The organism is Mycobacterium sp. E2699 (assembly GCF_001666745.1).
Classification (GTDB): domain Bacteria; phylum Actinomycetota; class Actinomycetes; order Mycobacteriales; family Mycobacteriaceae; genus Mycobacterium.
In genome coordinates this window covers 56,054-171,396 of the sequence record NZ_LZJH01000025.1, presented here as the reverse complement: position 1 = coordinate 171,396, position 115,343 = coordinate 56,054, and the positions used below count along the sequence as shown (strand labels likewise).

The 115,343-nt window shown below is 69.5% G+C and carries 91 protein-coding genes and 2 pseudogenes (2 of these 93 running past the window's edge); 54 read left to right on the top strand and 39 right to left on the bottom strand.

The window, feature by feature from the left end; genetic code table 11:
• Positions 1-371 carry the 5' portion of a hypothetical protein gene (locus tag A5696_RS02525; protein WP_067872856.1) on the bottom strand. The gene continues 235 nt to the left of window position 1, outside the view, so only the first 371 of its 606 coding nucleotides appear in the window; its start codon is at positions 369-371; its stop codon lies off the left edge, out of view.
• A gap of 10 nt (positions 372-381) precedes the next feature.
• Complete coding sequence (locus A5696_RS02520) at positions 382-1,566, bottom strand: hypothetical protein (protein ID WP_082968884.1); 1,185 nt, start codon at positions 1,564-1,566, stop codon at positions 382-384.
• 114 nt (positions 1,567-1,680) lie between these two features.
• On the opposite strand from A5696_RS02520, the gene dop reads away from it, so the two are divergent.
• The 11 genes from dop (at position 1,681) to A5696_RS02465 (ending at position 13,724) form a co-directional block, all read left to right on the top strand.
• Complete coding sequence (dop, locus tag A5696_RS02515) at positions 1,681-3,189, top strand: pup deamidase/depupylase (RefSeq protein WP_067872853.1); 1,509 nt, start codon at positions 1,681-1,683, stop codon at positions 3,187-3,189.
• 102 nt (positions 3,190-3,291) lie between these two features.
• Complete coding sequence (locus tag A5696_RS02510; RefSeq protein WP_066913345.1) at positions 3,292-3,486, top strand: ubiquitin-like protein Pup; 195 nt, start codon at positions 3,292-3,294, stop codon at positions 3,484-3,486.
• Positions 3,483-4,370 (top strand): proteasome subunit beta, encoded by an 888-nt coding sequence (gene prcB, locus A5696_RS02505; protein ID WP_067872851.1) that lies wholly within the window; start codon positions 3,483-3,485, stop codon positions 4,368-4,370. Before A5696_RS02510 ends, prcB begins: the two co-directional genes overlap by 4 nt.
• Complete coding sequence (gene prcA / locus A5696_RS02500) at positions 4,367-5,140, top strand: proteasome subunit alpha (protein WP_067872848.1); 774 nt, start codon at positions 4,367-4,369, stop codon at positions 5,138-5,140. Before prcB ends, prcA begins: the two co-directional genes overlap by 4 nt.
• Before the next feature lie 125 nt (positions 5,141-5,265).
• Positions 5,266-6,624, top strand: a complete 1,359-nt coding sequence (pafA, locus tag A5696_RS02495; protein ID WP_156738220.1) for a Pup--protein ligase — start codon at positions 5,266-5,268, stop codon at positions 6,622-6,624.
• Between the two features lie 112 nt (positions 6,625-6,736).
• Complete coding sequence (locus A5696_RS02490) at positions 6,737-7,738, top strand: YafY family protein (protein WP_067872930.1); 1,002 nt, start codon at positions 6,737-6,739, stop codon at positions 7,736-7,738.
• On the top strand, positions 7,735-8,703 hold the full coding sequence (locus A5696_RS02485; RefSeq protein ID WP_067872842.1) for a YafY family protein: 969 nt from the start codon (positions 7,735-7,737) through the stop codon (positions 8,701-8,703). Before A5696_RS02490 ends, A5696_RS02485 begins: the two co-directional genes overlap by 4 nt.
• A 50-nt stretch (positions 8,704-8,753) precedes the next feature.
• A complete protein-coding gene (gene tatA / locus A5696_RS02480; RefSeq protein ID WP_067872839.1) occupies positions 8,754-9,008 on the top strand; it encodes a Sec-independent protein translocase subunit TatA in 255 nt (84 codons plus the stop codon).
• Positions 9,009-9,054: 46 nt separating this feature from the next.
• Positions 9,055-10,023: a twin-arginine translocase subunit TatC gene (gene tatC, locus A5696_RS02475; protein ID WP_156738219.1), complete on the top strand. Its 969-nt coding sequence runs from the start codon at positions 9,055-9,057 to the stop codon at positions 10,021-10,023.
• Positions 10,024-10,110: 87 nt separating this feature from the next.
• Positions 10,111-12,861 carry an RNA helicase gene (locus A5696_RS02470; protein ID WP_067872836.1) on the top strand — a complete coding sequence of 917 codons (2,751 nt, stop codon included), beginning with the start codon at positions 10,111-10,113 and terminating at the stop codon, positions 12,859-12,861.
• A 65-nt stretch (positions 12,862-12,926) separates the two neighbouring features.
• Positions 12,927-13,724 carry a DUF4333 domain-containing protein gene (locus A5696_RS02465; RefSeq protein WP_067872833.1) on the top strand — a complete coding sequence of 266 codons (798 nt, stop codon included), beginning with the start codon at positions 12,927-12,929 and terminating at the stop codon, positions 13,722-13,724.
• Between the two features lie 4 nt (positions 13,725-13,728).
• Here A5696_RS02465 and A5696_RS02460 read toward each other — a convergent pair whose 3' ends face one another.
• Positions 13,729-14,685 (bottom strand): 5'-3' exonuclease, encoded by a 957-nt coding sequence (locus tag A5696_RS02460; protein ID WP_067872924.1) that lies wholly within the window; start codon positions 14,683-14,685, stop codon positions 13,729-13,731.
• A gap of 429 nt (positions 14,686-15,114) precedes the next feature.
• Between A5696_RS02460 and A5696_RS02455 the strand changes: the two genes are divergently transcribed.
• The 5 genes from A5696_RS02455 (at position 15,115) to A5696_RS02430 (ending at position 22,545) form a co-directional block, all read left to right on the top strand.
• Positions 15,115-15,405 (top strand): hypothetical protein, encoded by a 291-nt coding sequence (locus A5696_RS02455; protein WP_067872830.1) that lies wholly within the window; start codon positions 15,115-15,117, stop codon positions 15,403-15,405.
• Positions 15,406-15,438: 33 nt separating this feature from the next.
• A complete protein-coding gene (locus tag A5696_RS02450; RefSeq protein ID WP_067872827.1) occupies positions 15,439-16,566 on the top strand; it encodes a Xaa-Pro peptidase family protein in 1,128 nt (375 codons plus the stop codon).
• A 35-nt stretch (positions 16,567-16,601) separates the two neighbouring features.
• The gene (locus A5696_RS02445) at positions 16,602-18,878 is read left to right on the top strand and encodes an alpha/beta hydrolase-fold protein (protein WP_067872823.1); all 2,277 of its coding nucleotides are present in this window, start codon (positions 16,602-16,604) and stop codon (positions 18,876-18,878) included.
• 194 nt (positions 18,879-19,072) lie between these two features.
• The gene (locus A5696_RS26850) at positions 19,073-22,012 is read left to right on the top strand and encodes a glycohydrolase toxin TNT-related protein (RefSeq protein ID WP_082968883.1); all 2,940 of its coding nucleotides are present in this window, start codon (positions 19,073-19,075) and stop codon (positions 22,010-22,012) included.
• On the top strand, positions 22,009-22,545 hold the full coding sequence (locus tag A5696_RS02430) for a TNT antitoxin family protein (protein ID WP_082956231.1): 537 nt from the start codon (positions 22,009-22,011) through the stop codon (positions 22,543-22,545). Before A5696_RS26850 ends, A5696_RS02430 begins: the two co-directional genes overlap by 4 nt.
• 78 nt (positions 22,546-22,623) lie before the next feature.
• Here A5696_RS02430 and A5696_RS02425 read toward each other — a convergent pair whose 3' ends face one another.
• Positions 22,624-23,034 (bottom strand): F420-dependent biliverdin reductase, encoded by a 411-nt coding sequence (locus A5696_RS02425; RefSeq protein ID WP_067872813.1) that lies wholly within the window; start codon positions 23,032-23,034, stop codon positions 22,624-22,626.
• 35 nt (positions 23,035-23,069) lie between these two features.
• On the opposite strand from A5696_RS02425, the gene A5696_RS02420 reads away from it, so the two are divergent.
• Genes A5696_RS02420 through A5696_RS02405 form a run of 4 tightly spaced genes read left to right on the top strand, consistent with a single transcriptional unit; the run spans position 23,070 to position 26,459 of the window.
• Positions 23,070-23,819 carry an SDR family NAD(P)-dependent oxidoreductase gene (locus tag A5696_RS02420; RefSeq protein ID WP_067872810.1) on the top strand — a complete coding sequence of 250 codons (750 nt, stop codon included), beginning with the start codon at positions 23,070-23,072 and terminating at the stop codon, positions 23,817-23,819.
• Entirely contained in the window at positions 23,816-24,985 is a 1,170-nt protein-coding gene (locus A5696_RS02415) for a bifunctional cobalt-precorrin-7 (C(5))-methyltransferase/cobalt-precorrin-6B (C(15))-methyltransferase (protein WP_067872807.1), read from the top strand. Before A5696_RS02420 ends, A5696_RS02415 begins: the two co-directional genes overlap by 4 nt.
• Positions 24,982-25,734, top strand: a complete 753-nt coding sequence (cobM, locus tag A5696_RS02410; protein ID WP_067872804.1) for a precorrin-4 C(11)-methyltransferase — start codon at positions 24,982-24,984, stop codon at positions 25,732-25,734. Before A5696_RS02415 ends, cobM begins: the two co-directional genes overlap by 4 nt.
• The gene (locus A5696_RS02405; RefSeq protein WP_067872801.1) at positions 25,734-26,459 is read left to right on the top strand and encodes a cobalt-precorrin-6A reductase; all 726 of its coding nucleotides are present in this window, start codon (positions 25,734-25,736) and stop codon (positions 26,457-26,459) included. Before cobM ends, A5696_RS02405 begins: the two co-directional genes overlap by 1 nt.
• Here the strand turns inward: A5696_RS02405 and sigC are convergent.
• Entirely contained in the window at positions 26,456-27,010 is a 555-nt protein-coding gene (gene sigC / locus A5696_RS28180; protein ID WP_231964204.1) for an RNA polymerase sigma factor SigC, read from the bottom strand. The genes A5696_RS02405 and sigC overlap by 4 nt on opposite strands.
• A gap of 183 nt (positions 27,011-27,193) precedes the next feature.
• Positions 27,194-27,811 (bottom strand): annotated as a pseudogene (locus tag A5696_RS28175) (DUF2275 domain-containing protein); the annotation flags it as partial.
• 156 nt (positions 27,812-27,967) lie between these two features.
• On the opposite strand from A5696_RS28175, the gene A5696_RS02395 reads away from it, so the two are divergent.
• The 3 genes from A5696_RS02395 to A5696_RS02385 all read left to right on the top strand — a co-directional run bounded on the left by A5696_RS02395 (position 27,968) and on the right by A5696_RS02385 (position 33,119).
• Entirely contained in the window at positions 27,968-29,491 is a 1,524-nt protein-coding gene (locus tag A5696_RS02395) for a PPE family protein (protein WP_067872796.1), read from the top strand.
• A 221-nt stretch (positions 29,492-29,712) separates the two neighbouring features.
• Complete coding sequence (locus A5696_RS02390) at positions 29,713-30,144, top strand: MmpS family transport accessory protein (RefSeq protein WP_067872793.1); 432 nt, start codon at positions 29,713-29,715, stop codon at positions 30,142-30,144.
• Positions 30,141-33,119, top strand: a complete 2,979-nt coding sequence (locus A5696_RS02385; protein WP_082968881.1) for an RND family transporter — start codon at positions 30,141-30,143, stop codon at positions 33,117-33,119. The genes A5696_RS02390 and A5696_RS02385 overlap by 4 nt, the downstream gene beginning before the upstream one ends.
• Here A5696_RS02385 and A5696_RS02380 read toward each other — a convergent pair.
• The 3 genes from A5696_RS02380 to cobG are packed head-to-tail and all read right to left on the bottom strand — an operon-like array spanning position 33,094 to position 36,324.
• Positions 33,094-34,575: a precorrin-2 C(20)-methyltransferase gene (locus tag A5696_RS02380; RefSeq protein WP_067872790.1), complete on the bottom strand. Its 1,482-nt coding sequence runs from the start codon at positions 34,573-34,575 to the stop codon at positions 33,094-33,096. The genes A5696_RS02385 and A5696_RS02380 overlap by 26 nt on opposite strands.
• Positions 34,572-35,198, bottom strand: coding sequence for a precorrin-8X methylmutase (locus A5696_RS02375; protein WP_067872787.1), 627 nt, complete (start codon positions 35,196-35,198; stop codon positions 34,572-34,574). Before A5696_RS02375 ends, A5696_RS02380 begins: the two co-directional genes overlap by 4 nt.
• Positions 35,199-35,202: 4 nt before the next feature.
• Positions 35,203-36,324 (bottom strand): precorrin-3B synthase, encoded by a 1,122-nt coding sequence (gene cobG, locus A5696_RS02370; RefSeq protein WP_067872916.1) that lies wholly within the window; start codon positions 36,322-36,324, stop codon positions 35,203-35,205.
• Positions 36,325-36,451: 127 nt separating this feature from the next.
• Here cobG and A5696_RS02365 point away from each other — a divergent pair, with 127 nt between their 5' ends.
• Positions 36,452-38,266, top strand: a complete 1,815-nt coding sequence (locus tag A5696_RS02365; RefSeq protein WP_082968880.1) for a nuclear transport factor 2 family protein — start codon at positions 36,452-36,454, stop codon at positions 38,264-38,266.
• Positions 38,267-38,337: 71 nt separating this feature from the next.
• The gene (locus A5696_RS02360; protein WP_067872781.1) at positions 38,338-39,795 is read left to right on the top strand and encodes an NAD(P)/FAD-dependent oxidoreductase; all 1,458 of its coding nucleotides are present in this window, start codon (positions 38,338-38,340) and stop codon (positions 39,793-39,795) included.
• A gap of 3 nt (positions 39,796-39,798) precedes the next feature.
• On the opposite strand, the gene A5696_RS02355 is transcribed toward A5696_RS02360, so the two are convergent.
• Positions 39,799-40,629: an SDR family oxidoreductase gene (locus tag A5696_RS02355; protein WP_067872778.1), complete on the bottom strand. Its 831-nt coding sequence runs from the start codon at positions 40,627-40,629 to the stop codon at positions 39,799-39,801.
• A 90-nt stretch (positions 40,630-40,719) separates the two neighbouring features.
• Here A5696_RS02355 and A5696_RS02350 point away from each other — a divergent pair, with 90 nt between their 5' ends.
• The 4 genes from A5696_RS02350 (at position 40,720) to A5696_RS02335 (ending at position 46,337) form a co-directional block, all read left to right on the top strand.
• Complete coding sequence (locus A5696_RS02350) at positions 40,720-41,391, top strand: alpha/beta hydrolase (RefSeq protein ID WP_067872775.1); 672 nt, start codon at positions 40,720-40,722, stop codon at positions 41,389-41,391.
• A gap of 3 nt (positions 41,392-41,394) precedes the next feature.
• Complete coding sequence (gene cobN / locus A5696_RS02345; RefSeq protein ID WP_067872772.1) at positions 41,395-44,982, top strand: cobaltochelatase subunit CobN; 3,588 nt, start codon at positions 41,395-41,397, stop codon at positions 44,980-44,982.
• 107 nt (positions 44,983-45,089) lie between these two features.
• A complete protein-coding gene (locus tag A5696_RS02340) occupies positions 45,090-45,476 on the top strand; it encodes a PPOX class F420-dependent oxidoreductase (protein WP_067872769.1) in 387 nt (128 codons plus the stop codon).
• Between the two features lie 6 nt (positions 45,477-45,482).
• Positions 45,483-46,337, top strand: coding sequence for a type 1 glutamine amidotransferase domain-containing protein (locus A5696_RS02335; protein WP_067872766.1), 855 nt, complete (start codon positions 45,483-45,485; stop codon positions 46,335-46,337).
• 15 nt (positions 46,338-46,352) lie between these two features.
• Here A5696_RS02335 and A5696_RS02330 read toward each other — a convergent pair whose 3' ends face one another.
• The gene (locus A5696_RS02330; RefSeq protein ID WP_067872763.1) at positions 46,353-47,060 is read right to left on the bottom strand and encodes a dienelactone hydrolase family protein; all 708 of its coding nucleotides are present in this window, start codon (positions 47,058-47,060) and stop codon (positions 46,353-46,355) included.
• Positions 47,061-47,133: 73 nt separating this feature from the next.
• Between A5696_RS02330 and A5696_RS02325 the strand changes: the two genes are divergently transcribed.
• From A5696_RS02325 to lnt, 3 genes and pseudogenes are all read left to right on the top strand, one after another.
• Positions 47,134-47,664: an FxsA family protein gene (locus A5696_RS02325; protein ID WP_067872760.1), complete on the top strand. Its 531-nt coding sequence runs from the start codon at positions 47,134-47,136 to the stop codon at positions 47,662-47,664.
• A 169-nt stretch (positions 47,665-47,833) separates the two neighbouring features.
• The gene (locus tag A5696_RS02320) at positions 47,834-49,366 is read left to right on the top strand and encodes an amidohydrolase (RefSeq protein WP_156738222.1); all 1,533 of its coding nucleotides are present in this window, start codon (positions 47,834-47,836) and stop codon (positions 49,364-49,366) included.
• Positions 49,359-52,168 (top strand): annotated as a pseudogene (lnt, locus tag A5696_RS02315) (apolipoprotein N-acyltransferase). Before A5696_RS02320 ends, lnt begins: the two are co-directional and overlap by 8 nt.
• Before the next feature lie 16 nt (positions 52,169-52,184).
• Here lnt and rbpA read toward each other — a convergent pair.
• Positions 52,185-52,520 carry an RNA polymerase-binding protein RbpA gene (rbpA, locus tag A5696_RS02305; RefSeq protein WP_066932213.1) on the bottom strand — a complete coding sequence of 112 codons (336 nt, stop codon included), beginning with the start codon at positions 52,518-52,520 and terminating at the stop codon, positions 52,185-52,187.
• A 165-nt stretch (positions 52,521-52,685) separates the two neighbouring features.
• Between rbpA and A5696_RS02300 the strand changes: the two genes are divergently transcribed.
• The 3 genes from A5696_RS02300 to A5696_RS02290 all read left to right on the top strand — a co-directional run bounded on the left by A5696_RS02300 (position 52,686) and on the right by A5696_RS02290 (position 68,472).
• A complete protein-coding gene (locus A5696_RS02300; RefSeq protein WP_082956234.1) occupies positions 52,686-53,045 on the top strand; it encodes a hypothetical protein in 360 nt (119 codons plus the stop codon).
• A 324-nt stretch (positions 53,046-53,369) separates the two neighbouring features.
• On the top strand, positions 53,370-65,879 hold the full coding sequence (locus A5696_RS02295; protein WP_067872749.1) for a type I polyketide synthase: 12,510 nt from the start codon (positions 53,370-53,372) through the stop codon (positions 65,877-65,879).
• A gap of 19 nt (positions 65,880-65,898) precedes the next feature.
• The gene (locus A5696_RS02290) at positions 65,899-68,472 is read left to right on the top strand and encodes a sugar epimerase family protein (protein WP_067872746.1); all 2,574 of its coding nucleotides are present in this window, start codon (positions 65,899-65,901) and stop codon (positions 68,470-68,472) included.
• A 38-nt stretch (positions 68,473-68,510) separates the two neighbouring features.
• Here A5696_RS02290 and A5696_RS02285 read toward each other — a convergent pair whose 3' ends face one another.
• From A5696_RS02285 to A5696_RS02275, 3 genes are all read right to left on the bottom strand, one after another.
• Positions 68,511-69,743, bottom strand: a complete 1,233-nt coding sequence (locus tag A5696_RS02285) for a cytochrome P450 (protein ID WP_082968885.1) — start codon at positions 69,741-69,743, stop codon at positions 68,511-68,513.
• Between the two features lie 74 nt (positions 69,744-69,817).
• Positions 69,818-70,114, bottom strand: a complete 297-nt coding sequence (locus tag A5696_RS02280) for a DoxX-like family protein (RefSeq protein ID WP_082968879.1) — start codon at positions 70,112-70,114, stop codon at positions 69,818-69,820.
• Entirely contained in the window at positions 70,111-70,992 is an 882-nt protein-coding gene (locus tag A5696_RS02275; RefSeq protein WP_067872740.1) for an SDR family oxidoreductase, read from the bottom strand. The genes A5696_RS02280 and A5696_RS02275 overlap by 4 nt, the downstream gene beginning before the upstream one ends.
• Positions 70,993-71,168: 176 nt before the next feature.
• Between A5696_RS02275 and A5696_RS02270 the strand changes: the two genes are divergently transcribed.
• Entirely contained in the window at positions 71,169-71,726 is a 558-nt protein-coding gene (locus tag A5696_RS02270; RefSeq protein ID WP_231964202.1) for a TetR/AcrR family transcriptional regulator, read from the top strand.
• 200 nt (positions 71,727-71,926) lie between these two features.
• Here A5696_RS02270 and A5696_RS02265 read toward each other — a convergent pair whose 3' ends face one another.
• Positions 71,927-72,553, bottom strand: a complete 627-nt coding sequence (locus A5696_RS02265) for a TetR/AcrR family transcriptional regulator (protein WP_067872734.1) — start codon at positions 72,551-72,553, stop codon at positions 71,927-71,929.
• Between the two features lie 97 nt (positions 72,554-72,650).
• Here A5696_RS02265 and A5696_RS02260 point away from each other — a divergent pair, with 97 nt between their 5' ends.
• Positions 72,651-73,862 (top strand): cytochrome P450, encoded by a 1,212-nt coding sequence (locus tag A5696_RS02260; RefSeq protein ID WP_067872731.1) that lies wholly within the window; start codon positions 72,651-72,653, stop codon positions 73,860-73,862.
• A gap of 31 nt (positions 73,863-73,893) precedes the next feature.
• Here A5696_RS02260 and A5696_RS02255 read toward each other — a convergent pair whose 3' ends face one another.
• Complete coding sequence (locus A5696_RS02255) at positions 73,894-74,649, bottom strand: hypothetical protein (RefSeq protein ID WP_067872727.1); 756 nt, start codon at positions 74,647-74,649, stop codon at positions 73,894-73,896.
• Positions 74,650-74,713: 64 nt separating this feature from the next.
• Positions 74,714-75,406 (bottom strand): hypothetical protein, encoded by a 693-nt coding sequence (locus A5696_RS02250; RefSeq protein WP_067872723.1) that lies wholly within the window; start codon positions 75,404-75,406, stop codon positions 74,714-74,716.
• A 79-nt stretch (positions 75,407-75,485) separates the two neighbouring features.
• On the opposite strand from A5696_RS02250, the gene A5696_RS02245 reads away from it, so the two are divergent.
• The 5 genes from A5696_RS02245 to A5696_RS02225 are packed head-to-tail and all read left to right on the top strand — an operon-like array spanning position 75,486 to position 80,536.
• Positions 75,486-76,991 (top strand): carboxylesterase/lipase family protein, encoded by a 1,506-nt coding sequence (locus tag A5696_RS02245; RefSeq protein WP_067872719.1) that lies wholly within the window; start codon positions 75,486-75,488, stop codon positions 76,989-76,991.
• Between the two features lie 18 nt (positions 76,992-77,009).
• Positions 77,010-79,016 carry a phosphotransferase gene (locus A5696_RS02240; RefSeq protein ID WP_067872716.1) on the top strand — a complete coding sequence of 669 codons (2,007 nt, stop codon included), beginning with the start codon at positions 77,010-77,012 and terminating at the stop codon, positions 79,014-79,016.
• Positions 78,992-79,513, top strand: a complete 522-nt coding sequence (locus A5696_RS02235; protein ID WP_067872713.1) for a gluconokinase — start codon at positions 78,992-78,994, stop codon at positions 79,511-79,513. The genes A5696_RS02240 and A5696_RS02235 overlap by 25 nt, the downstream gene beginning before the upstream one ends.
• Before the next feature lie 48 nt (positions 79,514-79,561).
• Positions 79,562-79,951, top strand: coding sequence for a hypothetical protein (locus tag A5696_RS02230; RefSeq protein ID WP_067872710.1), 390 nt, complete (start codon positions 79,562-79,564; stop codon positions 79,949-79,951).
• Positions 79,952-79,960: 9 nt separating this feature from the next.
• Positions 79,961-80,536: an AAA family ATPase gene (locus A5696_RS02225; protein WP_067872708.1), complete on the top strand. Its 576-nt coding sequence runs from the start codon at positions 79,961-79,963 to the stop codon at positions 80,534-80,536.
• On the opposite strand, the gene A5696_RS02220 is transcribed toward A5696_RS02225, so the two are convergent.
• Positions 80,537-81,523: a DoxX family membrane protein gene (locus tag A5696_RS02220; RefSeq protein WP_067872705.1), complete on the bottom strand. Its 987-nt coding sequence runs from the start codon at positions 81,521-81,523 to the stop codon at positions 80,537-80,539.
• Between the two features lie 98 nt (positions 81,524-81,621).
• On the opposite strand from A5696_RS02220, the gene pncA reads away from it, so the two are divergent.
• Complete coding sequence (pncA, locus tag A5696_RS02215) at positions 81,622-82,182, top strand: pyrazinamidase PncA (protein ID WP_082956241.1); 561 nt, start codon at positions 81,622-81,624, stop codon at positions 82,180-82,182.
• Complete coding sequence (locus A5696_RS02210; RefSeq protein WP_067872699.1) at positions 82,182-82,979, top strand: ketosteroid isomerase family protein; 798 nt, start codon at positions 82,182-82,184, stop codon at positions 82,977-82,979. Before pncA ends, A5696_RS02210 begins: the two co-directional genes overlap by 1 nt.
• Positions 82,980-82,992: 13 nt before the next feature.
• Here the strand turns inward: A5696_RS02210 and A5696_RS02205 are convergent, their stop codons facing one another.
• A complete protein-coding gene (locus A5696_RS02205; RefSeq protein ID WP_067872696.1) occupies positions 82,993-83,343 on the bottom strand; it encodes a DoxX family protein in 351 nt (116 codons plus the stop codon).
• A 168-nt stretch (positions 83,344-83,511) separates the two neighbouring features.
• On the opposite strand from A5696_RS02205, the gene A5696_RS02200 reads away from it, so the two are divergent.
• The 5 genes from A5696_RS02200 to A5696_RS02180 are packed head-to-tail and all read left to right on the top strand — an operon-like array spanning position 83,512 to position 88,668.
• A complete protein-coding gene (locus A5696_RS02200) occupies positions 83,512-84,522 on the top strand; it encodes a sigma-70 family RNA polymerase sigma factor (RefSeq protein WP_067872693.1) in 1,011 nt (336 codons plus the stop codon).
• The gene (locus A5696_RS02195) at positions 84,512-85,834 is read left to right on the top strand and encodes a sugar ABC transporter substrate-binding protein (protein ID WP_067872688.1); all 1,323 of its coding nucleotides are present in this window, start codon (positions 84,512-84,514) and stop codon (positions 85,832-85,834) included. The genes A5696_RS02200 and A5696_RS02195 overlap by 11 nt, the downstream gene beginning before the upstream one ends.
• Positions 85,831-86,766, top strand: a complete 936-nt coding sequence (locus A5696_RS02190; RefSeq protein ID WP_067872685.1) for a carbohydrate ABC transporter permease — start codon at positions 85,831-85,833, stop codon at positions 86,764-86,766. Before A5696_RS02195 ends, A5696_RS02190 begins: the two co-directional genes overlap by 4 nt.
• Positions 86,753-87,595 carry a carbohydrate ABC transporter permease gene (locus tag A5696_RS02185; protein WP_067872681.1) on the top strand — a complete coding sequence of 281 codons (843 nt, stop codon included), beginning with the start codon at positions 86,753-86,755 and terminating at the stop codon, positions 87,593-87,595. The genes A5696_RS02190 and A5696_RS02185 overlap by 14 nt, the downstream gene beginning before the upstream one ends.
• Before the next feature lie 2 nt (positions 87,596-87,597).
• The gene (locus tag A5696_RS02180) at positions 87,598-88,668 is read left to right on the top strand and encodes an ABC transporter ATP-binding protein (protein ID WP_067872677.1); all 1,071 of its coding nucleotides are present in this window, start codon (positions 87,598-87,600) and stop codon (positions 88,666-88,668) included.
• Between the two features lie 44 nt (positions 88,669-88,712).
• Here the strand turns inward: A5696_RS02180 and A5696_RS02175 are convergent, their stop codons facing one another.
• Complete coding sequence (locus tag A5696_RS02175) at positions 88,713-89,000, bottom strand: DUF3349 domain-containing protein (protein ID WP_067872674.1); 288 nt, start codon at positions 88,998-89,000, stop codon at positions 88,713-88,715.
• Positions 89,001-89,448: 448 nt separating this feature from the next.
• Between A5696_RS02175 and glgX the strand changes: the two genes are divergently transcribed.
• The 3 genes from glgX to A5696_RS02155 all read left to right on the top strand — a co-directional run bounded on the left by glgX (position 89,449) and on the right by A5696_RS02155 (position 93,527).
• Positions 89,449-91,542: a glycogen debranching protein GlgX gene (gene glgX, locus A5696_RS02165; protein WP_067872667.1), complete on the top strand. Its 2,094-nt coding sequence runs from the start codon at positions 89,449-89,451 to the stop codon at positions 91,540-91,542.
• Positions 91,543-91,621: 79 nt separating this feature from the next.
• Positions 91,622-92,458, top strand: a complete 837-nt coding sequence (locus tag A5696_RS02160; RefSeq protein ID WP_067872664.1) for a DUF3097 domain-containing protein — start codon at positions 91,622-91,624, stop codon at positions 92,456-92,458.
• 181 nt (positions 92,459-92,639) lie between these two features.
• Positions 92,640-93,527, top strand: a complete 888-nt coding sequence (locus A5696_RS02155) for a universal stress protein (protein WP_067872661.1) — start codon at positions 92,640-92,642, stop codon at positions 93,525-93,527.
• Positions 93,528-93,608: 81 nt separating this feature from the next.
• Here the strand turns inward: A5696_RS02155 and A5696_RS02150 are convergent, their stop codons facing one another.
• From A5696_RS02150 to A5696_RS02140, 3 genes are read right to left on the bottom strand one after another with little or no spacing between them, the layout of a single operon-like run.
• Positions 93,609-95,144 carry a bifunctional 3-(3-hydroxy-phenyl)propionate/3-hydroxycinnamic acid hydroxylase gene (locus tag A5696_RS02150; protein WP_067872658.1) on the bottom strand — a complete coding sequence of 512 codons (1,536 nt, stop codon included), beginning with the start codon at positions 95,142-95,144 and terminating at the stop codon, positions 93,609-93,611.
• Positions 95,141-96,091, bottom strand: a complete 951-nt coding sequence (locus tag A5696_RS02145; protein WP_067872655.1) for a fumarylacetoacetate hydrolase family protein — start codon at positions 96,089-96,091, stop codon at positions 95,141-95,143. Before A5696_RS02145 ends, A5696_RS02150 begins: the two co-directional genes overlap by 4 nt.
• Positions 96,088-97,218, bottom strand: a complete 1,131-nt coding sequence (locus tag A5696_RS02140; RefSeq protein ID WP_067872907.1) for a VOC family protein — start codon at positions 97,216-97,218, stop codon at positions 96,088-96,090. Before A5696_RS02140 ends, A5696_RS02145 begins: the two co-directional genes overlap by 4 nt.
• A gap of 98 nt (positions 97,219-97,316) precedes the next feature.
• Between A5696_RS02140 and A5696_RS02135 the strand changes: the two genes are divergently transcribed.
• Positions 97,317-97,970, top strand: coding sequence for a TetR/AcrR family transcriptional regulator (locus A5696_RS02135; protein WP_067872652.1), 654 nt, complete (start codon positions 97,317-97,319; stop codon positions 97,968-97,970).
• A 320-nt stretch (positions 97,971-98,290) separates the two neighbouring features.
• Here the strand turns inward: A5696_RS02135 and A5696_RS02130 are convergent, their stop codons facing one another.
• The 12 genes from A5696_RS02130 to A5696_RS02075 form a co-directional block, all read right to left on the bottom strand.
• On the bottom strand, positions 98,291-98,782 hold the full coding sequence (locus A5696_RS02130; protein ID WP_067872648.1) for a type II toxin-antitoxin system Phd/YefM family antitoxin: 492 nt from the start codon (positions 98,780-98,782) through the stop codon (positions 98,291-98,293).
• Positions 98,783-98,950: 168 nt separating this feature from the next.
• Positions 98,951-100,501: an MCE family protein gene (locus A5696_RS02125; RefSeq protein WP_067872645.1), complete on the bottom strand. Its 1,551-nt coding sequence runs from the start codon at positions 100,499-100,501 to the stop codon at positions 98,951-98,953.
• The gene (locus A5696_RS02120; RefSeq protein ID WP_369803273.1) at positions 100,495-101,652 is read right to left on the bottom strand and encodes a virulence factor Mce family protein; all 1,158 of its coding nucleotides are present in this window, start codon (positions 101,650-101,652) and stop codon (positions 100,495-100,497) included. The genes A5696_RS02125 and A5696_RS02120 overlap by 7 nt, the downstream gene beginning before the upstream one ends.
• Positions 101,649-103,211 carry a virulence factor Mce family protein gene (locus A5696_RS02115; protein ID WP_067872639.1) on the bottom strand — a complete coding sequence of 521 codons (1,563 nt, stop codon included), beginning with the start codon at positions 103,209-103,211 and terminating at the stop codon, positions 101,649-101,651. Before A5696_RS02115 ends, A5696_RS02120 begins: the two co-directional genes overlap by 4 nt.
• Positions 103,208-104,767 carry a virulence factor Mce family protein gene (locus A5696_RS02110; protein ID WP_067872635.1) on the bottom strand — a complete coding sequence of 520 codons (1,560 nt, stop codon included), beginning with the start codon at positions 104,765-104,767 and terminating at the stop codon, positions 103,208-103,210. Before A5696_RS02110 ends, A5696_RS02115 begins: the two co-directional genes overlap by 4 nt.
• Positions 104,764-105,804 carry a virulence factor Mce family protein gene (locus A5696_RS02105; RefSeq protein ID WP_067872632.1) on the bottom strand — a complete coding sequence of 347 codons (1,041 nt, stop codon included), beginning with the start codon at positions 105,802-105,804 and terminating at the stop codon, positions 104,764-104,766. The genes A5696_RS02110 and A5696_RS02105 overlap by 4 nt, the downstream gene beginning before the upstream one ends.
• Positions 105,801-107,126, bottom strand: coding sequence for an MCE family protein (locus A5696_RS02100; protein ID WP_067872629.1), 1,326 nt, complete (start codon positions 107,124-107,126; stop codon positions 105,801-105,803). Before A5696_RS02100 ends, A5696_RS02105 begins: the two co-directional genes overlap by 4 nt.
• Before the next feature lie 6 nt (positions 107,127-107,132).
• Positions 107,133-108,005, bottom strand: coding sequence for an ABC transporter permease (locus A5696_RS02095; RefSeq protein ID WP_067872626.1), 873 nt, complete (start codon positions 108,003-108,005; stop codon positions 107,133-107,135).
• Between the two features lies 1 nt (position 108,006).
• Entirely contained in the window at positions 108,007-108,720 is a 714-nt protein-coding gene (locus A5696_RS02090) for an MlaE family ABC transporter permease (RefSeq protein ID WP_369803275.1), read from the bottom strand.
• Between the two features lie 494 nt (positions 108,721-109,214).
• On the bottom strand, positions 109,215-109,886 hold the full coding sequence (locus tag A5696_RS02085) for a TetR/AcrR family transcriptional regulator (protein ID WP_067872619.1): 672 nt from the start codon (positions 109,884-109,886) through the stop codon (positions 109,215-109,217).
• 310 nt (positions 109,887-110,196) lie between these two features.
• Complete coding sequence (locus A5696_RS02080; protein ID WP_067872616.1) at positions 110,197-110,514, bottom strand: hypothetical protein; 318 nt, start codon at positions 110,512-110,514, stop codon at positions 110,197-110,199.
• A 203-nt stretch (positions 110,515-110,717) separates the two neighbouring features.
• Positions 110,718-112,040, bottom strand: a complete 1,323-nt coding sequence (locus A5696_RS02075; protein WP_231964201.1) for an acyltransferase — start codon at positions 112,038-112,040, stop codon at positions 110,718-110,720.
• Positions 112,041-112,094: 54 nt separating this feature from the next.
• Here A5696_RS02075 and A5696_RS02070 point away from each other — a divergent pair, with 54 nt between their 5' ends.
• Entirely contained in the window at positions 112,095-113,066 is a 972-nt protein-coding gene (locus A5696_RS02070; RefSeq protein WP_067872610.1) for an aldo/keto reductase, read from the top strand.
• A gap of 95 nt (positions 113,067-113,161) precedes the next feature.
• Here the strand turns inward: A5696_RS02070 and A5696_RS02065 are convergent, their stop codons facing one another.
• From A5696_RS02065 to A5696_RS02055, 3 genes are all read right to left on the bottom strand, one after another.
• The gene (locus A5696_RS02065; protein WP_067872607.1) at positions 113,162-114,262 is read right to left on the bottom strand and encodes an NAD(P)-dependent oxidoreductase; all 1,101 of its coding nucleotides are present in this window, start codon (positions 114,260-114,262) and stop codon (positions 113,162-113,164) included.
• Between the two features lie 6 nt (positions 114,263-114,268).
• Positions 114,269-114,784, bottom strand: coding sequence for a nuclear transport factor 2 family protein (locus A5696_RS02060; RefSeq protein ID WP_067872904.1), 516 nt, complete (start codon positions 114,782-114,784; stop codon positions 114,269-114,271).
• 67 nt (positions 114,785-114,851) lie between these two features.
• Positions 114,852-115,343 carry the 3' portion of an acyl-CoA thioesterase II gene (locus A5696_RS02055; RefSeq protein WP_067872604.1) on the bottom strand. It continues 318 nt past the right edge of the window, so only the last 492 of its 810 coding nucleotides appear in the window; its start codon lies off the right edge, out of view — the gene reads right to left on this strand; it ends in the stop codon at positions 114,852-114,854.

Genomic DNA, 115,343 nt, shown 5'->3' with positions numbered 1-115,343 from the left:
TAGACCTCTTCGCCGGCGTTGAACACGAACACCGTGTGGCGGGACACCGTGTTGACGCTGTAGGGCGCGGGGTTCATCGATGACAGCAGGACGGTGGCCTGCTGGATCATCTCGATCCCGCCGAAGGTCTTTCTGATCTGGGGGCCCTGCTGTTCCTTCTCGATGGCGTTCATCAACCAGTAGCGGGGACCGTTGAGAAGCGCTGCGGCCGCGCCGTTTTCGGCGGCGATGGCCTGCGGGTCCAGCGCCGACCACAGCTCTTCGGGGCAGTCGTTGAGCGGGAAGCTGTTGTAGACCGTGGCCTGCGGGCCGGCCTCGCCGGGGGTCACGAGAAGCACTTCGCCGTAACGCTTTCCAGCCAGGTCGGTCATCCGTGTGAAGTTAATCACCGCCGCTGGTGGCGTCAACTTCACACGCCGAGAGCGCCACGGCCCCGCGGTAGCGGTTGCGTGCGATCAGCGTCGCATGCAGGTCGTCGATCAGGGGATCCAGGAAGGTGGCGCGGTATTCGGCGTCGCCGGCGGCTCGGGCGCTGATGTACATGAACGTCAGGGCCCCGAGGAACAAGGTCATGTGGATCAGCGAATCGGGCACCGGCAGCGTGAATCCCAGCACCGTCGCGGTGCTTTTGTAGGTGTGGGTCCATTCGTTCAACAGCGCAGGCGTCAGCACGATCAGCCCGAGGACGAGGTAGATCGTGGCGGTGACCACCGCGACCACCAAGATCTGCGCCAGCTGCGAGACCGCCAGCACGAAGACGACGTTGAGCCGTTCGGCCCGCGTCAGCGGAGCGCAGTCGGGGGCGTCCGGCATGTCCGCGAAGGGCGTGCCCGCGAGCCGTTCACTGTCGTTGGGCAGCACCGACATCGTGGATCCGAGCGCCGGCCGGGCCCGTTCCCACGTCGCGGAGACGACGAATGCCACGGCGATCGAGAGCAAAAAGGCGATCGCCAGCCCCAGCCGCTGCCCGCTGATCGTCTTGGCCATGATCCAGACGTAGGTGTTGAAGAAGACCAGGGCCGTCAGCAGCACGACCGGCAGGGCGCGGACGACCAAGGCCCCGACCGTCGCAAGGTGCGAGAGCGTCATCCGCACCGCCCATCCGACCACCGATCCGACGCCACAGCCCGTCAGTGTCAGCACCGCGGCGACGACGACGGCCTCTTGAGCCAGTTCGCCGGGTCCGCCCACGGTGAGCCCGACACACGCGACCACGAGCGCCGCGATCGTCGCGATGCCCGCGCGGATCCGGCCGCTGCGCGACCGCGACACCAGCCAGCCGAAGACGGCCATCAGCGGCAGCGCGAGCCCGATGATGCTCAGCACGACCAACTCCGGGCCCGTCGGCTGCCCGGTGATCTCGACGTCGTGGCCGCCGGTGATCAGGTAGATCGGCAGGACGCAGGCCTGCAAAGTCGCGTAGGCCGCCAGCACGGGAGCCGACCGCGGCCAGAGCCGTCGCCACCGGGAGCGTCTCGTCAGCACCGAAGGCAATCCGCGCTCGAGGAACCAGCTTTCGGCCGCGCCGCTCGCCGTCCCCGGCGGGCGGCGGAGAGAAGGGCCCATGCGGGCTCACCCTAGTGGCCGATCAGCCGTGCGCCGGGGATTATCGCGCCGAATTCGGGCCCCCAGATCACCCCGCCCAGCGGGCCACATGATAAGCGGGCCTATCTTGAAGTAATGCAAAGGATTATCGGGACGGAGGTCGAGTACGGCATCTCGTCGCCGTCGGACCCGACCGCCAACCCGATCCTCACCTCGACCCAGGCGGTGCTGGCCTACGCGGCCGCCGCCGGCATCCAGCGCGCCAAGCGGACCCGCTGGGACTACGAGGTCGAATCGCCGCTGCGCGACGCCCGCGGCTTCGACCTGAGCCGCTCGGCCGGGCCCCCGCCCGTCGTCGACGCCGACGAGGTCGGGGCGGCCAACATGATCCTGACCAACGGGGCGCGCCTCTACGTCGACCACGCGCACCCGGAGTACTCCGCGCCGGAGTGCACCGACCCGCTCGACGCGGTGATCTGGGACAAGGCCGGCGAACGGGTGATGGAGGCCGCCGCGCGGCACGTCGCCAGCGTGCCGGGCGCCGCGAAACTGCAGCTCTACAAGAACAACGTCGACGGCAAGGGCGCCTCCTACGGGTCGCACGAGAACTACCTGATGTCGCGGCAGACGCCGTTCTCGGCGATCATCGCCGGCCTGACCCCTTTTCTGGTGTCGCGGCAGGTCGTGACGGGTTCGGGCCGGGTCGGCATCGGCCCCTCCGGTGACGAGCCGGGCTTCCAGCTGTCGCAGCGCTCCGACTACATCGAGGTCGAGGTCGGCCTGGAGACCACGCTGAAACGCGGCATCATCAACACCCGCGACGAGCCCCACGCCGACGCCGACCGATACCGCCGGCTGCACGTCATCATCGGCGACGCCAACCTCGCCGAGACGTCGACGTATCTGAAGCTGGGCACCACGGCGCTGGTGCTCGACCTGATCGAAGAGGGCCCCGCGCACGGGATAGACCTGACCGACCTGGCGCTGGCGCGCCCCGTCCACGCCGTCCACGCCATCAGCCGCGACCCGTCGCTGCGGGTCGCGGTGGCCCTGGCCGACGGCCGCGAGCTGACCGCCCTTGCGCTGCAACGGATCTACCTCGACCGGGTGGCCAAGCTGGTGGACGGCCGCGACCCCGACCCCCGCGCCGCCGACATCGTCGAGACCTGGGCCGATGTGCTCGACAAGCTGGAGCGCGACCCGATGGACTGCGCCGAGCTGCTGGACTGGCCGGCCAAGCTGCGGCTGCTGGAGGGTTTCCGGCAGCGGGAGAACCTGAGCTGGTCGGCGCCGCGGCTGCACCTGGTCGACCTGCAGTACTCCGATGTGCGGCTGGACAAGGGCCTGTACAACCGGCTGGTCGCGCGCGGCTCGATGAAGCGTCTGGTCAGCGAACACCAGGTGCTCGAAGCTGTCGACAATCCGCCGACGGACACGCGCGCCTACTTCCGCGGTGAATGCCTGCGCCGGTTCGGCGCCGACATCGCCGCGGCCAGCTGGGACTCGGTGATCTTCGACCTCGGTGGGGATTCGCTGGTGCGCATCCCCACCCTGGAGCCGCTGCGGGGGAGCAAGGCCCACGTCGGGGCGTTATTGGACTCGGTGGACAGCGCGGTCGAACTGGTGGAACAACTGACCAGCTAACAGTTAGAGCGGGAAACGTCGGCGCTGACCGGTACTGTAGAGAAGACTAAGCGGGCGCGTGACTTGGGATAACACGAGCCGACAACTAAGCAGGAGGCGGCGATGGCTCAGGAGCAGACCAAGCGTGGTGGTGGCGGCGGCGATGAAGACGACTTCGCCGACGGCACGGCCGCGGGCCAGGAGCGTCGCGAGAAGCTAGCTGAAGACACCGACGACCTGCTCGACGAGATTGACGACGTCCTTGAGGAAAACGCCGAGGACTTTGTCCGCGCGTATGTCCAAAAGGGCGGACAGTGACCTGGCCTTTTGCCGATCGCCTGCCCACTAACTCCGCCCTCCCCGGGAACCCGGCCATAGACCTGTCCTCGTTCGCCGACCTGCTGCGCCGCCAGGCGCCGGAGCTGCTGCCGGCGAGCCTGAGCGGCGGCGCGCACGCGGTCGCCGCCGGCGGACAACTTCCGCACGGCACCACCATCGTCGCGCTGAAATATCCCGGCGGCGTCCTCATCGCGGGTGACCGGCGCTCGACGCAGGGCAACATGATCGCCGGGCGCGACGTCAAGAAGGTGTACATCACCGACGACTACACCGCGACCGGCATCGCCGGCACCGCCGCGATCGCCGTCGAGTTCGCACGCCTCTACGCGGTGGAACTCGAGCACTACGAGAAGCTCGAGGGCGTGCCGCTCACCTTCGCCGGCAAGGTCAACCGGCTCGCGATCATGGTGCGCGGCAACCTGGCGGCGGCGATGCAGGGGCTGGTCGCCCTGCCGCTGCTGGCGGGCTACGACATCCACGCCGCGGACGCCGAAAGCGCCGGCCGCATCGTGTCGTTCGACGCCGCCGGCGGCTGGAACATCGAGGAAGAGGGCTACCAGGCGGTTGGGTCGGGCTCGATCTTCGCCAAGTCGTCGATGAAGAAGCTCTACGCGCAAGTCACCGACGTCGATTCGGCGGTGCGGGTGGCGGTCGAGGCGCTCTACGATGCCGCCGACGACGACTCTGCCACCGGCGGACCGGACCTGGTCCGCGGCATCTACCCGACGGCGGTCACCATCGGCGCCGAGGGCGCCGCCGAGGTGCCGGAGGCCCGCATCGCTGAGCTGGCCCGCGAGGTAATCGAAAGCCGTTCGCGCGCAGACACTTTCGGTCCGGATTCCGAGCCGCGGGGTGACAAGTGAGCTTTCCGTATTTCATCTCGCCCGAGCAGGCGATGCGCGAGCGCAGCGAGCTCGCGCGCAAGGGCATCGCGCGGGGCCGCAGCGTGGTGGCGCTGGCCTACGCCGATGGCGTGCTGTTCGTCGCGGAGAACCCGTCGCGTTCCCTGCAGAAGATCAGCGAGCTCTACGATCGCGTGGGCTTCGCGGCCGCGGGCAAGTTCAACGAATTCGACAACTTGCGCCGTGGCGGAATCCAGTTCGCCGACACCCGCGGCTACGCCTACGACCGCCGCGACGTCACCGGCAGGCAGCTGGCCAACGTCTACGCGCAGACCCTCGGCACCATCTTCACCGAACAGGCCAAGCCCTACGAGGTCGAGTTGTGCGTCGCCGAGGTCGCCCACTACGGCGAATCGAAACCGCCTGAGCTGTATCGGATCCTGTATGACGGATCGATCGCCGACGAGCCGCACTTCGTGGTGATGGGCGGCACCACCGAGCCGATCACCACCGCGCTCAAGGAGTCCTACGCCGAAAACGCGCACCTTCGCGAGGCGTTGGGGATCGCCCTGGCGGCGCTGCGGGCGGGCAGCGCGGAAGCGTCCAACGGCGATCAACACTCGATCGACGTGAGCAGCCTCGAGGTGGCCATCCTGGACGCCAACCGGCCGCGCCGCGCGTTTCGGCGGATCACCCGGCCCGCCCTGGAAAGCATGCTCAAGGAGCTCGACAAAAAGGGCTCCAAAGCCAAGGGCAAGACCACGGATCCCGACGAGAAGCCCAAGGACTAGACCCGGCGCGGAGGGGTCCGGTGGGCCTCGTCGGCGACGGTGCCGACTGGATCCAATCCGGCCAATAGCATCCGTGGGCGCGGCTTGCTCACATTAGCGGTCGGACAACCAGTACCCTCGATTACGTGCAGCGACGAATCATGGGCATCGAGACCGAGTTCGGTGTCACCTGCACGTTCCACGGCCATCGCCGCCTGTCTCCGGACGAGGTCGCGCGGTACCTGTTCCGGCGGGTGGTGTCGTGGGGACGTAGCTCCAACGTTTTCTTGCGCAACGGCGCCCGCCTCTACCTGGATGTCGGCAGCCATCCCGAGTACGCCACCGCCGAGTGCGACAGCCTGGTGCAGCTGGTCACCCATGACCGGGCCGGCGAATGGGTACTCGAGGACCTGCTCGTCGACGCCGAGCAGCGGCTCGCCGACGAGGGCATCGGCGGGGACATCTACCTGTTCAAGAACAACACCGACTCGGCGGGCAACTCCTACGGCTGCCACGAGAACTACCTGATCGTGCGGGCCGGTGAGTTCTCCCGGATCTCCGACGTGCTGCTGCCGTTCCTGGTCACCCGCCAGCTGATCTGCGGGGCCGGCAAGGTGCTCCAGACGCCCAAGGCGGCGACGTTCTGCCTTTCCCAACGCGCCGAGCACATCTGGGAGGGCGTTTCCTCGGCCACCACCCGCAGCCGCCCGATCATCAACACCCGCGACGAGCCGCACGCCGACGCCGAGAAATACCGGCGGCTGCACGTCATCGTCGGCGACTCCAACATGTGCGAGACGACCACCATGCTCAAGGTCGGCACCGCGGCGCTGGTGCTGGAGATGATCGAGGCCGGCGTGCCGTTCCGCGACTTCTCGCTGGACAACCCCATCCGCGCCATCCGCGAGGTCAGCCACGACATCACCGGCCGCCGCCCGGTCCGGCTGGCGGGCGGGCGTCAGGCCAGCGCCCTGGACATCCAGCGCGAGTACTACAGCCGCGCCGTCGAGCACCTGCAGACCCGGGAGCCCAACGCGCAGATCGAGCAGGTCGTCGACCTGTGGGGTCGCCAACTCGACGCCGTCGAGAGCCAGGATTTCGCCAAGGTGGACACCGAGATCGACTGGGTGATCAAGCGCAAGCTGTTCCAGCGCTATCAGGATCGCTACAACATGGAGCTGTCCGACGCGAAGATCGCTCAGCTGGACCTGGCCTACCACGACATCAAGCGCGGCCGCGGCGTCTTCGACCTGTTGCAACGCAAGGGCCTGGCCGCGCGCGTGACCACTGACGAGGACATCGCCGAGGCCGTCGACCACCCGCCGCAGACCACCCGCGCCCGGCTGCGCGGGGAGTTCATCAGCGCCGCGCAGGCCGCCGGCCGCGATTTCACCGTCGACTGGGTGCACCTGAAGCTCAACGACCAGGCGCAGCGCACGGTGCTGTGCAAGGACCCGTTCCGGGCCGTCGACGAGCGGGTCAAGCGGCTGATCGCCAGCATGTAGACGGTAGTTTCCAACCGCGGCAGCGCCCGTGTGACTGATGTGGCCATTGTGAATGCTGCGACTCGCCGGCCGGTGCAGGCGCGGGGCGGGCGGCGGCTATAACCTGGTGCAAATGGCGACCTCGAAAGTCGAGCGGTTGGTCAACCTCGTCATAGCGCTGCTGTCCACCCGCGGCTACATCACCGCCGAGAAGATCAGGTCCAGCGTCGCCGGCTATTCCGACAGCCCCAGCGCCGAGGCGTTCTCACGGATGTTCGAGCGCGACAAGAACGAGCTGCGTGACCTGGGCATCCCCTTGGAGGTCGGCCGGGTGTCGGTCACGGACCCCACCGAGGGCTACCGGATCAACCGCGACGCGTACGCGCTGCCGCCGGTGGGGCTGACGCCGGACGAGGCGGCGGCGGTGGCGGTCGCCACGCAGCTGTGGGAGTCACCCGAATTGATCACCGCCACCCAGGGCGCGTTGCTCAAGCTGCGCGCCGCCGGCGTGGACGTCGACCCCTTTGATATCGACGCCCCGGTCGCCATCGCGTCCCCGGCCGGGGTGCCGGGCCTGCGCGGATCTGAAGAAGTGCTGGGAATCCTGTTGTCTGCCATCGATTCCCGTCAGGCCGTGCGGTTCCCGCACCGGCCGTCCCGAGCCGAGCCCTACACCACGCGCACCGTCGAGCCGTGGGGCGTGGTCACCGAGAAGGGCCGCTGGTATCTGGTCGGCCACGACCGCGACCGCGACGCCACCCGCACCTTCCGGCTGTCCCGGATCGGCGCGGACGTCACTCCGATCGGCCCGCCCGGCGCGGTCACCGTGCCCGACGGCGTCGACCTGCGCAAGATCGTGGCTCAGACGGTCACCGAGTGGCCGGGCGGGGGACAGGCCCGGGTCTGGGTCGCCGACGGGCGGGCCACCGCCCTGCGGCGGGCAGGGCGGGCGATCGCCGCGCGCGAGGTGGCCGGGCGACGCGGCGAGGTGATCGAACTCGACATCGTCTCAGCCGACCAGCTGGCGCGCGACGTCGCCGGCTACGGGCCCGACGCCGTCGCCCTCGAGCCGCAATCCCTGCGCGACGATGTCGTTTCCCGGCTGCGGTCGCACGTGGAAGCGGGCGGCAGATGACTCCCGTATCCACCCGGTTGGTCCGGCTGCTCAACATGGTGCCGTACTTCCAGGCCAACCCGAAGGTCACCCGCGCCAAGGCCGCCGCCGACCTGGGGGTGTCCGCCAAGCAGCTGGAGGAGGACCTCAACCAGCTGTGGATGTGCGGCCTCCCCGGCTACTACCCGGGTGACCTCATCGACTTCGAGTTCTCCGGCGACACCATCGAGGTGACGTTCTCGGCCGGCATCGACCGTCCGCTCAAGCTCACGTCGCCCGAGGCGACGGGCCTGCTGGTGGCGCTGCGGGCGCTGGCCGACATTCCCGGCGTGGTCGACCCGGAAGCGGCTCGCAGTGCGATCGCCAAGATCGAGGCCGCCGCGGGCGCCGTCGGGCAGGACGTCACGGCGGCCGTCGACGAGCCCGCCCCCGTCGAAAGCCGGGCCGCCGCCGCGGTGCGCACCGCCGTGCAGTACAAGCACGCGCTGGCCATCGACTACTACTCCGCCTCGCACGACACCCTGACCAGCCGGATCGTCGACCCCATCCGCGTCCTGCTGATCGGCGGGCACAGCTACCTGGAGGCCTGGTCGCGCGAGGCCGAGGGCGTCCGGCTGTTCCGTTTCGACCGGATCGTCGACGCCACCGAGCTGGGCGAGCCGGCCGCCGCCCCCGAGCCGGCGCGGCAGGCGCCGCCGGACACCTCGCTGTTCGACGGCGATCCGGCGCTGCCGTCGGCCAAATTGTGGGTGGCCCCCTCGGCGTCCTGGATGTTCGAGTACTACCCGATGCGGGAGGTGCTCGAGCTGGCCGACGGCTCGTGTGAGGCCGTCATGACGTATGCCTCCGAGGACTGGATGACCCGCCTGGTGCTGGGCTTCGGCTCGGCGGTGCGGGTGCTTGAACCGGAGTCGCTGGCCCGGCGTGTACGGGATGCCGCCGCCGCGGCCCTGGAGTCCTACCAGGTCGCGGCGCGGCCACAGTAGCTGCGGCCCTGGCTGCGGTAGCATCGGGTGGACGTCTGGAGGTAATCAAAGTGGGCAGTCTTAGTCCGTGGCACTGGGCGATTCTCGCTGTCGTGGTGATCCTGCTGTTCGGTGCCAAGAAGCTCCCCGATGCCGCGCGCTCGTTGGGCAAGTCGATGCGCATCTTCAAGTCCGAGATGCGCGAAATGCAGACCGAAGGCAAGCCCGAAGCTCCCTCGATCGAGACACCCCAGCCCGTGCAGTCGCAGCGGGTCGACCCGCCGGCGGCCACCGAGCAGGGGCACACCGAAGCGCGCCCGGCGTAGCCGCGCCGCCGCGGTGCCCGAGCGCCACGAGCACTAGACGAGCATCGTGAAAGGTTTCAAGGTTTCGGCGCGCACCGCCGGCTTGCTGAAACGGCTCAACCCGCGCAACAGGCGCAGCCGCACCAACCCGGACGCGACGATGTCGCTGGTCGATCACCTGACCGAGCTGCGCACCCGCCTGCTGATCTCGCTGGCCGCGATCCTGCTGACGACGATCTTCGGCTTCGTCTGGTACTCGCACTCGATCCTCGGGCTGGAAAGCCTCGGTGAGTGGCTGCGTCACCCGTACTGCGCGCTACCCCAGTCGGCGCGGGCCAGCATCAGCGCCGACGGCCAGTGCCGGCTGCTGGCCACGGCGCCGTTCGACCAGTTCATGCTGCGGCTCAAGGTCGGGATGACGGCCGGGATCGTGCTGGCCTGCCCGGTGTGGTTCTACCAGCTGTGGGCGTTCATCACGCCCGGGCTCTACCAGAAGGAGCGCCGCTTCGCGATCGCGTTCGTGATACCCGCGGCGGTCCTGTTCGTGGTCGGCGCGGTGCTGGCCTACTTCGTGTTGTCCAAGGCGCTGGGCTTCTTGCTGACCGTCGGCAGCGACGTGCAGGTGACCGCGCTGTCCGGGGACCGCTATTTCGGCTTCCTGATCAACCTGCTGGTGGTGTTCGGGGTCAGCTTCGAGTTCCCGCTGCTGATCGTCATGCTCAACCAGACCGGCATGCTGACCTACGAGAAGCTCAAGTCGTGGCGGCGCGGGCTGATCTTCGGCATGTTCGCCTTCGCGGCCATCTTCACACCCGGATCCGACCCGTTCTCGATGACGGCGCTCGGCGTGGCGCTGTCGGTGCTCCTCGAGTTCGCCATCCAGATCGCGCGGCTGCACGACAGGCGCAAGGCCAAGCGCGAAGCCCAGGAGGCGATTCCCGACGACCAAGCCTCGGTCATCGAGGCGCCGGAGCCGATCGTCGAGCCGGTACCGGAGCCCTCGTACACCGCCGGTCAACATGACGACGTCACGTAGCTTTTCCTGGCGCGAGCGTGCGCAGTTGTACATCAATATCGGCGTGTCGCCGTACAAACACGCACCCTCGCGCAATCGGGCGACGGCGTGACCGAACTGACCGAGCTGCCCCGGTTCGCCGCGGAACTGCGCTTCACCCTCGACGACTTTCAGCGGCGGGCCTGCGCGGCACTCGAACGCGGCCACGGCGTGCTGGTGTGCGCGCCGACCGGCGCCGGCAAAACGGTGGTCGGCGAATTCGCCGTGCACCTGGCGCTCGCGTCCGGCGGCAAATGCTTTTACACCACCCCGCTCAAGGCCCTCAGCAACCAGAAGCACACCGACCTGACCGAGCGCTACGGCCGCGACCGGATCGGGCTGCTCACCGGCGACATGTCCGTGAACGGCGACGCACCCGTCGTGGTGATGACCACCGAGGTGCTGCGCAACATGCTCTACGCCGATTCCCCTGCGCTCCAAGGGCTTTCGTATGTGGTGATGGATGAGGTGCATTTCCTGGCCGACCGGATGCGCGGGCCGGTGTGGGAGGAGGTGATCCTGCACCTGCCCGAGGAGGTGCGGCTGGTCAGCCTCTCGGCGACGGTGAGCAACGCCGAGGAGTTCGGCGGCTGGATCCAGACCGTCCGCGGCGACACCACCGTGGTGGTCGACGAGCACCGGCCCGTTCCGCTGTGGCAACACGTCCTGGTCGGCAAGCGCCTGTTCGATCTGTTCGACTACGACAGCGAGACGGACAAGACCCGCGTCGACCCCGACCTGTTGCGCCAGATCTCCCATCGCCGCGAGGCGGACCGGATGTCGGACTGGCAGCCCAGGCGCGGGCGCACGGGGCGAGCCGGTGCCGGCCGGCCGCGCTTCTACCGGCCGCCCGCGCGGCCGGACGTGATCGCGATCCTCGACTCGCAGGGCCTGCTGCCGGCGATCACGTTCGTGTTCTCCCGGGCCGGTTGTGACGCCGCGGTGCAGCAGTGCCTGCGGTCGCCGCTGCGGCTGACCACCGAGGAGGAGCGCGCCCAGATCGCCGAGGTGATCGATCACCGCTGCGGTGATCTGGCCGACGCCGACCTGGCCGTGCTCGGCTACTACGAATGGCGGGAGGGGCTGCTGCGCGGCCTGGCGGCCCACCACGCCGGCATGCTGCCCGCGTTCCGGCACACGGTCGAGGAGCTGTTCACCGCCGGCCTGGTCAAGGCGGTCTTCGCCACCGAAACCCTCGCGCTGGGCATCAACATGCCGGCGCGCACGGTGGTGCTCGAGCGGCTGGTCAAGTTCAACGGCGAGCAGCATGTGCCGCTGACGCCGGGGGAGTACACGCAGCTGACCGGTCGCGCCGGCCGGCGCGGCATCGACGTCGAGGGCCACGCGGTGGTGCTCTGGAATCCCAGCGAGGAGACCACCGAACCCTCGGCGGTGGCCGGCCTGGCCTCCACCCGCACCTTCCCGCTGCGCAGCTCGTTCGCCCCGTCGTACAACATGACGATCAACCTGGTGCACCAGATGGGCCCCGAGCAGGCGCATCAACTGCTCGAGCAGTCGTTTGCCCAGTATCAGGCCGACCGCTCCGTCGTCGGCCTGGTCCGCGGGATCGAGCGCGGCCAACGGATGCTCGACGAGATCGCCGCCGAGCTAGGCGGTCGCGACGCCCCGATCTTCGAATACGCCCGGCTGCGCGCCCGGATTTCGGAGATGGAACGCGCCCAGTCCCGCGCGTCGCGGCTGCAGCGCCGGCAGGCGACCACTGACGCGCTGGCCGCGCTGCGGCGCGGCGACATCATCACGATCACGCACGGCCGGCGCGGCGGGCTGGCGGTGGTGCTGGAGTCGGCGCGCGACAGTTCCGATCCGCGCCCCCTCGTGCTCACCGAAAACCGTTGGGCGGGGCGGATTTCGTCGGCGGATTATTCGGGCGCGGCGGCGCCGGTCGGCTCGATGTCGTTGCCCAAGCGGGTGGAACACCGCCAGCCGCGGGTTCGGCGCGATCTGGCGTCGGCGCTGCGATCGGCCGCCGAAGGGCTGGCGGTTCCGGCCACGCGCCGCAGCGGTCGCGGCGACGGGGACGGCGCTTTTCATGACCCCGAGCTGACGTCGCTGCGGGCGGAGCTGCGCCGGCATCCGGCCCACAACAGCCCGGGCCTCGAGGCCAAGATGCGGGACGCCGAGCGCTACCTGCGCATCGAACGGGACAACGCGCAACTCGAGAAGAGGGTGGGCGCCGCCACCAATTCGCTGGCCCGGACGTTCGACCGGATCGTCGGGCTGCTCACCGAGCGCGGCTTCATCCAGGGGCCGGCCACCGAGCCCCACGTCACCGACGACGGCCGGTTGCTGGCCCGGATCTACAGCGAGAGCGACCTGCTGGTCGCCGAATGCCTGCGCAGCGGCGCGTGGTCGGGCTTGAAACCCGCGGAGCTGGCCGCGGTGGTCTCGGCGGTGCTGTACGAGTCTCGCGGCGGTGACGGCCCCGGTGGCGCGCTGGCCGCCGAGGTGCCCACCCAGCGGTTGCGGCAGGCGCTGCAGCAGACATCGCGGCTGTCGACCGCGCTGCGCGCCGACGAGCACGCGCACCGGATCTCCCCGAGCCGCGAACCCGACGACGGCTTCGTCAACGTCATCTACCGGTGGGCCCGGACCGGGGACCTGGCCGCGGCGTTGGCCGTCGCCGACATCACCGGAACCGGTTCGCCGTTGTCGGCCGGGGACTTCGTGCGGTGGTGCCGCCAGGTGCTCGACCTGCTGGACCAGGTGCGCAACGCCGCGCCGGATCCCGACCTCCGCGGCACCGCCAAGCGCGCCATCAATGACGTTCGGCGCGGCGTCGTTGCAGTTGACGCCGGGTAGGCTGGGCGCGAGCTACCGTTACAGTGCGTTAATAGCGCGAGACACAAGGGAACTGAGGAGAAACGATGAGCGGACCGCAGGGATCGGAGCCGGGCCACGAGTGGCAGCCGCCCGGTCAGGCCGGCGATCATTCCTCGGAGCCCACGCAGGTCGGCCCGTCGCCCTGGCAGCAGCAGTCGGGCCAGGACGCGACGTGGCAGGCGCCGGCCTACACGCCGGCCACGCCGCCCGCCGACTATCCGCAGTACCAGCAGCCGACGGAGCAGGCTTACCCGCAGCAGTACCCCCAGCAACAGCCCGGCTACGCCCAACCCGGGGCCCAACCCGGGGCCCAGCCCGGGCAGTACGGCGCGCAGCCGCCCCAGTACGGCCAGCCGGGCCAGTACGGCCAGCCCGGTCAGTACCCGCAGCCGGGCCAGTACGGTCAGCCCGGTCAGTACGGCCAGCCCGGCCAGTACGGCCAGCCCGGTCAGTACGGGCAATACCCGCAGCAGTACGCGCCCTACCAGCAACAGCCCGCGAAGAAGCGCTCGACGGCGCTGATCGGCGGCGTGGCCGGCGCGATCGCCCTGCTGGTCGTCGCGGTCGTGCTCGTGCTCGGCTTCTGGGAGCCCGGGTTTTTCGTCACCACCAAGCTGGACGTCAACAAGGCCCAGGCCGGGGTCCAGCAGATCCTCACCGACGAGACCAACGGCTACGGCGCCAAGAACGTCAAAGACGTCTCCTGCAACCACGGCCAGGACCCGGTCGTCAAAAAGGGCGGCACCTTCGACTGCGACGTCAGCATCGACGGCGCCAAGAAGCACGTGACGGTGACCTTCCAGGACAACAAGGGCACCTACGAGGTCGGCCGGCCGCAGTAAGCGGTCAGCCGGGCAGCGCGTCGAGCGCCTTCTGCAGGCGGGCGATCGGCGAGCCGACGCCCAGCTCGGTCGCCAGCTTGGCGGTGCGTTGCGGGTGGGCCGCCGTCAGCGGCAGGGCATCGTTTTGTGTCGACAGCGTGACCGGCGCGTCGGTGGCCACCCGCACCACCCGTTCGGCGGCCTCGATATAGTCCGTCGCGCCCAGCAATTTGCTCCGTAAACCCTTGGCCATCTTGGACTTTGGATCCTGCGCGGCGGCCAGGATCTGCTCCAACGAGCCGTGCTGGGCCAGCAAAGTGGCCGCCGTCTTCTCACCGACGCCGGGCACCCCGGGCAGGCCGTCGGACGGATCGCCGCGCAACAGCGCGAGCTCGGCGTAGGCCGCGCCCGCGCGTTCGCGTGGGACACCATAGGTTTCGGCAACCTCGGCCGGCCCGAACAGGGTGGCCTTGGTCAGCCCCCGGCCCAGGTAGAGCACCCGAACGGGGACGGGATCGTCGGCCACCACCTGCAGCAGGTCGCGGTCACCGCTGACCACCACGACCGGATCGCTGCGCTCTTGGGCAGCCAGCGTGCCCAGCACGTCGTCGGCCTCGAAACCCTCCGCGCCCGCGGTCGGGATCCCGAACGCGTCCAGCAGCTCCATGATCATGTCGATCTGGGGCGTCAGGTCGTCGGGCACTTCCTCGATGTCGGGCTCGCCGGCCGGTTCGGGTTCGGCGACCCGGTGCGCCTTATACGACGGGATGAGGTCCACCCGGAACTGCGGCCGCCAATCGAGGTCCAGGCAGACCGCCAGCCTTCCGGGCCGCTGCTGGGTGATCACGACGGCCATCGAGTCGAGGAACCCGCGCACGGCGTTGACCGGCCGGCCGTCGGGAGCGGTGATCGACGACGGCACCCCGAAATACGAGCGGAACCACATGCTGGCGCCGTCGAGCAGCACCAGCGGCGATCGCAGGGGTGGTGGCATGCCGGCTATATTGCCAGCGCCGTCGGCGACGCGGTTAGCTGGGAACATGATGTCGTCCACGGCTTCGGTCTCGTGACAAGGCAGGGCCGCCCGGCGGTGGCCGGCAGGTTCGTCCGCGCCGCGGTCGGGGGCGTGATCGGCGGTATGCGCGGAACAGCCAACGGAATTCGCGACGGCTGGCGTGAGGGCAGTCGGTCGGTGGCGGGCCGACCGGGCCGGGCCTGGTCGCAGGGTGTCATCGGCGCGGTGCGCGGTGCCGGTTCTGGAATCCGTGCTGGCTGGGGCGCAGGTGGGGCTCCCCGGGCACCGCGGTGATGGCATCGCCTCTGTCGATCAGCGCGGCCGGTGGGGCCGCGTCGCTAAACTGACGAGCTATGCCTTCGACCGGGTGCTGAGAGAAGGGCTGGAGGGCTGACCATGAGCGATGATGCGGTGTACTACCGGGCCGACAAGCGCGGACTCAATCCCGGCGACCGGGCTACTCGCACCTTGGACCCGATGGACGACAAGGAGTATACGTACGCGACGACCCGCCTCGACGTCGCACGTGCGATCGCCGAAAAGCATTCCGATTTCTGCGTTTATCGTGTTCTGCTCGACGAGCCCATCGAAGCGGATCCCGATGCCGCCCAGGACAACCTCGGCGAGTTCTTCGTGCGTGCCCCATCGGGCGCCGTCGTCGAGGTCTTAGGTGCCGATGAAGCGTGAATTATCAACTACCGCAGAATAGTTTCTGCAAACATGAGCTCTGACCGATTCGACGCGGACGTGTACGCGCGCCGGCTGGCAGCGGCGGCCGCGGCGACCGCCGACGCCGGGCTGGCCGCCCTGGTGATCACGCCGGGCTATGACCTGCGCTATCTCGTCGGCTCGCGCGCCCAGACCCTCGAACGGCTCACCGCGTTGGTGCTGCCGGCGTCCGGCGAGCCGACGGTGGTGGTGCCCCGGCTGGAGCTGGCCGCCCTCAAAGGGTCGGCCGTGGCGGAACTGGGCCTGGCCGTTCGGGATTGGGTCGACGGCGACGACCCCTACCGGCTGGTGAGCGCGGCCCTGGGCGGGGGGCCCGCCGCGACCGCCGTCACCGATTCCATGCCCGCCCTGCACCTCTTGCCGCTGGCCGGCGTCCTCGGCGTGCTGCCGATGCTGGCCACCGACGTGCTGCGCGAGTTGCGGATGGTCAAGGAGGAGTGCGAGATCGACGCGCTGCACAAGGCCGGCGCGGCCATCGACCGCGTGCACGCCCGCGTGCCGGAGTTTTTGCGCCCCGGCCGCACCGAGGCGGACGTCGCCGCCGACATCGCCGAAGCCATTGTCGCGGAAGGGCATTCGGAGGTGGCGTTCATCATCGTCGGCTCCGGACCGCACGCGGCCGACCCGCACCACGGCTACTCGGATCGCGAACTGCAGCGGGGCGACATCGTCGTCGTCGACATCGGTGGCGCGTACGAGCCCGGCTACCACTCCGATTCGACGCGCACCTATAGCATCGGTGAGCCCGAACCCGATGTGGCGGAACGGTATTCGGTGCTACAGCGGGCCCAGCGCGCGGCTCTGGAGGCCGTCCGTCCCGGTGTGACCGCCGAGCAGGTCGACGCCGCCGCCCGCGACGTGCTGGCCGAGGCCGGGCTGGCGGAGTTCTTCGTGCACCGCACCGGGCACGGCATCGGGCTGTCGGTGCATGAGGAGCCGTACATCGTCGCCGGCAACCATCTGCCGCTGGCCGCGGGGATGGCCTTCTCCGTCGAGCCCGGCATCTACTTTCCCGGCCGTTGGGGCGCCCGCATCGAGGACATCGTCGTCGTCACCGAGGACGGCGCCCTGGCCGTCAACAACCGGCCGCACGAACTGATCGTGGTGCCCGCGTCCTAGCAGGCATGACGGCCCCGCCGCGTAGGTTGGGCCACGTGTCGATCCTGGACCTCACACTGCTTCCGTTGCGCATCGCGCGTCACTTCGCCGACGCGGTGCTGCACCCCGTCGCTCCCGCGCCGGCGCCGCCGGGCGAGCTGGTCGTCGTCGACGGGATGCCCGAGGGGGTGCCGCCGGCGGCGCGGCGCCCCGAACCGCGGCTGCCGGTGCCATCGAATTGGCCGTTTGGCGAGGACTTTCCGCGCACCTGCGGCGCGGGCCGGCTGGCCGGCGGCGCCCTGTTCTGGACCGACTTCCTCTACGACGACCACGGCGCGACCGGCCTCCCCGTCGGCGATCTGAAGATTCAGGCGCCTCCGCGCGGCACTTACGTCTATCCCGACGGTCCCGCCGCCGGCAACGGCGCCGACATCTTCCGCGTCGCCGTCGGGCTCACCGAGACCCACACCTGGTGGCGAATCGACTGGAACACGCTGGTGGACGCCTCGGTGCCGATCGCGCTGTTCACCTTCGACACCGACCCCGCCCGAACCGCCGCCGCGGACTGGCCGGCCGGGGCGGGCGTGCGCTCGGAGGGCATCGACATGGCCCTGCTGGTGTCCGGGCGAGGCGCCGCATTGATCGACCTGACGAGCGGGGCGCAGACGCCCGTTGAACACAGCGTCGACACGCAGTCGCGGTCGTTCGTGGCTCAGGTGCCGAGATCGCTGGTCGAGCCGACCGGCACCTGGAAGGTCCGGCTGGCCGCGGGCCTGGCCAACCCTGCGGGTGACGGGTTCGCCGACGTGCCCGCCGAGCGCGGGGCGCTACCCGGGCAACCCAACGTCTACAACCTCGCGTTCCGCACCACCGAGCAGGAACCGCCGCACCTGAACTTCTGGTCGGATTCCGCCCAGGCCGCGGCCCTGACCCATGGCGACGTGTCCGCGTTCGCCGTCACCGTGCCGTGGGGGCGGCTCGCCGCCCGCGAAACCGAGCCCGAGCCGGTGGTCACCGGCCCGTCGACCCGTTGGTATGTGTCCTCGGTCGAGCTGGGCCAGGGTATCGAAGGTGGGCTGGCCTCCTACGACATCTTGAGCACCAAGCCGCAGTTCCTCGGGCGCGTCCAGCCGTATTCGATCTGCCTGCCGTCCAGCTACGCGCCGGGGCGGGCGCTGCCGCTGACGCTGTTGCTGCACTCACTGGCGCTGGGCCAAAGCCAGTTCGCCGCGATCGACCCGCGCCTGCTGCACGAGGTGTGCGAGGGCCGCGACTCGGTGGTGGTGACGCCGCTGGCCCGGGGCCCGTCGAGCTGGTACTTCGACACCGGGGAACTCGACGTGTGGGAGGTGTGGGCCCGGGTCGCCGAGCAGCTGGGCACCGACCCGAATCGCACCGTCATCTCCGGCTATTCGATGGGCGGGTTTGCGGCCTACAAGCTGGGGCTGAGTTACCCGCAGGTCTTCTCCCAGGCGGTCGTCCTGGCCGGGCCGCCGGCCTGCGGGGTGCGGCTGTTGCCCGACGTGGACATCCCGGCCGATCTCGACCCGGAGTCGCCGTGCGCCCGCGAGGGCGACACCTGGAAGCTGCTGGTCAATGCGCGCTGGCTGCCGTACGTCATCGCCCACGGGCTGGTCGACGAGCTGGTGCCGTTCGCCTCGGCCGCCGAGCAGGTGCTCGAACTCGACCGGCTGGGCTACCGGCACCGGTTCACCGTCTATCCGCTCGAGGATCACATCGCCTGGGTGCTGCAGGACAAGTTCGAGGACCCGATCGCGCACATGGGAACGGCTGTGCGCCAAGCAGATCCGGGACACATCACGTTCGCGTGGTACCCGCAGTTGGTGCGCGCCGATCTGGGCATCGGGCCGCACCGGGCGTGGTGGGTCTCGGAGCTGGCCGCCGACGCGTCGGTGACGGGGCGGCGCGGGGCGGTGGCCGAAGTCGACGCGCGGTCGTACGCCCGGCCGGACCCGACGCACGCGATCCGGCACCACCGCGGCGTTGTCTGGAACCTCGACCCGTCGCCCGGCCTGTACAGCGAGCTGGACTGGCAGGTGGGACGGGCCGTCGCGCCGCTGCCGTATCTGACGCTGCGCCTCACCGGTGTCGCCGGCCTCACGGTCGACGTCGCGCGCGCCGGCCTGGCCGGGTTGCCGTCGTCGACGATCACCGTGGCCACCGACGTCGCCACGCGGATCACGCTGGCGGGGCTGCCCGACGGGGCGGTGGTGCAGATCGACGGGCAGCCGGCCGGGCCGGCCGTCGTGGTGCCGGCGGGGCGCCACCGCATCACGCTGCGTGCGGCCTCCGTCAGCGGTTCGCCAGCCTAACGCCCGTTCTTGGTTCGCGAGCGTGACGCCGTTCCTGGTTCGCGAACGTGACCCCACGGCGAATTTCGGCCCGATTTTTCGCAGTGGCGTCACGCTCGGCGCGCGCCGGAGGCGTCCCGAGTCCCCGCATCCCGTTTGGCGGCACGACCGGGGGTGAATGGCGACGGTCGGCGACCTGGACGAGAATTTCGCGCGTGGTTCCCTTGGTCGTCGATCCGCAAGCGCTGTTCGCGGTGGGCAGTGCGGTGATTGCCGCCGGCGATGGCCTGGCCGCGAACCTGACGGTGTTGACGGCGGGTTTTGCGGCCCACACCGGCCTGGACGCGGCCGGCGCGATGTTCGGACTGAGCTACCAGCAAGCGGGCGAGTCCGTGCTGCAGGCCGCGACGGCCGCCGTCAATGCGTGCCGGCAGAGCGGGGCGCTGATACAGCAGGGCGCCGCCAACTACTCGCAGGCCGAAGCGGCCTCCACCCTGGGGGGCGGTGCCGGCGCCTTGCAGGCGCCGCCGGCGCAGGACAAGATGTCGGCGCCCGGCCCGCCCGGGACCTGGGGCAAAGGCGAGCCGCCGCCGCTGCTGTGGGCGGTGGTGGAGTCGTTCGTCGACGACGTGTGGCCCGACGGGGACGTGGCCGGTTTGCATGCGGCCGCCGCTCGCTGGCGGGGCTTCGCCGGGGCCGCTGGCGGGATGCGGAGCGCGCTGAACGCCGCGAAGACGCTGCTGGACGCGCATCAGATCCCCGAGGGCGAAAAGATCGACGACGCGCTTTCGCAGATCGGCGACTGCATGGGCAAGATCGGCGAGGCGTCCGGAAAGCTGGCCGGGGCCCTCGATCACTTCGCCGACGAGGTGGCCGGCGCTCAGCACCACATCCGGGATCTGCTGAACCGGCTTGGGTCGCTGACAGACCTCGGCCACGACGTGATGTTGATCATCAAGGGCGACGCGCTCCAGGAGATCAAGAAGATCGCTCACGACATCAACGACGTGCTGCACGACTTGGGGCAGGAGGCCCGCGCCGCCGAGCAAGGCGTCAAGGCAGGTTTAGGGGTCGTCGACGGTTTGGTCGTCAAATTGGAAAAGTACGTGCGCGGCGAGCTCGAGCAGTTTCTGGGTGATGCCGTCGGCAATCAGGTGGCAACAGTTTTCGACGTCTTCGCCAACGCGAATGAGGGTGCCCTGAAGGGCGCCGTCGGAATGGCGTTGGCCATCGGGGATCTCGACCCGCGGTGGTTCCTCGTCGATCCCCACGGCGCCGCCGAGACATGGACGGGCTTGGGTAAAGGCCTGTGGAAGGGAAGCTTGGTCAATGGCGTCCTCAACCCGCAGGAGTTCGTCGAGGCCAACTGGCAGCAGTTGAAAGGCCTGCTGCACCTTGATGATTGGAGTACCGCGCGACCGGGGTTGGGTTTCGGGGAGAACGCCTTCGATGTCGCGATGTTCTTCATTCCTGGCGCCGGTGAAGCCGGCGGCGCCGCGGAAGCCAGTGGGGCGGCCGCCCGTGGAGCCGAGGCCGCTGTGGACGCCGAGCGTGCCGCCGGTCGAGCGGTCGATGGAGTTGCAGGTGTCGCGGGTACACGCGGCGCTTTGGCAGATATCGCCGGCGTCGGTGGTGACCTGACCAAGAATCTTGAGGGCGTTGCCGGGAAGCTGCCCAAGATCGAGCCGCCGCCGGTCGGCGGCCGCCCCGTGGGCTTGCCGTCGCCGAAGCCGTTGGAGGCGCCGGTCGAGTCGGTGCCGCGCCCACCGGACGGGGTGCCTGGTGCGTCGGGGGAGCCAAAGCCTCTCGATACTGCGCCGCCGGAGCGTGCTGTGCAGGAACCACCTCCTGAACCGTCGGCCGCTGGGCCCGCACCGGCTGCGGGTGGTCCGCACGACCCTGTGCCGGTGCCCGCGGGTCCGCATGATCCCGTGTCGGCGCCCGCCGATGGCCCGCATGAACCGGTGTCATTGCCTGCGGGGCCCCGTGATCCAGCGTCGGCTCCGGCAGTTGGTCCTCGCGATTCGACGCCGGCGACTGCGCCTGCTTCGCATTCACCGGCAATTCCGGCCGCAGTCGGCGAACGCAATCTGTCGACGGCGCCGCAATTGGTCGATCATCCGCCCGCTCGGATGTCGGCAGCGCCGAGCGGAGTTCCCCTCGAACCGGCACCAATCTCCGCGCATTCACCGCAGGCGTCGCCGTCCTTCACGTCTGCGGTGCCACATTCGACACCCCCGGTACGCAACCCGTCCGAACTACTGGCACCCGGCAGCGGCTTGCACGGGTCTGCAGACGGTGGCCCTCCGCGCGTAAGGCCACCACATGATCGGGCGGGTGGTCCGGCTGAGGGTGGTCCGCCGCGGTCGGACCGACGGCCACCCGACGCTGATCGTCCGCACGAGCCCGCGCCCGGCGATGATGCTCCGCCGGCTGAGCGTGGGCATGGCGTTCCGCAGGACAGAGATGGTTCACCGGGGCGCGACCACGATGGTTCCGCAGACGACGGCACCGGACAGGATCCCGTGCACTCCCACGAGTCTTCTGGTGACGGTTGGCACCGCTTGTCGGATGGGCCACTTGATCCGCACTATGGGGAACCGCTGCCTCAGCATTGGGATTTTCCAGATAATCCAGTTGACCCGAGCCAGATGAATCCTTCTGTGGCGGAACTCATTAGGGACCCGGAGGCGCCCTTCGGCCGCGACCCCCAAGGACATGCGTATACCGGGGAACAATACGCCGAGCGCTTTAATAAACTCAGTCAGGATGGCGACCACTGGGCAAACTTCCCGGGGAACGACGGGGCAGTGCCAGGCACCAAGGTGATTTTTACAGACGGAAATCAGTTCATCAAGTTTTACGGAAATCAGTTGGATCGGATAGGGCTCGAATCCGGTAAGTACTTGGCAGTAATGGAAGATGGAATACCGGCATTCTGGGAGGGCAGGGCGTTACACGTGGACAGCCTTGCACAGCCGTATAATGCTTATGTATTCAAGAGTCTGCCCGAGAACTGGATGATCGAAGTGTCTGAAGTCGCCCCCGGGTTAGGCCAACCCGGCGGTTCAATACAAGTCAGAATACTCAACTCGGAGGGTAGGGCGATGACGGCTGAGGAGCTGACTGACCCTGATGTTGGCGTGCTGGAATGACAGACGACATCGAAGTGTCCTCGCAACTCGAACATTGGGCCAAGCGTGCCGAGTACACGCTTACGCCTGGATCGCGAACGCACGACGGGCGGGCGGTATTCTCGGCGTCGCTGGGCGAGATTCGACTACTGATCGGAAGGAACCGCGACGGCTGGTTCGTCATCACCGATTCTGACCGCATGGGGTCCGAACAGTTCCTGCTGGCTGCTCCGTCGATGGCGACAATCGAAAAGTATCTCTTGGGACGGTTCTGTCTCTCAATTCGGAGTGGCTCTGGATTACCTCGTGTCCACGTTCCGACTTCCGCTCAGGACATGTCGGGCCATTTCACCATCGAGACGCGCGACTTCGACGGTGTCAAGCGGTTTGCCTTAGTGGCAACGGACGGCTCGACAGTGGCTATTGGAAGCGCCGACAGGGTAACTGCGAAGTCGGAATTCACTAAGCTCGCGCTGTACCTGCCCGCGACAATAGATCAGTTTGAGGCGTCGGCCGTTGATCCTGACGGAGAGCCGCTTTTCGAACGCCGATAGAGACTTATCCGGCAGCGCAGATTTGCGCGAAGATTCTGCTACGAGCGGGCTTGTGGCATCGGCCTGATCTAATCTGAGCTACTCGCCCCGGTCCAACAGATCCGACGACCCCAACACCCGCTCGATCTGCACCTCGATGACCACCCGCCGCGGATTCGGACGCGGGGTGCGGTAGCGCTGGGCGTAGCGCAACTCGGCATCCCGCACGGCGTCGGCGTCGCTGTTCACCTTGGACCGGCCCTCCAGCGACAGCCAGCGGGCGCCGTCGACCTGGCTCAGCACCGCCACCCCGGCGCGGTCGGCGTTGACGGCCTTCTGGGAGCCGCCGGTGGTGATCACCCGGGCGATGTGGGTCTTGGGGTCGAAGGTGAAACCCACCGCAACCACATGCGGGGAATTGTCGGCCCGCAGCGTGGTCAGCATCGCCAGGTGACGTTCGGACAGGAAGGCCAGCGCATCGTCGGTCAGCCGCGTAGTGGTATTCGCCATCAACGCCCACGCTAGCGCAGGTCATAATCGCAGCCGTGGACGACACGGGCGCGGGTCCGATACTGATCCTGGGCGGCCGCAGCGAAATCGGCATCGAGCTCGCGCGCCGGCTGGCCCCCGGGGCGACGGTGGTGCTGGCCGCACGCAAGGCCGACGAGCTCGTCGACGAGGTCGCGACGGTCAAGGCCGCAGGGGCCGCGGCGGTGCACACCACGGAATTCGACGCCGACGACCTGGCCTCGCACGGGCCGCTGATCGACTCGATCGTCGCCCAACACGGACCGATCGGCACCGCGGTGCTGGCCTTCGGAATCCTGGGCGATCAGTCCCGCGCCGAGAGCGACGCCACCCACGCGGTGTCGATCGTCCAGACCGACTACGTCGACCAGGTCAGCATCCTCACCCACCTGGCCGCCGCCATGCGTGCCGCCGGCCGCGGCTCCCTGGTGGTGTTTTCCTCGGTGGCGGGCGTGCGCGTCCGACGCGCCAACTACGTCTACGGCTCGGCCAAGGCCGGCCTGGACGGCTTCGCCAGCGGGCTGGCCGACGCCCTGCACGGCAGCGGGGTCAGCCTGCTGATCGCGCGCCCGGGCTTCGTCATCGGGCGCATGACCGAAGGCATGCGGCCGGCGCCGCTGTCCAGCACCCCGGAGCAGGTGGCCGCCGCGACCGCACGCGCGCTGCGCAAGGGGCGAAGCACGGTTTGGATTCCGTGGTCATTGCGGCCGATGTTCTTCGTGATGCGGCTGCTGCCGCAGTTCGTCTGGCGCAGGATGCCGCGATGATCGTCGTTGTCGGCATCGGCGCCGACGGCATGGCGGGGCTCGCCGAGACATCGCGCGTCGAATTGCAAGATGCCACAGTCATTTACGGGTCGAGGCGCCAGCTCGACCTGCTCGACGACACGGTAACCGCACCGCGACACGAGTGGCCGTCGCCGATGCTGCCCGCACTGGAGGCTCTGCTCGACGACAATGACGGCGACATCCACGTCGTCGCCAGCGGCGATCCACTGCTGCACGGCATCGGCGGCACGCTGATCCGCCTACACGGCGCGGCCAAAGTCAGGGTGCTGCCTCACGTCTCCTCGGCGACGCTGGCGTGCGCCCGGATGGGATGGAACCTCCACGACACCGAGGTGATCAGCCTGGTCACCGCGCGGCCGCACACCGCGGTGCGCCGCGGAGGCCAGGCGATCGTGCTGTCGAAAAACGCCTCTACACCCAAGGAGCTCGCCGGATTGCTCAATGCGCACGGCCGCGGTGACTCCGAATTCAGCGTGCTCGAAAACCTCGGCGGCCCAACCGAACGCCGCCGCGACGGCACCGCGCGCCAGTGGGCGGACACGCGGTATGAGGTCGACGACCTCAACCTCGTCGCCGTCCGCTACCTGCCCGACGACCGCATGTCGCCGTACCCCGATGACGCGTTCGCCCACGACGGACAGATCACCAAACACGGGATGCGGGCGGTGACCCTGGCTTCGCTGGCGCCGCGACCCGGCGAGCGACTGTGGGACGTCGGCGCCGGCTCCGGCAGCATCAGCGTCGAATGGTGCCTGAGCTGGCCGGGTTGCAGCGCTGTGGCGTTCGAGCGCGACGAGCGCCGCCGACTCAACGTCGAAGCCAATGCCGCTGCCTTCGGCGTCGGCATCGAGGTCCACGGCGAGGCGCCGGAGGCGTTCGACGGCGCCGAACCCCCGTCGGCGATCTTCATCGGCGGCGGCGTGACCCAACCGGGTCTGCTCGACGCCTGCCTCGACCGCCTCATCCGCGGGGGGCGGCTGGTCGTGAACGCCGTCACCGCCGAATCGGAAGCCCTTATCACGCAGTACTATTCGCGGCTCGGCGGTCAGCTCAAACGCTGCCAGCATTACCAGGGCGAGCCGCTCGGCGGCTTCACCGGGTGGCGCCCGCAGATGCCGGTCACGCAATGGACGATGACGAAATGACGGTGTACTTCATCGGCGCCGGCCCCGGCGCCGCCGACCTCATCACGGTCCGCGGTCAACGGCTCCTCGCAGCGTGCACCACCTGCCTCTACGCGGGCTCGATCATGCCCGACGACCTGCTGGCGCTGTGCCCGCCCGGCGCGAAAATCGTTGACACCGGCCCGTTGACGCTGGAGCGGATCGTCGCCGAGATCGCCGAGGCTCACGCCGCCGGCCAGGACGTGGCGCGGCTGCACTCCGGTGACCCGTCGCTGTACAGCGCGCTGGCCGAGCAGTGTCGCCGGCTGGACGCGCTGGGCATCGACTACGAAATCGTCCCGGGCGTACCGGCTTTCGCCGCGGCCGCGGCCGCCTTGAAGCGCGAGCTCACCGTCCCCGGGGTGGCGCAGACGGTGACGCTGACCCGGGTGGCGACCCTGTCGACGCCCATGCCGGCCGGCGAAGAGCTGCAAACCCTTGCACTAACCGGCGGCACTCTGGTCCTGCACCTGGCCGCCGCCCAGGTCGACGCCATCGTCCCGCAGCTGCTCACTGCCTATCGGGCCGAAACACCCGTTGCCGTGGTGGCTTTCGCCAGCTGGCCACAGCAGACCGTGCTGCGCGGCACGCTGGCCGACATCGCCGGCCAGATGCGCGACGCCGGCATCACCAAGACCGCGGTCATCATCGTCGGCGATGTGCTGGCCGCCGAGGGATTCACCGACAGCTACCTGTACTCGACCGGGCGGACCCGGGGGAGCCGGCACTGATGCGGGTTCTGCTGCTGGGCGGCACCTCCGAGGCCCGCGCCCTGGCGAAAACGCTGCACCCGCGGGTCGACATCGTCAGCTCGCTGGCCGGTCGCGTCCCCGATCCGGCCCTGCCGGTCGGCCCGGTGCGCGTCGGCGGCTTCGGCGGCGTCGACGGGCTCAAGCGGTGGCTGCGGGACGAACACATCGACGCCGTCGTCGACGCCACCCATCCGTTCGCGGCGACCATGACGGCGCACGCCGCCGAAGCGTGCCGGGAACTCAAGATGCCTCACCTGGTGCTGGCCCGACCGGCCTGGGAGCCCGGGGGCGCAATCGTCGTCGAGTCGGATGCCGTGGCGGCGGAAACGATTGCAAGGCAAGCCTATTCGCGGGTCTTTCTCACCACCGGCCGCTCGGGCGTCACGGCCTTTGCCGCAAGCGACGCGTGGTTTCTGATCCGCGCGGTCACCGCGCCGGATGCCGACGTGCTGCCGCGGCGTCACCGGCTGCTGTTGTCGCGCGGGCCGTATCGCTACGACGACGAACTCGCGCTGATGCGCGAGCATCGCATCGGCGCGCTGGTCACCAAGAACAGTGGGGGCGAAATGACCCGCGCCAAGCTGGATGCCGCTGAGGCGCTGGGTGTTCCGGTGGTGATGGTGGCCAGGCCGCCGCTACCGCCACGGGTGGCGGCGGTGGGCACGGTCGAAGACGCCGCCAAATGGGTTGAAGCGCTGAGTTAGCCCGTCAGGTCTTCGCGTTCCATGTCGGCCAGCAGCGCGTCGCGGGCGCGTGCGACGCGGGACCGGATGGTCCCCACCGGGCAGCCGCACACCGCGGCGGCGTCGGCGTACGGCAGCCCCAGCAGCTGGGTGAGCAGCAGCGCTTCGCGCTGCTCGGTCGTGAGGTTGGCGATCAACGCGGTCACCACGACGAGGTCCTCGAATCCGCGGGCATGCCGGTCGCCGCTGAGGAAGTGGTCGGGATCGGCGCCGGCGGCGGCGCGCGGCCGGGACTGCGCGTGGCGGATGTGATCGGCCACCACCCGGCGCGCGATCGCCAGCAACCAGGTTCGGGCGCTGGACCGGCCGGAGAAGCGCTCGATCGCGCCGATGGCCCGCAGGAACGTTTCCTGCGTCAGGTCATCGGCGCTGCCCGCGTCGCACAGGTAGGCGACGAACCGCCACACGTCCTGCTGGGTCGCCTTGATGAACGCCTCGAGCGCTCGCTCGTTCCCGCGCGCGGCGGCCAAGGCAAGCTCGGTAACGGCCTCGTCGTCGCTTGACGCGGTCATGGCCAACCACCTTCGTTGTGCGGGCGCCGTCAGTCTACGACCGTCTGTCGTAGACAGCGCGGTGGGGTGCTGAGGCGTGCGGTTGATCGGCCACAGATGCCGGTGCCGCCGGCCGCCGGGCGCCTCCGCCGGCCACCCGGGATCGTCGGCGTCGTTGCCGGAGCTGCGCGGCCGGCGGGTGCGCGCGTGTTCGCGAGCCACCAGCAAGGCGAACACCAGGCCCAGCAGCAGCGGCATGTGGCTGGCGATGCGCGTCGCGGTCACCTCGCCGGCGAGCGCGTCGACGACCACGTAACTCAGCAGCGCGACGGAGTACACGCCGGTGATGGCCGCGACGCCGATCGCGGTGGCCGGCCAGACGCCGGCACCGATCATGGCCAGGCCCAGCGCCAGCAACCAGGCGGTGGATTCGTGCATCAGGTGCTCGCCCGACATGGCGCCGTGCATGTGGCTCGACACCATCCCGAAATCAATGCCGCTGATCTGCGCGGCCGCGATCGCCACCTGAAACACGCCGACCCCGATCAGCCCCCAGCGCCGGTAGCGCGACCGCAACCAGCGCGTCGAGCGGTGATAAGCGGGGGATTGCTGGTCGAGCCGGGCCATGATCTTGTCCACCAGGTCCGGGCCCTCGCCCGGCTCGACAGAAGCCAGCCGACGAGTCTGCACCGCCGCGCCGATCAGCCAGGCGCGGCAACCACGACACGATTCCAGGTGGGCATCGACCTGTTGCGCGAGCACCTGTGGACGTTCGCCGTCCAGTCGCGCAGAAAGCGCCTCACGCGCAACGTCACACCGCATCCCTGCATCGTTGCGCATGCCAGGTCGGCGCGCAAAGGCCGCGAAAACCACACCCCGGGAACCAAACCGTCCGGCAAACCGACCACTGAAGACAAGCCCGCCCGCCGCGACGACCCCCGAAGAGGTGTTCGTGTTCCTGCCCGACGGCCCCCGACGATGACCGCCCCGATCTGGATCGCCCTGCCGCCCGAGGTGCACTCCGCGTTGCTCAACAGCGGCCCGGGTTCGGGCCCGCTGCTCGCGGCCGCGGAGGCGTGGTCGGCGCTGGGCACCGAATATGCCGACGCGGCAGACGAACTCGTCGGGCTGCTGGGAGCGGTGCAGGGCGCGTGGGATGGTCCCAGCGCCGAACGCTATGTGGTCGCCCACGGGCCGTATCTTAGCTGGCTGCTCGAGAACGCTTCCAAAAGCACGCTCGCCGCGTCGTCGCACCGGACGGCGGCGGCCGCCCACGCCGCCGCGTTGACCACCATGCCGACGCTCGCCGAACTCGCCGCAAACCACGCCACCCATTCGGCGCTCGTGGCAACGAATTTCTTCGGCATCAACACCATCCCGATCGCGGTGAACGAGGCCGACTACGTGCGCATGTGGCTGCTGGCGGCCGAAACCATGACCGGCTACCAAGCCGTCAGCGACTCGGCCCTGGCGGCGGTCCCGACGGCCACGCCGGCGCCGGGGATCGTCGCGGTGGGTGAAGAGGCCAGGAGCGCGGCGGCCAACGCCGGCGCCTCGTGGCAGGACCAGCTCGCCGCGCTCATCCAGCAATACACCCGCAACTTCGCGTGGCCGGTGTCGAAGGACCTCAACCCCGCCGGATGGCCCGTCCCCGCCGTCCCGTTCGCCAACGGGCTCGCGTCGGCGCTGATGCAGGTTCCCGGAATGTCACCGACCCTTGCCGGCGCCCTGGCCTGGGCCACCTTCCACACCCTGATGATTTTCTGGCCCTTCGGGCAGCAGGCGGTCCAGCTCGCCATCTCGCTGGCCACCGTCGCGGGCGCGGGTGCGGCGGCGGGTGCCGCGGCCGGGGCCGGCATCGCGGTCCCGGTGTCGGTGGCCACCTCCCCGCCGACGGGCGTGGCCGCGCCGGCTCCGGTGGCCGCCGTGCCGGCCCCCGCCCCCGCGGCCGCCGCCTCGGCAAGCGCGGGCGGCGACGCACCCGTGCCCGGCCCCGCGGCGCCCGGCCAAACCCTCGGCCCGGGCGGGGGATCCGCCGGTGGCGGGCCGGGGGTCGGGTTCGGTCCGGCGGCGTCGACGGGCCTCGGTGCGGGCCTGTCCGACGTCCATTACGCCGTCGGCCTCTCCGGCTTGTCGGCACGCGGTAGCGCGGCCGGTCGCGCCCGTCGCAGCGCCGAGGAACCAGCGCCCGACGACGTCGACGCGCCGGCCCCCGCCGCGGCCGACCCGAAGCCGGCCCGCGGCCGCCGGCGTCGCGTGGCGACGGTCACAGACCCCGCCCACCGCCACGAATTCATGGATGTGGCCCGGCCGGACTCGCAAGGGGCCCTCCTCCCGGGAAGGGGCGGGCGCCCGGTCGGATTCGCCGGGGCCGCAACCCAATCCGGCGTGAGCCGGGCCGCCGGGCTGGCGACGCTGACCGGCGCAGCGGGCGACGGCGGCCCGGTGTTGCCGATGCTGCCCGGCAGCTGGGGCGACCATTCGCCCAATCCGGCTGAATAACAAGCAGTCCCGTTTCTCGACGTTCGCGGCCCGGGCCACGACGCGGGTTGGCTAATACCCTAGGGGGTATGGTATAACTTGAGCTGCGGATGGAACCCAAGGCGTGCGGTACGTAGGGCCTCTCGGCGGCCTCCTGCAGGCCGAATGGCCCTATCGGCCCCGGCGACGCGGGCCCAGACTCCGCACAGGACGACTGTGCACACGAGCGAAAGGAAACGTCAGTGTCCACGTTTCTCAAGCGGGCGTGGGTGCCGCTCGTCGTCGTGGTGGCAGTCGCCCTCGGGGGTGTCGCCGTCTATCGGCTCCGCGGCGTTTTCGGCTCCGACGCCATTTTCACCGCGACGGGCAGCAGCGCCGAACCGCTCGAGCCGTCCCATGTCAAGCGGGTGACGTACGAGGTTTACGGGCCCAGCGACACCACCGGAACCGTGAGCTACCTGGACACCAAGGCCCAGCCGGAACAGGCGAGCTTCACCGGCCTGCCCTGGACCTTCACGATCACGACGACGGTGCCGGCGGTGCTGGCCAGCGTGGTGGCGCAGGGCGACAGCGACAACATCGGGTGCCGCATCACCGTCAACGGTGAGCTCAAGGACGAACGGTCCGCCGCCGGCCATCACGCACAAACGTCCTGTCTGGTGAAGGCCGCATGAACACCAAAGACAACGAGCGCCCGAAATTCATGCGGTTCGTCCGCAGATTCGCGTGGCCCATCATCATCGGCTGGCTACTCCTGACGGCCGCTCTGAATGTGCTTGTGCCGCCGATCGAGTCGGTAGCGCGCAAGCACGCGGTCACCATGTCACCCCAGGACGCGCCCGCGATGATCGCCGCCAAACGCATCGGCGCGACGTTCCACGAATCCGATTCGGACAGCATCGCGATGATCGTCCTCGAAAGCGATCAACCACTCGGCGATGCGGCGCACCGCTATTACGACGGCCTCGTTGAGAAACTGCAGGCCGACCCCAAGCACGTGCAGCACGTGCAGAACGTGTGGGGAGACCCGCTGACGGCCGCCGGCGTCCAAAGCCGCGACGGCAAAGCCGCTTACGTCCAACTCAACCTGGCCGGCAACCAGGGCAGCACGCTGGGCAACCAGTCCGTCGACGCGGTGCGCAAGATCGTCGACAAGTCGGAGCCCCCGAAAGGGCTCAAGGTCTACGTCACCGGTCCGGCACCGCTGACGACGGACATGAACGAGGCCGCCGACAAGAGCATGTTCAAGATGATGGGCGTCACCGGCGTGGTCATCATGATCATGCTCTTCATCGCCTATCGGTCGATCAGCACCGTGCTGCTGGTGCTGGTGATGGTCGGTTTCGAGATGGGCACGGCCCGAGGGCTTGTCGCGTTACTGGGGAACAACGAGCTGTTGGGGTTCTCGACGTTCGTGGTGGCGATGCTGTCGTCGTTGGCGATCGCGGCGGGAACCGATTACGCGATCTTCCTCATCGGTCGTTACCAGGAGGCCCGCCAGGCCGGCCAGGACCGAAAAACCGCCTGGTACACGATGTTCCGCGGGACCTCGCACATCATCCTGGGGTCGGGGCTGACGATCGCCGGGGCCACGTTCTGCCTGCACCTGGCGCGGCTGTCGTACTTCAAGGCGCTGGGCATCCCGTCGGCTCTGGGGCTGCTCGTCGTCGTCGCGGGAGCGATGACGGCGGCGCCCGCCGTGGTCGCGGTGGCCAGCCGGTTCGGATTGCTCGACCCGAGGCGGATGATCAAGACGCGCGGGTGGCGGCGCATGGGCACCGCGACGGTGCGCTGGCCCGGCCCGGTGTTCGCGGCCTCGCTCGCCATCGCCATCGTCGGCATCCTCGTCATGCCGAGCATGAAGGTCAGCTTCAACGACCGCTTCTACATACCCGCCAACGTCCCGTCGAATGTCGGATACGCCGCCGCCGAGCGCCATTTCAGCGCCGCCACCATGAATCCCGACATCCTGATGATCGAGAGCGATCACGACATGCGCAACAGCGGTGACATGATCATCCTCGACCGCCTGGCCAAAGACATCTTCCGGTCGCCCGGGATCGCGATGGTGCAAAGCATCACCCGCCCGCTGGGCGGGCCGATCGAGCACACGTCGATACCGTTCCAGATCAGCGCTCAAGCCATTCCGATCCAGCAGAACCTCCAATTCATGAGGGACCGGACGGCCGACATGCTCAAGATGAGCGACGACCTCGGCGCCATGATCGGCTCGATGGAGCGCATGCAGGGCCTGCTGGGGCAGATGAGCAGCGCGACGCATCACATGGTCGGCGACATGGGCGACATGCAGGCCACGCTGAACGAGATGCGGGACCATCTGGCGGACTTCGACGATTTCGCCAGACCCTTCCGCAGCTATTTGTATTGGGAGCCACACTGTTTCAACATCCCGGTGTGTTGGGCGTCGCGATCGGTGTTCGAGGCGATCGACGGGGTGGACAAGTTCAGCGCCAACATGAGCACGCTGATCAAGGACATGGACAGCGTCGACGCGATCATGCCCCAGATGCTGGCCCAGTTCCCGCCGATGATCGCCGTCGCCAAGTCGATGCAGGGAACCTTGCTGACCATGCACAGCAGCTTTTCGGGCCTCGTCACGCAGATGGCCCAGATGACCGACACGGCCAGCGCGATGGGCCAGGCCTTCGACGCCTCCAGGAGCGGCGACTACTTCTACCTCCCGCCGGAAGCGTTCCAAAACCCCGACTTTCAGCGCGGCCTGAAACTCTTCCTGTCGCCGGACGGTAAGGCCGCGCGGTTCATCATCACCCACGACGCCGACCCGGCGACCCCGGCGGGCATCGCCGCGGTCAAGCCCGCGCTCGACGCCGCGCACCAAGCGGTGAAGGGCACGACGCTCACCGGCGCCAAGTTCTACCTCGCCGGGACGGCGGCGATCTACCGCGACATCCAGTCCGGTTCGAACTACGACCTGCTGATAGTCGGAATCGCGGCTCTCACGTTGATTTTCGTGGTCATGGTGATCATCACGCGGGCGCTGGTCGCTTCGTTGGTGATCGTCGGCACGGTGCTGCTGTCGCTGGGCGCGGCGTTCGGGCTGTCGGTGCTGGTGTGGCAACACCTCTTCGGGCTGGAATTGAACTGGATCGCACCGGTGTTCGGATTGATCATCCTGCTGGCCGTCGGATCCGACTACAACCTGCTGTTGGTGTCGCGGTTCCAGGAGGAGATCGGCGCGGGCCTGAGGACCGGCATCATCCGCTCGATGGGGGAGACCGGCGGCGTGGTCACGGCGGCGGGCCTGGTGTTCGCCTTCACCATGATGTCGATGGCCGCCAGCGATCTGCGCTCGATCGGCCAGGCCGGCACCACGATCGGCCTCGGCCTGTTGTTCGACACCCTGGTCGTGCGTTCCTTCATGACGCCGTCGATCGCCGCCCTGCTCGGGCGCTGGTTCTGGTGGCCGCAACGCGTGCGGCCGCGCCCGGCCAGTTACATGCTGCGCCCCTTCGGACCGCGTAGGTTGGTGCGCTCCCTACTGCTGGGTGAGGAGGCGGATCGGGCAGCCCGGCCGCAGCGACCCGACGGCCGGGGACCCGCTCCCGACGGGATGGCGTATTCGGGTGTCGACGGTTCGCGCGTCACCCCGGGTAGCGCCGGGGGGTGAACACCCGGTCGCCGAAATCGTCGGCATACCACTGGGTTTGCGACGATCCGACGATCAGCAGGCAGCGCATGTCGACCTCGGCGGGGTCGAGGTCGGCCAGCCGCACCACGCGCACGTCCTCCTCGGGCCCGGACACGTCACGGCCGATCACCACCGGCGTGCCCGGTTCGCGATGGCCCATCAACACGTCGCGCATCGCGCCGACCTGCCACGTGCGCGCCTTGGAAGCCGGGTTGTAGATCGCCAGCACCAGATCGGCGGCCGCGGCGGCGGCCAGCCGCGCCGAGATCACGTCCCACGTCTTGAGCCGGTCGGACAGCGAGATCACCGCGTAGTCGTGACCCAGCGGGGCGCCGACCCGGCTGGCGACGGCCTGCGCGGCCGTCATCGCCGGAATCACCCGGATCCGCACTGACGGCCACTGTTTGGCTTCCTCGAGCACCGCGGTCGCCATCGCGAACACGCCCGGGTCGCCCGACGACACCACCGCGACGGTGTGCCCCTGCTCGGCCAGCGCGCACGCCAGCCGCGCCCGCGTGGGTTCGTCGGTGTTGTCGCTGGGGTGGCGCCGCTGCCCGTCGCGGACCGGCACCCGATCCAGGTAGCCGCCGTAGCCGATCAAATCGGTCGCGGCGGCCAGCTCGCGTCGGCTCTGCGGCGTCATCCAGTCGCCCGAACCGGGCCCCAGGCCGACGACGGCGACGCTGCCCGCCGGCACCGGCCGGCGGTGTCCCCGGCGCCCACCCGGCAGCATGGCCAGCGAAAAGTAGGGCACGCCGATCTCGTCGACGTCCGCGGCGGCCATGATGCGCTGCCCCGACGTGCTGGCGCGCTCGACGTAGAACGCGTCGTCAAGCTGCCCGTTCGCCGAAAGCGCCTCGCGCACAGCGGGATAGGAGCGGCCGAGCTTGAGCACGACGGCGGCGTCGGCGTCGGCGAGCCGCCGCGTCAGTTCGGCCACCGGCAAGGTGCCCGGCAGCACCGACAGCACCTCGTCGCCGGCCACCAGCGGCGTCGCGATTGCCGCCGAGGCGGCGCTGACCGACGTGACGCCCGGCACGATGACCGCGTTGAACCGCTCCGTCAGCCGGGTGTGCAGGTGCATGTAGGAGCTGTAGAACAGCGGATCACCCTCGGCCAGCAGCGCCACATCGCGGCCCGCGTCGAGGTGCTCGGCGATGCGCCGCGTCGACTCGGCGTAGAAGTCGTCGAGCGCGCCCGCGTAGCCGCCGGGATGGTCGGTGGCCTCGGTGGTCACCGGATAGACCAGGTGCTCCTCGATCTGACCGGGCCGCAGGTACGGCTCGGCGATTCCCCGGGCGATGCTGCGGCCGTGCCGGGCGCTGTGGTAGGCCACCACGTCGGCCTCGCCGATCAGCCGGGCGGCCTTGACCGTCACCAACTCGGGGTCGCCGGGCCCCAAGCCGACGCCCCAGAGCGTGCCTCGTGCCCTCATTCCGCCTCGCTCGCGATCGCGTTGACCGCGGCGGCGGCCATCGCGCTGCCGCCGCGTCGGCCCCGCACCACCAGATAGGACATCCGGCGCGGACGGTCGATCAGCTCCTGTTTGGACTGCGCGGACCCGACGAACCCGACCGGCCCGCCGAGCACGGCCGCCGGCGGTGCGACCCCGTCGTCGATCAGCTCGAGTAGCCGGAACAGCGCGGTGGGGGCGTTGCCGATCGCGAGCACCGCGCCGGGCAGCCGCTCGGCCCACAGTTCCACCCCCGCCGCCGACCGGGTGGTGCGCCGGCGCGCGGCCAGCTCGGTCGCGCGCGGATCGGCCACCAGCGATACCACCTGGTTGTCGGCGGGCAGCCGGGCGGCGGTAATACCCGCCGCCACCATCGACGAATCGCACAGCACCGGGGCGCCGCCGCGCAGCGCGGCACCGGTCCGCGCGACGACGTCGTCGGTGTAGGCGACGTGGTCGGCGACGTCGACCTGCCCGCACGTGTGGATCAACCGAACCACCACCCGCGCGACGTCGGCCGGAAACCGCGCCAGGTCGGCCTCGGCGCGGATGGCCGCGAACGACTGCCGATAGATCTCGGCGGCGTCGCGGATGTAGTCGAGCACCCGCTCACCTTAAGGGCTGGTCACGAAGCAGTCGGTAGCCCTGTCCGGTGGCGACCAGCACCTGTCCTGCCGGCGGGCGGCCGCAGGCGCGCTCGCAGCCGACGAAATGACTGTGCACACCGGCATCCGAGTCCCGCTCCTGCAGCGACAGCGCGGCGTCCGCCCGCACATCGGCGGCCGAGTGCGCGCACCCCGGGCTGCCGGTGCAGGCGCTGACGCTCAGCCAGGGGGAGTTCTCGTCGAAGATCAGCCCCAGCGGCGCCAGCACGCGAAGCGCGGTGTCCGCGACGGCCTCGTCGACGTCACACACCAGCACCGACCGCCAGGGCGTGACCACCAGCGGGGCCTCGATGGCGGCCAGGAATTCCGCCGTCCGGGCGGGCAGCACGCCCAGTGGCACCGCGGCGCCCAGCGACACCCGCCCGTCGTCCTGGTTGATCCACCCGACCGGCCCCTTGGTGACGGGCGGGAACGGCGCGGCGCTCATGTCCGCCTCGGGCAGCAATTCGGCGACGTCCGCCAATTCGTCGACCCGCCAAGCCTTTCCGCGGATTTCGACGAACCGCACGGCCAGGGCGACCAGTGCCGGCGCCACGTCGCCGGCGGCCAGCCGGACGCCGGTGTCCCGGCCCGCCAGCAGCAGCGCGACCCCGTCGTCCAGCGCGTGCACGCCGACGTCGGCGCCCAGTCCCGAGACGTCGGCGCGGCCGTCGTCGACGCTGAACCAGAACCGGCCACCCAGCTCCGCGAGCCCGGGCTCGGCGCAGATCGCGGCGTCGAGCTCGCGCACCCACCCGCGCACGTCGGCGCGTCCGCCGGCCCGTCCGGACAGCGGTGACGCGACGATGTTGCGGACCCGTTCGTGGGTCGGCGAGGACAACAGCCCGGCGCCGGCGATCGCCTCGGCGACCGGCGTGACGTCGGTGAGCCCGCGCACCTGCACGTTCCCCCGGGCGGTCAGCTCGAGCGTTCCCGAGCCGAACTCGTTCGCGACTCCGGCCAACGTCGCGAGCTGGGCGGCGGTGATGCCGCCGCCGGGCAGCCGGACCCGCACCAGCGCCCCGTCCGCGGCCTGATGCGTCTGCAGCGCCCCCGGGCAGGCGTCGGTGTCGCGGGCTCGGACCATCACCACACGGTACGACCGTCTGGCGACAGGCCGGGCGCGCCAGGTCGGGTAGCCGACTACGCTAGCCGCCCGCGACCGCCGCGCCGGACACTGCGAACACCCATTTCTTCCAGGTCAGGAGCGTGGCATGGGACAGCGCGGTGGTCATGCGGTGGTGCTGGGCGCGAGTATGGGCGGCCTTTTGGCGGCCCGCGTGCTCGCCGACTTCTACGACCGGGTGACGGTGGTCGAGCGAGACATCTTGCCCGTCCATCCGATCAACCGGCGCGGCGTCCCCCAGGGCAGGCTGATCCACGCCCTGGCCGCACGCGGCACCCGGGTTCTCGACGAACTTTTCCCCGGCTTCATCGACGAGCTCACGGCCAAGGGCACCGGCATCTGGGCTGACGGGGATTTTTCGAAGGTGCAGATCTCGGTGGGCGGGCATTGCACGCCGTCATCCGGCAGGGCGCCGAACCCGCCCGTGGTCCTGTTCCCGAGCCGCCCCCTGCTGGAGTGGAACGTGCGCCGGCGGGTGCGGACGTTTCCGAACGTCACGTTCCTCGAATGTCACGACGTGGTCGGCCTGACCACGACGCCGGCCCGCGACCGAGTCATCGGGGCCAGGGTGGTGGACCGCGTCCTCGAGCGCGGCAAGACATTGCCCGCCGACCTCGTCGTCGACGCGACCGGGCGAGGATCCCGCACACCGGTCTTCCTGGAGGACCTCGGCTACGGCCGTCCCCGCGAGGACGAGGTGACGGTCCAGCTCGCCTACGCGTGCCAACGGCTGCGCCTGCAGCCCGGGGCCATCCACGAACACATGATCGCCCTCTTTCCCGAGCCGGGGCGAACGAAGATGTTCGGCCTGATCAGAAACGAGAACGACACGTGGATGTTCGGCGTCGGGGCGATGGCCGGACTCCAGCCTCCGGGCGAGACCGCCGAAATGCTCTCGTTCGTCGAGGATTTCGTGCCCGCCCGCGTGCTGGAAGCGCTGCGTGCCGCCGAACCGCTGGACGCGGTGGTGCACCACCGCGTGCCCTCGAACCGGTGGCGGCGTTACGACAAGATGCGCCGCACGCCCGACGGCCTGCTGGTCGTCGGTGACGCGGTGTGCAGCTTCAACCCCATCTACGGGCAGGGCATGACGGTCGCCGCGATCGAGGCGACGGTGCTGCGCGCTTGCCTGCTCCGCGGCGATCGCGACCTGCCGCGACGCTTCTTCCGCGAGTCCGCGAAAACGGTTCGGGTGGCCTGGCAGACCGCCGCCGGCTCCGACCTGGCGCTGCCCGAGGTGGTGGGGCGCAGGACCATGTCGATGCGGATCAGCAACGCCTTCCTGGAGAGGGTGCTGACCGCCGTCGAGGTCGACCCCGTCGTCGCCGGGCAGTTCATGCGGGTCACGGCGATGATCGACCCGCCGACTTCGTTGTTCCGCCCGTCGATTCTGCGGCGCGTCGCCCGCGCCCGGGGCCATCGGCCGACGGATGCCCGACCGGTCGCCGAGGTCTCCGGCGGCCGCGACACCCGGACGCATGTCGAAGTCAACCGCAACCGAGAGAAGGGAATTCAGATGACAACCGACAACATCGAGGTGACCAAGAGTGGCTACGAGGCGTTCACCGCGGGCGACCTCGAAGCGGCGCTGGACGTGTTCGACGACTCCGCCGAGTGGACCATCAACGGCGAGAGCATGATTGGTGGCACCTACCGGGGCAAGAATGAGCTCACCGAACTGTTCATGCGGCTGTCGGAGAAGGCGACCAAAGTCGAGACGAAGCGCTACCTCGCCGACGGTGACGTCGTCATGGTCCTGACCCGGGTGACCGTCGGCGACGAGAGCGCCGACGAAGCCGACGTGTTCGAGTTCCGCAACGGCAAGGTCGTCAAGGCCCACTCGTTCGGCGACACCGCCATGCAGGAGCGCATCTTCGGCAGCAAGCGGGTAGCGGCCGGATAGTGGCTGGAACCTGTCGCTACGCCGGCCCGACCGGCGTAGCGTGCAGGCCAGCGAGAGGTCGGGTGATTGCCATGACACCGAAACGCCCACTGACGGTCGCGATCATCGGCGCCGGGATGTCCGGCATCTGCATGGCCGCCAAGCTGCAGAACGCCGGCATCGACTCGTTCACCATTTTTGAGAAGGCGGACGACGTCGGGGGCACCTGGCGCGACAACACGTATCCCGGACTCACCTGCGACGTCCCGTCGCGCTATTACTCGTATTCGTTCCGGCCCAACCCGAACTGGTCGCACTGGCTGCCACCGGGTCCGGAGATCCAGGCGTATTTCCAGCAGGTGGCGCGGGAACGCGGCATCCGGCCGCACATCCGCTTCGGCACCGCCGTCACCGCAGCCCGATACGAGGATGGGCGCTGGCGCCTCACCACCCCCGACGGCGAGGAGACGTTCGACGTTCTCGTCACGGCGACCGGGGTGCTGCGGGTGCCCCGCTATCCCGAAATCCCCGGCCGGGACACGTTCGCCGGACCGGCGTTTCATTCCGCCCGGTGGGACCACTCGGTGTCGTTGCCGGACAAGAGGATCGGTTTGATCGGTACCGGCTCGACCGGTGTGCAGATCACCGCGGAGCTCGGCGGAAAGGTGCGGCAGCTGAAGGTGTTCCAGCGCACCGCGCAGTGGGTCTACCCCATGCCCAACCCGCGTTACTCGAAGCTGACCCGCGCGGCGCTGTCCCGGTGGCCGGCGCTGAACGGTTTGCCCTATCGCTTCTGGGGATTGTTCGTCAGGTACCTGTTGGGACGGGCGCCGATCCGCCCCGGGTGGCAGCGCCGGCTCGTGCAGGCCGAGTGCCGGTGGAACCTGCGGCTCTCGGTGCGCGACCCGGAGTTGCGGGCCAAGCTGACGCCCACCTATCAGCCGATGTGCAAGCGGCAGGTGATGGCCGGGCACTTCTACCGCGCCGTGCAGCAGCCCGGTGTCGAGGTGATCACCGATCCGATCGACCACATCGAGCCGCGCGGCATCGTCACCGCCGACGGCACGCTGCACGAATTGGATCTGTTGGTCTACGCCACCGGGTTCGACGCGCGCGCATACGTGCGCCCGCTGGAGGTGATCGGGGAGGGCGGGCTCACCCTGGACGAGGCGTGGGCCGACGGCCCGATGGCCTACCGGTCCGTCGCGGTGCCGGGGTTCCCGAACCTGTTCATGTTGATGGGCCCGCACTCGCCGATCGGCAACCAGTCGCTGGTGCCGATCGCCGAGGACCAGGCCGACTACGTGATGTGGTGGATCGAGCGGCTCCGCGACGGCGTGGTGCGCGCCGCGGCGCCGACCGAGGCGGCCACCAAAGAGTACAACGAGAGTATGAAAGCCGCGATGCCACAAACCATTTGGGTCAGCGGCTGCAGCAGTTGGTACCTCGGCAAGGATGGCCTGCCCGAGCTGTTCCCCTGGACGCCGGAAACCCACCGTGAACTGTTGCGCGAACCCCGCCTCGCCGATTTCGAGGTGCGCACCGGCTGAGCGTCAAGACGTTCCGGTCCGCCGGGCATACTCCTGGCGTTTGTCGGTTTCCAGGTCGGTGGTGAACACGCGGTCCGTGCCCACCGCGCGTCCGAGCGCCTCCGCCATGGCTTGCGGCATTAGCCGCTGCACCGACGCCAGGATGCCCATCGAACGCGGAACGACCACGCGCCGTTTCGGTTTGGCGATCACGCCGACGACGGCGCGCGCGACATCGTCCGGCTCGGCATTCTTGAAGCCCCGCGCCTGCCCGACGCCGGCGATCATTTCGGTGTTCGTCAGGGTCGGCATGATCGTCGAGAAGTGGATGCCGCGGCCACGGGTCTCCATGCGCACGGAGTCGGTGTACCCGAGCACGGCGTGCTTGGTGGCGCAATAGGTCGCGATGCCCGCACACGGCACCACGCTGCCCATCGACCCGATGTTGACGATGTGACCGCGACCGCGCGGCAGCATCCGTTGCGCAGCCAGCTTGGTGCCCAGGATGACGCCGCGGATGTTGACGTCGAGCACCCGCTGGGTGGCGGCGTCGGGCTCATCGATCGCGCTGCCCGCGGCGATGACACCGGCGTTGTTCACCAGCACGTCGAGCGGTCCGAGCGCGTCTTCGACGGCGTCGAGGAAATCGGTGAAGGATTGGCGGTCGGTCACGTCCAGGCTGCGGGACATCGCCAGCCCCAGCCGGTCGCCCGCCTCCCGCGCGGCCGCTTCGTCGATGTCCCCGATGGCGACCCGCGCGCCCAAGCCGTGCAAGGACCGGGCGATCGCCAGGCCGATGCCGCGGGCACCGCCGGTGACGGCGACGACTTTGTTCGCAACAGGTTCGGGTTTCATCACGCCAGTCTTGCGCCGAACGTCCGTTCCGGGCGACGTTCGACCAAATTCTCCGGTTGGAGGTGTGTCGCCCTGGGCACACTCGTCCCCGTGAGGACGGTGGAGTACGCCCCGGGACGGTTGGCCGACGTGTTCGGCGACTCGACGCAACCCACGGTGTTGCTCTGGCATGGCATGCAGACCGACGCCCGCGCCGCCGTCCGCCCGCTTGCCGGCCTCATCGCCGACCGCGGTGCGGCGGTGGTCGCGCCCGATTGGAATTCCCACGCCGACGACGGCGGGCGAGCCGATTTGTTGCGCTCGCTCGAGTTCGCCCGCGCCCGGGCGTCCGGCGCCATGGTGCTGGTCGGGTGGTCGCTGGGCGGTTGCGCCGCGGCGGGCCTGACACTCGACGCGGCGCGCTTCGACCTCGCCCTCGCGCACACGGTGTGCATGGCGGGCGCCTTCATGGTCCCCGATCCGATCTCCGGTCGCCCGCCGGGCGCGATGCTGACCGCCGACCGCCTCGGCTCGCCGTTCACGTTGCTGCACGGACTGGCCGACGACGCCGTGCCGGTGACGGCAAGCAGGGCGTTCGCCGCGCAGCTGCAGGAGGTGGGCTGGCCGGTCGACCTGGTGGAGCTGGCCGCCGATCACGGGTCGATCGCGGGCGCCGACTATGACCCGGTCGCGGACCGCTACGAGCCGGGGACGAGCCGGGAGGCGCTCGAGGTGGCCGGCGAGGTCGCCGCTCGCATCGCGGCGACGCTGCGGTACGAATGACGGGTGGCTGAGCCGACCGTCCTGCTGCTGTCGACGTCCGACACGGACCTGATCAGCGCCCGTGCCAGCGGCAAGAACTATCGGTGGGCCAACCCGTCGCGGCTGCCCGACCCCCCAGCTGATTCAGAACTGCCCAACCTGCTCGCCGGCGCGTCCATCGCGGTGGTCCGCATCCTCGGCGGCTACCGTGCCTGGCAGGACGGCATCGACACGGTGATCGCCAGCGGCGTCCCGACGGTGCTGGTCAGCGGCGAACAGGCCGCCGACGCCGAGCTGACCGGCCTGTCGACCCTGGCGGCCGGCATCGCGGTGCAGACCCACATCTACCTCGCCCATGGCGGCGTCGAGAACCTGCGCCAGCTGCACGCCTTTCTCTCCGACACGGTCCTGATGACCGGCTTCGGGTTCGCCCCGCCCGTGGTGACGCCGACGTGGGGCGAGTTGGAGCGGCCGGATGCTAAGGGCGCCGACGGCCCCACCATCGCGGTGCTCTACTACCGCGCCCAGCAGCTGGCCGGCAACACCGCCTACATCGAGTCGCTGTGCCGGGCCATCGAGGACGCCGGCGGCCGCGCGCTGCCGGTCTACTGCGCCTCGCTGCGCACCGCCGAACCCGAACTGCTGGACCGGCTCGCCGACGCCGACGCCATGGTGGTCACCGTGCTGGCCGCGGGCGGACTGCGACCGGCCGCGGTGTCCGCCGGCGGCACCGATGACACCTGGAACGTCGAACACCTTGCCGCCCTGGACATTCCGATCCTGCAGGGCCTGTGCCTGACCAGCCCCCGCGAGCAATGGCACGCCAACGACGACGGCCTGAGCCCGCTCGACGTGGCCACCCAGGTGGCGGTGCCCGAGTTCGACGGCCGCATCATCACGGTTCCCTTCTCGTTCAAGGAAATCGACGACGACGGGCTGATCTCCTACGCCGCCGACCCGGAACGCTGCGCGCGGGTCGCCGGGCTGGCGCTCCGGCACGCGCGGCTGCGGCACGTCGATCCCGCCGACAAGCGCGTTGCGCTGGTCTTTTCGGCCTATCCCACCAAACACGCCCGGATCGGCAACGCGGTCGGGCTGGACACCCCGGCCAGCGCGGTCGCGCTGCTGCGGGCGATGCGGGAGCGTGGCTATCGGGTGGGCGACCTGCCCGGTGTCGAGGCCGGCGACGGCGACGCCCTGATCCACGCGCTGATCGAACGCGGCGGGCAGGACCCCGACTGGCTCACCGACGGCCAACTTGCCGGCAACCCGATCCGGTTGTCCGCCAAGGACTATCGCGAATGGTTCGCGGCGCTGCCGGCCGAACTCACCGACGCCGTGCAGAAGCATTGGGGCCCGCCGCCCGGCGACCTGTTCGTCGACCGCACGAACGACCCCGACGGCGAGATCGTCATCGCCGCAATGCAATCGGGCAACCTCGTGCTGATGGTCCAGCCGCCGCGCGGTTTTGGCGAGAACCCGGTGGCGATCTATCACGATCCGGACCTGCCGCCCAGCCACCACTACCTGGCCGCCTATCACTGGCTGGATGCCGGGTTTCGCGCCGACGCCGTCGTCCACCTGGGCAAGCACGGCAACCTCGAGTGGCTACCCGGCAAGACCCTGGGCATGTCGGCGGCCTGCGGGCCCGACGCCGCGCTGGGCGACCTGCCGCTGATCTACCCGTTCCTGGTCAACGACCCCGGCGAGGGCACCCAGGCGAAGCGGCGTGCGCACGCCGTGCTCGTGGACCACCTCATTCCGCCGATGGCCCGCGCCGAAACCTACGGCGACATCGCACGTTTGGAGCAGTTGCTCGACGAGCACGCCAACGTGGCGGCGCTGGATCCCGGCAAGCTGCCCGCCATCCGCCAGCAGATCTGGACCCTGATCCGGGCCGCCAAGATGGACCACGACCTCGGGCTCACCGAACGGCCGGACGAGGACGCCTTCGACGAGATGATCCTGCACGTCGACGGGTGGCTGTGCGAGATCAAGGACGTGCAGATCCGCGACGGCCTGCATGTCCTCGGGCAAAAGCCGACGGGGGACGCCGAACTCGACCTGGTGCTGGCCATCCTGCGGGCGCGGCAGCTGTTCGGCGGCGAACACGTCCTCCCCGGCCTGCGGCAGGCCCTGGGCCTGGCCGAGGACGGCACCGACGAACGGTCGTCGGTCGACCGCGCCGAGTCCGCGGCCCGCGAACTGGTCGGCGGGCTGCAGGCCGCCGACTGGAACCCCGGCGCCGTCCACCGGCTCACCGACGACCCCGACGTCGCCGCGGTGCTTCGGTTCGCGGCCACCGAGGTGGTGCCCCGACTGGCCGGGACCGCATCCGAAATCGACCAGGTGCTGCGGGCGCTGGACGGGCGGTTCATCCCCGCGGGCCCGTCGGGGTCGCCGCTGCGCGGCCTGGTGAACGTGCTGCCCACCGGGCGCAACTTCTACTCCGTCGACCCCAAGGCGGTGCCGTCGCGCCTGGCGTGGGAAGCCGGTGTGGCGCTGGCGGATTCGCTGCTGGGCCGATACCGGACCGACCACGAGCAATGGCCGCAATCGGTGGGGCTGTCGGTGTGGGGCACCTCGGCGATGCGCACCGCCGGCGACGACATCGCCGAAGTTCTTGCGCTGCTGGGCGTCCGGCCGGTCTGGGACGACGCGTCGCGGCGGGTGGTGGGCCTGACGCCGATTTCGCTTGCCGAGCTGGGCCGTCCGCGCATCGACGTGACGGTCCGCATCTCCGGGTTCTTCCGGGACGCCTTCCCGCACGTCGTCACCATGCTCGACGACGCGGTGCGGTTGGTCGCCGACCTCGACGAGCCCGCCGAGGACAACTACGTCCGCGCGCACGCCCAGGCCGACCTGGCCCAGCACGGCGACCAACGTCGTTCCACCACAAGGATATTCGGCTCCAAGCCGGGCACCTACGGCGCGGGCCTGCTGCAGCTGATCGACAGCCGCAACTGGCGCGATGACGCCGACCTCGCGCAGGTGTACACCGCCTGGGGCGGATTCGCCTACGGGCGCGACCTGGACGGGCGCGAGGCCGTCGACGACATGAACCGCCAGTACCGGCGGATCGCGGTGGCCGCCAAGAACACCGACACCCGCGAGCACGACATCGCCGACTCCGACGACTACTTCCAGTACCACGGCGGCATGGTCGCCACGGTGCGCGCCCTGACCGGGCGGGCGCCGGCCGCCTACATCGGCGACAACACCCGGCCCGACGCGATCCGCACCCGCACCCTGTCGGAGGAGACCACCCGGGTGTTCCGCGCCCGCGTGGTCAACCCGCGCTGGATGGCGGCAATGCGCCGGCACGGCTACAAGGGCGCCTTCGAGATGGCCGCGACGGTGGACTACCTGTTCGGCTACGACGCCACGGCGGGGGTGATGGCGGACTGGATGTACGAGCAGCTGACCGAGCGATACGTGCTGGATGCCGAGAACCGCAAGTTCATGGCGGAATCCAACCCCTGGGCGCTGCACGGCATGGCCGAGCGGCTGCTGGAGGCCGCCGGCCGCGGCATGTGGGCGCAGCCGCATCCGGAGACGCTCGACGGCCTGCGCCGGGCGCTGCTCGAGAGCGAGGGTGACCTGGAGGGCTAGTTCCCCCGGCGAGCCCGCGCGAGTGTGAAGCCGGCCGCACGCTCGGCACCGAACGTGAAGCTGGCCGCACACTCGGCACGAGCGGGCTGCCGGGCTAAGTTGAGACCGTGACGCCCACCTTCGCCGACCTCGCCAAGGCGCAATACATCCTGCTGACCACGTTCACCAAGGACGGCCGGCCCAAGCCGGTACCGGTCTGGGCCGCGGCCGACGGCGACCGGCTGCTCGTCATCACCGAGGCCAAGTCGTGGAAGGTCAAGCGGATCCGCAACACGCCGCGGGTGACGCTGGCCACCTGCACCATGCGGGGCCGCCCGACCAGCGAGGCCGTCGAGGGCACCGCGGCCATCCTGGACAAGTCGCAGACGGCGGCCGTCTACGACGCGATCGGGCAGCGTTACGGCATCGTGGGCAAGGTCTTCAACTTCGCCAGCAAGCTGCGTGGCGGCATGGACAACAACGTCGGTCTCGAGCTCAAAGTGGCCCACACCTGAACCCGCATGGGCACCGTCCTGATCCCCGTCCCGGATCGCGACTTCGACCCGACCGAGGTCGCGGTCAGCTGGCGCGTGTTGACCCGCGACGGCCACCGGGTGGTGTTCGCCACCGAGAGCGGCGCGCCCGGCGCGGCTGACGACATCATGGTGACCGGCCGCGGCCTGGACGTGTGGTCGGCCCTGCCGGTGCTGGGCGCGGTCCCGCTGATCGGCCTGGTGTTGCGGGCGAACAAGGACGGGCGCACCGCATACCGAGAGATGCTGGGATCCAAGGAGTTCCGGCACCCGCTCAGCTGGTCGCAAGCCGGGCTCGACGGCATCGACGCGCTGCTGCTGCCGGGCGGGCATCGCGCCCGCGGGATGCGCAGTTACGTCGACAGCGACATCCTGCACCGGCTGGTCGCCGAGGCGTTCGCCCGCGGGCTGATCGTGGCCGCGATCTGTCATGGCGTGCTGCTCGCCGCCCGCAGCATCGACCCCGCCACCGGCCGCTCGGTGCTCTACGGGCGCAAGACCACGGCGCTGACGTGGGCGATGGAGGCCACCGCCTGGAAGCTCACCCGCCGCACCCGATTCTGGGATCGCGACTACTACCGGACCTACACCGAGGAGCCCGGCCAGCCCGCCGGGTACATGTCCGTGCAGTCGGAAGTCACCCGCGCCCTGAAAGATCCGGCGGATTTCCGGGACGTGGCCCCCGGCACGCCGCACCGCTGGCTCAAGTCGTCGGGGATGGTGCGCGACACCGCCACCGACCCGCGCCCGGCGTTCGTCGTTGACGACGGCGGCTACGTGTCGGCGCGCTGGCCCGGCGACACGCACACCTTCGCGACGGTGCTGTCGCGGAAGCTGAAGTGATGCCCGCCCACGGTGCTACGTGGTTGCCCCGGCCGCCAGATGCTCGCCGAAGAACGCGAACACGCGCTTCCACGCGTCTTCGGTGGCGGCCGCGTCGTAGCCGAAACCCGCGATGCGAAGCAGCGGTTCGGCGGGAAGGCTGTTCGCGAAGCTGTGCCCGACGCCGGGGTAGACCTTGGTGTCGGTGGTGATCTGCTTGGCCGCGGTCACCTCCCGGAATTTTTCGGGTGCCCCGCGCCCGAGCGGGTCACGGCCGCCGAAGCTCGCCACGATCGGGCACGCCCCGTCCAGGGTCTTGCCGAGGTCGCGGGGCAGCGGGGTGCCGTAGAACGGCGCGGAGGCGCCGAAACCCTTGGGCGACATGACGAGGGCAAAGTGGCCGCCCATGCAGAATCCCGCGATGCCGACGCCTCCGGAACACTCGGGCATCGACTTGAGGTGGTCGCGCGCCGCCAGGATGTCGTCGAGGGCGCGGCCGCGCTGCGCGTGCATCTCCCGCATCACCCGGGCGATGCAACGGATTCGGCCGCCGCGGGCGTACATGTTCGGGGTGAGCGCCAGGTACCCGGCCCGCGCGATGCGCTCGTTGGTGGCCTGCTTGTCCCGGCCGTAGCCCACCGCGTCGTGGATCACCACCACACCCGGCCACGGGCCCTGCCCCTGCGGAACGTTCAGCAGCGCATCGATCGGTCCGTCGGGGGTGTCGATCTCAATCGTTGTCATAGCGTCATCTAACTGCAGCCGAGACCGGCGCCACCAGGGGAACTCGGGGACCGCGCGCAGACGTTGGCCAGACATGCTGTCGCGGCTGTTGTTGATCTACGCCGTCGTCGAGCTGGCCGTGGTCATCGCCCTGGTCTCGACGGTCGGATGGGGCTGGACCCTGCTGGCGCTGCTGGCCACCCTCCTGCTGGGGTGGGGCCTGCTCGCGCCGATGGCGGGTTCTCAGCTGCTTCGCCAGATCGGGCAATTGCGGTCCGGCGTGACCGAGCCGCGCGACGCCATGAGTGAGGGGGCGATGGTCACGGTGGCCACCCTCCTCATCCTGGTTCCGGGGCTGGTGACCACGGCGTTGGGACTGTCGCTGCTGGTGCCGCCGGTGCGCAGAGCCGCCGGACCCGCCCTGGCCGCGATCGGGATGCGCGGCCTGCGCCGGCGGATGCCGCTGATCGCCGACGCGACGTTGTTCCGCCCCGGTAGCCGCGGCTACCCGAGCCCGGGCACCGATTACATCGACGGCGAGGTCGTCGACGTGCGCGACTTCCGCGCGCCCGCCCTGCCCGACGAGCCGCGCGGAGGGTTCCCGGGACACCCGGGGTGGGATTAGCGTCAGCCCTCCTCGTGATCGCCTTGACCGCCCCGGCCGTCGCCGCACGTAGTTTTGGCCTGTGACAATCGCTGATCGTCCGCCTCCGCGGCAGTCCGCGCCGGACGGGCCCATCACGCTGCTCGTCAGCGGGCGGGTGCACAGCCCGACCCATCCCGACGCGACCGCCATGGCGGTGCGCGGCGGCGTCATCGCCTGGCTGGGCAGCGACGACGTCGGGCGCGGCCAGTTCCCGGGCGCCGACGTGGAGGATCTGGACGGCGGGTTCGTGGCGCCGGGATTCGTGGACAGCCACATCCACCTGACCGCGACCGGCCTGACGCTCAGCGGCCTGGACCTGCGGACCGCCGCGTCGCGCGCCCAGTGCCTCCGGATGATCGCCGACTATGCCGCCGCCCACCCGGGCCGCCCGGTCTGGGGGCACGGCTGGGACGAATCGTCCTGGCCCGAGAACAACCCGCCTGCCACCGCCGACCTCGATGCCGTCCTGGGTGACCGGCCGGCCTACCTGACCCGCGTCGACGTGCACTCCGCGCTGGCATCGACGGGGCTGCGACGGCTGGTCGACGAGCTACCGGCCGCGGCCGGATTCAGCCCCGAGCGGCCGCTGACCGGCGACGCCCACCACCTGGTCCGGGCCGTCGCCCGCGACCTGCTGACGCCCGAACAGCTGACCGACGCCCGGACGGCCGCGCTGCGGACCGCCGCCGCGAGCGGCATCGTCGCGGTGCACGAATGCGCCGGCCCCGAGATCGGCGGCCTCGACGATTGGCTGTGCCTGCGCGACCTCGGGCACGGCGTCGAGGTGGTCGGCTACTGGGGTCAGGCGGTGACCACGGCCGCCGAGGCGCGGGAGCTGAGAGACGAAACGGGGGCGCGCGGGCTGGCCGGCGACTTGTTCGTCGACGGGGCGCTCGGCTCGCGCACCGCCTGGCTGCACGAGCCGTACGCCGACGCCCCGGACCGCGTCGGCACCTGCTACCTGGATCCCGACGCCATCGAGGCCCACGTCCGGGCGTGCACCGAGGCGGAGGTGACCGCGGGATTCCACGTCATCGGCGACGCGGCCGTCTCGGCGGCGGTCGCCGCGCTGGAACGCGTCGTCGCCGACCTCGGGGTGGCCGCCGTCGCCCGGTGCGGGCACCGCCTCGAGCACCTGGAGATGGTCACCGCCGAGCAGGCCGCCAAACTGGGCGCCTGGGGCGTCATCGCCAGCGTCCAGCCCAATTTCGACGCGCTGTGGGGCGGCGCCGAGGGCATGTACGCGCGGCGGCTGGGCGCCGAACGAGGCGGGCGGCTCAACCCGCTTGCGCTGTTAGCATCCCAAGGCGTGCCCCTCGCACTCGGTTCCGACGCCCCGGTTACGGGCCTCGACCCGTGGGCGAGCGTGCGCGCCGCCGTAAACCACCGCACCCCCGGGAGCGCGGTGTCGGCCCGGGCCGCCTTCGCCGCCGCCACCCGCGGCGGCTGGCGGGCGGGCGGCGTCCGGGACGGTCAGACGGGAACCCTGGTGCCCGGCGCGCCGGCCTCCTACGTCGTCTGGGAAACCGGGACCCTCGACGTCCACGCACCGCGCGACGCGGTGCAGCGCTGGTCCACCGATCCGCGCTCCCGGGTGCCTGCCTTGCCGCGGCTGGGCGCGGCCGACCCCCTGCCACGTTGCCGACGGACGGTGCATCGAGGCGCTGTCATCCATGGCTAGGGAGTGGTTCGGCCGCGAGGAGGGATCCGATCCGGGCCCGGAGGCCTTCCCGGTCGCCGAGGACCCGATCAGCGAAGAGGCCGAATCCGAGCGCGACGAAGAGCCCGTCGAGGTCCGCATCGAGCGGCAGGACGCGACGCCGGACGGACCGGACGGCGCCGACGGCAGCGGCGCCCGCGCGCGCCGGGCGCTGGCAGGTCTGGCCGCGGCGGCGGCCGGGCGGCTGCCCGGCGCTCGGGCGGCCCTGGTGCCGCGGCTGCCGCGGCTGGTGCTCGCCATCGGGGCCGGCCTGCTGATGCAGGCCGGCTTCGCGCCCCTGAACTGGTGGTGGGGCGCCGTCGTCGCCGCGGCGCTGCTCGGGTGGGTGCTCACGCGTCCCACGACCACGCCGGCGGGCGGTTTTGGCTACGGGTTCCTGTTCGGTCTGGCCTTCTACGTTCCGCTGCTGCCGTGGATCAGCTTGCTGGTGGGCGCCGTGCCCTGGTTGGCATTGGCGACGACCTGTGCGCTGTTTCCCGGTCTCTTCGGTCTGGGCGCCGTCGTCGTGCGGCGGCTGCCCGGCTGGCCGATCTGGTTCGCGCTGGTGTGGGCCGCCCAGGAGTGGCTGAAGTCGATCTTCCCGTTCGGCGGCTTTCCCTGGGGCGCGGTGGCGTTCGGCCAGACGCAGGGCCCGTTGTTGCCGCTGGTCCAGCTCGGCGGCGTCGCGTTGCTGTCCACGGCGGTCGTGCTGGTGGGGTTCAGCGCCACCGCGATCGCGCTGGAGATCGCGCAGTGGTGGAAAACCGGTCGCGCGGCGGAAGCCACGCAAACCCAGGCGCCGCCGGCCGTGGTGCTCCCCGGCGTCTGCATCTGCCTGGTGTTGTTCGCCGCCGTCATCATCTGGCCGCAGGTGCGCCACGCGGGCGCCGGAGCGGGCGGCGAGCCCTCGGTCACCGTCGCGGCGGTCCAGGGCAACGTGCCGCGGCTTGGCCTGGACTTCAACGCGCAACGCCGGGCGGTGCTGGACAACCACGTGCGAGAGACGCTGCGGCTGGCCGAGGACGTGCGTTCCGGGTTGGCCCCCCAACCGCAATTCGTGATCTGGCCGGAGGACTCCTCGGACATCGACCCCCTCACCAACGCCGACGCCGCCGAGCAGGTCGCCCGGGCCGTCGCGGCCATCGGCGCGCCGATCCTGGTCGGCACCGTGCTCGACGTGCCCGGCCGCACGCCGGAAACCTCCGCCTACACCAACACCGTCATCGTGTGGAACCCGGTCAGCGGGCCGGCCGACCGCCACGACAAGGAAATCGTCCAGCCGTTCGGCGAGTACCTGCCGATGCCGTGGCTGTTCAAGCACCTCTCCGGGTACGCCGACCGGGCCGGCCACATGGTGCCGGGCAAGAGCAGCGGGGTGGTGCACATCGCCGGGGTGCCGGTCGGGGTGTCCACGTGCTGGGAGGTGATCTTCGACAGGGCGCCGCGCAAGGCGGTGCTGAACGGCGCGCAGCTGCTGGCGGTGCCCAGCAACAACGCCACCTTCAACAAGACGATGAGCGAACAACAGCTGGCGTTCGCCAAGGTCCGCGCGGTCGAGCACGACCGGTACGTCGTGGTCGCCGGCACCACCGGGATCAGCGCGGTCATCGCCCCGGACGGCGCCGAGCTGGCGCGCACCGACTTCTTCGCGCCCGCCTACCTGGACATGCAGGTGCGCTTGAAGACCAAGCTGACGCCCGCGACCCGCTGGGGCCCCATCCTGCAGTGGGTTCTGGTGGCGGCGGCCGGGGCGGCCATTCTGGTCGCAATACGGCAGAATGGATGGTTCGTGCGTCCGGCTCGCCTGAGGTTTAGGCCTCGCGGCGAATCGGAAGGCGCCGATACGCCCCCGGGCGAACCCCCGCCCGACGAGGGCGACGCGGAGACCGCGCAGGGCATTGCGCCGGACGAGGGCGCCGACGACGACACTCCGCCCGAAGCGGGCGGCCAACCTGAATTCGGGCGAGACAGAGGAGCTACATGAGCACCGGCCAGCCGGCGTCCCGGGTCCCACGCAGCCGTCCCAGCGAGCGCGTCCTGGTGATCATCCCGACGTTCAACGAGCGGGAGAACCTGCCGGTCATCCACCGGCGGCTCACGGACGCGTGCCCCGGCGTGCACCTGCTGATCGTCGACGACAACAGCCCCGACGGCACCGGCCGGCTCGCCGACGAGCTGGCGGCGGCCGACCCGGACCGCGTCCACGTGATGCACCGCACCGCCAAGGACGGCCTGGGCGCGGCGTACCTGGCGGGTTTCGCCTGGGGCTTGAGCCGGGACTATTCGGTGCTCGTCGAGATGGACGCCGACGGCAGCCACGCGCCCGAACAGCTACACCTCTTGCTGGACGCCGTCGACGCCGGCGCCGACCTGGCCATCGGTTCGCGCTATGTCGAGGGGGGCGCGGTGCGCAACTGGCCGTGGCGGCGGTGGGCGCTGTCCTGGACGGCCAACACCTACGCTCGGCTGGCGCTGGGCATCGGCGTGCACGACATCACCGCCGGCTACCGGGCCTACCGCCGGGAAGTCCTCGAGACGATAGGCCTCGACGGGGTGGACTCCAAGGGCTATTGCTTCCAGATCGACCTGACTTGGCGCACGGTGTGCAACGGGTTCGTCATCGCCGAGGTGCCGATCACGTTCACCGAGCGCGAACTCGGGGTTTCCAAGATGAGCGGATCCAACATCCGTGAGGCGCTGGTCAAGGTCACCCGGTGGGGCGTCGACGGGCGGCGGACCGGTGGCGTGCGTCGGGGCGCCGTCCGGGCCGACGACCGCAGTTAGCCGCGACGGCGGCGCGTCAGCCGCGGCGGCGCGACCTGATCAGCTCGAGGCGCTCCTTGAGCAGCTCTTCGAGCTCTTCGACCGTGCGACGCTCGAGCAGCATGTCCCAGTGCGTGCGCGGGGGCTTGACCTTCTTCGGCTCGGGCAGGTCGCCCTCGATGAGGGTGCCCTCCATGCCGTTGCGGCACAGCCAGGTGCCGGGGATGTCGGCGTCGTCGGCGAAGGGGACCTCGAACTCCTCGCCGTTCTCGGTGCGATACCGCGCGATCTGGCGCGGCGCGAGGTCATGGTTGCGGTCGGTCTCGTAGCTCACGGCTCCAAGGCGGCTGCCTCTCAGAACGCGATCGGCCATGGTGCTACTCCTTAGGTCCTTCGGGCTGGGGCTGTCTCAATGCCATTCTGTCCGTTTAGCAAACGTTAAGGCGGTCCGCGTAGTTCCCGTGCCGACACGCGGCATACGCGGCGCGACCCTCAATGATACCGGGAACCCAAACCCGTCCGACTAAAGTCGGCTGGCGTGAGCCGCCGCACCCATCCGCAGCCGTGCCGCTGGTGTGGTCGTGACGTGACCGACGCGGGAATGGGCCGTCGCCGCCAGTACTGCCGGCAGTCGTGCCGGCAACGGGCCTACGAGCAGCGCGCGTCGTTGACCCGTGGCGAGGCGGGTGCTGCAGCGGCGTTGCCTCCTGACGCGGTGGTGTTGTCGGCCGACGATGCGGCCGATCTTTCCGACCGCGTCTACCAGGTGCGATGCGCGGCGGAGGACGTCGCCACCGCGCTCGACGAAGGAGCCGGGCACACCGAGCTGCGCGAGCTGTGCGACGTGCTGATGCGGGCCGCCCGTGCCGCCGACGGTTGGCGCCGAGCCGGCGTCTGACCGGGCCTGACCACTACCGATGGGTATCCGAGTACAGTCGCGCCATGGGCGGCGGGCCAGCCGTACTCGGGTGTACAAGTCGAAGCCGGCCCTCCTCTAGCAGCCGGGAGTGTCGGACGTTTTTGAAATCGCGCCGGAGTTGGCCATACTCACGAGCGACATTCTTGGGGTCGGAGAGCAGCACGAAGCTTGTTGGGGCTGGTCGAAAAATCCACGAGACCGATTCGTGCAGCAACTTCCGCGACTCGGCCAGGGCGTTCAGCGGGGCCGCATCCGGCGGCTGCGGACGGCCACCTGCCGGGTGAGGGTTAGGCGAGGTTAGTGATGGCGGACCAACTCCAGCATGCGACCGAGGCGCTGCGCAAGGCGCTGGTCCAGGTGGAACGCCTGAAGCGCACCAACCGTGCGCTGCTGGAGCGGTCGAGCGAGCCGATCGCCATCGTCGGTATGTCGTGCCGCTTCCCCGGCGGCGTCGAAACGCCGGAAGACCTGTGGCGGATGGTGGCCGACGGCCGCGACGTGATCACCGAGTTCCCCACCGACCGCGGCTGGGACGTGGCGGGGCTGTACGACCCCGATCCCGACGCGCGCCACAAGACCTACGCCCGCAGCGGCGGCTTCGTGGACGGCGTCGCGGACTTCGACGCGGCGTTCTTCGGCATCGCGCCGAGCGAGGCGCTGGCGATGGACCCCCAGCATCGGATGCTGCTGGAGCTGTCCTGGGAGGCGCTGGAGCGGGCCGGGATCGATCCCGGCGGGCTGCGCGGCAGCGCCACCGGGGTGTTCGCCGGACTCATCGTGCAGGGCTACGGCATGTTGGCCGAGGAGATCGAGGGCTACCGGCTCACCGGCATGACGTCCAGCGTCGCCTCCGGTCGAGTGTCGTACGTGCTGGGTCTGGAGGGCCCGGCGGTGTCGGTCGACACGGCGTGCTCGTCGTCGCTGGTCGCGCTGCACATGGCGGTGCAGTCGCTGCGGTCGGGGGAGTGCGACCTGGCCCTGGCCGGCGGCGCGACGGTCAACGCCACGCCGACGGTCTTCGTGGAGTTCAGCCGCCACCGTGGGCTGGCGCCCGACGGCCGCTCCAAGGCCTACGCCGGCGCGGCCGACGGGGTCGGTTGGTCCGAGGGCGGCGCCATGCTGGTCGTCGAACGGTTGTCGGACGCCCAGCGGTTGGGCCACCCGGTGTTCGCGGTGGTGCGGGGTTCCGCCGTCAACCAGGACGGCGCGTCGAACGGGCTGACCGCGCCCAACGGCCCGTCGCAGCAGCGGGTGGTGCGCGCCGCGCTGGCCAACGCCGGGTTGTCGACGGCCGACGTGGATGTGGTCGAGGGCCACGGCACCGGCACGACGCTGGGGGACCCGATCGAAGCCCAGGCGTTGCTGGCGACCTACGGTCAGGACCGCAGCGAGCCGCTGTGGCTGGGCTCGATCAAGTCGAACATGGGCCACACGCAGGCCGCCGCGGGTGTCGCCGGCGTGATCAAGATGGTGCAGGCGATGCGCCACGAGACGCTGCCCGCCACCCTGCACGTCGATCGGCCCAGCCCGCACGTGGACTGGTCGGCGGGCGCGGTGTCGTTGCTCACCGAGGCGCGGCCCTGGCCGGCCGGCGACCGGGCTCGGCGGGCGGGCATCTCGTCGTTCGGGATCAGCGGGACCAACGCGCACGTGATCGTGGAGGCCGTCCCCGCGGTCGAGGTGCCGCAGCCCGGCCCGAAGCCCGCGGTGGTGCCGTGGGCGGTGTCGGCAAAGTCTGTGCCCGCGTTGCGGTCTCAGGCCGCCCGGCTCGCCGCTCATGTGCGCGCCCAGGGCGATCTCGATGTCGCCGGCGTGGCGTGGACCCTGGCCGGCCGGACCGCCTTCGAGCACCGCGCCGTCGTGGTCGGCGGCGACCGGGACCGGTTGCTGGCCGGCCTGGACGAGCTGGCCGCCTCTGACGTCGAGGCGCCCATGTCGGTCATTCGCGGCACCGCCGCGCCCGCGGGCAAGACCGTCTTCGTCTTCCCCGGCCAGGGTTCCCAATGGGCCGGCATGGGTGTCGAATTGCTCGACACCGCAACAATTTTCGCGCAACAGATCGAGGCGTGCGCGCAGGCCTTCGCCGAATTCGTCGACTGGTCGCTGACCGACGTGCTGCGCGGCGCGCCCGGCGCACCGGCCCCGGACCGCGTGGACGTCGTGCAGCCGGTGCTGTTCGCGGTGATGGTGTCGCTGGCCGAACTGTGGAAGTCGGTCGGGGTGAGTCCCGACGCGGTGATCGGGCACTCGCAGGGCGAAATCGCGGCGGCCTACGTGGCCGGTGCGCTGTCGTTGCGGGATGCGGCGCGGGTGGTCACGTTGCGCAGCAAGCTGCTGAGGTCGCTGGCCGGCCCGGGTGGCATGCTGTCCATCGCGTGCAGCACCGAACGGGCGCGAGAGTTGTTGGCGCCCTATGGCAGCCGGGTCAGCATCGCCGCCGTCAACGGCCGGTCCGCCGTCGTGGTGTCCGGTGACGGCGCGGCGCTGGACGAACTCGTCGGCTTCTGCGCCGACCTCGAACTGCGCACTCGGCGGATCGACGTGGACTATGCCTCGCACTCGGTCGAGGTCGAGGCGATCCGCGGCGAGCTCACCGAGGTTCTGGCCGGAATCGAGCCGCGGTCCTCGCGCACGGCCTTCTTCTCCACCGTGACCGGAAACCGTTTGGACACGGCCGGTTTGGACGCAGAGTACTGGTATCGCAACATCCGGCAGACCGTTCAGTTCGACCAGGCGGTGCGCAGCGCGTGCGAGCACGGGTACCGAACGTTCATCGAATCCAGCCCGCACCCCGCGCTGATCGCCGGGATCGAAGACACCGCCAACGCTTGTGCCGGAGACACCGAAGCGATCGTCGTTCCCACGCTGGGCCGCGACGACGGTGGGCTCGAGCGGTTCCTGACCTCCGCGGCGACCGCGTTCGCCGCGGGGGTGGGCATGGATTGGCGGGGCGTGCTGGGCGGCGCCGGCTTTGTGGAGCTGCCGACCTACGCCTTCGACCGCCGGCGGTTTTGGCTGTCCGGCGAGGGCATCGCCGCGGACGCCGCAGGCCTGGGGCTGGCGACCAGCGAGCACCCGCTGCTGAGCGCGGTCGTCGAGTTGCCGGCCTCGGGCGGGGTGGTGCTGACCGGCCGGTTGTCGCCGAGCCTGCACGGCTGGCTGGCCGACCACGCCGTATCCGGTGTGGCCGTGTTCCCCGGCGCCGGATTCGTGGAGCTGGCGATCCGCGCCGGCGACGAGGTCGGTTGTGCGACGGTCGACGAACTGACGCTGCAGGCGCCGTTGATGTTGCCGGACAAGGGTTCCGGGTCCGGCTCGGTGGCCGTGCAGGTCGTGGTCGGCGCCGAGGAGGATGGCGGCCGGCGCAGCGTGTCGATCTTCTCGCGCGCCGACGCCGGCGCCGGCTGGGTGTGCCACGCCGAGGGCATCCTCAGCACAGGGTCGGTCGAGCCGGTCGCGGAGCTGTCGGTGTGGCCGCCGGCGGGCGCGGTCGCGGCCGACGCCGCCGACTGCTACGCGCGGTTGGCGGCGCTCGGGTACGGCTACGGCCCCGCGTTCCAGGGGATGACCGCCACATACGTCCGCGGCGACGAGGTTTTCGCCGAGGTGCGGCTGCCGGACGCCGCCGGCGGCGTCAACGGGTTCGGCTTGCACCCCGCCCTGCTCGACGCGTCGATGCACGCCCTGGCGGTGGCCGACCAAATCGCCGGCCAGACCGACGAAGTGGTGTTGCCGTTCTCCTGGCAGGGCGTGACGTTGCACGCCGCGGGCGCCTCGGCCGTCCGCGCCCGCATCGCGCCGGCCGGAAGTTCGGCGGCCTCGAAGACGGTGTCCATCGAGCTCGCCGACGGGCTGGGCCTGCCGGTGCTCTCGGTGCGGGCGATGGTGGCCCGTCCGGTCAGCGAGCAGCAGCTGCGCGCGGCGGTGTCGGGCGCGGGCCCGGACCGGTTGTTCGAGGTGCACTGGTCGCCCGCGACGCTCAACACCAACGCCGAGCCGCCCTCCCACGAGGTATTCGAATCGGTTGCGGCCGGCGACGATCCGGTCGCCGGATCATACGAGCGGACGCACCGGGCGCTGGCCGCCGTGCAATCCTGGCTGACCGAGCACGACTCCGGGGTCCTGGTCGTCGCGACGCAAGGCGCGATGGCGGTGCCGGGGGACGACGTGACCGATTTGGCCGGCGCGGCTGTGTGGGGGCTGGTCCGGTCGGCGCAGACCGAGCATCCCGGGCGCATCGTGCTGGTGGATTCCGATGCGGCGCTTGACGATAACGCGGTCGCGACCGTCCTCGCCGCCGGAGAGCCCCAGGTGCTGCTGCGCGACGGCAAGGCGTACACCGCGCGGGTACGCGGCAGCCGCGCCGTCGACGGCATCATGGCGCCCCCGGCGGACGGGCCCTGGCGGCTCGGCATCAGTAGCGCGGGCACCTTCGAAAACCTGCAACTGGAGCCGGTTCCGGGCGCCGACGCCCCGCTGGAACCGGGCCAGGTCCGGGTGGCTTTGCGCGCCATCGCGACCAACTTCCGCGACGTCATGATCACCCTGGGCATGTTCACCCACGACGCCCTGCTCGGCGGCGAAGGCGCCGGCGTGGTGGTCGAGGTGGGGCCCGGGGTCACCGAGTTCGCCGTCGGCGACTCGGTGTACGGATTCTTTCCCGACGGCAGCGGCACGCTGGTGCCCGGCGACGTGCGCCTGCTGCTGCCGATGCCGGCCGACTGGTCCTACGCCGAAGCCGCCGGCATCTCCGCGGTTTTCACCACCGCGTACATGGCGTTCATCCACCTGGCCGAGGTGCGGCCCGGGCAGCGGGTGCTGGTGCACGCCGCCGCCGGCGGCGTGGGGATGGCCGCGGTTCAGCTGGCCCGGCATCTGGGCCTGGAGGTGTTCGCCACCGCCAGCCGCGGCAAGTGGGACACCTTGCGGGCCATGGGCTTCGACGACGACCACATCTCGGATTCCCGCAGCCTGGAGTTCGAGGACAAGTTCCGGGCGGTCACCGGCGGGCGAGGCGTGGACCTGGTGCTCGACTCGCTGGCAGGCGAATTCGTCGATGCCTCGCTGCGGCTGGTCGCCCCGGGCGGCGTGTTCTTGGAGATGGGCAAGACCGACATCCGCGACCCGGGTGCGGTCGCCCGGGAATACCCGGGTGTGCGCTACCGGGCCTTCGACCTGTTCGAGCCCGGCCGCCCCCGGATGCATCAGTGGATGCTGGAGCTCGCCGGGTTGTTCGAGGCCGGGATCCTCAAGCCGTTGCCGGTCACGACGTTTGACGTGCGCCGCGCGCGCGCCGCGCTGCGCTACCTGAGCCAGGCCCGCCACATCGGCAAGGTCGTGATGACGTTGCCTTCTGCGCCCGGTGCCGGGCTGAGTGCGGGCACGGTGCTGATCACCGGCGGCACCGGCATGGCGGGTTCGGCGCTGGCCCGCCACCTGGTGGGGCACCACGGCGTCCGCGACCTGGTGCTGCTGAGCCGCCGGGGCGCGGACGCGCCCGGCTCGGCCGAACTGGTCGCCGAGCTGGAGGCGACCGGCGCCCGGGTCCGGGTGGCCGCGTGCGACGCGGCGGACCGCGCCGCGCTGGCACGGGTGATCGCCGACATCCCGTTGCTCTCCGGCGTGATTCATGCCGCGGGCGTGCTGGACGACGCGATGGTCACCTCGTTGACGCCGGAGCGCATCGACGCGGTGCTGCGCGCCAAGGCCGACGCGGCGTGGAACCTGCACGAGTTGACCCGCGACCTGAATCTGTCTGCCTTCGTGATGTTTTCGTCGATGGCCGGGCTGGTGGGTTCGTCGGGCCAGGGTAACTACGCGGCGGCCAACGCGTTCCTGGACGGGTTGGCGTCGCATCGGCGGGCGCACGGGCTGCCCGCGATCTCACTGGCCTGGGGCCTGTGGGATCAGGCCAGCGACATGACCGGTGGGCTGGGCGCGGCCGACATCGCCCGGCTGGGCCGCGACGGGATCCTGGCGCTGTCGTCGGCCGAGGCGATGGAGTTGTTCGACACCGCGCTGATCGTCGACGAGCCGTTCCTGGCGCCCGCCCGGATCGACCTCGGTGCGCTGCGCGCCCACGCCGTCGCGGTACCACCGATGTTCGCCGACCTGCTCAGCGCCCCGACCCGGCGCCGGGTCGACGACTCGCTGGCGGCCGCCAAGTCGAAATCGGCGCTGGCGCACCGCCTCCACGGGCTGCCCGAGGCGGAGCAGCACGCCGTCCTGCTCGACCTGGTGCGCTCGCACATCGCGACGGTGCTGGGCAACACCAGCGCCGAGGCGATCGACCCGGACAAGGCGTTCCAGGAGTTGGGCTTCGACTCGCTGACGGCGGTCGAAATGCGCAACCGGCTCAAAACCGCGACGGGGTTGGCCCTTTCGCCAACGCTCATCTTCGACTACCCGACGCCCAACGGCCTGGCCGGCTACCTGCGCACCGAACTCGCCGGAGTGCCGCAGGAAATCAAGCAGGCTCCCGTCCTTCGCGCCACCGACGACGATCCCATCGCGATCGTCGGCATGTCGTGCCGTTACCCGGGCGGCGTGGCTTCGCCCGACGATCTGTGGGCCATGCTGGCCGAGGGTCGCGACGTGCTCTCGGATTTCCCGACCGATCGCGGGTGGAACCTGGCCGGGCTGTACAACCCGGATCCCGACGTTCCGGGCACCTGCTACACCCGCACCGGCGGCTTCGTGGACGGTGTCGCCGATTTCGATCCCGCGTTCTTCGGCATCACGCCCACCGAGGCGCTGGCCATGGATCCCCAGCAGCGGCTGTTCCTCGAGTTGTCCTGGGAAGCCTTGGAGCGCGCCGGAATCGAGCCCGGCGGATTGCGCGGCAGCGCCACCGGCGTGTTCGCGGGTGTCTACACGCAGGGCTACGGCATCGGCGCCGCCCCGGCCACGGAAGGCTTCCGGCTGACCGGGCAGTCGTCGAGCGTGGCGTCGGGACGGATTTCGTACGCGCTGGGGCTGGAGGGCCCGGCGGTGTCGGTGGACACGGCGTGCTCGTCGTCGTTGGTCGCGCTGCACATGGCGGCCCAATCGCTCCGTTCGGGCGAATGCGACCTCGCCCTGGCCGGCGGCGTCACGGTCAATGCCACGCCCGACATCTTCGTGGAGTTCAGCCGCATGCGCGGGTTGTCGGCGGACGGCCGCTGCAAGGCCTACGCCGGCGCGGCCGACGGCACCGGGTTCTCCGAGGGCGGCGGCATGCTCGTGGTCGAGCGGTTGTCCGACGCACGCCGGCTCGGCCATCCCGTGCTGGCGGTGGTGCGGGGTTCGGCGATCAACCAGGACGGCGCCTCCAACGGGTTGACCGCCCCCAACGGTCCCTCGCAGCAGCGGGTGGTGCGCGCCGCGCTGGCCAACGCGGGGTTGTCGCCCGCCGAGGTCGACGCGGTCGAGGGTCACGGCACCGGAACGACTTTGGGCGATCCGATCGAGGCCCAGGCGTTGTTGGCGACCTACGGTCAAGAGAGGGCACAGCCGCTGTGGCTGGGGTCGATCAAGTCGAACATGGGTCACACGCAGGCCGCGGCCGGTGTGGCCGGGGTGATCAAGATGGTGCTGGCGATGCGTCACGAGATGTTGCCGGCGACGCTGCATGTCGACGAGCCCAGCCCGCACGTGGACTGGGCGATGGGATCGGTGTCGTTGCTGACCGAGGCGCAACCGTGGCCCGCGAACGGCCATGCGCGCCGCGCCGGGGTGTCATCCTTCGGGATCAGCGGCACCAACGCGCACGTGATCATCGAGGCCGTCACGGCCGAGGCCGCGCCCGTCCCGGAACACGCCACATTGCCGGTGGTGCCGTGGCCGGTGTCGGCAAAGTCATTGCCCGCGTTGGCTTCTCAGGCCGGTCGGCTGGCTGAGCACCTGCGCCGGCACACCGAACTCGACGTCGCCGACGTCGCGTGGTCCCTGGCGGGCCGCACAAACTTCGAGCAGCGCGCCGTGGTGGTCGGCGGTGGTCACGACGGGATGCTGGCCGGCCTCGACGAGTTGGCCGCCGGTGAGACCGGATCCGTCGTCCAGGGCACGGCAACGCCCGGCAAGACCGTCTTCGTCTTCCCCGGCCAGGGCGCCCAAACACTCGGCATGGGAAGGGAATTGCACGCGGCCTACCCGGTGTTCGCCGAGGCGTTCGACACGGCGGTGGGCGAGCTGGACCAGCACCTGCTGCGGCCGCTGCGCGACGTGATGTGGGGCAGCGACGAAACTGCGCTGCACACCACCGAATTCGCCCAGCCAGCCCTGTTCGCCGTGGAAGTCGCCATCTTCCGCCTGCTCGAGTCGTGGGGCGTGCGCCCCGATTTCGTGCTGGGCCACTCGATAGGCGAGGTGTCGGCCGCGCACGTCGCCGGTGTGCTGTCGCTGGAGAACGCCGCCGTCCTGGTCGCCGCCCGGGGCCGCTTCATGCAGGCGCTGCCGCCGGGTGGGGCGATGATCGCCGTGCAGGCCACGGAAGACGAGGTGCGGCCGCTGCTGACGCCGTTCCAAGAAGCCGGCGTGGGCATCGCGGCGGTCAACGGGCCTGCTTCGGTGGTGATTTCGGGCGCCGAAGGCCCGGTTGTCGAGGTCGCGGACCAACTCCGCGCCGACGGCCGCCGCGTCCACCGGCTCGCCGTCTCGCACGCATTCCACTCCCCGCTGATGGACCCGATGATCGACGAATTCGGCACCGTCGCCGCCGGGCTCGCCGTCGGCAAGCCCACCATTCCGATCGTCTCGAACGTCACCGGGCAGCCGGCGGGGGACGACTTCGCCTCCGCGGCGTACTGGAAGCGGCACGTCCGCGAGGCGGTGCGGTTCGCCGACAGTGTGCGCTTCGTGCACTCGGCCGGCGCCACCCGCTTCCTCGAGGTCGGGCCGAGCGGCGGGCTGACGGCCGCGATCGAGGAATCGCTACCGGATGCCCCCGTCACGACGATGTCGGCGCTGCGCAAGGACCGACCGGAGCCGGTTACCCTGACCACCGGCGTCGCGCACGGGTTCGTCGCCGGCATGGACGTCAACTGGCGCGCGGTGGTGGGGACCGGCAGCCTCGTCGAGCTGCCCACGTATGCCTTTGAACGACGGCGCTTCTGGCTGTCCGGCGACGGTGCGCCCGCCGACGCCACCGGGCTGGGGCTGGCCGCCGGTGAACACGCCCTGCTGGGCGCGGTGGTGGAGCTGCCCGCCTCCGGCGGCGTGGTGCTGACCGGTCGGTTGTCGCCGAGCACTCAGGGCTGGCTCAACGACCATGCCGTCGGCGGCGTCGTGCTGTTCCCCGGCGCCGGGTTTGTCGAGCTGGCGATCCGCGCCGGCGACGAGGTGGGCTGCGGGCTCGTCGACGAGCTGAACCTGGCCGCGCCGCTGGTGTTGCCGGCCGGTGGTTCGGTCGCGGTTCAGGTGGTGGTCGGCGGTCCGGACGACTCGGGCGCCCGTGCGGTGTCGGTGTTCTCGCGTGGCGACGCCGGCTCGGGCTGGTCGCTGCACGCCGAGGGCGTGCTGCGCGCGGGCTCGGCGCACCCCGCCGCGGACCTGTCGGCGTGGCCGCCGGTGGGGGCCGTCCCGGTGGATATCGGCGACGGGTACGAGCGACTTGCCGAGCGCGGCTACGGGTATGGGCCCGCATTCCGCGGCCTGAAGTCCATGTGGCGCCGCGGCGATGAGGTGTTCGCCGAAGTCGCACTGCCCGAGGACGCCGGAGTGTCGGTGACCGGCTTCGGGGTGCACCCCGCGATGCTCGACGCCGCGCTGCACGCGGTGATCCTGGCATCGGACGACGCCGAGCTCGCCGAGGGTTCGATGCTGGTGCCGTTCTCGTGGCAGCGGGTGTCGCTGCACGCCGCGGGCGCGGCGGCGGTGCGGGCGCGGATCATGCCGGTGGGCGAGTCGGCCGTGTCGATCGAGCTGGCCGACGGGTTGGGGCTGCCGGTGCTCTCGGTGGCGTCGATGGTGGCCCGGCCGGTCACCGATCAGCAGCTGTTGGCGGCGGTGTCGAATTCGGGGCCGGACCGGCTCTTCGAGGTCGTCTGGTCGGCTCAGCCGCTCACCGCGGTGCAGCCGGTCTCGTTGTCCGCTTGGGGGGCAACCGAACTCGAGCCGCCGGAGAACACCGAACGATCGGCGGTGCTGTTCGAATCATCGCCGGTGGCCGGCGACGTCGTGACGGACGTCTACGCGGCCACCCGCGCGGTGCTGCCGGTGTTGCAGTCGTGGCTGGCCCGCGACGGCGCCGGAACGCTGGTGGTGTCGACCCGCGGCGCGATGGCGCTGCCGGGGGAGGACGTCACCGACCTGGCGGGCGCGGCGGTGTGGGGGCTGGTGCGGTCGGCGCAGACCGAGCACCCCGGCCGCATCGTCCTCGTCGACACCGATGCGCCGCTGGACGCCGACGCGATTGCCGCGGCACTGGCCCCCGCCGAGCCGCAGGTGGTGCTGCGGGGCGGGACGGTCTACACCGCGCGGGTGCACGGCAGCCGCGGCGTCGGCGGCCTTTTGGTGCCGCCCGACGACGGGCCATGGCGGCTCGGCATGAGCAGCCACGGCACGATCGAGAACCTGCGGCTGGAGCGGATCCCCGATGCCGACACGCCGCTGGGCCCCGGTCAGGTGCGGGTCGCCCTGTCGGCCATCGCGGCCAACTTCCGCGACGTCATGATCGCGCTGGGCCTCTACCCCGACCCCGATGCCGTCATGGGTATCGAGGGCTCGGGTGTTGTGGTCGAGATCGCTTCGGGTGTGGCGCGTTTCGCGGTGGGCGACCGCGTCATGGGCCTCTTCCCCGACGGCACCGGGACGATCGCCACCACCGACCAGCGGCTACTGGTCAAGGTGCCGGCCGGATGGTCACACACCGCCGCGGCGACCGCGTCGGTCGTGTTCGCCACGGCGTCCTACGCCCTCGTCGACCTTGCCGGCGTCAAGCCCGGCCAGCGGGTGCTGGTGCACGCGGCTGCGGGCGGGGTGGGCATGGCGGCGGTGCAGCTGGCCCGCCATCTCGGCCTGGAGGTGTTCGCGACGGCCAGCCGCGGCAAGTGGGACACCTTGCGGGCCATGGGGTTTGACGACGACCACATCGCCGACTCGCGGAGCCTCGACTTCGAGGACAAGTTCCGGGCGGTCACCGGTGGGCGGGGCGTCGACGTGGTGCTCGACTCGCTGTCCGGCGACTTCGTGGACGCCTCGCTGCGGCTGGTCGCCCCGGGCGGGATGTTCCTGGAGATGGGCAAGACGGACATCCGCGAGCCCGGGGCCGTCGCCCGCGACCACGTCGGTGTGCGCTACCGCGCCTTCGATCTCTTCGAGGCCGGACCGGAGCGCATCGCGGCGCTGCTCGACGAGTTGGCGGCGCTGTTCGGCGACGACGTGCTACAACCGTTGCCGGTCACCAGGTTTGACGTCCGGCGCGCACCCGCGGCGTTGCGGTACCTGAGCCAGGCCCGGCACGTCGGCAAGGTCGTGATGAGCATGCCCGACGCCTGGGTGGCGGGCACGGTGCTGATCACCGGCGCGACCGGGATGGCGGGTTCGGCGTTGGCACGCCACGTGGTGTCCCGGCACGGCGCGCGCCACCTGGTCCTGATGAGCCGGCGCGGCCTCGACGCGCCGGGCGCCGCGGAGCTGGTGACCGAGTTGACCGCGGCCGGTGCCCAGGTGCAGGTGGTCGCCTGCGACGCCGCGGACCGCGAGGCCGTCGCCAAGGTGCTCGCCGACATCCCGGTGCAGCGGCCGCTGTCCGGCGTGATCCACGCGGCCGGCGTGCTCGACGACGCGGTGATCTCGTCGCTGACGCCGGAACGCGTCGAGGCGGTGCTGCACGCCAAGGTCGACGCGGCGTGGAACCTGCACGAGCTCACCCGCGACCTCGATGTGTCTGCGTTCGTGCTGTTTTCGTCGATGGCCGGGCTGGCCGGCGCGTCCGGCCAGGCCAACTACGCCGCCGCCAACTCCTTCCTGGACGGGCTGGCCGTGCACCGGCGGAACCAGGGACTCCCGGCGATATCACTGGCCTGGGGGCTGTGGGATCAGACCAGCGCGATGACCGGCGCGCTGGGCGCCGCCGACCGGGCCCGGTTCGGCCGCGACGGCATCGTCGCGATGTCCTCCGACGAGGCGCTGGAGTTGATGGACACCGCCCTGATCGTCGACGAGCCGTTCCTGCTGCCCGCCCACATCGACCTGGCGGCGCTGCGGGTCAAATTCGACAACGGCACGTTGCCGCCGATGTTCGTCGATCTGATCAACGCGCCGACGCGCCGGCAGGTCGACGACTCGCTGGCCGCGGCGAAATCGAAGTCGGCTCTGCTGCAGCGCCTCGACGGCCTGCCCGAAGACGAGCAACAGGCGGTGCTGCTGGACCTGGTGCGCTCCAACATCGCCACGGTGCTGGGCAGCTCCAGCCCCGAGTCGATCGATCCGGACCGGGCGTTCCAGGAGTTGGGCTTCGACTCGCTCACCGCCGTCGAGATGCGCAACCGGTTGAAATCCGCGACAGGGCTTCCGCTTTCGCCGACGCTGATCTTCGACTACCCGAACTCCGCCGCGCTGGCCGGCTACATGTACCGGGAACTCGTCGGCAGCTCGGAGCAGCAGACCCCGGCCGCGGCGCCCGGGGAGGCCGAGATCCAGCGCGTGGTGGGATCCATTCCGGTCAAGCGGCTGCGTCAGGCCGGGGTGCTGGAACTGCTGCTGGCGTTGGCGAACGAAGCCGACACCGGCGGTCCGGCGGCGCCCGCGGCGACTTCCGAAAAGGACATCGCGGACATGGATCTCGACGCCCTGGTCAACGCGGCCTTGCTGAACGACGATGACGGCGAATAGGCATGTTCGGGAGTAGCCCGTGAGGATTGCGGTCACCGGGGCCGGCGGTGTGCTCGGCCGCGGACTCGCCGCCCGGTTGCTCAGCCAGGGCCACGAAGTCGTCGGCATCGCCCGGCACCGGCCCGAAAGTTGGTCGAGCGCTGCCGAATTCGTCGTCGCTGACATCCGGGACGCCGACGCGGTCAGGCGCGCCGTCACCCGCGCGGACGTCGTCGCGCATTGCGCGTGGGCCCGCAACAGCGAGCAGGTCAACATCGGCGGGACGCGCAACGTCCTCGACGCGATGGCCGAAGCCGGAACCCGGCGCATCGTCTTCCCGTCGTCGGCACACGTCTACGGCGGGGGAGATGCCCCGAAGACCGAATGCGACACGCTGAACCCGACGTCCACCGATGGGTGGCAGCGGGCGCGCGTCGAACAGCTGCTCGCCGGAGCCGAGGCCGAATCGGTGGCGATTCGCTGCGCGCTCATCGCCGGTCGCGGCGTCGACAACTGGGTGCGCCGCGTCTTTGCCCTGCCGGCGTTTCCCGGACGATTCGCCGATCGTCCCGTTCAGCTGGTCCACCTCGACGACGCGCTCGCGCTACTGACGCGCGCGGTCCTCGACACCGAAATCAAAAGCCAGACAATAAATCTCGCGGCGTCAGGCGCGCCGACATTCCGGCGGATCGCGGCCGCCCTCGGGCGGCCGGTCGTGCCGATGGTTGCCCCGTTCGCCGAACTGGCACTCGTGCAGAGCGCGCCGCCGATGGATACCAGACGCCTGCGCGAGGAATGGGGATACCAGCCGGCGTGGAACTCCGACGAATGCGTCGACGACCTCGCGCTGGCGGTGCGCGGGCGGGTCACGCTGGGCAAGCGGGTGCTGTCGCTGCCGTGGCGCCTCGCCCATATCCAGGATCTGCCCGCCGTCGATGCCCCCGCGAAGGACGGTGTTGCGCCGGTATTGGCCGGGCCGGGAGGGGTCAACGGCGAGTTCGATACGCCGATAGACCCGCGTTTCCCGACATTCCTGGCGACCAACTTGTCCGAGGCGCTGCCCGGCCCGTTCTCGCCGTCGTCGGCATCGGCGACGGTGCGCGGGCTGCGGGCCAGCGCCGTGTGCGTCGCCGAGCGGCTGCGGCCGGGCGGGATGATCCAACGCGAGATCGCCATGCGCATGGTCGCGGTGTTCGCCCACCGGCTCTACGGCGCGATCACGACGGCGCATTTCATGGCCGAGACCGTTCCTTTCATCAAGCCGGCGACGGTGGTCAGCAACAGTGGGTTCTTCGGCCCGAGCATGGCGTCCCTGCCGGTCTTCGGCGACGAGCGCCCACCGCTGGAATCGGGCCGTGCCCGAAGGCAATTGCGCACCCTGCGCAACATCGGGGTATTCGGCGTCAACCTGCTCGGGCTGAGCGCCGGCTCGGCCGGAGACACCGAGGCCTTCGTCGCGGACGTCGATCGGTTGGAGCGTCTCGCGGGCGACGACCTGACCCGGCTCGACGACCGCCGGCTGCTCAGCCTGATCCTGTTGGCGCGCGACCACGTGGTGCACGGCTGGGTGCTGGCGGCGGGTTCGTTCCTGCTGTGCGCGGCCTACAACGTGTTGTTGCGCGCCCTGTGCGGACGAGATACCGCGCCGCAGGCCGGCCCGGAACTCGTCAGTGCCCGGTCGGTGGAGGCCATGCAGCGGTTGGCGGCTGCCGCACAACGCGATCCGGACGTGGTTCGCCTGCTGGGTGAACCGGGGGAGCGCCTCGGCAAGCTGGCCGTCGACGCCCCCGAGTTCCACGCCGCGGTGCTCGCCGAGCTGGCGCTGATCGGGCATCGTGGCCCCGCGGAGCTCGAGATGTTGTCAACGAGTTACGCCGACGATCCGGAGTTGCTGGTCCGAATGGTGACCAAGACCCTCAGCGCGGCTGCCACGCCACAGCCGGTGCATCCGGCGATTCCGTTGCACGCCAAGCCGGTCGCGGCTCTGGCGGTGCGGCAATTGCGGGATCGCGAAACCCGCCGCGACAAAGTGGTGCGGGCCAATTGGGTGCTGCGTGGCCTGCTGCGCGAGTACGGCCGGCGGCTGGTCGACGCCGAGGTCTTCGAAAGCGCCGACGACGTGTTCTATCTCCTGGTCGACGAACTCGATGCTCTGCCACCGGATGTCGCGAAGCTGGTGGCGGCGCGGCGGTCCGAGCAGCGCCGGCTGGCCGGTGTCGTTCCGCCGACGGTGTTCAGCGGGAGCTGGCAGCCGACCACGACGTCGGCGCCGGCGCTGGCGGGTGGGGACACCCTGCGCGGGGTGGGCGTCTGCGGCGGCCGGGTGCGTGGCAGGGTGCGGATCGTGCGGCCCGAGACGATCGACGACCTGCAACCGGGCGAGATTCTCGTCGCCGAGGTCACCGACGTCGGGTACACCGCCGCGTTCTGCTACGCCGCGGCCGTGGTGACCGAGCTCGGTGGCCCGATGTCGCACGCAGCCGTGGTGGCCCGCGAATTCGGTTTCCCGTGTGTGGTCGACGTTGCGGGGGCGACCCGGTCCCTGCGACCGGGTGCCCTCGTCGAGGTCGACGGCGCCACGGGCGAGATTCGGGTGCTCGAAGCGGGCCCCTAGGAGGCTGGGTCTCGTTGGCGTACAAGCAATGGTCTATGTCAGGCCGGGGTGAGGCGGATCGGCAAGTGGGTCGGTCCGCGGAGCGAGCTGTGCGTCGACCACTGCGTCGCGCCCTCGGGAATGATTCGGGCGACGCGGGTGACGAGTTGCCGCAGCACTGCTTGGGCTTCCATGCGGGCCAGCGGTGCGCCCAGGCACATATGTGCGCCGTAGCCGAAGGCGACGTGGGTTCGCGGGTCGCGGTCGGCCCGGTACTCGTCGGGGTCGTCGAACGCGGTGGGGTCGCGGTTGGCGGCGCCGAAGGACAGCAGCACGCGTGATCCGGTGGGGATGGTGACATCGCCGATTTGGTAGTCGGCCCGGGTGTAGCGGTAGAGGTTCTGGATGGGAGTGGTGATGCGTAGCTGCTCCTCCACCGCGAGCGGGATCAGGTCGGGGTTGGCGCGGATCAGGTCGTACTGATCTGGCCGGCGGGCCAGCGTGTCGAACATTCCGCCCAGCAGGTTGGTCGTTGTTTCATTGCCGGCGATCAGCAGGTGGATGGCGATGAGCAGAAGCTGACGGTCGGTGAGGCTGCCGTCGGTGTTGTGCTCGATGAGCCGCCCGAGCACGGTGTTGGACCCCTTGAGTCCACCCGTGGCGAATTGGCCTGTGAAATAACGCTGTAACGCCAACATCGCCGACATCGTCTTGGCCGCATCGACGAGACTGGACAGCGTGGGCGTCAGGTCCATGACTCCGACGGCGCGTTCGGACCAACGGCGGAAGTCGCCGATGTCGGTGTCGGGTATTCCGAGGATCTGGGCGATCAGGCTGATCGGCATCGGTATGGCCAAGCGCTGTACGACATCGCAGCCCGGGTCGTTCAGCACGTCGGTGACGAGGTCGGTGGCCAGCTTCTCGGTCATCTCCTGCCAGGACTTCATGGCGCCCTTGCTGAATCCCGGTTGGACTTGCTTGCGCAGCCGGGCGTGTTCTTCGCCGTCGGTGACCACTGCCAGCGGGCCCGAGATCCTCAGTCGGGTTACCCCTTGGGCGCTGGTGACCTGGTCGGTGTCGCGCAACGCGGCCCGCACGTCGTCAAGCCGGCTGAGGATGAAGGTGGCGCGCCTGGGGTTGTAGTGCACTCTGCCGCTTCGGTGCAGGGCGCGGTAAGCGTCGAACGGGTCCGCGGCGGTGGCGGGGTTCTGCGGGTCGTAGTCGGTGTTGATGGCGCCGGTCCAGCCGTCGTAGCCGCGTCGGCGGGTCCGGATGGCGGCGGCGACATTCATCCGCACGGCGCGAGCGACCGGACTGAGGGTTTGGGCTGCCTTGTGGGCGGTCTGGCTGATCGACACCGTCGTTCCTATTCTGACGGCCGCATGCGGAGTTGGGTACGAAGGATGCTGATCGTCAAATAGGTGATGTAGCAGGCGGACAAGACGGCCGTTGGTCGACGCGTGTCTGCGCGCAGCAGGAGGACGCCGAGCGCCGTTTCGATCGCGCCGTTGACGTAGGTGAAAGTGCGAGCGTGGTTGGGGAAACCGAGGCGATTGAAGGGATCGAAGATCCGCGGAACGAGGAAGTGCGCCACACCGATCAGGCCGCCCAGGAGGCCGAGCGCTTGGCGTGTGCGCTCGCTGCGCGTGTCGATGTTGTTCATGGCGATGTCGTCCTCATTCGGTGAATGCGGGGCTGCGGGTTGTGTGCTGCTACCTTCAGTAAGTTTTTGGGCGTGAACGCCGCCAGAACGCCACCGTCGCAGGCGATGTCCACACCGGTGAGGTAGCCGGGCTTGGTCGAAGCGCAAAAAGCCAGCACTTCGGCGACCTCCTCGGGCTTCCCAAAGCGCTTCAACGCGGCCAGTTTCACCATCGCGCCCGATCCGGCTCGCTCCTCCAGCCTGCCCATCTCGGTGTCGATGCTGCCCGGAGACACCGAGACGATGCGTGCGCCGTGGCTGCCGAATCGGGCCGCTTGAGAGGCGCAGTACCACGTCACGAAGTTCTTGCTGATGGAGTACGCCAAACCGGGGCGTATTCCGGTCGGCACGATGTTGCAGGCGGCGCTCATCTTGGCCATGAATCGGTCCTCGTTGCGCAGAGCGTCCTTGAACCGTCGCTTGGGTATGAACAACCGAGGGAACATGTGCGCGGCCATGGACGCGACATTGACGATCGCGAACCCCTCACGCGCCAGTGGGAGGAACGCCTCGTTGACATGGACCGTGCCCAACGCGTTGATGCGCAGGATGTGCTCGGCGTCGCCCATGCTAGGACTGACACCCGCCGTGTGGATCACCGAGGTCACCGAGCCCGACGACGTTGCGGTGGCGATCAGCTCTGAGACCGAGGAGCGGTCGGTCACGTTGCATTCGACCGTCACGCAATCGATTCCGAGGCTCTGTAATTCGGCTGACGCGGCTTGTAGGCGGCTGGGGTTGACATCGCTGACGACCACCAGCCGGTCTTGCCCGACGATCTTTGCCGTGGCCAGTCCCATGCCACCCGCGCCTCCGGTGATGACGCACAGCTCGCGCATGTACCCACCTTCACGACCAGACGCACGCCGTCGGCGACGACCACCAACAATTACGAGAAGAATTTTCTCGTTAATCGTTACACATCATGGCGCCGTTGCCTAGGCGCGCGGTCGAACCATTGCTCTAGGTTCTTCATGTGAGCCAATCTCGGCGGGGGCGACCGCGGAGCGCGGCCGTGCACGAGGCGATCCTTGAAGCCACCCGCGCGCTGCTCGTCGAAGCGGGCTACAGCGGTGTCTCGATGGACAAAGTCGCAGCGATCGCCGGTGTGGCTACCCAAACGGTGTATCGACGGTGGCCGTCTAAAGGCCCCCTGGTGGCCGAGGCGGTCATGCGAGCCTACGACCAGACCGACTTCACGCTTCCGGATACGGGAGACACGGTCGAGGACTTGAGAACCTGGATGCGCGCATACGCCGAAATCGGTTCCGCTGCCGAGAATGTCGCCCTCGTCCGCGCTCTCGCCGCCGCCGCCGCTGAAGACCTGAGCGACCGCGACACCCTATACCAGCAACTCACCGGCCGTTTCCACGATGCAGTGTCACGCCGGTTGCACGCCGGAATCTCGATGGGCCAGATTCGGGCGGATGCCGATGTCGAAGCTGCCACCGACGCACTCATCGGAGCAACGCTCTACCGCATGCTCAGCGTTACGACGTCGGCGCGGGAAACGACCGAACGCTATTACGGACTGATAGACACGCTGATGTGCGGCATCTCGACGCCGAAGTGAGCTGATCAGAAGGCGACACCGAGGATCGGTTCAGCGGGGGGATCCCGAGAGGATGGACGTGACCGCGCCGACAACATCCGGCACCCCACTGCCGCTGGAGAGTGCAAAGCAGCCGACAATTGGCGACGCGCGCTGACCGTTGACGACGCGCCGCGACGGTACATGTGTGCCCGGGGGTGGTCGCGGGACGAACGCGACCTTCACACCCGCCAGCTACCGGGCTCCGAAATGCGCAGAGCGGCGCCGGCCGGCAGCACCTTTGCCTCGCCCACGGATACGGCGTCGAGCAGGAGGGCAACGTAGCGCCGCCAGCCGTCGCTGTCCGGATCCATCGTCGGCAGCACCGCGTAGAGCATCGCGATGATGCGCGGAAGATCATCGCCGACCAGGTCGGCGCGGACAAGCCCGGCCTCTTGGCCCCGCCGCACCAGCTCGTAGAGCGCCTTGTTCAGCGAGTCCGAGATGTCGGCGGTCAGCGACCCGGCCCGGTGAGCGGCGGTGAGCAGGTGCCGTTCGCGGGCACCGAGTCCTATTGCCGCTTCGATCAATTGGTGCAGGCCACGCAAGGGGTCTTCCACGCTTCGCGCGTCCTCGATCGCCGGGGTGAGGTCCTCGGCGACGCTTTGATCCAGGGCCGCCCGGACCAGGTCGGCCTTGGCCGGAAACCTGCGGTAGAGCGTTCGCTCGCCGACCCCCGCGCGGCGGGCGACGGCTTCAATGGGCGCATCCGGCCCGAGTTCCGCGTACACGGCCCGGGCGGCGCGCAGTATGCGCTCGGCGTTACGCGCCGCGTCCGCCCGCAACGGCCGGTCTTCAAGCGCTGTCATCTGCACAGCCTAACTGACGGTTGACTGCCACCTGCGGGGGTTTTACGCTGCTTCGTATAACTGGCAGATGGCTGACATTTAAGGCGGAAGCGCTGATATGACACGGATTTCCGAGCTTTCCGAGAAGGATCTTCCCGTCATACCGGCGCCGCGCGATGCGCGGTGCCCGCTTCATCCGCCGGCCGACTTCGTGAATTGGCGTCAGGAGCCCGGACTGCGACGGTCGATGTATCACGGGCGGCCGGCCTGGGTGGTGAGTCGCTACCACGACATCAGGGCGGCGCTGCTGGATCCGCGCCTGTCCGCGGACACCATTCCGGCCGCCATGAAGCCGGCGAGCCCGGACAGCACCACCCCGGTGATGTTCGCGCGGATCGACGACCCGGAGCACCATCGGCTGCGACGGATGCTGACCAGTGACTTCACCTTCAGGCGCTGCGAGAGGATGCGGCCGCATATTCAGGCATTGGTCGATCAGCACCTCGACGAGATGATCGCCGGCGGGCCGCCCGCGGACCTCGTCAGTGAGTTTGGCCTGCCGGTGCCATCACTGGTGATCGCGTTTTTGCTGGGTGTGCCATCCGAAGACCTGGGCTTCTTCCAGCACCACTCCACGCGTGGGCTCGAGTGGACCACCACGGACGCGCAGAGGGCGGAGTCCTTCGGGGCAATGTATGCCTACATTCAGCAGCTGGTGGATCGCAAGGCGGACGATCCCAGTGATGATCTGATCAGCCGCCTCGTCACCGGCTACGTCGCGACCGGGCAGCTCACCCGCGAGACGGCGGCCATGACGGCCGTGGTCATGATGCTGGCCGGCCACGAAACCAGCGCCAACATGATTTCGCTGGGAACGGTTGCGCTGCTTGAACATCCAGACGTGTTCGCCCGGCTGGGTAAAACCGACGACCGCGCCGTTGTCGCCAACATCGTCGAGGAGCTCATGCGTTATCTCAGCATCGTGCACAGCCAGGTGGATCGGGTGGCGACGGAGGATTTCATCCTCGGCGGTCAGCCGATCCGTGCCGGAGACATGGTGCTGATGAACCTGCCCGCAGGAAATTGGGACACCGAATTCGTCGACGATGCCGAAACTTTCGACCCCGAACGAAATACCCGTGGCCACTTGGGTTTCGGCTACGGCACCCACCAATGCATAGGCCAGAATCTCGCCCGGGTGGAGATGCAGGTCGCATTCGCCACGCTGGCGCGACGGCTACCGGGGCTGAAATTGGCGGTGCCGCCGGACGAGCTGAGGTTCAAAGAGGCGGACATCTACGGCATGAAAGAGTTGCCGGTCAGTTGGTGAGCAACTTCGCGGCCATCGCCGACGGGCACGACTAATTCGCCCTGCGGAAGCTCCGCCAGATCACGAAACCCACGGCCACCGCGGCGCCCAGCACCACGGTGGTCAGCATCGTCTGCAGCGCGTCGATCGCGATCCAGCTGGGCTCGTAAGAGCCCGTGGCGCCGACGCATTCGAAGCTCACGCTGGTGCCCGACTGGCCGGGCTTGTAGCTGTAGGCAGTGGTGTCGTACGCCAGTTGGTACCCGCTGTCGCACACGAAGGGACTCGTCCACATCGCGCTCGCCGGCATCATCGCGGTCAATGACGCGGCCGCCCCGATGCAGATGCCGAGGGCCCCGATGATCGCCCCGATCCGATCGGGCCAACCCCGCATGCCCCACGGCCGGCGGCGGCCCTGCGCGACGTGGCGCCTCGAGCCGACCTGTTGGCCAAAGCCGAGCGGCTGTGGGATGCCGCCGACCGCGCCGTAGTCCGGTGTGGCGCCCTGCCCGGAATACACGACCGAATGCCCTACCTTGAACGTCGCCTTGCCGTGCTTGAAGACGTTGTCGATCTGCTCCGGCGAAAGCCCCGCCTGGGCCGCGGCCTGTATGAAAGCCTCTCGATGCTGCGCCATTTCGGGCGCGGACGGCCCCCCGGGGCCCGCGGGACCGCCGGAGCGTAAGCCCTCCCACAACGACTGTGCGTACTGGCGCGCGCGATCATCGGGATCCTGCCCCGCCGCCTTGGCTTCGGCCAGTTGACGTTCCAGGTCAGCGATGCGCTTTTGGGGATCGTCGGCGTCCATCGGCAAATGGTCCCACGCCCAAACCGCCGATGCGGCAGAATTCAGCGCCGCCTGAGGTGCCCGCTCAGCAGCTGAACGCCGTGCCGACGCCGTCCGGCGGCGGCACCGACTTCAGGCATCCGAAGGACTGGATGCCGGCGGTCGCGAACCGCACCGCCGACTGATGGGCGTAGTTCACGCAGAACAGTCCCGATTCATCGGAGCGGCAGCGGTAGTCGCCGAACGACAGCGAATCCCCGTTCGCCAGCTCGGGTCCGTTGCCGTTGAGGAAGGGACCGGGGTCGGCGCGGGCCGACCCGACCTGGAGCTTCGTTCCGTCGAAGTCGACCCACCCGCCCTTCCAGTCGCCGTAGGCCGTGTCCGGTCGCGGCGGGGGATTGGTCAGGTTCACCAGGCACGCCAGCGCACCGCCGGTGTGCTTGGCGTCGGTCATGCAGGAAACTTTGCCGGCTTGGGCGGTCAGCGCGATGTCATTGCCGAGCGGCGTGGCGGCGCCCTCCCGCGTCGCGCTGTGATAGCGGCTGGGATCGGCGGGGTGACCTGCTTCGATCCAGGCGACGACGTCGGAGATGGGGGCCCCGACGCCGGGCGCGGCCGAGGGCGCCGGCGGTTTGCTGCCCGACGGCCCCGTCGTTGTCGTCGGGGCGGCCCCGCCCGGGGTCGGCGAGACGGCCGGTGGCTGTCCCGAGTTGTTGCCTGTCGCGTGCGAGCAGCCGGAGACCAGCAACGTGGCTGCGACCAGCGCGGCGATCCGCATCCAGCCAGGCTAACCGCCACGCCCGGGATTCGGGCCGCTACTCGCGCCCCGGGCCGCCGTGTCGGCTACCGTCACTGTTATGCATGAGCGCACCATCCGCGCCCGCACCACCGCCGGCACCGTCGAAGGCTTCACCCGCGACGGCGTGCACCGCTGGCGATCCATCCCGTACGCCCGGCCCCCCGTGGGGCCCCTGCGGCTTCGGGCGCCCCAACCCGCGCCGCCGTGGTCGGGCGTGCGCCACTGCCACGGCTTCACCCACTGCGCGCCGCAGCAGCGCCGATACACCTTGCTCGGTGTCGGTCGCTACCAGCCGATGAGCGAGGACTGCCTGACCCTCAACGTCGTCACGCCGGAAGTCGCCCCCGACAAGCCTTTACCGGTGATGGTCTTCATCCACGGCGGCGGCTACATCCTGGGCAGCTCGGCCACGCCGCTGTACGACGGGGCGGCGCTGGCGCGCCGCGGCTGCGTGTACGTCTCGGTCAACTACCGCCTCGGCGCCCTGGGCTGCCTGGACCTGTCGTCGCTCTCGACACCCGACATCCCCATCGACAGCAACCTCTACCTTCGCGATCTGGTGCTGGCGCTGCAGTGGATCCGCGACAACATCGCCGAGTTCGGCGGCGATCCGGGCAAGGTCACCATCTTCGGGGAGAGCGCGGGCGCGCACATCACCGCCACGCTGCTTGCGGTGCCGGCGGCCGAAGGCCTGTTCGCCCAGGCGATCTCGGAAAGCCCCGCCTCCGGCATGGTGCGGTCGCGGGAAACGGCCGCCGAATTCGCGACGCGCTTCGCCCGCCTGATCGGGGCACGCCGCGACGACGCGGCCAGTGTGTTGATGCGGGCGTCCGCGGCGCAATTCGTCGAGACCCAACACCGGCTGATCGACCAGGGCATGGAGAACCGGCTGGGCGCATTCCCGATAGGACCGGTGTTCGGCGACGACGTCCTGCCCGTCGACCCCGTCGAGGCGATGCGGACCGGCCGGGCGCATCGGGTGCCGCTGATCGTGGGCACCAACGCCGAAGAGGGCCGCCTGTTCACGCGCTTCCTGAAGATGCTGCCGACCAACGAATCGATGATCGAAGAGCTGCTGGCCGACACGGAACCCGCTGCGCGCGAACGGATCACCGCGGCCTACCCGGATTACCCCGCGCCGTCGGCGTGCATCCAGCTCGGCGGCGACTTCGCGTTCAGCTCGGCGGCCTGGCAGATCGCCGAGGCCCACGGCAGCCACGCGCCCACCTACCTATACCGGTACGACTACGCCCCACGGACGCTGCGCTGGTCGGGTCTGGGCGCAACCCATGCCACCGAGCTGCTGGCGGTGTTCGACGTCTATCGCACCCGGTTCGGCGCGCTGCTGACCGCGGCCGCCGATCGGCGCGCCGCGCTGCGGGTCAGCAATCACGTGCAACGGCGCTGGCGGTCGTTCGGCCGGACCGGGTCGCCGGGCGACGATTGGCCCGCCTATACCCCCCACGACCGCGCCGTCATGGTGTTCGACCGCAAGAGCCGGATCGAGTTCGATCCGCACCCGCACCGCCGAATGGCGTGGGACGGCTTCTCCTTGGCGCGTTGACCTGGCACGCTGACCGTCATGCATGCCGACACCGAGCAAGTCATCGAGCGACCCGGCGATCTCACGGCACCCTGGCTGGCCGCCGCGGTCGGCTCCGGACCCATTGCCGACTTCGCCGTGGAGCGCATCGGCACCGGCCAGATGAGTGAGTGCTATCGCGTCCGGATCACCTACGCGGACCCAGCTACCGACGGGCCCGAGTCGGTGGTGCTCAAGGTCGCGGCCTCCGACCCGGTGAGCCGGCAGACGGGGGCGGCGCTGGGACTCTACGAGCGCGAAGTCCGCTTCTACGGCGACATCGCGCCGGGCCTGGGCGGGCCGATCGCGCCCTGCTACCACGCCGCCGTCGACACCGCGACCGGCGCGTTCGACCTGCTGCTCGGCGACGCCGGCCCCGCCGTCGTGGGCGACGAAATCGCAGGCGCCACAACCCAACAGGCGCTCCTCGGCGTCGTCGAGCTGGGGCGGCTGCACGGGCCGCTGCTCGGGGACGCGTCGCTGGCCGACGCGCCGTGGCTCAACCGCGACTCGCCGCTCAGCCAGGCGATGATCGCGCCGTTGTACGCCGGCTTCATCGACCGTTACGGCGAACAGATCGCACCCGAGCACCGGGTTGTGTGCGAGCGCCTGGTGGCCGCGTTCGACGGCTACCTCGCCCAGGAGTCGGCGGCGGACCGGATCCGGGGCCTGGTGCACGGCGACTACCGGTTGGACAACATGTTGTTCGGCACCGCCGGCGCCGACCGGCCGCTGACCGTGGTGGACTGGCAGACCGTGTCCTGGGGACCGGCGCTGACCGATCTGTCCTACTTCCTCGGCTGCGCGCTGCGGACTCAGGATCGCCGCGAGCGCTACGACGAATTGCTGCGCGCCTACCAGGAGGCGCTGGGCCCGGGGGCACCGATCAGCGTCGCCGACGTCGCCGAAGGGGTTCGCCGCCAGAGCTTTTTCGGCGTGATGATGGCGATCGTCTCCTCGATGCTGGTGGAGCGCACCGACCGCGGCGACCGGATGTTCATGACGATGCTGCAACGCAACTGCGACCACGTGCTCGACACCGACGCGCTGGCGACCCTTCCCGATGCCGCGCCGGGCGCGGCAAAGCCGGAGCCGCTGCGGCCGAGCGAAGAGGACGAACTCTCGCACGCCCCCACCGCCGAACCGCTGTGGAGCGAGAGCTGGTACGCCGACTTCGCCGATGCGGCACAGGGATTAGGTGGCTGGTTTCGCATCGGCCGGATAGCCAACCAGCAGAAGGCCCTGGTGCACGCGCTGCTGTGCGGACCGGACCTGCCGACCGTGGCGGTCGACGCCGAAATCCCGCTGCCGGAGGATCCGTGGCTGTTGCGCACCGACACCTTCGAGGTGGGCCACGCCGCGACCGAGCCGCTGCGCGCTTACCGCGTCGACCTGCGGGCTCATGCGCAGGCCTACCTCGACCCGTCGGCCTTGCTGCGCGGCGAGCCGGGAACCCCCGTCCAGCTGACGATGAACCTGGAGTGGGTCACCGACGGCGAGCCGTACCAATACCGGCTGACGACGCGTTACGAAATCCCTTGCACCGTAACGGGAACGGTGACAGTGGGCGGCGACAGCTATCGCCTCGACGCGGTTCCCGGCCAGCGCGACCACTCCTGGGGGGTGCGCGACTGGTGGAGCATGGACTGGATCTGGAGCGCCCTGCACCTCGACGACGGCACCCACCTGCACGGCGTGAACATCCGTATCCCGGGCGTCCCGGCGTTCAGCGTCGGCTACGTCCAGCGCGACGGGACCGTGACCGAGCTGGAGGCCGTCGAGTCGCGGGAATCCTTCGGCGCCAACGGGTTACCGCTGAACGCGGCACTGGATCTCAAGCCCGGTGGCATCAGCGCGGACCTCGAGGTGTGTGGCCACGCGCCGGTGCGGCTGACCGCGGCGGACGGGCGGGTGAGCCAGTTCCCGCGCGCCTGGGTCAGCGTCAGCACGGCCGACGGCCGCGGCGGCGTCGGTTGGGTGGAATGGAACCGCAACCTGTCCCAGTAGCCGCCGCGCCGCCCGTCGTGGTGATGGGCGTGTCGGGATCGGGCAAGTCGACCGTCGGCGCGGCGTTGGCGCGACGGCTGCGGGTGCCCTTCGTGGACGCCGACGCCCTGCACCCGCCGGCCAACATCGCCAAGATGACCGCCGGTGAACCGCTCGACGACGAGGATCGCCGGCCCTGGCTGGACCGGGTCGGCGCATGGTTGGCCGGCCACCGCGACGGCGGGGTGGTGAGCTGCTCGGCGCTGAAACGCGCCTACCGCGACCAGCTCCGCGCGCACTGCCCCGACGTGGAATTCCTGCACCTCGACGGCTCACCGGAACTCATCGGCTGCCGGCTGGCCGCCCGGCGCGGCCATTTCATGCCGGCCGCGCTGCTGCGCTCGCAATTCGACGCGTTGGAACCCCTCGACCCCGACGAGGCAGGGAGCACCGCGGACGCCGGACGGGCCGTCGACGCCGTCGTCGACGCCTTCGTGGCGGCGCGGAGTGCGGTGTAGCATTGCGCTACGAGTTGTAACGCACTGCTGCACGAGTGGAGGGATGCCATGGCGGAAGCTCTCGACCGCGTCACGCGGGTTGCCGCCGACCTGATGGACAGCGCGGCCTCCGAGGGCGCCCGCCAGAGCCGTTCGGCCAAGCAGCAACTCGACCACTGGGCACGGGTCGGACGCGCGGTGTCCAGCCAGCACACCGCCTCCCGGCGCCGGGTCGAAGCGGCGCTGGCCGGAAATCTGGCAACCGGCGAGCTGACCGTCGAGGAGGGCGTGGTGTTCAACGCCGAGATCGCGGCGGCCGTCGAGGAAAGCCTGGCGCGCACCGACTACGGCGCCGCGCTTGCCGGGCAGGGGATCACCACGGTGGCCCTCAATGACGCCGGCGACATCGTCGAGCACCGACCCGACGGCACCGAGGTGATGCTCGCGGCCAAACGCTGACCGCCACCGATGAACCGACTGGACCTGGTGGTCGGGCCGAACGGCGCCGGCAAGTCGACGTTCATCGCCTTCACCCTGGCGCCGCTGCTGCCGGGCAGCCCGGTGGTCAACGCCGACGAGATCGCCCGCCGGCGCTGGCCCGAGGACCCGGCGTCGCACGCCTACGACGCCGCGCGGGTAGCGGCCGACACGCGCGCGCGGCTGATCGAGCTCGGCCGGTCTTTCATCGCCGAGACCGTTTTTTCGCACCCGTCGAAGCCGGATCTGATCCGCACCGCCCGCGCCGAGGACTTTACCGTCGTCCTCCATGTCCTCCTCGTCCCGGAAGACCTTGCCGTCGAACGCGTCCGGCACCGCGTAAGGGCCGGCGGCCACGACGTGCCCGAGGCCAAGGTCCGCCAGCGGCACCGCCGGTTATGGGGGCCGGTCGCCGAAGCCCTCGCGTTGGCCGATCTCGCCACCGTCTACGACGGCAGCCGCCTGCGCGGGCCGCGCATCGTCGCCCGGCTCAGCGGCGGCCAGCCGGTCGGCTCGCCGCACTGGCCGGCGTGGTCGCCGGAGATCTTGCGCTCGCGCTGGGTCTGACTACCAGGGACGACGGCGGCGACGGGTGCTGACGCCGTCGCCCAGACGGTCGCGGGCGGCGTCGGCCAGTTCGCTGCCGCGCGCTGCCGCCGTGTTGGCGAACTCGCTGCCCCGCAGCCGCGCGATCTCAGCGAGCTCCACCCCGCGGTCCCGCGCCGTGTCGGCCAACTCCTCGCCGCGTTTGCGCGCCTTCTTGGCCAAGGGCGCGCCCCTTTCGGCGGCGGTGCTCGCGAGTTCCTCGCCGCGTTTGCGCGCCTTCTTCGCCAGCGGCGCGCCCCTCTCCGCGGCGGTGCTGGCGAGCTCGCGGCCCCGTTCGAGGGCGGCCTCGGCGTACGGGGCGCCCCGTTCGGCGGCGGTGCTGGCGAGCTCGCGGCCGCGTTCGAGGGCGGCCTCGGCGTAGGGCGCGCCCCGTTCGGCGGCGGTGCTGGCCAGTTCGCGCCCGCGTTCGGCGCCCACCTGCAGGCCGTGCACGATCCGTTCCCCGAGTTCGTCGAACGCATCGTCGGACCCGGGCAGCGCGGAGGACACCCGTTCGGAGAGGCGTTCCGCCGCCCGACGGCCCCGCCAGCCCAGTGACGGCTTGCCGGCGGTGTCGGCGGACGCGATCATCAGGCCACCCAACAGGCTCAGGTCGGTCAGAAAGTCCTTGCGCTTCTGGGCTTTGAGTTGCGGGTCGTTCTCGCTCCAGAACATGTGTGCGCCGAGGTTGGCGGGCAACACCGTGAACGCGAGCGCCGCCGACGCGATCCGCGGCGCTTTGCCGGTCGCCAGCAGCAGGCCGCCGCCGATCTGGACCGCCGCGTTGATCTGAGCGAACGTCTGGGGGTCGCTGGGAATGCTGCTACCCACCGGATCCGGGAGGGATCGAAGGCCGTCGACCGCCGGCGCCGCGGCCTCCGCCGCGGGCTTGGGGTTGAGGAGCGAGTCGATGCCCTGGCCGATGAATACCGCTGACAAGAGGGGCCTGGCGATTCTGCGGATCAACATGGCAGCTGGGTTACCCGACCGACCGGCAAACAAACCGGGCCGCCCGTGGCTCCGGCCAAACGCCCAGCTCGCGGGGCGCCGGGGCTAGGGTGGAGGCCGTGCGAGCGTTGATCATCGTCGACGTGCAAAACGACTTCTGCGAGGGCGGGTCGGTGCCGGTTCGCGGCGGCGCGCACCTGGCTTCCGCGATCAACGACTACCTGGCCCGCGGGCCCGGCTACGACCATGTCGTGGCGACGGCGGACTGCCACGTCGACCCCGGTGATCACTTCTCCGACCATCCGGACTTCGCGTCGACGTGGCCCCCGCACTGCGTGGCGGGCAGTGCCGGTGCGGATTTTCATCCCGACCTCGACACCGGCCCGATCGAGGCCGTCTTTCGCAAGGGCGCCTCGGCCGCCGCCTACAGCGGCTTCGAGGGCGTCGACGAGCACGGGACCCCGCTGCTCGAGTGGTTGCGGCAGCGCGGGGTCGATGAGGTCGACGTGGTCGGCATCGCCACCGACCACTGCGTGCGGCGGACCGCCGAGGACGCGGCGGGGGCCGGTCTGGCCACCCGCGTGCTGGTGGACCTGACCGCGGCGGTGGCGGCGGACTCGGCCGCGGCGGCGCTGACGGAGATGCGAGGCCACGGCATCGAGCTGGTGGGCGGCCGCTGATGGTGGTGCCGCTGGATCGGGAGCGCTTGCTCGCCGCCGTCGAGGGCTCGCCACGGGCGGCCGCCGCGCACGACCGCGCCGGGTGGGTGGGGCTGTTCACCGCCGACGGCCGCATCGAAGACCCGGTGGGATCCCGCCCGCACCGCGGGCACATCGAGATCGGCCGGTTCTACGACACTTTCATCGGTCCGCGCGACATCAGATTCCATCGCGACCTCGACATCGTGTTCGGCACCGTCGTCCTGCGAGACCTCGAGCTCGAGGTCGCGATGGGCCCCGCCGTGACGATGTACATTCCCGCGATTCTGCGCTACGACCTCCGAGAAGCGAACGGCCAGTGGCGGATTGGCGCACTGCGCGCCTACTGGGAGTTGCCGGCGATGATGCTGCAGTTTCTGCGTAACGGTTCGCGCGCAGCGGCACCCGCGGTGCGGCTGTCGCGAAATCTGCTGGCCAACCAGGGCTTGCGGGGGACCGTCGGATTCATGGCCGGCTTCCGGCGGCCCGGCGCGCGGCACAAGAGGCTGGCGGAGGTGTTCGTCGATGCCGTCGCGCGCAAGGACGAGCCCGCGCTGCGCGCGTTATCACGCACTGCCCCAATCACTTTGGGTGACGATGATCCGCTCGACATCGCCGAACTCGTCGAGCAACTCGACGGAGTCCGCTGGACCAAGATCATCGGCGCCGGTTCCGCGGTCGCGGTGTCGGCGAACTCGGCCCACGGCCGCGGCATCATGTTCGTCGATGCGCCGTGGCCGGGCAACGCGATCGACCGGATCCGCTACTTTCCGGCTTGACCGGGCGGCGCGCTCAGTGCGCGATCAGCAGAGCCAGCGTCGCCGCGGACAGACACAGGTAGGCGCCGGGAAACGCGATGTTGTACAGCACGCCGGCCCGCAGGTGCGTGATGACCGCGCCGACGAAGAACAGCACCAGCCCCACGGCGGCCGCGATTCCCAGGGTCGGCACGCCCAGCAGGCCCACCACCAGCCCGGCGGCCCCGGCCAGCTTCGCAGCAGCCAGTGGCGGCAACCACGAGCGCGGCACCCCGACCTCGGCGGAGTTGGCCAGGACGAACCCGGCGGGAACGAGGTCCGCCACCGCGATTGCAGCGGTGACGACGGCGGTTGTCAGTGTGATCACCAGGCATGCGGTATGCATCTGAGTCAATCCCTTGCGCTACAGGTGTTTCCGCAGCGGCGAGCCGGATGGCCGCGTAGCACGTTGCGGCGCACAATCGGTAGGGTCATGGTGCCGGTCTCCTTTGCGACAGAGAGTTCGATGGATGCGCTCATCTTCTTGACGACTCCCGCGCAGGAAAGGTGACCCATGGACGCGCCGACAGATCTGGCGGATCTCGCGCAACGGTTCGACGCTGATCGACGACACCTGAGGTCGGTCGCGTTTCAACTGCTCGGCTCGCTCGCCGACGCCGACGACGCCGTGCAGTCGGCGTGGCTGAAGGCCAGTCGCCACGGATGCGACGCAGCAAAGGAAGTCGAGAACCTCACCGGTTGGTTCACGACGATCACCGCCCGCGAGGCGATCGACCAGCTCCGGGCGCGAAAGCGGCGCGCCGAGCAACCGCTCGCCGACCCCGAGGAATTGGACCGCCTCGCGTCGACGGCGACGGAGACGGCGCCGGCCGACGAATCCGCGGTGCTGACCGACTCGGTCAGCACCGCACTGCTGGTGGTGCTGGACCGGCTCTCACCCGCGCAGCGGGTCGCGTTCGTGCTGCACGACGTGTTCGCCGTGCCGTTCGAGACGATCGCCGGCCTGCTGGACCGGTCGCCGACGGCCGCCAAGAAGCTGGCCAGCCGGGCCCGCGGCCGGTTGCACGCCGGTCCGGCCGTCGGGTCCGCCCGGACGGCCGAACACCTGAAGGTGGTGGAAGCGTTCCTGGCGGCGTCCCGCGGCGGCGACATCGCCACCCTGATCGGGTTGCTGGCGCCCGACGTCGTGCGCCGGGTCGACCCCGCGCTGGTGCCGGCGGGCGTGCCGGCCGAGCTGCGCGGTGCGCGCGAGGTCGCCGAGGAGACTCGCCACTTCACCCGGCGCGTACGGGCCGGCGCCGTCCTGCTCGTCGACGGCGCGCCGGGCATCGTGATCGCGCCGCGCGGGCGCGCGCAGGTCCTCCTGCGGATCGGTGTGGGAGCCGACAACCGCATCCACACCATCGACATCACCGGCGATCCGGACCGCCTGCGCCGGGCCGTCCTCGCGCTGCCGGCACCGCCAGGTCAGCAGCACCACAGCCGGATCGGGTACCAAGGACACCGGAGACAGCCGGCACGGCCGCCGGCTGCCGGGCAACATCGGGAGCGCGATGCTCGATAAGCCGTTCGGGCGGCGAAGCCTGCTGCGGGGCGCGGGCGCGCTCACCGCCGCCTCGCTGGCGCCGTGGGCCGCGGGCTGCGCCCCCGACGACGATGCGCTGACGTTCTTCTTCGCCGCCAACCCCGACGAGCGGGATCGCAGGTTGCGCATCGTCGAGGAATTCCAGCGCCGCCATCCTGACATCAAGGTCCGGCCGGTGCTGTCCGCGCCGGGCGTGATGCAGCAGCTGTCGACGTTTTGCGCCGGCGGCAAATGTCCCGACGTGCTGATGGCGTGGGAACTGACCTACGCCGAACTCGCCGACCGCGGCGTGTTGCTGGACCTCAACACGATGCTGGCCCGCGATCGGGCCTTCGCGGCGGAACTCACGTCGGACAGCATCCCGTCGCTGTATGACACCTTCACTTTCAACGGGGGCCAGTACGCGCTGCCGGAGCAGTGGTCGGGAAACTACCTGTTCTACAACAAGCGGCTGTTCGCCGAGGCCGGCCTGCCGCCGCCACCCCCCACGTGGGAGCGGTCGTGGAATTTCGCCGAGTTCCTCCACACGGCCCAGGCCCTCACCAAGCGAGACGCATCCGGGCGAGCCTCGCAATGGGGTTTCGTCAACCTGTGGTTCTCGTACTATTCGGCCGGGCTGTTCGCCATGAACAACGGGGTGCCGTGGTCCACCCCGCTGACGAACCCGACCCACTTCAATTTCGGCGACGACGCGTTCATCGAGGCGGTGCAGTTCTACGCCGACCTGGCCAACAAGCATCGGGTGGCACCTGACGCGTCCGAGGTGCAGTCGATGTCCACGCCCGACCTGTTCGCGTCGGGCAAGGCCGCGATCGCGATGGGCGGTCACTGGCGATACCAGACGTTCATCAGAGCCGAGGACCTCGATTTCGATGTCGCCCCGTTGCCGGTGGGGCCGCGACGGCAGGGTCAGGCCGCCCGCTCCAACATCGGCGCCACGGGGCTGGCCATCTCCGCGAGCAGCCAACGCAGGGACCAGGCATGGGAATTCGTCAAATTCGCGACCGGCCCCGTCGGCCAGGCGCTGACCGGTGAATCCACCCTCTTCGTGCCGGTGCTGCGGTCCGCGCTCGACTCGACCGGCTTCGCCGAATCACACCACAGGATCGGCAATCTCGCGGTGCTCACCGGGGGACCGGCGTATTCGGACGGATTGCCGGTCACACCGGCGTGGGAGAAGATCGTCGCCCTGATGGACCGCAGCTTCGGGCCCGTGCTGCGCGGGTCCCGGGCGGCGTCGTCGCTGACCTCGCTGTCGCCCGCCCTCGACGAGGTGCTGCGCAATCCATGACATCGACCGATACCGGCAACCGGGCCGAACGATCCGGTCCCTTACGGCGACGCGCGCGGGCCGGCCGCCTTTTCGTGGCGCCGAACCTGGCGGCGGTCGCGGTGTTCATGATCTTCCCACTCGTCTTCTCGCTGTACATGAGTTTCCAGGACTGGGACGTGTTCAGGCCCCCAAAGTTCGTCGGGCTGAAGAACTTCGACGAGCTGTTCACCTCCGATCCGCTGTTTCTCATCGCCATCCGCAACACGGTGATCTTCACCCTCGGCACCGTCGTGCCGACCATCGCCGTCAGCCTGCTGGTGGCTGGCGCGCTGAACCGGAAAGTCAGGGGCATTGGCATCTTCCGGACCATTGTCTTTCTGCCCCTGGCCATTTCGTCGGTGGTGATGGCGGTCGTCTGGCAGTTCGTCTTCAACACCGACAACGGGCTGCTCAACATCATGCTCGGGTGGGTCGGGATCGGTCCGATCCCGTGGCTGGTGGATCCCCACTGGGCCATGGTGTCGCTGTGCATGGTCAGCGTCTGGCGCAGCGTGCCGTTCGCCACCGTCATCCTGCTGGCCGCGATGCAAGGGGTCCCCGAAACGGTGTACGAGGCCGCCAAAATCGACGGCGCGGGCGAGATACGGCAGTTCGTGTTCATCACGGTGCCGCTGATCCGAGGGGCCATGTCGTTCGTGGTGGTCATCTCGATCATCCACGCGTTCCAGGCGTTTGACATGGTGTACGTCCTGAACGGCGCCAACGGCGGCCCGGAAAGTGCGACCTACGTGCTGGGCATCATGCTGTTCCAGCACGCGTTCTCGTTCCTGGAATTCGGCTACGCGTCGGCGCTGGCGTGGGTGATGTTCGCGATCCTGCTCGTTCTGACCGTGGTGCAGTTGCGGCTCACGCGTCAGCGTTCTTTGGAGGCGTCCGGTGGTCTCGGCTGAGCGGGTGTTCACCCGTGGCGTCTTTCGCGGCGTCGCGGTCTACGCCGCGCTGCTCGCGATCGCGTGGTGCTGGCTGTTCCCGATCGCCTGGGCGGTGTCCGGCTCGTTGAAGAGGGAGGGCGAGGTCACCGAGCCGCGGCTGTTGCCGGCGCACCCGCGGTGGTCGAACTACACCGAGGTGTTCTCGCTGATGCCGTTCTGGCGCATGTTCTTCAACACCGTGCTGTACGCGGGCTGCGTCACGGCAGGGCAGGTGTTCTTCTGCTCCCTGGCCGGATATGCGTTCGCGCGGCTGCGGTTCCGCGGCCGCGACACGCTGTTTGTGTTGTACCTGGGCACCCTGATGGTGCCGCTGACCGTGACCGTGATCCCGCAGTTCATCCTGATGCGGAGCCTGGGCTGGGTGGACACCCCGTGGGCCATGATCGTGCCCGGCCTGTTCGGCAGCGCGTTCGGCACCTACCTGATGCGGCAGTTCTTCCGCACGCTGCCCACCGATCTCGAGGAGGCGGCAATTCTCGACGGCTGCTCGCCCTGGCAGATCTACTGGCGGATCCTGCTGCCGCACGCGAGGCCGGCGGTGCTGGTGCTCGCGGTGCTCACGTGGGTCAACGTGTGGAACGACTTCCTGTGGCCCTTGCTGATGCTCCAACGCGACAGCCTCGCGACGTTGACCCTCGGCCTGGTTCGGCTGCGGGGCGAATACGTCGCGCGCTGGCCGGTGATCATGGCCACCTCGATGCTGATCATGGTGCCGCTGGTCATCATCTACGCCGTCGCGCAGCGCTCCTTCGTCCGCGGCATCGCCGTCACCGGAATGAACGGATAGCCATGGCCTCGGTGAGTTTCGAGCGGGCGACGCGGCGCTATCCGGGCGCGGATCGACCCGCGCTGGACGGCCTCGACCTCGACGTCGGCGACGGCGAATTCGTCGTCCTGGTCGGACCGTCCGGCTGCGGCAAGACGACGTCCCTGCGGATGGTGGCGGGGCTCGAGACGCTGGATTCCGGGCGCATCCGGATCGGGGACCGCGACGTCACCAACGTCGATCCCAAGGATCGCGACGTCGCGATGGTCTTTCAGAATTACGCGCTCTACCCACACATGACCGTGGCCCAGAATATGGGCTTCGCGCTGAAGATCGCCAAAACCCCGAAGTCCGAGATCCGCGAGCAGGTGCTGGCAGCGGCCAAACTGCTTGACTTGCAACCGTACCTGGACCGCAAACCCAAGGACCTGTCCGGCGGGCAGCGCCAGCGGGTGGCGATGGGCCGCGCGATCGTGCGCCGACCCCAGGTGTTCCTGATGGACGAGCCGCTGTCCAATCTCGACGCCAAACTGCGGGTGCAGACCCGCAACCAGATCGCCGCGCTGCAGCGCCGGCTCGGAACCACCACGGTCTACGTCACCCACGACCAGGTGGAGGCGATGACCATGGGGGACCGGGTTGCGGTGCTGCGCGACGGCGTGTTACAGCAGTTCGCGGCGCCACGCGAGCTTTACCGCAACCCGGACAACGTGTTCGTCGCCGGATTCATCGGGTCGCCGGCGATGAACCTGTTCACCCTGCCCATCGTGGACTCCTCGGTGTCGCTGGGGGACTGGCCGATCAAGCTGCCGCGCGAGATGGCCCACGCCGCAACCGAGGTCGTGGTCGGGGTGCGTCCCGAGCACTTCGAACTCGGCGGCCTGGGGGTGGAGATGGAGGTCGACGTGGTCGAGGAGCTCGGCGCGGACGCCTACCTCTACGGTCGAATCACCGGCTCGGGCAACGTGATCAGTCAGCCCGTCGTCGCCCGCGCCGACGGGCGGCACCCTCCGGAAAAGGGCAGCCGCGTGCGCCTGCACCCCGAACCCGGGCACTTGCACTTCTTCGGCACGGACGGACGCCGAATCTCTTGATCACGCCGGCCGGACGTCGGGTCTTCGATGTTCGGCGTCAGAACCTATGCGCTCGCGCAACCGATCGCGTGCAGCCGACGTTCCACGCGCTCGATGTCGTCCTGGGAGGGCAGCTCGTTGGTGACGCGGGTGATCGCCACCCCGACATCGGTGGTGCTGATCGGCGGACACCGGCGCATGATCAGTTCTCTTGTGATGGCGGTGATCTCGTCGTTGGAAACGCGCCGACGCGACAAGGCGGCCAGCGGCACATACCCGTTGACCGGCATGCCCGTGGGGTAACCGGCGCGCACGAACGCGACAATGCTCGACACCCAATGGGACAGGTCCATACGTCCACCTCGCTCACCGCCACACGCTGTGCACTGACGGCACTTAGCAACCTAGCAGCGGTGACGTCATCAGCCCGGTAAGACCACGCAGTTACTCACGACTAATTTATGGATTTTTCAGTCTTATGCCCGAATTCTTAATCGCTTTCCGGCTATGGACCAGCACAGGTCCGAAGCGCAAATACTGTTATCCGCGACAATGACGACCGAGCCGCCGAGCGCGACGATTATCTGGCCAGGACCCGCGCCGACCGCCACAGGGAGTTACCCGGATGACCCCGTACTCGGATGGTATTCCGGCCCGCCGCTTTCCCATCGTGAACTCCACGCTCATCGCCATCGGTGTCGCTTTCTTCGCCCACGTCGGCGGATTCGTGTTCGGTTTCCTCATAGCGCGAGTCCTGGTCGGCGCGGACCGAATGGCGGCACGAGACGCGGAGGGGACTCGATGGTGACACCCGGAATCCTGCCGGGCCGGCCCAACCCGCTGGGCGCCACGCCCGACGCGGGAGGCACGAACTTCGCGGTGGCATCGGGCGGTGATGAGGTGACGCTGTGCCTGTTCGACGCCGACGGAGCCGAGACCCAACTGGTGATGCCCGACCGTGACGGCGACGTGTGGCATGGCTTCGTGCCGGGGATCGGGCCGGGACAGGCGTACGGATTTCGGGTCCGCGGCCCCTTCGACCCCGGACGCGGGCTGCGCTACAACCCCGCCAAGCTCCTGCTGGACCCCTACGCACGCGCAATCGCGGGCGACGTGCGGTTCGGGCCGGAGGTCGTCGGTCACTCGATGGAAAACCCTTCGGAGCCAAGCCCACTGGACTCCGCCCTGCACGTGCCGCGGAGCCTGGTGACCGCCGTGCTGCCGGCCCCCACCGTACCCAAACCGCAACACCCGCTTGCCGACAGCATCCTCTACGAGGTTCACGTTCGGGGATTCACCGCGACCCATCCCGGCGTCCCCGACGAACTCCGGGGCACCTACGCGGGCCTCGCCCACGACGCGGCACTGCAACACCTCACCGATCTCGGTGTGACCGCGGTGGAATTGCTGCCGGTCCACCGCAGCCTGTCCGAACAGTTCCTCGTCGACCGGGGCCTGACCAACTACTGGGGATACAACACGATCGGATTCTTTGCGCCGCAGGCGAATTACTCCGCCGCGGCGCGTGCCGGCCAATCGGGCGCGGAGGTCGCGGAATTTCGCGCGATGGTCGACGCCCTGCACGCCGCCGGTTTGGAGGTGATCCTCGACGTGGTGTTCAACCACACGGCCGAGGGCGGAGCCGGCGGGCCCACCCTGGCCTTCCGGGGGCTCTACAACCCCGCCTACTACCGGCTCGTCGCGGGCGACCCCGCCAGCTACTACGACACCACCGGGACCGGCAATTCGTTGAACACCGACGATCCCACGACACTCCGGCTGATCATGGATTCCCTCCGCTACTGGTCATCGCAACTGGGCGTCGACGGTTTTCGTTTCGACCTCGCGGCCACGCTCGGCCGCGAGCACGGGTCCTTCGACGCGGTGTCCGCCTTCTTCGACCTCGTCAGTCAGGACCCGGTCGTCTCGCAGGCAAAGCTGATCGCCGAACCGTGGGACGTCGGCCAGATGGACAGCTACGAGGTCGGCCGGTTTCCCGCGCTTTGGAGCGAATGGAACGGGCGCTTCCGCGACACCGTGCGCGACTTCTGGCGCAGCCAGGACGGACGCCTCGCGGAGCTCGCGTCGCGGCTGTGTGGATCGGCGGACATCTACGGCGATCGCGCGGAGGGTCGCCGTCCGAGCGCATCGATCAACTTCGTCACCGTGCACGACGGGTTCACGCTGAACGACCTCGTGTCCTACGACCAAAAACACAACGAGGCCAACGGCGAAGACAACCGCGACGGCACCGACGACAACCGGTCGTGGAACTGCGGCGCGGAGGGGGCGACCGACGATCCCGGCGTGCTGGCGCTTCGGGCGCGACAGAAACGCGCGTTCCTGGTCACCCTCCTGCTGTCCGGCGGTGTCCCGATGCTGCTGGGGGGCGACGAGTTGGGCCGCACCCAGCGGGGAAACAACAACGCCTACTGCCAGGACAACGAGATCACGTGGTTTGACTGGCCTGCCGCCGACGCCGAGCTCACCGGGTTCACCACCGACCTCATCGCGCTGCGCCGCCGCCACCCGGTGTTCCGCAGGCGTCGCTTCCTCACCGGCACCGCCGCCGCCGACCTGGGCTGGTTCACGCCCTCGGGCGCCGAGATGACGCCGCAGGAGTGGACGGACCCCAATGCGCGCAGCATCGCGTTGTTCATCGACGGGACAACGGATCCCGACGTCGCACCGGACGGCACCCCGCTGGTCGACGACGACTTTCTCATATTCGTCAACGCCTGGTGGGAGTCCCTGACCTTCGCCACCCCGGCAGCTCTGGCGCCGCGACCATGGGAGATCGTGTGCGACTCGTTCGACCCCACGCGAACCGGAACGGCCGGAACGCAGGTGGAGGTCGCACCGCGGTCCGCGGTGGTCCTGCGATCCGGTCGTTAGCCAGGTGATGCCCAAGCGTTCTCGCCGCATCGGGCGCGCCGCAACCGCCTTTGGCGGCAAGGCTTCCTAGTATTGCCGGGTGGTCGATCGCTATGGAACTGATGTCCTCGCCGCCGGGCGGCGCAAGCCTCGTTCGACCGAGCACCCGGCCGAGCCCGGCCTGGTGGTCGAGGACGTGGCGACCGGCTACGTCGGGGCCGTGGTGCGGGTCGAGTACGGGCGCGTCGACTTAGAGGACCGGCACGGTCACGCGCGCGGCTTTCCGCTCGGCCCAGGGTATTTGCTCGAGGGACGCCCCGTGATCCTCACGGCGCCGCGCCGTCCGGCGCCCGCGGCCACCGGCAGGACGGCGTCCGGCTCGGTCGCGGTACCGGGGGCGCGTGCCCGCGTCGCGCGGGCCAGCCGGATCTATGTCGAGGGTCGTCACGACGCCGAACTGATCGCACAAGTGTGGGGAGCGGACCTGCGCATCGAGGGCGTGGTCGTCGAGCACCTCGGTGGCATAGACGATCTGGTGGGCGTCGTGGCCGAGTTTCGACCCGGTCCCGGCCGCCGGCTCGGGGTGCTGGTCGACCACCTCGTCGCGGGTTCGAAGGAGGCGCGCATCGCCGAGGCGGTACGACGGGGACCGGGCGGCCCCGACACCCTCGTCGTCGGTCACCCTTATGTCGACATCTGGGAGGCGGTCAAGCCGCAGCGGCTTGGCCTGGCGGCCTGGCCGACCGTCCCGCGGCAACTGGAGTGGAAGCACGGCGCCTGCGCGGCGCTGGGCCTCCCACACGCCGACCAGGCCGACATCGCCCGGGCCTGGCGGAGAATTCGCTCGAAAGTGCGTGACTGGAACGATCTGGAACCGGCGCTGATCGGCCGGGTCGAGGAACTCATCGACTTCGTGACGCAACCGCCCGGCCCCTGAATCGAGCGGGTTTGACGCACTTTCCCGCGACCAGCGGGTGACGCACCGGTTACGTCTCGCGGAACTTAACGGCCCCAACGGGTTCCATACAGCCATATGTCCCGGCGGGTTGAGGACTAAAGCCTCACGACCGACGGTCCCGGCGCCCGATAGCGTCGCTGGTGACGAAGGGAGAAACCAAATGTCGACACCTGAGCAGGGTCTGGGCATCGTCGTCGCGGTCGACGGCTCGCAGGCAGCCAATGCCGCCGCGTGCTGGGCGGCCCGCGAGGCGGCGATGAGAAACGTTCCATTGACTGTCGTCCACGCGGTGGCGACCCCCACCGCCACCTATCCTCCGGTCCCGTACCCCGAGTCGCTGGTGGTGCGGCTCGAGGACGAGGGCAAGAAAGCCATCATGCACGCGATGAAAATCGCCGAGGACGCGATGCCGGCGGACGCGAAGGTCAGCATCGGGCGGGAGCTGGTGTATTCCGCGGCCGCGCCGGCGCTGATCAAAATGTCCGACGACGCCGAGATGATCGTCGTGGGCACCTCCGGGCGGGGATTGCTGGCCCGCGGCGTGCTCGGTTCGGTCAGCTCGACCGTGGTGCGGCACGCGAATTGCCCCGTCGCCGTCGTCCACGACGTCGATCAACCTGAACGGCCGGACGCACCCGTGCTCGTCGGAGTCGACGGCTCGCCGATCTCCGAACGGGCGACGGAGCTCGCGTTCGACGAAGCCTCTCGCAGGGGCGTCGACCTCGTTGCCCTACACGCATGGAGCGACGTCACGACCGAGGTTCCCTACCTGGATTGGGCGACCGTGGAGGAGGAGGCGCAGCGCAGCCTCGCCGAGGCCCTGGCGGGGTGGGGCGAACGCTACCCGGACGTGACGGTGCATCGACGGGTCGTACGCGACCGGCCGGCCCGCCACCTCATCGACGAGGCCGGGTCCGCCCAGCTCGTCGTCGTGGGCAGCCATGGCAGGGGAGGTTTGACCGGCATGCTCTTGGGCTCGGTGAGCAACAGCGTCCTGCACTCCGTCCAGATACCGGTGATCGTCGCCAGGCCCACTTCGGAGTCTTAGCCGGTCACCTTCCCACCGCGAGCAGACGCAAAAGCCCCCAATTTCGGGCCGAAATGGGGGCTTTTGCGTCTGCTCGCCGATTTAGCCGCCGTGCAGGACGGTGGCCGTCCAGGCGCACAAGGCCGCAAGGTCGCGCCCGGCGCGCATGACCGTGCGGTCCGGGCGCACCACCGCCGCGGTGGCGCGGCCCCGGCGCAGCCACGCGTCGAGCGCGCCGCCCGGTTCGGCGGTCACGATGACAACGCCGCGCCGACGGAGCAGTTCTTCATCGGCGGCGCCGGGGACACCAAGGCTGATCAGCGCGAAACCGGTGCCGATCAGGTCGTCGAGCCGTTGACCGTTGGGCAGCAACGGGTTTGGGCACAGTGTGCCGGCAAGCTGGCGCAGGCGCGGTGACTTGCGCACCAGCGCGGAAGCGTGTAGCGGCGGGGTGGTCGAGTCGACCACCTTGTCGCGCAGGCCGGGGATCAATCGCAGCCGGGGGAGCACCACGCGGCGCGCCGCGTCGCCGACGCGACCACCCCCGGTCATCGCCCAGCCGACGCCCAGCGCCAGCCGAATCATGTGCCGGGTGTGCGGCTTGCGCTCCCGCTCATAGGTGTCGAGGACGTCCGGATGCAGCGTGCCGTCGTGGACGCCGGCGATCTTCCAGGCCAGGTTGGCCGCATCCCGCATTCCCGCGCCCATGCCCTGGCCGATGAAAGGGGGAGTGAGGTGTGCGGCGTCGCCGAGGATGAAGATGTTCCCGCGGCGCCAGTGGTCGGCGATCTGTGCACGGAACGTGTACTCGGCGACGCGCAGCAGTCGCAGTTCGGTATCGGCGACGCCGGCGGTCCACGGGGCGATCAGTGGCCGCAACTCGTCCAGCGTGCCGAAGTCGTCGGCGCTTTCGCCGTCCAGCAGCCGGAACTCCCACCGGTAGCGGCCCGGTCCGATGCGCATGTAGGTCCCCGCCCGAACCGGGTCACACACCTGGTGCACGCCCTCCCATTGCCGCAGATCGGCGTCGCAGGCGACGTCGGCGACCAGCCAGCGCTGCTCGAATTTCAAATCGCCCATGGCCGAACCGATCTGCGCGCGCACCAGGCTGTTCGCGCCGTCACAGCCCAGCAGGTAGTCGGCGTCGACCTGACGCACGCAGCCGTCGGAGCGGTCGGTGAAGGTGACGCGCACGCCGTGTTCGGTCTCGGCCAGCCAGGTCACCTCGGCGTCGCCGCGTAACCGGGCGTTCGGGTACCGCTTGAGGTTCGCGCGCAGCAGCGCCTCGAATTCCGGTTGGTCGAACATGTTGGCCTGCGGGAAACCGTTCGGGCTGCGGGCGGGGTCGCGGTGAAACTCGGCAAGCACGCGGGACTGCCCGGACCGGTTGTCGACCAGCCGCAAACCCAGCGTGGGCCACGAGGTCGCGGCGAACTCGTCGGCGAAGCCGAGCCGGGCGACGATCCGGAAGATTTCGTCGTCCAGGTGCACGGCCCGTGGCTGCGGGTAGACGCCGGGCCAGCGGTCGAGGACGAGGCACTCCACCCCGCGCTGGGCCAGCAGCGTGGCGGCGGTGATGCCGGTCGGCCCGGCGCCGACAATGACGACCGGGAAGTGCTGAATTGCGTTGTCGTTCATGTGAATCGGACCTTGGCGCGCTGGGTCCCCAGATCGATCGCGCCGTCGTCGGTCGCCACCGAGGCCTCCACGATGTCGCCGTCCTGCAGGTAGTCCCGGTTGCCGGCCTGGCGGGAGAAGAACATCTTCCACTTCACCGCCGGAGGCAAGAGGTTTGCGACGATCTGCATCGGCTTGGGCGGGGCGCTCAGCGCGGTGCCGACCGGGGTGCCCGTGAGGATCAGATCGCCCGGTGCGAGCTCCTGGAACTGGGTCAGCGACTGCAGCGCCTCCAACGGCGGGTACAGCATGTCGCCCTCGACGAGCGCGTTTTGCCGCTCGCGGCCGTTCACGCTCAGGCGCAGCCGCAGATCGCCGAAGCGCTTGAGTTCGTCGGCCGTCAGCAGCACCAGCTCGGGTCCGACCGGCGTGAACGTCGGGTAGGACTTGGCCTCGTAGAACTGGGTCTGCGGAAGCTGGATGTCGCGCGCCGAGACGTCGTTGGTGACGACGAGACCGGCGATGTAGTCGGCGAGATTGGCGTCGGAAATCGTTGTGCCGATGGGGATTTGCCGGCCGATGACCAACCCGATCTCCACCTCGTAGTCGAGGAGCTTGACGTGTGCGGGCTTGACGATGTCGTCGAACGGGCCGTTGATCGACGCCGACGCCTTACGAAAGAAGGTGAGCGGAACCGTCGCCGGGTCCATGCCCGCGTCCCTGACGTGCGACGTGAAGTTGGTCATCTGCGCCACCACCCGGCACGGCCTCGTCACCGGTGAGACCAGCTCGAGGCTGTCTACGGCGACGGTGTCGGCGCTGGCCGCGGCGGCCCGGATCGCGGCGTCCAATGCCGTCCGGTCGCTCAGCAGCCCGGCGGTGGTGGTGGCGGTGGTGTCGATCTTTGCGGCGCCGTTGGCGGTCTTGAGCCACCAGGAGTCGGCGGTGTGCAGCACGGAAACGGTCATGAGGTAGGCACTTTCAGTAGGCCGATGAGGCGGTTGACATCGAATTCATTACTTGCGCGCAGCGCGCTTACCATCGAAACCAACTCGTGTCGAGCCGATTTCGCGTCCAGGCCGAGGAAGTCCTTCGTGGCGGGCGGCCCCCACTGGGCCAGACCGGACGCGGTGAACGGCGCCCAGCCGGGCTCGACGGTGTTGTCGAACAGGTCGCCGTCGGCAAAGTGCTCGACGAGGAAACCATCGGGATCGCGCCAGTAGTCGAAGATCTGGCTGCCCTGGATGTGCCTGCCGATGCCCCACGACCGGCGGTATCCCCGCTCCCGGAGGTATTCGCCGCCGGCGGCCAGGGCGTCGAGGTCGCTGACCTGGAATGCGGAGTGCACGTAACGGTTGGCCGGACCGAGCGCCATGGCCAGCGTGTGGTGGTCGGCCGGGGTGGAACCGCGATCGCAGCGGATGAAGCTCATGGTCGGCCCGCGCTGGCGCTGACCGGGGAAGAACAGGAAGTCGCTGACGATCATCCCGAGGTTGTCCAGATACCAGTCGAGTGCCTCGAGGTACTTGGTCGACTGCAGCACCAGGTGTCCCAGCCGCTCGACCCGCGCCGGCACCCGCGGGGGCCGCTGACCGACGTTGGTGCGCCGCACGTCGTCGCCGAAATTGAAGGCATGGGGTCGCTGGCCCGGCAGCTCGGGCAGGTCGTGCATGCCGGCGACGACGCGGACCGGTGTGCCGCTCGGGTCGGTCAGCTCGACCGCCAGGCCGCCGATGCTCTCGGGCAGCGGCCGGACCGGGGCGCCCGACTTGTCGGCCAGTCGCAGCACATCGGCCTCGTCGGCCGCCCGGAACGCCACGCCGGCGAATCGCGTGCGTGGCCCACGGCGCAGGATCACGCACGGACCGCCGGCGCGGGTGCCGCGAAGATGCAGTTCGTCGGGGAGGTGCCGCGCCGTGTGGAACCCGAACGCCTGGGCGAACGCCTCGGCGCGCGTGAGGTCGGGTTTCTCGAACTCCAGCCACGCGAGGTCGGCCACTTTGATGACCGGATTGCGGGACCGGCCGGGGTGTTCGCCCCGCAGCGCGCCCTTTTCGCTGTGCAGATCTCGGTGGGCGTTTTTCGTCAGGTTCATCGCCATCTCCAAACTAACTGACGAAATCGTCACATACGAGATGACACTTGGTCAAGAGGTACTGACGAAATCATCAGAAGTGAGGCATACTGCTAAACATGAGCGCGATGCCTGAGGGCGCGGAGCCGCCCAGCCGTCTGGAACGGCGGAAACAGCGCACCCGAGCGGCGCTGATCGGGGCCGCGCAGCGGCTGATCGCCGAGGGGAAGGTCAACGTGCCGGTCCTGGAGATCACCCGCCTGGCCGACGTCGGGATGGGCTCGTTCTACAACCACTTCGACAGCAAGGAGCAGTTGTTCGAGGCGGCGGTCGCCGCCCGGCTCGACGCGTACGGGGCGATGCTGGACCGGCTCACCGAGTCGATCGACGACCCGGCGGAAACGTTCGCCACCAGTTTCCGGATGACGGGTCGCCTGTTTCGCAGCCGCCCGCAGGAAAGCGACATCCTGCTGGCCAACGGGCCCGCGCTGCTGTCGTCGGATCACGGCCTGGCTCCGCGGGCACTGCGCGACATCAAGGCCGGCGCCGATGCCGGGAGGTTCACCGTCGACGACCCCGAACTTGCCCTCGCCGTGGCGGGTGGCGCGCTGTTGGGCCTCGGAAAGCTGTTGCGGGACCATCCGGATCGCGACGACGCCCGGGCCGCCGACGGCGTCACCGAAAGCGTGCTGCGCCTGTTCGGGCTCAGCGCCGACGAGGCACACGCCATTTGCCAACGGCCGCTGCCCGACGACGCGTTCGCCCAGTCCTAGCGATGCCGGGTGTCCGTGGACCACAGGGTGGCGCAGCCAGGGCATTGCAGGTTGACTCGCGTCGCCTGATTGCTCAGCAAGTACTGCCAGTGCGCGCCGCAGTTGCGCCGGCTTCGGCACTCCGCGCACCGGTTGCGGCCCCAGCTGCAATTCGGGCACGGCAGCCAGGCGCGGCGGGACGGATCGGCCTCTGGATGAATGGGAAAAGCGGCGGCCACGAACTAGCCTCTCTGTCGATTTTAGTTAGGCTAGCCTACCCATAATATTGCGTGCCAATCGCGCATGCGGAGACCGCGGAATACTCCGGGCCGGACGACAGCTCAGTGCGATGGCGCGGGCGCAACCGCTGAGATGATGCGGGCGACGAGCTCGCCGCCGCGGCTGACCTCGATCGTCTGACCCGCCGCGACCCGGTCGAAGTAGCGCCCCGCGCGCTTGCGCAGCTCGTCGAGCTCGATTCGCCGACCGCCCTCAGCCCCGGCGCGGTTCGGCTTGGGGTCGCCGGCGGAGACGATCCGTGCCAGTAGCCTGCCCCCTCGGACCACATCGATCGTCTCCCCGGCCGCGACCCGGTCGAAGCACCGCCCGGCGCGCGTTCGCAGTTCGTCAAGTCCCACCCACGCACCGGGGACCGGAGCCGCGTCGTTGACCGACCGCGCCGGGATGGGGGCCACGCGCCAGTCGCCTACGGACACGATTCGTGCCACCAGCTTGCCGCGGCGGACGACGTCGATCGTCTCGCCGGCGGCAACCCGCTCGAGATACGCACACGCGTCACTCCGGAGTTGGCCCAGGCCGATCACTTCGCGCATTTCGCTCCGATTCGAGGCGCTCGAGGGGCGGCGCCCGTTTCGCTCGCGCCCAGTATATGACTGTACGTGCGGTCAGTGTCAACGGCGCGTCCGGTCCGGTCGGCGAGCCGCCGCACGACGACGCGAAAAGCGTTGTCGCCGAGAGGGATACGTGCAGAGCGAGAGCGGTCAGCGGGGCGGTGCGAGCATGTCCTTCCAGCCGTCGTCGCCCGTTTTGGTGGAATTGTCGACCGCGTACTTGATGCCGTCGGGGCCGACGAGTTCGCCGCTCTGCGGGCTGTAAACGGCTGCGGGAGGCCCGTTCGGGGTGTAGACGCAGGGGTTGGGCTGCTGCCCGTTGCACTGGACCGTGCCGGATCCCGGCCGCTGCAGCACATCGCTGACGGGGGGCGGCGTGCCCGCGACCCGGTCGGAGGGCGCCGGGTTGAGCCCGTTGTTGACCGACGGGGCCGGCATGACCAGGCCGGGTTTCACGGGCTGGTCACAGCGCGCGGCGGGCGCCGGGCAGGTGAGGAGCTGGTTGGGGTCGCCGTACCACGGGTTGGTGCCCGAGGGAACGTACGGGTTGGGGTCGCGGCACTCGCGCGGCGTCGCGGCGCGCTTTCCGGGTACATCGACGCAGGGCAGGTTGCGCGCCCCGCGCACCGCGTTGGCTGGGGTGTCCTGCGGGATCCTGCAATAGGTTCCGGACGGCATGGGCGCCAGGCTGGTATCGGCCGGGGACCGCCACTCGGGCGCGGGGAGGAACCCGGTCAGACACGGCGGGGGCTGGTTGATGGTCAGCGACGTGCCGAGGGAGGCGTAGCCCGGGAAGGGCGTCGTCACGGTCTGGCCTTCCGCGGCGCCCTGCGGGTAGGCGACCAGCAATTGCTCGACGCCCTTGTGGTAGCGCTTGAGCAGGTCCAGCACGATCTCGAGATTCGCCAGTGTCTGCGGCAGCGAGTCGCGGACGTCGCCGAACACCGCGTTGACCTGATCGGCGGTCGGCGCCCCCTGCGTCAGGATGCTGCGCACGTGCTGGTCGTTTCCCGCGGTCTGCGCGGCCAGGATGTCCAGGTTGTGTGACCAGCGCTCGATCGAGTCACTCGAGTCGACCTGGCTGTCGATGATCGGGCCGGAGTTTTGGATGATGTCGTTGACGTCTTGGATGTTGGTCTTGAAATCGCCGGCGATCGCCTGCGTGGCGTCGACCAGTCGTTGCAGCGCGGGCCCCAATCCGCCTACGGCCTGGGCTGTTTCGTCGAGCAGCGAGGCGATCTTGTCCTTGGGCAGCGCGGCCAGCCCGCGGTTGGCCGCATCGAGCGCCGGCCCGATGTCGGTGGGCACGGTGCCCTTGGTGATGGTCTGTCCGGGCAGGAAGTACTTGCCCGGGTTGCCGGGCGACACCAGGTCCAGATACTGCTCGCCGACCGCCGACACGGAGTGCACGTTCGCCGTCGCGTCGATCGGGATCTTGAAGCGGTCGGCGATGCGCATGGTCACCCGCGCGCCCGTCTTGGTCGGCTCGACGGCGGTGACCGTGCCGATGGTCTCGCCGCGATAAGCCACGTTGGCCGTCTCGTACAGACCGCCGGCCGCGGGCAGGTCCGCGTTCAGCGTGTACTGGCCGATACCCGCCGCGGTGGGAATCTGCAGGTAGTACCCGCCCAGGGCAACCGCGGTGATCACGCTCAGGATGGCGAACAGGATCAGCTGGCGCTTGATGAAGGGGGTCAGCATTGCCTGTCCGCCCTCTCCACCAGCGGGCCGCCGGGGGCGTCGTTCGGGTTCGGCGTGTAGCGGACATCGGGGATCATCGTCTCGGGGTCGCGGCCCCAGGATTGCTCGAGCGCGCGCAGCGCCCCGGAGAATCCCGTCCCGGTGAGGACCGCGTTGTCGACGGAGCTGAGGGTCAGGTCGAGCGTCAGCGACAGGTTGAAGTAGTCGCCGCGGAACGCCTTCGGCACGGCGTCGATGTCGAACGGCCGGACGAGGATCAGCTTGAGCGCGCGGATGAGATACGGCGCGGCGCGGCCCAGTTCGCGCAGCGGGCATTGCAGCGACACCAGGTCCTGATGGAGATCGCTCCGCGAGGCGGACAGGTATTGGTCCGCAACGCCGCTGAGCCGTCCCGTCGCGTCGACCGCGTCGATCAACAGGTTCTGTTTATCGGCGAAATGCTTGAGCAGTGGCGGGAATTCGGTGAGTACCCGGTCGATGACGTCGGAGCGGGGTCCGACGTAGGCCAGCAGCCGGTTGGTGGAATCGATGGCCCGGGTGATGTCCTCGCGTTGCTCGTCGAGCCGGGCGGTGAAGGTGTCCAGCTTGCCGAGGAAGGCACGGATCTGGTCGGCCCGCCCGTTGACGATGTTGTAGACCTCGTTCTGCAGCACTTCGAGGTTCGGGATCCCGCCCCCGCGCAAGATCATGGCGAGGCTGGCCAGCGTCTGCTCGGTCGTGGGATAAGCGGACGCGTTTTTCAGCGGGATGGTGTCGCCCGGCTGGAGCAGCTCCGGGGACGGGTTGGGCGGCGCGGCCAGCTCGATGTGCTGGGAACCCAGCAGGCTCGTCTGGCCGATCTTGGCGGTCGCGTTCCTGGGCAGCTTGACGCTCTTGTCCAGACGCAGTGTCAGCGTCGCCACCCAGTTCTTCAGGCTGATCGCGCGCACGGTGCCGACGAAGACGTCGGCCACCCGCACCCTGCTGTTGTCGTTGAGGGCCAAGGTGTCGGGCATCTGCACGTAGATCGTGTAGTTGCCGGGCCCGCTGCCCGGGCCGCCGGGCATCGGCACATTCGCGATTCCGTGCCATTTTGCGCATGACGTCAGCGCTACGGCGGCCACCAGCATCGCCAGTCCCTGCCGCGTCCGAATAGCCAACGCGCGCATCATGATCCGGCTCCCGTCGAGGCCGCCGCCTGCGCGGGCGTAGGCGCGACCGGTCCGGGCACCACGCCCGGCCCGGGTGCCGGCGGCGGGATCGGGACCTGCGGGGCCCGCACGCCGATGGGCGGCACCACCGGGTACTCGTCGTACGCATTCGGGGGTCCCGGTGGCGTCTGCAGCCCCGGCGGCGGCGGCGCGGCGTCCGGGCCGCCCATCAGTTCGGCCAGCGAATCGGGCGTCAACAGACTCCCGGTGATCGGCCCCACCTGCTGCCCCTGCATGCCCGGCGCGACAACCCAGCCGGGCTGGGTGTTGCGGTGCGACAACGGGGTATCGGGCACCCAGATCCCGGGCACCGTGGTGTCCTTGTACCCGTTCGGCGGCTGCAGCCGCGGCTCGGAGTAGGCGACTTCCTTGGGCAGCGTCTCGGCGGTGGAAAACAGGTTCAACCCGAACGGCAGGTAGTTGAACTTGATCGCGTCGAGGATGGGGGCGAGGTATTGCGCACACAGTTCGGCGGAGTCCTGATAGCCCAGCCGGCTGCCGGCCTGAATCATGCTGCACATGAACTGCATCGGGTTCGCGAAGTTCGGGATCGCCGGGATGGACATGACCGCGCCGTGCGCCGGGTGGTAGATCTGGCTGAGGTTGGTCTCCAGCGTCGGCAGGACGTGCAGGGCGGTCTCCAGCCCGTTGAGCGGATCGGGCTGGACCAGCGCGTTCGTCACGTCGGCGAGGTTGCCGATATCGTGCGCGAGCACGTCGCGGTTCTTGTCCAGGAACGGGCGCAGCGTGGACAGCAGGCTGTCGAATTGCTGTATCGCCGTGGCCAGCTCGTGGTCGGACCCGGTCAACTTGTCGGTGAACTGGGCCAGGTTCTGGTTCAGCGCGACGAATTGCTGGTCGTCTTTGTGCAGGGCGTTGACGAACTGCGCGAGGCTGTGCACCACCGCAAAGAAGTCGCCGCGGCCTTCGTTCAGCGCGGTCAAGGCCCGCGACAGGCTGCTCAGCGTGGTGTTGATCTGCTTGCCCTTGCCGGCCAGCCCGTCCGCGAACGACTCGATGGCATCACCGAACGGACCCTTGGGCTGCTCGGGCGTCGGGCCCAATTTGTTGATGACATTGGCGACGCTCTCGCGCAGTTGGTCCCATTCCGTCGGGACCTGAGTGCGCTCGATGGGGATCACCGCGTTGTCGGCCAGCACCGGACCCCCTTTGTAGGGCGGCTCCAGCTGAATGTTCCTGGATGCCACCAGGGTTGGGTTCACGATCACCGCGGACGCGTTGGCCGGCACCTTGTATTTGTTCTTGTAGTGAAACGTGACCTTCATCTTGTCGCCGGCCGGCTCGATCTTGTCGACCGCACCCACGCGAACGCCCATGATCTGGACCTTGTCCCCGGCATAGAGCGCGTTCGCCGTTGGGAAGTACGCGACCACGGTGTTGGTGGTCAGCTTGTTGTACAGGCGCAGTCCGACGAATCCGGCCAGCACGGCCAGCGCCACCACCAGCGTTCCGATGACCCTGCGGCGCCGCGGGTTACGGGTGTGGAAGAGGCCGCTCAATTCTGATTACCTCCCGTGATGCCGCTGCCTCCCGTGCCGCCCGGGTTGATGAACGGCGCCGGCAGCTGCTGGCCGGGTCCGGGCGGCGCGGGTGGCCCCGGCGGCAGGCCCGGAGCAAAGGTCGACGGCGGCGGGACCGGCCCGGCGGGTTGGAGGTTCTCGGTGCGCGCCCCCGGCGGCGCCTGGGTGGGCAGCGGCACGGGCGTGCCCACGACGTCCGGCGGCGCGTCGCCCGGACGCCCGGCAATCGCGATCCCCGGTGTCGGTGGCAGGCCGTTCGGGTTCGGCGGCGACGCCTGCACGTCCACCGGCGCCGGGAAGCTGCCGCCGAACGGGCCGACGTTGACGCCCGCGCACGGCAACGGATTCCACGGCCGCGGCAGCGCGTCGGCCGGTGGGGTGTAGGAACACGCCGTTCCCGGCGGGACGGCCGGTCCCGGGTGATCCGGTGTGCCCTCCAGCACCGGGGGAGCGGGGGGCGGCGCCCCGTTGGGGAACCGGGTGCCGTTGGGGTCGGGCCAGCGGAACTCGGGTAGCCCGGCGCTGCGCCAGAAATCCTCCGGGTCGATGCCACGCTTCTTGAACGCGGCGTCGACGAACGGCTGCAGGATCCAGTACGGCAGCAGGTTGGACAGGACGATCTTGAAATACGGTCCCGATGCGACGGATTCCCCCAGCGATGCGGCGAATTTGCTGACGTACGTCAGGGTTTGGGCCAGGTCCTCCTTGCGGGCCACCAGCACATCGCTGATGGCACGCAACTGCTCCAGCACGGGATTGAGGTTCGGGTTGTCGTTGATGAATCCCTGCACCTCCGCGGAGAAGGCGGAAACGTTTCGCAGCAGCGCGTCGATGGCCCGCCCACGTTCGTTGAACGCGGCCAGCAGCGTCTTGGCGTTGACCAGCAACCGGTTGATCTGTTCGCTGCGGTCACCGAGCACGCCGGCCACCTGGTGGGCCTGGGCGAGCAGGTGTTTGATCTGTTCGTCGCGCTTGCCGATGCTGTCGGAGAATTTGCTCAAACCGTCGAGCGTGGCACTCAGGTGCGGGTAGGTCTGGTCGATCGTCTGCGTCAGGACGTTCAGCGACCGCTTGACGGTGTCGATGTCCCAGCCCGCGGCGGCCCTGGTGATGTCGAAATTCGCGTCGTAGAGCTGATAGGGGGTGGTGCTTTGGCTCAGCGGCAGGACGCCCCCCGGCCGCAACGTCTGGGTGCCCCGCGGTTCGATCTCGAGGACTTTCTTACCCAGGATGGTGTCGGTCTTGATCGCGAGCCGGCTCTCGGTGCCGATGGTGTTGCCGCCGATGGTGAACTTGATCCGGACGTGGTCGCCGTCGATGTCGAAGCCCTCTACCTTGCCGACGTTCACGCCGGTGATGCGCACCTTGTCGCCCTTGTTCAGTTGGCCGGTGTCGGTGAACTGCCCGTAATAGCTTGGGCTGGCGAACATCATCGGGACGCTGGTGAAGCTTTGGCCGACAGCGACGGCGAGTATCAGCACCGTGATGCCCATGAGACCGACCCGGCCGCGGTTGAATTCGGTGAGTGTCCTCATTGCGGCGTGCACCTGCCCGTCGGCTGCTGCCAGATCCTGACCGTCCGGACCGGGCCGCCGGGCTGCAGCCCGTTCCACCTGATGGAGAGGTCGCAGAGGTAGAAGTTGACCCAGTCTCCGTAGAGGCCGATGCTGCGTCCGATCAGGTTGAGCGCGGTCGGTGTCTTGTGGATCAGGTCACCGAGCTGGTCGCGTTGGTCGACGAGCGGCTGCTGAAGCGCCTGCAGGTAGTTGAGCTCCTTGTGCAACAGGGCGCGGTTCTCCGCCAGCAGGTCGGCCACCGTTCCGGCGGCGTTGCTGATGTTCGCGGTGCCGGCGGCCAGCGGATCGGCGTGGTTGGCCAGGCCGGTGATCAGTTTCTCGAAGTTGTCGATGGTTTGGTCGAATTCCCTGCGGTGCCGAACCGTGGTGTCCAGCACGACGTTCAGGTTCTTGACCACCTCGCCGATCGCCTGGTCGCGTTCGGCGATGTGCGCGGTCAGCCGCGCGGTCTGGTCGAGGATGTCGTTGATCGTGCCGCCCTGACCCTGAAACACGGTGATGATGGCCGAGGCGATGGTGTTGACCTTTTCGGGATCGAGCGCACGGAACAGGGGCTTGAAACCACCGATCAGGGCGTCGAGATCCAGCGCGGGCGAAGTTCGGGACAGCGGGATGAATCCACCGGGCGGCAGCACGCGGTCGGCGCCCTCACCTTCGCCTCGCGTGAGTTCCAGGTAGCGGTCGGCGAACAGGTTGAGGTAGCGAATCTGGGCCGTCGTCGACTGGTAGAGCGTGATCGAGCGGTCGACGGCGAAGTCCGCCTGCGCCCGCCTGCCGCCGTCGACCAGCCGCACCTTTTTGACCTTGCCGACCTCCACCCCCGAGGCGCGGACGAACTGGCCGTCTTTCAGCCCGCTCGCGTTGCTGAACTCCGCGGTGTAGGTGTCGGTGCGGTTGAAGCGCATCTGGGCGAACACCACGACGATCGACACGGTGATCAGCAGCAGCACCAGCGAGACGATGCCGAGCTTGATGGCGGAGCCGGTGATCTTCATGGGTTGATCGTGTTGTCCCCGACTTGGCGACCCCACACGTACTCGATCGCGTACGGGGAGCCGGTATCCAGGTGGTTGTACGGCGCGAGGCTGGCGCCGGTGTCGAGCACCAACTCGGGCGCCGGCCACAGGTCATGGGTGACGGCCTGCCAGCAACCCGGTGCGCCGCCCGGCCCGCCGCGCGCGTTCACCCGCGGCAGATTGTCCGGGTACACATAGGGATTCGGCGCGCCGCCCACCAGTCCGGCCAGCCCCAGGAGTCCCTGCGTGAGCACCGTCGCGGTCAAACCCGGGAGGGTCAGGATGCCGCCCAGCCCCGACGTCAGCTCGGTCATGGTTCGCAGCGCGTAGCCGTTACCGCCGCCCGTCGTCGCGTAGGCCGCGGGTTCTTCGTCGTAGTAGTTGCGGATCGTGCAGAAGAACTCCGGGCTGTAGGTGTCCAGCAGCTGGGCGGTGGGCACCAGGTCGGCGGCCCCCCTTTGCAGGTAGGGGCCGCCGCGCCGGAAGATGTCTTCCCCGGTGTTGCCCAACCCGGTCGAGGCCAGCAGAGCGGCGTCCAGTTCGGCTTCCTGCCGGTGCAGCGTGCGCGCCGTGATCACCGCGTTGCTCAGCGAGTCCAGCAGGTCCGGTGCGGCCTTGGCGTAGGTGTCGCCCAGGGCCGCCAGCTGTGCGATGTCATGCCGGATCTGCGGCATCTGCGGGTTGATGTCGTCGAGGATGGCGTTGGCGTTGACGATCGACTGCCCGAACTTGTCGCCCAGCCCGGTCAGGGCCTGCGCGGCCGCGGCGAGCGTGAGGTTCACCTTGACCGGGTCCACCTTTTCCGCGATCAGGGTGATCGTCTCGAACAATGTGTTGAACTCCGTCGTCACCGACCTCGCGTCGATCACCTGCTGCGAGGTGATGCGTTGCGGGGTAGGGTTTTTCGGCGAGGTCAACGACACATACTTGTTGCCGAACACCGTGGTCGCCTTGATATTGGCGTCCACGTTGGCAGGAATCAGCTCGATGTATTTGGGATCGACGTCCAGGACGAATTTGGCCGCAGCACTGCCGTCGCGCTGGACCTCCGAAATGCTGGCCACCCGGCCGATTTCCACGCCGTTGTAGGTGACCTTCGACCCCGGGTCCATCACCAGCCCCGCCCGCGGCGCCAGCATCGTCAAGGGCGTCTTCGGCGTGAGCCGGCCGCGAAACTGCAGCCACACCAGGGCCAACACCAGCGCGGAGACCAACAAGAACACCGCGGCCGTCGTCTTGTACGGCGGGATGCGTGGTGGGTGGTCCTTGATTTGCGGGGCCGGGGCTGTCGGGGTTGTCATGGCGGGCTACACGGTGAGGTTGAAGTTCGGGCTTTTGCCGTAGACCGCCATCGCGGTCAGCACGACCACGACAACGATCGTGACCAGCGACAGCCGCATCGACCGGCCGACCGCTTCACCGACGCCGACAGGTCCGCCGCTGGCGTTGTAGCCGTAGTAGCAGTGGGTGGTCATGACGACGACCGCGACCAGGATCACCTCCGCGAACGACCAGCCGACGTCGTTGAGGCGCAGGAAGGTGTGGAAGTAGTGGTTGTAGGTCCCGGCGGACTGTCCGTAGAAGAAAACCGTGGTGACCTGCTGGGACACGAAGGCCAGGGTGATCGCCAGCCCGTAGAGCGGGATGATGACGATGAGGCCGGCCACGATCCGGGTGGACGCCAGGTAGGCGACCGACCGGATGCTCATCACCTCGAGGGCGTCGATCTCCTCGCTGATGCGCATAGCGCCCAGTTCGGCGGTGGCTCCGGCGCCGACCGTTGCGGCCAGCGCCTGCCCGGCCGCCACCGGCGCCACGAACCGCACGTTGACCAGCGCGGCCAGGAACCCGGTGAATGCCTCGACGCCGATGTTGCCCAGCGTCGCGTAGCCCTGGATGGCGACCAGAGAGCCGGCGGACAGGGTGATGAACCCGACGATGGCGGCGGTGCCGCCGACGACGGCCATCGCGCCGGTCCCCATCCCCATCTGGGCGACCATCCGCAGCATCTCCCTGCGGTAGCGGCGCAGCGCGAACGGGATCTGCCCGACGGCGCTCATGGCGAACCAGACCATCTGCCCGATCTCGACCATGACCCTCGCCGGGGCGTCCGCGTACCGGATGAGGGTGTCCTTCGGGAAGTGGAACCCTGCCGGCGCGGCCGTCGTGGTCGCGGTCATCTCAGCGCCCCGTTCCGAACCGGACACCGATGGTGGTCAGCGCCGCGTTCACCGCGAACAGCGCGATGAAGCACAGCACCACGGTCTCGTTGACGGCGGTGCCCAGGCCTTTGGACCCGCCGCGGACGATCAGCCCGCGGTAACACCCGACCAGGCCCGCGATCAGCCCGAACGTCGCGGCCTTGACGAACGCGATCACCACCTCGGGCAGGCCGGTGAGCGCCGTCAGCGTGGAGAGGTAGGCGCCGCTCGAGACGTTCTGCAGGTACACGCTGAACAGGTAGCCGCCCCCCAGGCCGACGGCGACCACCAGGCCGTTGAGCAGCACCGCGACCAGTGTCGAGGCCACGACGCGCGGCGCCACCAGCCGGTGGATCGGGTCGATGCCGAGCACCTCGAGCGCATCGATTTCTTCGCGGATGGTGCGGGCGCCCAGGTCGGCGCAGATCGCGGTGCCCCCGGCGCCGGCGACCACCAGCACCGTCACGATCGGGCCAAGCTGGGTGACCGCGCCGATCGCGGCGCCCGCACCGGAGACGTCGGCGGCGCCGATCTCGGCCAGCAGCAGGTTGAGCGTGAAGATGAGCAGCACGGTTTCCGGGATGGACACCGCGATCGTGGGCAGCAGCGACACCCTCATGAGGAACCAGCCGGTCCAGATGAACTCGCGCCATTCGAACGGCTGCCGCAGGGCTTTGGCGGTCAGTACGCACATGCGGAAGAACCCGCCGGCCACCTCCGTGCCCGGCCGGATTTTCTCGAGCGCCCTGCTGCCGATCACATGGGAGGCGGTCATGGGCGCCGGCAATCGACGGGAGCCCGATTTCCCGGCTCGTTCGCAGCGCACAGCTTCCGCGAAAATCGGTTCGCCATAAGCCATCTCATTCCGTGGGCGCGCGAAGAACACTTGCGGCGCAACCGTTTTTGGCGCAGCGCATCACTTTGCGCCCGACGCCGGTCCGCCGTCCCTGCCTCAATGCCGCATGACGTCCTCGCTTGCCCCACCCGGCAACTATGGCATTAGACCGTACGGTCAGTCAATAAACTCGGCGGTCGGCTGCCCGCAAACGAAATCCCCCGAAACGGCTGCGACGCCACCTGATCAACTCGGCGCCGCCACCGAGGGTCGTTGCGCGTCCTCAGCGTGGCCGGCTCGCGTTCGTTCGACGGCAATTACCTTCCGTTGCAGGGTATTCCGTCGCTGGCCGGTCAAGTTGTCGTGGGGCCTGCCGCGGCGAGACTCTCGCGCACCACGGCTACCACCTCCGTGGCGGGGTTCGCCCACCGACTGAGCCCTAACCGGTCCAGCAGCAGCCCGCCGAGGAACACGTCGACGAAAGCCGCCCCGACTTGTTCGGGTGTCCGGGAATCAGCCGGGTGGAACCACACCCACATCCACTCGAGCGAGCCCCACAGCTGCAGGGCCGCCAGTTCGACGTCCACCGCCCGGAACACTCCGATCGCTATCCCGTTACGGATCTCGTCGATCGCAAGCGTTTGCAATTGATGACGTAACTTGCGGACCTGCTGCATCGCCGGATCATCCGACAACTGAACCACCTCACGCTGGCTCGCCACCGTCGCGTCGCGTTCGGTCACTTGCAGCAGTGCCGAGGCGTAAATGATCGCGGCGATGCGTTCGTGTGGCGCGGCCAGTCGGTCCCAAACCATCCGCAGCACGTCGAGCTGCCGGGCCAGATGGGTTTCTTCGAGCTCCCGCAACATCTGCGCTTTGGTTCCGAAGTGGTGAACTATCGTGCCCTTGGACATCCCGAGCTCATCGGCGATGTCGCCGATATTCGTTCTGTCATAACCACGTTCGGCGACGTAGCGGACAAACGCGTCGAGAATTTCGCCGCGTCTGCCAGGCGATCTGGGCATTTTGAACCCTTCGGCATGGACTAACCGTACGAACGGTCTATCATAATCCGCCGTCCGCCGAAACCCGTCCGCCGTTTGTCCGGCCCGGCCGTCGTGTCGAAACTCCTCGAGAAGGGCATGCCGCCAAGGATTCCCGGCCGGCTCGACGAGGGCTGACGGCACCAAGGGGAAGCGCTGCGTCGGGGTGAGCCGGCCAGGGCCCGTGCTGGATCGCGAAAGGTCGCGCGAGCACGCTCGCTGGGTGGAGGGCTCCCGGAAGGCTGGGGCGTCGGGAAACCTCAGGCTCGAAGCCGCCCGGTGGTCCGGCAGGTCAACAGGGCCTGAGACGCCCCGCCGCCGGTGCACCGTCCGGTGCGGTGATGACGTACATGTTGGCGCCGGGTGCGGACTTGATTTCGCCGGCGGCATAGATGGTCATGAGTTCCCTGCCATCGCCGTCCGCAACGCACACGTAGGTGTCGGTCTCGGCGTCGTATTCGAAGCTTTCCCAAGCCAATACGAACGCCAAGCAGTTGCCGTCGCGATCCGTGACGACAAGCTTGTGCACGCCCGACTCCTTCAAGAGTTCGGTGTCCTGCGCACGCTGCTGGGCGACCTCGTTGTTGTGGAGCGTAAGGCTGTTTAACATCTATGTACTCCCTTGGCGGCCTATCCCGATCCGGTCCAGCGCCAAATGACGCCGAACCTATCGGAAGTCTCCTCCGATATTCCCCGTCCGACCAGGGCATTAGGACCCCTCGAAGGGGGTCGTTGGTCGCCGGCCAACCAGAGTCGTTCCGTGTCGTCGAGCACGGTTGAGCGACGGCTCGGCCGGCTGGCGCGGACCGAAGCTCACCCCGTCGCCGGTGCCGGATCGACCGCGCGCCGGCTGACCTTCGTCGGGCGAAGAGCCACCAGCAGCACCCCGACGGTGAAGACCGCCGCGGTCACCCATGGGAAACGCCCCTTCGGCGCGAAGCCGGTGTAGGCGAAGAAGTGCAGACCCATGGCGGCCAGTGCGGCACCGGTCAGCATGGACACTTCGCCCCAGCGGGCCGTGACGGGCACGCCGAGCATGGGCAGTGGGGCCGCGAAGATGCGTCGTTGCCACCACAGCAACAGCAGTTCGAACGCCGTCACCACGCCGAGCATCACCACCCATTCGAGCCGGGCGAGCCACCACGCCCCGGATCCCTCCTGAGGCTGCGGCAGCAGGCCGGCCGGGTACGCGACGAGCGCGACGATGACGACCGGGATCATGTGCCAGAGGTACAGGGCCATCACATTGTTGTTCGCCACGGACAGCGCCCGCCTGACGAAGCCGCCGCGCAAGACGCGGTTGAGCGCGGGCGCCAGGGTCATCACCAAGCCGGCCTGTGCGCAGGCGAAGGCCAGCATCGCCACCGTCGGCGGCGTGGTGTTCTGCACCGCCTGGCCGGGAACGCCGATCATGCTGACCGGGTACCGCGCCACCCCGATCAACAGGGCCAGCCCGACCGCCGACGCGATCGCCAGCAGCGCCGGCCTGGGCCCGGTCAATAGCCCACCGTGCCAAGCGATTCCGAGCTGGTAGAGCGCACCCCAGCACAGGAGGTAATTCAGCCAGCCGACATACGGCACGTGGCCCGCGATGGTCGCCACGTCGAGCACCGCAACCCCCACCGCCAGCACGGCCGGCACCAGGAGACCCCAACGCCGTTGTGCCGCAATGGCAATCGGCGTCAGCGACACCACCACCAGGTAGACGGCGAGAAACCAGAGGTGCATCGCCACCGCCCACCCCGCGTATTCGAGCACGGAGCCGGGCACGCCGACGGCCACCAAAGCGACCACGACCACCGAAACCAGCGCGATGTAGACCGCGGTCGGCCCGAGGACCCGGGCCAGTCGATGCCGAAGCCAGACCTCCCGCGAGAAACCCTCGGCGCCGCGTCGATGCGTCCAGGACACCGCGCCCGCGTAGCCGGCCGCCAGGAAAAACACCGGCACCGCTTGGAATATCCACGTCAGCCATTGCGTCCACGGCAGGTCGACGAGTGGGTTTTCCCGGCCGAAGGACCCGTCGTGATAGGTCACCGAACCGGCCAGCCAATGCCCCAGCACGATGAGGACCACGCCCGATGCGCGATAGAAGTCGACGGCCAGGTTGCGGGCCGGTCGCGCGGTGTCCGCCACGAGCGCAACGGTACCTGTCCCGTGGGTCGAAGTGGCTCGGCGCACAATGGGCCCATGAAACGGGCTCATCTCGCCGAACTCGAAGTTGGACGCCTGGGTCTGGGCGCGATGGGCATGTCGGTCGCCTACGCCGGTGCCGGCAGCGACGACGCCGAAGCGATCCGAACCATCCACCGCGCCATCGACCTTGGCGTCACGCTGATCGACACCGCGGAGGTCTACGGCCCGTACGTGAACGAAGAACTCGTCGCCCGCGCGCTGCGGGGCCGGCGTGATCAGGTGGTGCTGGCAACCAAGTTCGGCCTGATCTCCCACACCGGCCGAGACGGCCTCGACAGCAGCCCCGCCAACATCCGCGTCGCCGTGGACGGGTCGCTGCAGAGGCTCGCGACCGACCACATCGACCTGTACTACCAGCACCGCCTGGACCGCGGCACCCCGATCGAGGACACGATCGGAGCGCTGACCGAGTTGGTGGCCGCCGGAAAGGTCCGCCACATCGGTCTTTCCGAAGTCGGCGTCAACACGATTCGGCGCGCCCACGCGGTGCACCCCATCACCGCCGTGCAGTCCGAATACTCGCTGTGGACCCGAGACCCCGAGGATGGGGTGCTCGAGGTCCTGCGTGAGCTGGGGATCGGGTTCGTCGCCTACTCGCCGCTGGGCCGCGGGTTTCTCACCGGCGCGATCCGCTCCACCGCGGAACTTCCCGACTCCGACTACCGCAAGACCAATCCCCGGTTCTTCGACGAGAACTTCGCGCACAACCTCAAGTGCGCCGACGAGGTGCGCGACATCGCCGCCGACGCGGGCGTCACGCCGGCTCAGGTCGCGCTGGCCTGGCTGCTGGCGAAAGGGCCTGACATCGTGCCCATTCCGGGAACCAAGAGGGTGACGAGGCTCGAGGAGAACGTCGCGGCCGATACCGTGCGGCTCACCGCGGGCCAACTGGAGCGACTCGACCGGCTCACCCCGCCCGTCGGCGGCCACCACGCCGCGGCGCAGATGGGCTGGATCGACCGCTAGTCGCCATCCGCACGAAGCCGTGATCGGCGCCAAAGAACGGCCACGGAAGGCCACGGAAGGCCACGGAAGGCCAGGGTCTCCTTCGGTTCGCCGGGTCAGTCCGTCCCGGCCAGCGCCCCCGAGCCGTATTTCTTCTCGATCAGCCCCCAGGGGTCGGCATAGGGGCCGCGGCGCTCTGCTCGGCGCTGCAGCTCGAGAGCGGCGCGCATGAGCGGCCGCAATATCGGGCCGAGCGCCCGCAGCACGACGCGCTGGCGGCCCTGCGACTCGGCGATCCACGCCAGGGTCTGGTGCCAGTCGTGCTCTTGAAAGTCGAGCAGTGCCTGCGCTTCGGTGGTGTCGTACCAGCCGGTGAAGCTCCAGCCGCGGTCGTCGCAGGGGTCGCCGGGCAGACTCGCCGACGGACCCAGCCGGCCCAGGCCGGCGGCGGCCATCAGGTCGTCCCCGAGGTCGCGTTGCAGCATCACATACGATTCGTTGCCACCGATGAGCAGCGCCTTGCCCGCGATCGTCGCTTCGCGATCGACCCCGTTGGCGAACGCCAGCGCCACGTCACGCGCGTCCACCGCGTGCATCCGGTTGTCGCCCGGCATCGAGCGCAGCAGGGTCAGGTAGTCGCCGTTGATGTCGGCCTGCGTGTCCGGCGAGATGATCCCGCCCAATCGGTACAGCGCATACGGCAGACCGCTCGCCCGGATCGCCGCCTCGGCCAGCACCTTGTCCTCGCCATATTGATCGATCGGCTGCACCGGGGTGTCCGGGGTGATCCGCTCCGGGTGGCGGTAGGGGTTGCGCGAGCCGTACACGGCGGCGCTGGACGCCATCAGGAACAGCGGGGGACGGGGCAGCGTCGCGGCCGCCGCCAGCAGATTCTCCGTGCCGCCCACGTTGACGCGGCGCGCCAGCGCGGGATTGCGATACGACGGCGGTGAGACGATGGCGGCGAGGTGAACGATCGCGCCGGGCCGATGGGTCGCGACCAGATCGCGCACCGCCTCGGCGTCCAACAGGTCGACGTAGGCCGGTATCAGCGCACCGGCGGTCCTGGCCGCGGCCAATTCGTCGTGGACCGCAACGGTTTTGTCGTTGCGGAGGTCCATCGCCACGACGGTTCGTCCCCGCTCGAGCAGGAGCTGCGTGCATCGCTTACCGACCTGGCCGAACGCCCCGGTGATGAGAATGGTGCCAACGGTCATCGACGCCTACCGTTCGATGATCCGGGCGGCGAGCTTGGCAGCCACCCGCCGGATCCGGTCGGAAATGTACACCGAGAACACCGGGGTCACGATGTCCTCCCGCAGCCGGGTCAGCTTGGAGCTCTTGATAAGCCATTGGCCGGCGATGTTCTGGTAGGTCTCGTGGTAGTGGCCGTAGCCGACCAGGCTCACCCCCGGGCCGAAACGGACCACATCTTGCAGGGCCCACACGCCGCGCGCCGTCGTCGCCGACGTCAGCTCGATCTCGGGCGCGTGCACCTGATGGGCGGTCGCCTGCGCGGGGCGCCCGATGCCCCGGCGGGTGAACGCCACGAAATCGTCGGCGCCGACAATCACCTTGCCGCCGGCCTCGGACGTGTCGCTGAGGAAGTCATCGGTGAACAGGGACCGCCACGCCGACCAGTCCTTGGCGTCGAGGTACCGGCAGTAGCGGGCCTTGAGCTGCTTGATGGCCTCGATGGCCAGCAGTGTGGTGGCGTTGTCTTCGGCGGTCTGCGTCATTGCGGCTCGATTCCGGTCGACCAGCATTTCCGCCAAGCGTGACACTTCACGCCGAAACTGTAACCCGTCAACCTTTGAAGTAGACGATCTGATGGGTAGTGGCCAACAGGACGCCGTCCCGGGTCCAGACTTGGGCGCTTTGGTCGAAGTAGCCGCCGGAGAAGCGGTTGGCGTGGGCGGTGGCCAACACGAAGTCACCGCTGAGGGCGTCAAGCTGGCGTTGATCGGCGAGGAAATAGGTCGTCAGGGAGATGGTGCCGGCCGGCAGGACACCGCCGCGGCGCAGGAACACCCGTGGGTAGAAGACGTCACACAGCGCGGCCAGCGCCGGATAGTCGACGGGGCGTTGCGCTTTGTCGCGCACCCACAATGTCGTCGTCGACGAGGGGCTGGGCTGTCCGTCCGCCCCGGGGAGCGGGCCGTCGACGAACCGCATGTCGTAGAGCTCCGACCAGACGGCGACGTGGCCCATGCCGGTGGCTGTGATCGATTCCGGCGGCGGCGCGCTCGGCGGCGGCGCCTGGGTGTCAGCCCAGCTGTCGCGGGCGGTCGCGAACAC

Excerpts from the sequence above, each read along its gene's own strand:
- A5696_RS02520 (WP_082968884.1), bottom strand. The coding sequence starts at position 1,566 with ATGGGCCCTTCTCTCCGCCGCCCGCCGGGGACGGCGAGCGGCGCGGCC.
- dop (WP_067872853.1), top strand. The coding sequence starts at position 1,681 with ATGCAAAGGATTATCGGGACGGAGGTCGAGTACGGCATCTCGTCGCCG.
- A5696_RS02510 (WP_066913345.1), top strand. The coding sequence starts at position 3,292 with ATGGCTCAGGAGCAGACCAAGCGTGGTGGTGGCGGCGGCGATGAAGAC.
- A5696_RS02490 (WP_067872930.1), top strand. The coding sequence starts at position 6,737 with ATGGCGACCTCGAAAGTCGAGCGGTTGGTCAACCTCGTCATAGCGCTG.
- A5696_RS02485 (WP_067872842.1), top strand. The coding sequence starts at position 7,735 with ATGACTCCCGTATCCACCCGGTTGGTCCGGCTGCTCAACATGGTGCCG.
- A5696_RS02465 (WP_067872833.1), top strand. The coding sequence starts at position 12,927 with ATGAGCGGACCGCAGGGATCGGAGCCGGGCCACGAGTGGCAGCCGCCC.
- A5696_RS02455 (WP_067872830.1), top strand. The coding sequence starts at position 15,115 with ATGAGCGATGATGCGGTGTACTACCGGGCCGACAAGCGCGGACTCAAT.
- A5696_RS02450 (WP_067872827.1), top strand. The coding sequence starts at position 15,439 with ATGAGCTCTGACCGATTCGACGCGGACGTGTACGCGCGCCGGCTGGCA.
- A5696_RS02430 (WP_082956231.1), top strand. The coding sequence starts at position 22,009 with ATGACAGACGACATCGAAGTGTCCTCGCAACTCGAACATTGGGCCAAG.
- A5696_RS02425 (WP_067872813.1), bottom strand. The coding sequence starts at position 23,034 with ATGGCGAATACCACTACGCGGCTGACCGACGATGCGCTGGCCTTCCTG.
- A5696_RS02415 (WP_067872807.1), top strand. The coding sequence starts at position 23,816 with ATGATCGTCGTTGTCGGCATCGGCGCCGACGGCATGGCGGGGCTCGCC.
- cobM (WP_067872804.1), top strand. The coding sequence starts at position 24,982 with ATGACGGTGTACTTCATCGGCGCCGGCCCCGGCGCCGCCGACCTCATC.
- A5696_RS02405 (WP_067872801.1), top strand. The coding sequence starts at position 25,734 with ATGCGGGTTCTGCTGCTGGGCGGCACCTCCGAGGCCCGCGCCCTGGCG.
- sigC (WP_231964204.1), bottom strand. The coding sequence starts at position 27,010 with ATGACCGCGTCAAGCGACGACGAGGCCGTTACCGAGCTTGCCTTGGCC.
- A5696_RS02395 (WP_067872796.1), top strand. The coding sequence starts at position 27,968 with ATGACCGCCCCGATCTGGATCGCCCTGCCGCCCGAGGTGCACTCCGCG.
- A5696_RS02385 (WP_082968881.1), top strand. The coding sequence starts at position 30,141 with ATGAACACCAAAGACAACGAGCGCCCGAAATTCATGCGGTTCGTCCGC.
- A5696_RS02380 (WP_067872790.1), bottom strand. The coding sequence starts at position 34,575 with ATGAGGGCACGAGGCACGCTCTGGGGCGTCGGCTTGGGGCCCGGCGAC.
- cobG (WP_067872916.1), bottom strand. The coding sequence starts at position 36,324 with ATGGTCCGAGCCCGCGACACCGACGCCTGCCCGGGGGCGCTGCAGACG.
- A5696_RS02365 (WP_082968880.1), top strand. The coding sequence starts at position 36,452 with ATGGGACAGCGCGGTGGTCATGCGGTGGTGCTGGGCGCGAGTATGGGC.
- A5696_RS02360 (WP_067872781.1), top strand. The coding sequence starts at position 38,338 with ATGACACCGAAACGCCCACTGACGGTCGCGATCATCGGCGCCGGGATG.
- A5696_RS02355 (WP_067872778.1), bottom strand. The coding sequence starts at position 40,629 with ATGAAACCCGAACCTGTTGCGAACAAAGTCGTCGCCGTCACCGGCGGT.
- A5696_RS02335 (WP_067872766.1), top strand. The coding sequence starts at position 45,483 with ATGGGCACCGTCCTGATCCCCGTCCCGGATCGCGACTTCGACCCGACC.
- A5696_RS02330 (WP_067872763.1), bottom strand. The coding sequence starts at position 47,060 with ATGACAACGATTGAGATCGACACCCCCGACGGACCGATCGATGCGCTG.
- A5696_RS02325 (WP_067872760.1), top strand. The coding sequence starts at position 47,134 with ATGCTGTCGCGGCTGTTGTTGATCTACGCCGTCGTCGAGCTGGCCGTG.
- A5696_RS02320 (WP_156738222.1), top strand. The coding sequence starts at position 47,834 with ATGGCGGTGCGCGGCGGCGTCATCGCCTGGCTGGGCAGCGACGACGTC.
- rbpA (WP_066932213.1), bottom strand. The coding sequence starts at position 52,520 with ATGGCCGATCGCGTTCTGAGAGGCAGCCGCCTTGGAGCCGTGAGCTAC.
- A5696_RS02295 (WP_067872749.1), top strand. The coding sequence starts at position 53,370 with ATGGCGGACCAACTCCAGCATGCGACCGAGGCGCTGCGCAAGGCGCTG.
- A5696_RS02285 (WP_082968885.1), bottom strand. The coding sequence starts at position 69,743 with ATGAATGTCGCCGCCGCCATCCGGACCCGCCGACGCGGCTACGACGGC.
- A5696_RS02280 (WP_082968879.1), bottom strand. The coding sequence starts at position 70,114 with ATGAACAACATCGACACGCGCAGCGAGCGCACACGCCAAGCGCTCGGC.
- A5696_RS02275 (WP_067872740.1), bottom strand. The coding sequence starts at position 70,992 with ATGCGCGAGCTGTGCGTCATCACCGGAGGCGCGGGTGGCATGGGACTG.
- A5696_RS02265 (WP_067872734.1), bottom strand. The coding sequence starts at position 72,553 with ATGACAGCGCTTGAAGACCGGCCGTTGCGGGCGGACGCGGCGCGTAAC.
- A5696_RS02260 (WP_067872731.1), top strand. The coding sequence starts at position 72,651 with ATGACACGGATTTCCGAGCTTTCCGAGAAGGATCTTCCCGTCATACCG.
- A5696_RS02255 (WP_067872727.1), bottom strand. The coding sequence starts at position 74,649 with ATGGACGCCGACGATCCCCAAAAGCGCATCGCTGACCTGGAACGTCAA.
- A5696_RS02250 (WP_067872723.1), bottom strand. The coding sequence starts at position 75,406 with ATGCGGATCGCCGCGCTGGTCGCAGCCACGTTGCTGGTCTCCGGCTGC.
- A5696_RS02245 (WP_067872719.1), top strand. The coding sequence starts at position 75,486 with ATGCATGAGCGCACCATCCGCGCCCGCACCACCGCCGGCACCGTCGAA.
- A5696_RS02240 (WP_067872716.1), top strand. The coding sequence starts at position 77,010 with ATGCATGCCGACACCGAGCAAGTCATCGAGCGACCCGGCGATCTCACG.
- A5696_RS02235 (WP_067872713.1), top strand. The coding sequence starts at position 78,992 with ATGGAACCGCAACCTGTCCCAGTAGCCGCCGCGCCGCCCGTCGTGGTG.
- A5696_RS02230 (WP_067872710.1), top strand. The coding sequence starts at position 79,562 with ATGGCGGAAGCTCTCGACCGCGTCACGCGGGTTGCCGCCGACCTGATG.
- A5696_RS02225 (WP_067872708.1), top strand. The coding sequence starts at position 79,961 with ATGAACCGACTGGACCTGGTGGTCGGGCCGAACGGCGCCGGCAAGTCG.
- A5696_RS02220 (WP_067872705.1), bottom strand. The coding sequence starts at position 81,523 with ATGTTGATCCGCAGAATCGCCAGGCCCCTCTTGTCAGCGGTATTCATC.
- A5696_RS02210 (WP_067872699.1), top strand. The coding sequence starts at position 82,182 with ATGGTGGTGCCGCTGGATCGGGAGCGCTTGCTCGCCGCCGTCGAGGGC.
- A5696_RS02205 (WP_067872696.1), bottom strand. The coding sequence starts at position 83,343 with ATGCATACCGCATGCCTGGTGATCACACTGACAACCGCCGTCGTCACC.
- A5696_RS02200 (WP_067872693.1), top strand. The coding sequence starts at position 83,512 with ATGGACGCGCCGACAGATCTGGCGGATCTCGCGCAACGGTTCGACGCT.
- A5696_RS02195 (WP_067872688.1), top strand. The coding sequence starts at position 84,512 with ATGCTCGATAAGCCGTTCGGGCGGCGAAGCCTGCTGCGGGGCGCGGGC.
- A5696_RS02190 (WP_067872685.1), top strand. The coding sequence starts at position 85,831 with ATGACATCGACCGATACCGGCAACCGGGCCGAACGATCCGGTCCCTTA.
- A5696_RS02180 (WP_067872677.1), top strand. The coding sequence starts at position 87,598 with ATGGCCTCGGTGAGTTTCGAGCGGGCGACGCGGCGCTATCCGGGCGCG.
- A5696_RS02175 (WP_067872674.1), bottom strand. The coding sequence starts at position 89,000 with ATGGACCTGTCCCATTGGGTGTCGAGCATTGTCGCGTTCGTGCGCGCC.
- glgX (WP_067872667.1), top strand. The coding sequence starts at position 89,449 with ATGGTGACACCCGGAATCCTGCCGGGCCGGCCCAACCCGCTGGGCGCC.
- A5696_RS02155 (WP_067872661.1), top strand. The coding sequence starts at position 92,640 with ATGTCGACACCTGAGCAGGGTCTGGGCATCGTCGTCGCGGTCGACGGC.
- A5696_RS02150 (WP_067872658.1), bottom strand. The coding sequence starts at position 95,144 with ATGAACGACAACGCAATTCAGCACTTCCCGGTCGTCATTGTCGGCGCC.
- A5696_RS02145 (WP_067872655.1), bottom strand. The coding sequence starts at position 96,091 with ATGACCGTTTCCGTGCTGCACACCGCCGACTCCTGGTGGCTCAAGACC.
- A5696_RS02140 (WP_067872907.1), bottom strand. The coding sequence starts at position 97,218 with ATGAACCTGACGAAAAACGCCCACCGAGATCTGCACAGCGAAAAGGGC.
- A5696_RS02135 (WP_067872652.1), top strand. The coding sequence starts at position 97,317 with ATGAGCGCGATGCCTGAGGGCGCGGAGCCGCCCAGCCGTCTGGAACGG.
- A5696_RS02130 (WP_067872648.1), bottom strand. The coding sequence starts at position 98,782 with ATGCGCGAAGTGATCGGCCTGGGCCAACTCCGGAGTGACGCGTGTGCG.
- A5696_RS02125 (WP_067872645.1), bottom strand. The coding sequence starts at position 100,501 with ATGCTGACCCCCTTCATCAAGCGCCAGCTGATCCTGTTCGCCATCCTG.
- A5696_RS02120 (WP_369803273.1), bottom strand. The coding sequence starts at position 101,652 with ATGATGCGCGCGTTGGCTATTCGGACGCGGCAGGGACTGGCGATGCTG.
- A5696_RS02110 (WP_067872635.1), bottom strand. The coding sequence starts at position 104,767 with ATGAGGACACTCACCGAATTCAACCGCGGCCGGGTCGGTCTCATGGGC.
- A5696_RS02105 (WP_067872632.1), bottom strand. The coding sequence starts at position 105,804 with ATGAAGATCACCGGCTCCGCCATCAAGCTCGGCATCGTCTCGCTGGTG.
- A5696_RS02100 (WP_067872629.1), bottom strand. The coding sequence starts at position 107,126 with ATGACAACCCCGACAGCCCCGGCCCCGCAAATCAAGGACCACCCACCA.
- A5696_RS02095 (WP_067872626.1), bottom strand. The coding sequence starts at position 108,005 with ATGACCGCGACCACGACGGCCGCGCCGGCAGGGTTCCACTTCCCGAAG.
- A5696_RS02090 (WP_369803275.1), bottom strand. The coding sequence starts at position 108,720 with ATGTGCGTACTGACCGCCAAAGCCCTGCGGCAGCCGTTCGAATGGCGC.
- A5696_RS02085 (WP_067872619.1), bottom strand. The coding sequence starts at position 109,886 with ATGCCCAGATCGCCTGGCAGACGCGGCGAAATTCTCGACGCGTTTGTC.
- A5696_RS02080 (WP_067872616.1), bottom strand. The coding sequence starts at position 110,514 with ATGTTAAACAGCCTTACGCTCCACAACAACGAGGTCGCCCAGCAGCGT.
- A5696_RS02070 (WP_067872610.1), top strand. The coding sequence starts at position 112,095 with ATGAAACGGGCTCATCTCGCCGAACTCGAAGTTGGACGCCTGGGTCTG.
- A5696_RS02065 (WP_067872607.1), bottom strand. The coding sequence starts at position 114,262 with ATGACCGTTGGCACCATTCTCATCACCGGGGCGTTCGGCCAGGTCGGT.
- A5696_RS02060 (WP_067872904.1), bottom strand. The coding sequence starts at position 114,784 with ATGACGCAGACCGCCGAAGACAACGCCACCACACTGCTGGCCATCGAG.